The organism is Caloranaerobacter ferrireducens, assembly GCF_001730685.1.
Classification (GTDB): Bacteria; Bacillota; Clostridia; order Tissierellales; family Thermohalobacteraceae; genus Caloranaerobacter; species Caloranaerobacter ferrireducens.
Map to the genome: position 1 here is coordinate 1 of NZ_MDJR01000001.1, position 115,343 is coordinate 115,343.

The following is a 115,343-nucleotide window of genomic DNA, read 5'->3' on the forward strand; positions in this document are numbered from 1 at the left end:
TCATCTCCATTTTTTCTAGTATTGATATTTGTTCTTTAATTTTTGCTATTGCTTTGTCATGTTGATTGATTCATTTAACTTTATTGTAACATTATTTCCATTGTTAGAAAATAATGTTTATTTAGTACTTTTGCACTATTGTTTGCTATTTATGTTTTAAGGATTAAATTTGAAATATTTTTCCATTTAAGAAAGGGAAATATTCTACATTTGATTAATTAATTATTTGTAAAAAATTAGAATGAAGTGAAGTAATATGGTATAAATGATATAATATAGAAATATTAAAGTGTAATTTTATAAAAATGAAATAGGAAGTGAAGGTATGAAGTTTAAAAAGTTTATAGTTATAATAATATTTATTATTAGTGTATTAGTAACAGTTTCTTGTACTGGAGTAGATAAGCGAATAGAGAACTCTAAAGGATTATTCTATAAAGAAGGGATTAGAGAATATTTACTTAATCAGGCTTCGTTATTAAAAAGCATTGAGTCAAATCTATATTTTATAAAAGAGTTTAGCGAAACTTATTCAAAAGATGAATTGATAAGAAGATTATCATATACTGAAGGTGTTGCAAACTCATTTCCTTCAATGGTAACAGTATTTAATCCTAGAGATGGAAGAGATGAAGCAGTGGAAAAGCTGTTTAAATGTAGTTTGGAGTTGCAATATGAAACTAAGAAATTTTCTCAAAATCTTAATAGAGTTATTCAAAAGTTGATTGATGAAAAAAGATTTGATAAAGATATGCTTAAATTAATTAAATCGTATTATGAAGTATATAGTTCTATAACTAAAAGCTATAAGCAATTGGTTAAGAAAAATGATTATATTACTGATGAGGATATTAATAGAGTTATTCAGATATTAAATCTTTTAGAAAAAGACATTGAAAAGTTGAAAGAATTAAATTCAAAAAACGTGGCATAAGGTAATTTGCCACGTTTTTATCTTTATTGTAAGGTAATTATATGTAATATAGTATCGATATTGATAAAAATTGTATAAGATGTTAATATAAACACATATATCAAATAATTACATATAATTCAAAAAAGAGAAAGAGGTGATATAATGAGACAAGCTAGACCTCCTAACAAAATAGCTTCTCAAATTATGTTAGAATTAGAGACTTATGCATATGTAATATTTTAACTTTATTTAAAAAGTATTTATAATGATTTTTAGAAGGGGGAGATATTTGTATGAAAAAGAAAGTTATATCATTTTGCACATTATTGATTTTATTATTAACAACTAACTTTTTTGTTTTTGCTGAAGTAGATCAGGATAGTATTTCAAAATTAGCTAATATTCAAATTATGAGATTTTCACCTATTGATGAAGTACAGCCAATGGTAGCTTTGTGTTGTGAAAACCCTGATATACATATCGAAACTGCAAAATTTTATGAAGATGGTAAATATGTAGGGAAATTAGTAATAAAGCGATGTTTTAATTGTGGGCATATATATTATAGTAAGTGGATTCCAGCTAATTAAAAGGTGATATAAATGAAAAAAGTTGTAATACTGATTCAATTGATGGTTATATTTCTAGCTGGTTGTTTTTCTGTTGACACGTTAAAATTAGGGAATCGAAATGGTGAACATGATGAGATAACTATAGTAATAACAGATTATGGTTATAATAAATCTGATTATTATAATGGGATTTTGAAAGAATATATACATGATTTTGCAAAACAAAATGGAGTTGAAGTAAGATTTTATATAATTAATGCTGCTGATAGTTATTCATATGAAAAAAAGTTGAGTTCAATATTACACAATAAAGATGGTCCAACTTTATTATTAGTTCCTTTAGGAAGTGAATATAAAAAATTTATAGATAGAGGAATTGCTTTGAGTGTAAAAGATAAAATCCCAAATATTAATAAAATTTATGAGGGGCTATCAGTAGAACCAGACTATTTTGTGCCTTTTGGCATGTCTTATTTACCTATGGCTTTAAATAAGGAAGTTTTTGAGGAATTAGGAATAAAAGAACCGATATTTGATAATTGGAAAAAGGAAGATTACTTGAAGATAAGAAAAATGTGGCTTGAAAAAAATCCAGAAATTTATACATTTCAATTTTTTAGCCTTTTAGATTACAAATTATATGATTTGGATATTTTAGATATTTCTAATAAAGTTATCAAACTAAATGATAAGAAAGTGAAAGAATGTTTAAAAGATATAAGAGCTGAAATTTTTTCAGGTAAATATATTTTAGATAAAGGCTATACATATGAAAATTTTTATAAAATGCATTTTGAAAAAGATTCAAAAGAGTATAAGAAGGCTATTCAAAAAATGATGAATAATACTGAAAAAAGATTATGGGGAAGTTATATTTGGTATAATCCACTTAAAACTTTTTATAGAGATGATGAAATAGATGTACACAATAAAATAATATTACCTAATGTAGTAAATAGTAACCCTTTAAAGGTTGAAGGATTTATTGTAAATAAAAATGGCAAAAATCAAGAAATGGGAATTAGATTTGTAAATGGATTATTAGATGATGAAATTCAGTTTAAAATGTATAGCGATAAATTCAGTCAATATCCTGTTAATAAAGAAATTGAAAGATTGATTAACGAACTAGAAAGAAATAATTACAGTAATACTAAACTAGTGGTTATAAGGAGACATGTATTAAAGCAGTTAAAATCAGGAAAAATTCAATCATTAAGTGATTATGATGTATTGTATAAAAATATAATTGAAAGTTTATATAAAGATTTATTCAAGTTTGTTTTTGCTGATAAACCTTATACAGACGAAGAAATGAGTAATGAGCTGCAGAAACTTGAGAGTAAATACAATATGTGGTTGAATGAGTAGAAAATAAGAAATAATAAAACGTGGCATAAGGTAATTTGCCACGTTTTTATCTTTTGTTTTAAAGAAGGGGGCATTTATTGTGAAAATCTATTTACTCATAATTTCTAAAATGACTTTATCGGTAGTATTCATACCATTTCTGCTTAATATTCCTAAATTTCTAATTGTTTCTTCTGCACTTTCTGCAACTATTCCGTTCTTAGGAAGAGCAATACTGTCATTTACTGCTAATAAAGCAGATTGTACTGCTGTTGAAGCTGCTGTTGCTAGCTTAAATGCACAGCTTACTTTAGCACCATCGCATATCATACCACTTAAATTCGCAACCATATTTTTTATAACCCCATCTATCTGATTACTATTTGCACCCATAAGCCACGCTATTGCAGCACCAGAACCAGTAGCTGCAGCTACTGCACAACCACATAATGCAGATAAACGTCCTATATAGTGTTTAACGTAGCAGTTTATTATATGACTTATTGCTAGAGCTTTTGCAATTTTTTCATTATCGATATTATATTTTTTCTTATATGCTGCGATTGGAAGTATAGCAGTTAGTCCATTATTTCCGCTTCCATTAGAACTCATTACAGGCATATTTAAACCAGACATTCTTGCATCTGAAGCTGCTGCAGTAAGCATTGCAGCAGTATTTATCAAATCATCAGCAATAATGTTATTTTTTATACTTTCATATATACTGTACCCGACACCAATACCAATTTTATTTTCAAGAGCTATGTTAGCAATTTTTTCATTCATTTCGATTCCTTCTAGCAAAAATTCTAATTTAGAAGGTTCGATTTCTTCAATTTCTTTAATGATGTCTCTAATTTTTAAATTAAATAATTCATTTGATTGATCATTTTTCGATTGACTGACATGATTTTTTTGGAAGATTATCTTGCCATCAGTTTCTAAATGAGTGAAACTATTATGCTTTTCTCTTATTATGACTTTAGAATAATTAGAGTTAGATTTTAAGTTAACTTCTATATAAACCTTTTCTTGAGTATTCTTTATACCTACTTTAATAATTCCTTTTTTTAGCATTTCTTTAGCTTCTCCAACCTTTTTAGTTGGAATATTTTCTAATACTCTTAAATCTTTTTCAGCTTTTCCTCCTACAACTCCAAGAGCCGCAGCGATGTCAAGTCCTATTTCATTTGTATTAGGAATTCCTACTCCTAATCCATTTTTATATATGTTAGGACTTACTAAAATAGTAGCTTCTATAACATTATCACTTTCTAAAAGTTCTTTAGCTTTTGCACATGCAAGAGCTACTGCGACAGGTTCGGTACAACCTATTGCAGGAACTACTTCTTTTTTTAGAGTATCTAGGATGACATCTTTAATGTTCATAAAATACACCTCCAATATAGATGTGGTTATCTGTAAGTAACGTATTATTCCTAACAAATTATAAGTGCAATATTTATGCCAATTGGGAAAATCACATTTTGAACGTATTAAGTCTCAAAATGAGAACAAAAAAAGAAAAAATAAGTCTCAAATTGAGATTAATTTCTCAAAATGAGACTTATTTTAATCCATATAATTTTATTTTTCTATAAATTGTTGCTCTACTTATACCTAGAGCTTTAGCAGCTTGATTTATACCTGCCTTGCTACTGCCGTATATTTTAAGAGCTTTAACAATTTCTTGTTTCTCTAATTCGCTAACTGGAGTGATTTTATTATCATTATTTATATTAATTCCTAAATGCATATTTTTAAAACGTTTAGGCAAATCGTCGATAGTTATAATGCTGTCTGTTGACATATTTACTGCATATTCTACTACATTTTGAAGTTCTCTGACATTTCCAGGCCAGTTGTAATTTAAAAATAGTGTTATGACATCCTCTGAAAATTTAGTTATGTTTCTGTTTAGTTTTATATTGAATCTATCTAGAAATTTACTGGCTAAAATTTTGATATCATCTAGTCTTTCTCTTAATGGTGGCAAGTTTATTGGAATTACATTTAGTCTATAGTATAAGTCTTCTCTAAATTCTCCTTCTTCAACTTTTTTTTCTAAGTTTTTGTTTGTAGCAGCAATTATCCTTACATCAATAGGAATTAAAGTGTTTCCTCCAATTCTGCATATTACATTTTCTTGAAGAACTCTTAATAATTTTGTTTGCATATGAATAGGCATATCTCCTATTTCATCTAGAAAAATTGTTCCTTTATGCGCAAGCTCAAATTTGCCTATTTTCCCACCTTTTTTTGCTCCTGTAAATGCACCTTCTTCATATCCGAAAAGTTCGCTTTCTATTAAGTTTTCTGGTATAGCTCCACAGTTTATTGGGATGAAAGGGTAATTTTTTCTATTACTTGAAAAGTGTATTGCTCTTGCAAACAATTCTTTCCCAGTTCCACTTTCACCTTGTATTAGGACGGTTGAAGTTCCCTTGGATATTTTTTTTGCATAATTTTTAACTAAGCTTATTTCTCTGCTTTCGCCAATTATATCTTCAAAGGTAGTAACTCTATTATTACCTGTAATATCATTTACTACTTTAATTATTTCTTTCATTTTATTGAAGGTGAATATATAACCTATGATTTTTTTGTTTATTATTATTGGTTTAGCATTATATATACCTCTAAGTTTTGTATTATTTATTTCATAGTTAAAAGTTTTGTTTTTATGAAGGTTCTTTTCTATTGCCGATAAATCTTTTATAGATAAATTATCTATGATTTCATTAATATTTTTGATTTTGTTTTTATTTAGCTGAAATATTTCATCGGCAATAGAGTTATAGCGAACTATATTTCCATTTGCATCTGTAAATATTACTCCTGTATCGATTGAGTTGACGAGAATTTCTAACTCTTTTGCCATTAATGTAATTTCTTTAGTTTTTTTATCTTCCTTTAGTTTTGAAGCTATTAAATCTGCCATTCTATTTAAAAAATCTAATAAGTTTTCTTTCTTTTCGAGAATGATATTTTTTTGTTTTTCATTAAATGCTATAAGTCCTATTATGCCAACTGTATTTCCATCAACGTTTATAGGGCAGCAAACTTGAGCATATTCTTTACAGTTAGCTTTATTTTGGCAGCCTTCACAAGCTATATGTTCCCTTGGGTTTTCTATAATGAAGCTTTTTCCACATTCTAGTGCATATGCAAAAAGGCAGCTTTTATCAATCTTTTTGCCGATACTGCTTATATATTTACCAGTGGCAGTAATTCTATTTAAATTTTTATCTACGATTGTTATATCAACATTGATAACGCTGACTATTGCATTAGATACCTTTACTAAAGTATCATATATTTTATTTAATTCGGGTATATTTTTATCCAAGATTATCCCTACCCTTCGAATGCTTATTTTGAATTTATAATACTAAATATTTCGATATTTGTCCAAAGGAATTGTAATTATTTTGAAATAAAATTTATTTTATGGTATTATAATTATAATAGAATAGTGAACGGGGGTTTACTAATAATATGCAAATATTGAAAGATGAAATAAGAGATAGTATATATAATGCTGCTTTGAAAGAATTTAAAGAAAAGGGCTACGAAAAGGCTTCTATGAGGAGTATAGCTAAAAAAGCAGGAGTATCAGTAGGAAATATGTACAGATATTTCAAAAATAAAGACGATTTATTTTTTGCAGTTATAGGTCCTGTATATAATGAACTTATAAAATTCATAAGCCAGCAGAAATCATTGGAGGCCTTTGACCGAGAAACTGAAAATTTGAATATAGATGTTCAGGCAAGAGAACTTGTAGAGATATATTTGAAATATAAAGAAGAATTATTAATTCTTATTGATGGAAGTAAAGGCTCAAAATATGAAGGTGCAAAGGAAGAGATAGTTAAGTTAGTTCAGAATGTCATAATAAATATTTTAGAAGTTAAAGCAAAGAACAGTAATATTAATACGGAACCTTATTTTGCATATGTTTTGTCAAAAAGTGTTATTGAGGGAGTAATACTAATATTAAAACATTATGAAGACGATGAAAAGGTTAGAGGTATGGTAATGCAGTTTGTTGGTTTTGTATTCAAAAATTTTGACGATAGGATTTAAGTAATTTTTTTAAGCTAAAAATGAACACTAGTTCACGATATTAATATCTAAATAGCATAAAACATCTAGTATCAAGTACCAAGTACCTAGTACCCAGTACCTAGTATCTAGTACCTATATATTTAATATCTAATTTCAGAGGTGATTGTTATGAGAAAAATTTTTATTATTGTTATTGTTTTGATTTCACTTTTACTTATTTCTTGTACAAATAAAAATAATGTAAACACTTCCAAACTAAAAATTAAACCCGTTAAAGTTATTGAAGTAAAAGAAGAAGTAAAAGATAAAAAATTAAAATATTTAGGTACAGTTACTGCTGAGGAAGTGAAGAAGCTTGGATTTAAGGTTTCTGGCAAGATACAAAAAATATATGTGCAAAAAGGTACTAAAATTAATAAGGGTATGGTTTTGGCTAAGTTGGATACAAAAGAATTAGAATTATCTGTTAAAGCTTCAGAATTTCAAATGAAAGCTGCTAAAGCTCAATATGACAAAATTTTAAATGGTGCTACTGAAGAAGAAATTAATAAAGCAAAATTAAATCTTAGCAAAGCTAAGGATGCTTATGAATTTGCTTATGAAAATTATGAAAAGATAAAAAAGCTTTATAAAGAGGGAGCAGTTTCAAAAAATGAATTTGACAAAGTAGAGCTAGAATTTAAGTTAAGACAGTCTGAATTTAATCAAGCAAACGAAGTATATAAACAGGTTTTAAAAGGTGTTAGATCTGAGGATAAAGAGGCTGCGTATGCAAATTATGAACAAGCTAAAATAAATTATGAATATAAAAAGAGTTTAATAGAAGGTGCGGCAATAGTTGCAGATATAGATGGATATGTAATTGATGTACTGTATAAAGAAGGAGAATTAGTACCAGAGGGAAGGCCAGTAATAATTATAAGAAATAAAAATCAAGTTGTTAAGGTGGGTTTATCTCAAAAAGATGTGAATAAAGTTAAACTTAAGAGTAAGGTTATTGTAAAGTGGGGTACTGAAAATTTAGTAGGAGTAATTACTAACATAGATGATATACCTGATACTCAAACGAGAACTTATAATGTTGATATAGCTTTAAGTGATGAACGATTGAAAATAGGTTCTATAGTAAAGGTTAGAATTATAGTAGGTAAAGAAACGGGGATATTTATTCCGATAAGTACGATAATGACTAATGGCGAAGATTATGTGTATGTAGTTGAAGATGATAGGATTACTATGAAAAAGATAAAGATAATAGAAATATGTGGAGATAGAGTTATGGTTGAAGGACTAGAAAGTGGAGATAAGTTAGTAATAGAGAATATAAAACAGATTAGATCAGGTGATAGAGTAAAGATTGTCGATTGAAGAAGGAGGTAAAGTTATGAGACAGTTGATTTCTGCTGCGATTAAGATGAGAAAAATAACCTTTTTTATAGTAGTACTTATTATGATATTCGGATTATATAGCTATTTTATTATTCCTAAACAGGAGTTTCCAGATTTAAATGCTCCTGCTGCTATGATTTATACTGTATATCCAGGGGCTTCATCTGAAGACGTAGAAAAACTAGTAACTAGAAGGATAGAAGAAAAGGTAGTTGAAATTGATGGATATAGTTACTGTAATTCTTATTCTAATGATGATATATCTATTGTGATAGTTAGATTAGATTATGGAACGGATATTAATAAAGCATGGAATCAATTAAGACAGAAAATGGATGATTTGCAAGCTGAACTTCCTGATGGATGTCTTGATATACAGGTAAATACGAATTTGGTTGATACCACAGGGATCATTTTGAGTATTACAGGAGAAAATTATACATATGATGAATTGGTTAATTATGCAGAGGTATTAAAGAAGGAACTTAGAAAGGTTAATGGAGTATCTAGATTTGAAATTGTTGGTGAGCAGGAAAAAGAAGTAGGTATTGAAGTGGAAGCAGAGAAATTGAACTTTTATAAAATTTCTTTAGACGATATAGTTAATATAGTAAAATTACAGAATACTGAATTACCATCTGGAAAGATTGAGTACGAAAATTCAAAAATAAATGTAAAGATTTCGAATATATTTTCTTCACTTGATGATATTAAAAATTTAATAATAGGCGTTTCTGACAAAAATGGTTCTATTGTTAGATTAGGGGATATTGCTGATGTATATATTAAAGCTAAAGATTCTAATGTAAGGATTAAACACAATGGAAAAAATACAATTTTATTAACTGGATACTTTAAAGAAAATGAGAATATAGTACTTGTTGGTAAAAAGGTTGAGAAGCAAATAACAGAAATAATTAAAGACTTTCCTGAAGACATATCGGTTAATCAAGTGCTATTTCAACCAGAAGAAGTAAGCAAATCGATTAATAATTTTATATTAAATTTAATTGAAGGAATGTTGTTTGTCATTATAGTAGTGTTTATGGGAATGGGGTTAAGAAATGCGATAGTAGTTTCAACAGCTATTCCAGTTTCAATTATATCTACTTTTATTGCTATGCATGTTCTTGGTATAAAGATACATCAAATATCTATTACTGGTCTTATAATAGCATTAGGTATGCTTGTTGATAATGCGATAGTAATTAGTGATTCTATACAAAATAAAATTGATAATGGTGACGAAAAATTCAAGGCTTGTATTGAAGGAGTAAAAGAAGTTGCTATTCCGATTTTAACATCTACATTAACTACAATTGGTGCATTTTTACCTCTTTTGCTGCTAGACTCTATAGCAGGAGAATATATATCTAGTTTACCTGAAATTGTAATGCTATCACTTTTTTCATCTTATTTAGTAGCATTAGTTGTAACTCCAACTATGGCATATACATTTTTCAAAAAAGATAGAGTAAAAGATAGAATGATTAGATATAAAGAGTTCTTTAATAGTATTTTGTATAGAGGAATGAAAAAGAAAAAAGTTACTATATTATTTACTATTTTTGTATTAGTAATGACTGTATTTATTTTTAAACAAATAAACCTTCAGTTTTTTCCTAAATCAGATAAAAATATAATATATATAGATATTAAAACAGAACGAAACTTAAGTATTTCTAATACAGAAGTATTTACAGCAAAGGTTATAGACATTTTAGAAAAACAGCCGGAAATTGTTAGTCATACTGAAGTTATAGGAGGAGGATTACCAAAGTTTTACGATTCGATTCCTATTACTGTCAGTTCACCAGATATTGCACAAATAATGGTTAGGCTTAATCTTAAAGAATCTGATAGGTTTAAGAATAATTCACAAATAGTTGATTACCTGCAAGAAATATTTGATTCTGAATTAACAGGGGGTACTGCTACAGTAAAACAATTGGAATTGGGCGAACCTATTGGTGCTCCTATAAGAATTAGATTGACAGGAAAAAATATAGAGAGATTGGGACAAGTAAGTAAAGAAATTAGAGATATTTTGCAGGATTTAGAAGGAACGGTGAATGTAAAAGATGATTATAGTGATAAAATATATGAATTTGAAATAGCAGTTGATTATGATAGAGCCTATCTTTATGGAATAACTAAATATGATATACAGAAAGAAGTAAGTGCGGCTCTACGAGGAAGAAAGGCATCAGTATTTAGAAAGAGAGGAAATGAGTATGATATAATTGTAAAGAGCAATATAAAAGCTAAGGAAGATTTAGAAAATTTGGCTATCAAATCTTCGTTTTCAGATAAAAAAGTATTGTTGAAAGAAATAGCCGATATAAAATTAAAGTCTGAAATACCGACTATTAATAAGTATGATTTAGACTTTGCTGTTATGGTTACAAGTGATGTGAAACCAGGATTTAATTCTATAGATATTCAAAAGGAGTTAATAACTAGGTTAAAAGATATAAATTTGGAAGGTGTAGAAGTTGCATTTGATGGGGAAAGGGAAAAAATTAAAGAGAATTTCGGAAGTGTTGGTAATTCTGCTATATTCGCTATATTGATTATATATGCGATACTAATGCTTCAATTCAAATCTTTTCGTCAGCCTTTGGTTATTCTTTTAACTATACCATTATCTGCTGTAGGTTCAATACTAGGTTTGTATTTGTTTAAACAACCACTTTCTTTTACAGCTTTATTAGGTATGGTTAGTTTGATGGGTATTGTTGTAAATAATGCAATAGTATTAATAGATTATATCAATAGTGCTAGAAAAAGAGGAGAATCAATAGAAAATGCATGTTTAAAAGCTGCTAATAGAAGATTTAGACCTATCATATTAAGTACGGCTACAACAATAATAGGACTTACTCCTCTAGTGTTTTCGGGAAGTAATTTATTCAGGCCAATGGCTATTTCGTTAATGTTTGGACTGTTAGTGTCAACGTTGTTAACACTAGTTATTATTCCGGTAGTATATAGTATTGTTGAAATCGAGGTTTAAATATAATTACAGTAGAGCAATTAACAAAAAAGATATACCTGCTAGTATAAGACTAAAATAATCGACATTGGAAAGTTTTTTTCTTCATAGCCAATATATTTTGGGAAAAACTTCATTATAGTTGCAGTTAAAATTAAGCTAAATGATCCTGATATTAGAAAAAGTTTACTGCTTTTAGATATTAATAAAACTAATAAATTAACGATTATGCATATTAATGGGAAAAGTATCTTTTTACTCATAGAGAATACCTCCATTAAATTTATTATTTATTTATATAGAAATTAACTACAATATACAAATCAGGAAATTTATAGACAAAAAGGAATATAATAATTGTTAGAGAATAAATAGAGCTTGTTGACAAAGTAAAATATATATGAAAATGACGCTCATGCGGACGAATTTAGAAAAAATTAAATTCTTTCAAGCATTCGCTTTCATTTTCATAAAATACTTAAGAGAATAAGTTGGTCAATAGCATGTAAATATGTAGTAATAGAGTTAAATATACGGACAGTAATTAAATGATGGGAGAATGGGGAGTTAAGGGCTATGGGAGATAACATGACACTTGGGCAGATTGAATAGATTTTTTAGATTATTTAAAGGATAATTTTATACATTCATATTTTGTGAATACCTTTATGAAGATGATGAATTTACCAATTGGACATTGTTTAATTTTTTTAGTAGATAAAAAACCTTCCTTCATTTTCACAAATAAAATATCTTAGTCATTTAGATTTAATATAACTGTAGCAAATTGTTTCATATCATTCAAATGCAATTCTATTATCTTCTTAACGATATCTAAATCTATATTTTGATAATCATGCACTGCGATATTTCTGAAACCTACCATAGCCTTAAGTTTTTTATTTAATTCCTTGCTTATTATGCCGTTTTTATGAAGCAATTCAAAACCGTCTCTGCTATTTTGAGGTATTCCTAATGATTTTTCAGCCACAACATGCATAGCTAAATCTATACACGCTTCAGCAGCTCTTTGAATATTTAGTATGATAGAATCTTGTTTTGTATAGTTTAAAAGATTTTGCGGATTATTTTCATATTCCTCATAGATACGCTTAATACATCTTTCAATTATAGCCACTTTATTAAAAATAACATCTTTACTCATATACATACCCTCTTTCTTTTATCTTTTGCAGTATCACTTGTCTTTCTTCGTTCAAAAGACAATATTCTTTCAATACTCTTATTCTATATTCACTTACTTTCCTGTCATCTTTAGAATAAATAATTTTACCATTACCAATGATTTGTGCTTTTAACACTGTTGTTGCCTTATTTAAATCTATTAAATCTACATCTCTATTTAAAACATCAGCTAATTCTTGACTAATCATAAAAATCTCATAGTCGTCAAAATATTTATCACTTAAAAATGCTATATCTACATCACTATCTTTTCTTAAACGTTTTTTGGCTGCAGAACCAAAAATTATAATCAAATACGGAGAAACTCTATTGATTAGTATATCTTTAATTTTTTCAATTTCTGCTGTTAAAAGTGTGTTTTTCAAACCAATTCTCTCCTTTTTAAATTAATTATAACATAACATTGTAATAGTATTTATATATACTATTTTTCTAATTTCTATAAAAAATTCCTTCAAAATTTTTATTTAAATTTTACATTTTAAAACAATAAAATGACATTTTAGGAAATCTCATTGAAAGGGAAAAAACATTTTTATATAATTAAAATGAAATGTTGGTAAAACATAGAAAATTTTCACGTTTATTCTTATGGTAATTAAGAAATATGATAGGAAAGAGGTGAAAATATATTATCGGTATGAAAAATTATAAAAGAAGATCAATATTTCTATATGCAGTGATTATTATTTCATTATTTATTAATATCGTTTTATATATAAAATATGAAGAAGAAAAAGATAAGAATATGTATATACATGATATAGTTCGTACTATAAGAGCTTCAACAAGGCCACATTTAGAATATTTGATTACTAATATAACATGCGATAAAAATTTGGAACGCTGGAAACCGATAATACAAGAAATTAGAGATAAGAGTTCTAAATCATATAAAATTGAAAACTATATTGTTATAAAATATGATAATGGTAATACTTTAATGGTGGAAACAGGAACAAATGAGTTAAAATTAAATGGAAGACGTTGTATTGCAGATATGTTCTTTTTAGATGAACAGCAGTATAAAAGATTTATATATACTAAAGAATAAAAGTTGTATTCAAGCTATATTGTTTTAGGGGGGATTCCGGTGAAAAGCATAAAAGGTATCAGTATTCCATTTATTATTTTTTGCATATTAATTCTGAGTATTACTGTGTATGCAGAAACTACTATGCAGACAATTCAAGTATTATTTAATTATGTTAATCTACAAGTTAATGGTGAAAATGTTCAAGTTGATAATATATTATACAATGGTACTACATACGCACCAGTTCGTGCAGTTGCTGAAATGTTGGGAAAAGAAGTAAGCTGGGATCCAGCTAATAGAACTGTAAGTATTAATGATAAAATGGAGAATATTGAGCCTAAAACTGACAAATCTAATATGGAAAAAGAATTGGAATTACATATTTTTTATGCAATAAATTCTTATGAACAATTTAAAATGTTTTTGAGAAATAAATCGATTCAAAATATAAATTCAATGTCGTTTGGATGGAGTAGAATGGAATATGATGAAGAAAATGATAAAGTTATTCTCAATATGACTACATTAAATGGAAATGATTTTTATGTACCATATGGATTTAATGAGCCATTAAATTATACAAAACAGTATAATATATCAACACAATTAAGTGTGTATGCAGATAAAAATATAGGTTCTATATTAGAGCATAAAGATTCTGTTATACAGCAAATTATTGATAGTATAGCTAGTAAGGAAATATATGGAGAAAGTATTACGTTTGATGGTATTGTAATAGATTTTGAAGGGCTAGAAGAAAAGGATAGTCAAAGTTTTATAATGTTTTTAAAAGATTTAAAAGAAGAGCTAGTTAAGAATAATAAAAAATTGTATGTTACAGTACCACCAAGAACATGGAATAGTGCATATGATTATAGAGAAATTGGACATATTGCTGACAAAATTATTTTAATGGCTCATGATTATGATGACAAGAATTTAGAATCAACATATTTAATTGATGAAATTGTATATACACCACTAACACCAATATCACAAGTAAGACAAGCCTTATTAGATATTACAGATGAAGAAAATGGTGTAGTCCAAAAAGATAAAATTTTGCTTCAAATTAATTTTGGAAGTGCTCAATGGAAAGTAAAAGAAGGGAAACTTTATGATGGCGGTATGAGTGAAGATAATGAAGAAGTTAATATAATTTATTCTGATAAACCTACTTATGAAATGATATATGATAGGGTGAAAAAAGAATTAAGTAAAGGGCGTACAATAGACGAAATAATTAATTTTGATGATAATTCAAAAAATCCATATATAAGGTACTATAATGATTTGGAAGGAACAGATAATATAATTTGGTATGAGGATAGTAGAAGTGTTATAGAAAAAATAAACTTGGCTAAAGAATTTGAAATAGGTGGAATATCGTTATGGAGGCTAGGTAATATACCTGATTATTACAATCCAAGAAATCAAGAATTTTATTTAGACATTTGGCAGCAGATACAGAAAAATATTACTGAATAAAAAAGCGTGGCAGGTTAACTGTCACGCTTTTTAATATAAATGTTTTTAAGATATGTTATAAATTCCATATTTAAATTTAATTTTTAAAGAATTTAATGGTGAATAATAGTATATAAGAACTATAAAAACACAATTTACAAATACTAGCAAAAATATTACTATAAAGGTGAATGAGCAATTGATTGAACCAAATAAATGTAAATAGTGTGGTGAATATTATGAGAAAACTTTTAAACCTTATAGTTATTTCATTATTCTTATCTGCTTGTACTTATCAAATTGAATCGAATGTCGATTCTATTAAAAATACAATTGAATCATTTTATAATACTCAATATGACGCATATTTGGAGATGGAATACAAGGACATAACTCCATATTTAGATATGACAAAAATTCAAAATCAAAATAAAGTAATAGCATTAGAGGCACTAACTGTTCGTAGGAAATATACTGATGAAAAAGGATATTGTTATGTAGAAAAAAGGCGTTTTCCATTAACATTTAGCTATAAAACCATTGATATAAAAAGTGACTGTGCTAAGGTGATATTAGAAATAAAGATAGATAGACAACAGGTTTATCCACCTTTTATCACTTATGGAGAAAATATTTTTGAATTAAAAAAAGATGGGGCCAATTGGAAAATAACGAGTCATATCTATCCAGGATTGAATATTTTTGAAGTATCGACTGATAAAAAATTACCAGAACTAGATATAGAAAAAATAAAACAGCAGATTGATAATGAATTTAGGCAGAAATAAAAAGCGCGGCAGAAAAATCTGTCACGCTTTTAAATAAGGATGTTTTCCTCTTTTTACATAACTTGTGTGAAGATATTTTTTTGATACTTCTGATAGCGGATGACCTAAAAATTCTTTATATATCTGTTTAACTCTAGGATTTTCGTGAGAACGTCTGATTTTTTTGCCCTTCTCAACATTATATAATGTATCAGCTCTATTGTGGCGATAGCTTAATGAAATATATTTGTGATCTCTACTACCTAATATAGGCTGACCTCCACCTCCAACACATCCTCCTGGGCATGCCATAACTTCCATGTAATCAAATTTCTTTTCTCCTCTTTTATACATTTCTAAAGCTTTTTTGGCATTTCCAGTACCATGTGCAATAGCAATAGTTATAGTTTTATCTCCAAGTGTAACTTTTCCATATTTAAGACCACTTTGTCCTCTGGCTTCTTCATAATCAGGAACTGGCATTTCTTTTCCTGTTACTAATTTATGAGCAGTTCTTACAGCTGCTTCTAAAACTCCACCAGTAGAGCCAAAAATCATTCCTGCTCCACTATATTGGTCAAAAGGTTCATCATATTCTTCATCCGGTAAGTTTACAAAGTCAATTCCTACTTGCCTAATCATTCTACCTAATTCTCTTGTTGTTAAGACATAATCAACATTTCTATATTCATCTGACTGCATCTCAGGACGTTGAGCTTCATATTTTTTTGCTGTACAAGGCATTATTGCTACATTTACAATATTTTTAGGATCTATACCATATTTTTTAGCATACCAAGTTTTAGTCAATGCACCACACATTTCATGAGGTGATTTGGTAGTTGAAAGGTTTGGTAAAAATTCAGGATAAAAGTGTTCAGCATATTTTACCCATGCTGGACAACAAGATGATAATAGTGGCAAATGATCAGGATGTTTTAATAACCTTTCAACTAATTCACTAGATTCTTCCATTATAGTTAAATCAGCGGTTACATCTGTTGCGAAAACTTTATCAAAACCTATTCTTCTTAAAGCTGCAACTAGTTTACCAGCTACGAAAGAGCCAACTGGCATACCAAATATTTCACCTATTGTAACCTGTATTGAAGGTGCAGTTTGTGCTATAACATGTTTAGTAGGATCTGATATTGCAGCCCATACTTCATCTATTGATTCTTTTTCTGTTAAGGAAGCAGTAGGACATGCAAGTACACATTGACCGCACATTATACAGGTTACATCAGACAAATCTTTCTGAAATGCTGGAGCAATAATTGTATCTAATCCACGATTAATAGGAGAATATACGTAACATTCTTGTATTTTATTACATATAGCCATACATCTTCTACAGTTAATACATTTATTGTAATCTCTTTGTATTGCAGGGTTACTATCGAAGAAACCGTAATCATTTATTTCGCCTGTATATGGTATATTTCTAATTCCTAAATTATCAGCTAAATTTTGAAGTTCGCAGTTTAAGTTTCTAATACAAGTTAGACATTCTCTATGATGATTAGATAAAAGCAAAGTTACAGCGGTTTTTCTGGCTCTACGAACTCTTTCTGTATTAGTTCTGATTTTTAGTCCTTCTCTTACTGGATAAACACAGGATGCTTGTAGAGTTCTTGAACCTTCAATTTCTACTACACAAACTCTGCAAACTCCTATTTCGTTTATATCTTTTAAATAACAGAGGCTTGGAATTTCTATATTAACAAGTCGAGCAGCTTCTAAAATTGTAATACCGTCAGGAACTTGGTAATCTATTCCGTCAATGTTTATGGTTACAGTTTTATCAGAAAGTACAGCATCTTCTTTTTCTCTAACGTTTTCCATCCTATTCACCTACCTTTATCGTTTGTAAATTGCATTAACAGGACATTTTGGAATACATGCTCCACATTTTATACAGATGTCTTGATTTATATGGAATGGTGTTTTTTTGTGTTCACCTGTTATTGCATTAACAGGACAAACTCTTGCACAAAGACCGCATGCTACACATTTTTCATCAGATATTACAACTTTAAGTAGTCCGTTGCAGACACCAGCAGGGCAGGTCTTATCTTTAATGTGTGCTATATATTCATCCCTAAAATATCTTAATGTACTCAATATTGGATTTGGAGCTGTTTGACCTAGTCCACATAGTGCAGAATCTTTTATGTCATAACATAAATTCTCAAGAATTTCTAAGTCTTTCATTTCTGCTTTTCCACAAGTAATTTTATCTAATATTTCTAATAATCGTTTAGTACCTATACTACAAGGAACACATTTACCACAGGATTCATCTTGAGCAAATTGAAGATAGAATCTAGCTATATCAACCATGCAGTCTGTTTCGTCCATGATAATCATTCCACCAGAACCCATCATAGAACCGATATCTGTTAAAGATTTATAATCTATTTTTGTATCTAATAAAGATTCTGGAATACATCCACCAGAAGGGCCACCAGTTTGTACCGCTTTAAATTTTTTGTTATCGTGGATACCTCCACCTATTTCATAAATAATAGTTCTTAATGTAGTTCCCATAGGAACTTCAATCAATCCTGTATTATTTATTTGGCCTGCAAGTGAAAACACTTTAGTTCCTTTACTATCTTCAGTTCCAATACTTGAATACCACTCAGCACCTTTTCTGAGTATAATAGGTATATTTGCATAAGTTTCTACATTATTATTCAATGTAGGCATTTCCCATAAACCCGCTTCTGCTGGGAAAGGGGGTCTAGGTATAGGTTCGCCTCTTAGTCCCATTACAGATTGAATAAGGGCAGTTTCTTCACCACATACAAAAGCACCAGCACCTATTCTTATATCAAGGTTATAACTAAAAGATGAGCTTAAAATATTTTTCCCTAAAAGACCTAATTTTCTAGCCTGATTAATTGCTATTTCTAATCTTTCAACGGCAATAGGATATTCAGCTCGTACATAAATATATCCTTGTGAAGCACCTATCGTATAACCAGCTATAATCATTGCTTCAATAACACTATGTGGGTCACCTTCAAGAATAGAACGGTCCATAAAAGCACCGGGATCGCCTTCATCTGCATTACACAATACATATTTTTTTTCGCCTTCATATTTTCTGGCGAATTCCCATTTAAGTCCTGTTGGGAAACCGCCACCACCTCTACCTCTTAGACCAGAATCTTTTAATATTTTAATTATTTCTTCTGGTGGGGTTTGATTTTCTAATATATTAGCTAAAGCTAAATAGCCATCTAAAGCTATGTATTCTCTTATATCTTCAGGGTTTATAACTCCTGAATTTCTTAAAGCTATTTTTACTTGATGATTGAAAAAGTCTATTTCATCTATAGTTCGCTGAACTTCATCATTTATTGCAGATTTGTATAGTAGTCTTTCAACAACTTGACCATTCATTATATGTTTATCTATAATTTCATCAACATCTTCTGGAGTTACTTTTGTATAGAAGGTTCTGTCAGGATGTACTACAACTATAGGCCCTAATTTACAAAATCCAAAACATCCAGTTTTAAAAACTTTGACTTTATCTTGAAGATTTCTTTTTTCAATTTCTCTTTCTAGTTTTTCTAATACTAGATTACTTTTTGTAGAAATACAAGCTGTTGCAGCACAAACTAATATGTGATATTTTTCTATTTCTTTTTCAACTGAATAATCTTTAAAGCGGAGTTTTATATTTTCTAAAGTTTCTTCTTTCATTTTTTTTAAGTCATCAATTGTTTTTAATGGGCGTAACTCCACATTTACACCTCCTGTTTGGATAAATTATTTTCTTTATGAGTTTTGATGTATTTATAAAGTATTGTTGGCACATCTGCAGGAGTTAATCTACTGTAGATTTCATCATTTATAGTAACTACAGGTGCTAAACCACAAGCACCTATACATCTAGTTTCTGCTATTGTAAATAATCCGTCTGGAGTTGTTTCTCCTACATCTATATTTAATTCTTTTTTTATAGCATCTAATACTTCTTGTGCCCCTTTTACATAACAAGCAGTTCCTAGACAGACACTAATTATATATTTACCTTTAGGATTTTGGGAGAATAATGAATAGAAGCTCACAACTCCGTTAATAGTGGAGATGGGTATATTTAATTTATCTGATATGTAAGACTGAACTTTAATTGGTAGATATCCAAAAATATCTTGAGATTCTTGAAGTATTTTAATAAGCATTCCTTCTTGTTTTTTGTATTTTTCAATTATTTCATCTAATTTCTTATATTTTGCTTCTAGATTTTTTTCGATATTTAAATCCATTTGCTTATACACCTCGCTTTACAAGTCAAAATTCAATTTTATTATTTGTTAAAGCAAATATATTATTCAAAAAATCGCTAAAATAAGGGATAATATTTATGGATTATAAAAATGAAAAAAGAATTAAGGGAGTGGATAGGATGAAGCTTAATAAGAATTTATGTTGAGTTGGTGAGGTAAAATCTACAGGAAAGGTAGATAATAAGACATGTCCTAAATGTGGTAAAGAAGGGCAATATATTGAAAATATAACTGTAAGAAATATAATTATTAAAGATAAAGTGAAAGAAATTGGAGATAGTAATTATTTTTTATGTATGAATGAAGTATGTGATATAGCTTATTATAATGAAAAAGGTAAAATGTTTACTAAAAAAGATGTGAAAGTTCCTATTTGGTTTAAAATAGGCGCTGAGCCAAAATATATTTGCTATTGTAATAAAGTTACAGAAGAACAGATAGAGAAAGCGATAGTTGAAGATGGAGCTAGAAGTGTTAATGATGTAATAAAACTTACTGGTGCTATGAAAAATGGCCAATGTAAAATAAAGAATCCAACAGGTAAATGTTGCTATGATGTAGTAAAGAAAACAGTTGATAAAATACTAAGGGAAATAAGGAAAATCTGAAGGGGGCGTAAGCCCCTTTTATGTTTAAAAAATATTACTAATATTAGAATCAAATACAAAAGAAAATCTTATGCGAGCAGTAGGATTAATATAAATTGTTAAAGTTGCAGTAGGAGAAGAACGCCTCGTACCTGAAGTAAAAGATACATCAAAATCAATATTAGCTTTAATAAGCAAAGCTATTGCCGCATTAAGTTGTGCAATTTCAATAAATTCACAATCTAACAGCTTTCTAAATATTCCTGTCGAAAGTATATTAAGTACATCTTTATTTATTGCAGCCATTTTAATCTCCCCTATATCTTCTCATAATATTATATGTTTAATGTAGTATGTTGCGTGAAATGACTTAACTTGTATTTGAATAAAAAGTATTTTAGATTTTAGAATTGCTAATAATAATTCATAAAAAGAGAGTATAGGTGATTGAGGTGTTTAATAAATTAAGAAATCTACTGTTCCATAAAAATATTGAGAGAAGAGAAAAAGAAATAAAACTTGAAAAATCACTTTTAAAAAATATTGCTTTATTTAAGCAGGTATTTAAAAATGATGAAACTATCATTTTTAGAGAATTTGAGTCTAAGGGAGAAAATAAGATTAGATGCTGTATTATTTTTGCTGATGAAATGGTTAATAAAGAAATAATAAATGAGAATATTATTAAGCCTATTGTTGAATGTACAGTAGATAAGAGTATTTTTAAGTTTGGATTATTAGATTATTTAATGAATACGATAGTTATATCTGGAGAAATCAGGAGAGCTAAAGATATTGATGAACTTATAGGCTCGATTTTATATGGTGATACTATTCTGTTAATTAATGGTCTAGAGGAAGCTTTAGTTATAGACACAAAAGGATGGGAAACAAGGTCTATTTCTGAGCCTTTATCAGAAAGTGTTGTTAGGGGGCCGAGGGAAGGTTTTACTGAATCAATAAAAATAAATCTTTCTTTAATTCGAAGAAGAATAAGAAGTAATAAATTGAAATTTCAGTTTAAAGAAATAGGATCAAGGTCAAAAACAAGGGTTTGCATATGTTACATTGAAGAATTGGCTAATGAAAAGATATTAAAAGAATTGTTTACTAGGCTTGAAAATATTAAAATTGATGGAGTATTAGAAACTGGATATATTGAGGAGCTTATTAAAGATTCACCATTTTCACCATTTAATACAATAGGCTATACAGAAAGACCAGATGTAGTTGTTGCAAAATTACTTGAAGGAAGGATTGCTGTATTATGTGATGGAACACCTTTTGTTTCAACTTTACCTTATTTATTTATAGAGTATTTTCAAGCAAGTGAAGATTATTATAAGAATTATATATTTTCTACTATAAATAGGTTAATAAGAATATTTGGTTTTTTCTTGTCTACTAGCGTTCCTGCTGTATATGTAGCTTTAACCACATATCATCAAGAGATGATACCTACACCACTTTTACTTAGTATTTCAGCAGCTAGGGAAGGCGTTCCATTACCTACAGTTGTTGAAGCTATGCTTATGTTATTTATCTTTGAAGTAATAAGAGAGGCGGGTATAAGATTACCTGCTGCAATAGGGCAGGCTGTAAGTATTGTAGGAGCATTAGTATTAGGTGAAGCAGCGGTGACAGCAAGACTTATAAGCGCACCTATTGTTATAGTTACGGCTCTAACAGGTATATCAAGTTTTTTAACTCCCCAAATGATAGAGACTTTAATTTTAATTAGATTTATTTTGTTAGCTTTATCGTCTTTTTTAGGATTATATGGATATATATTTGGGATAATCGGAATTTTTATACATTTAATGTCGTTAAGGTCATTTGGAGTACCATATATGCTTAATGTAAGTTCTATAAATAAACAAGATATAAAGGATACAGCAATTAGAGCTCCATGGTGGTACATGTATTACAGACCTAAATTAATAGCAGATAGAAATTCTATAAGAAAGGCAGATGTTAATCGCAAGGGAAGAAGGTAGATTTTATGAAATCTACAAAGAAAATCATTTTAATAATATTATTATTTATAAATACTTTAAATTTCACTTCATGCTGGAATTATAGAGAAATTAATGAAGTTGCAATTGTAGGTGGAATGGCTTTAGATAAGAATAAAGAAAACGGCAGATACATAATGACAGTTGAAATTATGCTGCCTGAGGCTAGTGATGGACTTAACATGAAGCCAGAAGTTTATACTATGGAAGGAGATACTCTATTTGATGCAGTAAGGAATTTTATTGCTGAAACAGGAGTTAAGTTATATTGGAGTCATTTGAGAGTTGTGATTTTGAGTCAAGATGTAGCAAAAGAAGGAATAGTACCTGTCTTAGATCTTTTTATAAGAGATGCTGAATTAAGAACTGATGTGTGGTTATTAGTATCAAAAGATAAAACTGCTAAAGTAATTTTAGAAGAGGGTACAGCAAAAATTCATGATACTGTTTCTTTCCATTTACACGATATGTTAAAAACTGAGGCGAGCATTTCCAAATATAAAGGGGTTCAATTTTGGGACTTTGTAAAAACTCTTTCAGAAGAAGGAAGTTCACCATTTCTTCCAACAACTGAATTAGTAAATAAAAAGAAAGAGAAAATTCCCAAAATATATGGAACTGCTGTTTTTAAAAAAGAAAAAATGGTAGGTTGGCTAGATGGAATAGAAACTAGAAGTTTGTTATTTATTAGAAATCAAATAAAAGGAGGAGTAATATCTATAAAAAATGTTACAGATTTTAATACAGACGTGACATTAGAAATATTTAAAAGCAAAACAAAGTTAAAACCAGAATTAAGAGATGGAAAGTTAGTTATGAATATAGATGTAGTAACTGATGTAGGTATAGCAGAAATAGATAGTACTCAAGATTTAATAAGCGATAAAGGTCGTGAAAAAGTAAAAAAAGATGCTGAAATGTTAATAAGAAAACAAATTGAGAAAGTAATTAAAAAAGTTCAAAAAGAGTACAAAAGTGATATTTTTGGATTTAGTAATGCTATTTGCAGAACAATGCCCAAGGTGTGGAAAAAGATAAAGAAAGATTGGGAAGAAGTATTTATTGAATTAGATATCAAGGTTAATACAAAGATAAACATAAAAGAGAGTGCATTAACACTAAAACCAATAAAAGTAGGAGAATGATACATGATAGTTTTACTTGTAATATTAGCTTATTTATTAACAGGAATTATTGAGATATTCCCAATGACTAAGAAAAAACGAAAAAGAGAACTAGTATTGTATTCGATATTTTTTATCATATCTTTTTTAATAAGTTTACTCTTAAGCATTGGAATTAAGGTACCAAGTCCTGCTGTATTTATAAAGAAAATTGTTATTTTGTTTAGGGAAATGAATTGGAGGTAATGATTTTGAGCAAAGAAGTTATTTCTGATAAACAGGGTATATCTTTAGTAATTATGTTTATTATAGGTACATTTACAATTTTAGTTGCAGGACTTCAGGCAAAGAGGGATTTATGGTTAGCGAACATTTTGGCAATAATTATTGCATTACCACTACTATTAATATTTACTAGGCTACATCAGAAATTCTGGGGAAAGGATTTATTTGATATTTTAGAAATTTGTTTTGGAAAAGTTATAGGTAAAGTTATTGCAGTATTATATATTTTATTTTTATTTATTTTAAGTTCATTAATATTGAGGGAATTTGGAGAATTCTATGTTGTAGTAGCAGCACCAGAAACGCCAATGATTGTACCAATGATATTTATTTCATTTTTAAGTATTTGGATGTTAAAGGAAGGTATTGAGGTTATGGCAAGATGGGGAGAATTTTTTCTACCTATCTTAATTGTTTTGATAGTAATTATAATATTTTTGTTGATTGGTGATATGGATGTAAATAATATGCTTCCAATTTTTTATGACGGTCTAAAACCAGTTTTAAAAGGAGCATTAGAATCTTTAATATTTCCATTTTCTCAAACAGTAGTTTTTATAATGATTTTTGCGAAATTGAAAAGGAAAAGCTCTTATACCAAGGTTTATTTTTTAGGGCTGCTAATTGGAGGAGTAATCATACTTGCTGTTTCATTAACAAATATTCTAGTTTCAGGGGTCAATATGATTTCGAGCATGTATTTTCCTACATATATAACAGCTACTAGAGTTAATATTGGTGATTTTCTAAAGAGTGTTGAAATAATAATTGCATTTATATATTTATTAGGAGGTTTTATAAAACTTAATGTGTGTATGTTAGCTGTATGCATAGGAGTTTCTAAAGTGTTTAATTGTAGTGACTATAGATTTATTGTAACACCTATTTTATTTATGTTGTTAAATTTATCATATTTAATATTTAATAGTTCGATTGAATTTCATGCTTGGGTCTTTAATGTATGGCCTTATGTTTCAATATTATTCCAGATTATTTTGCCAATTATTATATTTACTGTAGCATCTTTAAAAGTTAGAAATAGAAAAGCGGAGAATTATTATGATGAATAGAGAAAAGAAAAGTTACAAAAATAAAATATTACTTGAAAAACTAAAAATGATAATATATAATACTATTGAGATTGATAATAATTCTTATTTACGCATATGATGTATTAGAAAAGAATGGTATTAAAAAGCTCTCTTTGTAGTTTTTGGAACAAAATCTTCGATTTGAATAAATTAAGGAAGATTTTGTTGAAATCCATTGGATTATAAGATAAGAGGGCATAAATTTAGACTTTGAACTGATAATGATTATCAATATAGATTTAAGGGGGTTCTCCTATGGAATGCTGTCAAAATAGACCATGGTATAAAAAACTAGCTTTTACGCTATTAGGGATTAATAGTTGTGATGGTGAAGTTAATCAAAATACACAGGGGTTAGAAAAGATTGCTTTGGTTGGAAGTCCAAATGTCGGTAAAAGTGTATTGTTTAATATATTAACTGGAGCGTATGTTACAGTTTCAAATTATCCTGGTACAACAGTTGAAGTTTCTAGAGGAAAAGGAAAGATTGGAGATACCGAATATGAGATAATAGATACTCCTGGTATGTATTCTCTTATGTGTATTACAGAGGAAGAAAAGGTAACAAGAGAACTTTTACTTAGAGAAAAGCCTAAAGCTGTGATTCATGTTATAGATGCTAAGAATATACAGAGGATGTTACCATTAACTATCCAGTTAATAGAAAGTGGATTGCCTGTTATATTAGTTTTAAATATTATGGATGAAGCAGAAAGAATGGGACTTAAAATAGATACTGCTAAGTTGGAAAGAGATTTAGGAATTCCAGTTATATCTACTATAGCAGCTTTAAACAAAGGAATAGACACTTTAAAAGAAAGGGTTGGAAGGTATGTCAAAGCAGCTTAATTTTAAATATGATGAAACTATCGAAAACTCAATAGAAGATATTATAGATAATTTAAAAGGCGAATATGTACTTTCAAAGAGGTCTATAGCTTTACTATTATTACAGGAAGATGAAGATATTATTGAAAAAGTAAAGGGAACTGAGGGAAGTAACTATATTAAAATAAGTGAAATAATCAAAAGAACTAAGAAGAAATATGATAAACCATTAAGTTATGTTATAGCTCTTTCTAGACAAAAAGTCATTGAAGATATTACAAGTAAAGTTGTTACCAAAGAAGAGAAAAATAAAAGCAGTATATCTAACTTTTTTAGCAAATTAACTATGAATCCTGTTACGGGTATTCCTATTTTACTGCTTGTTATATACTTTGGACTGTATAAATTTGTAGGTGAATTTGGAGCAGGTACAGTAGTAGATTTTTTAGAATCTCAAATATTTGAAGCATATGTAAATCCATGGGTTAATGGAATAGTAAATACAATTATACCTTGGAAATGGTTACAAGATCTAATTGCTAATGAGTATGGAATAATAACGCTTGGTATTAGATATGCTGCTGCTATTGTTTTACCTATAGTTGGAACATTTTTCTTTGCATTTTCTATTATAGAAGACAGTGGGTACTTACCTAGATTAGCAATGCTTGTAGATAGAGTATTCAAAAAAATAGGGTTAAACGGTCGTGCAGTTATACCTATGACTTTAGGTTTTGGTTGCGATACTATGGCAACTATGGTAAGTAGGACTTTAGAAACTAAAAGGGAAAGAATTATTGCTACTTTATTATTAGCTTTGGCAATACCATGTTCTGCACAATTAGGTGTAATTTTAGCTTTATTATCAGGTGAACCTAAGGCACTATTAGTTTGGATAATATTTATGGTATTTGTATTCTTATTTATAGGTTACTTAACATCTAAGATTATGCCTGGTGAAGGACCAAGTTTTTATATGGAAGTACCGCCACTTAGATTGCCAAAATTGACAAATATACTGATAAAAACTTATACTAGAATGCAATGGTATTTTATTGAAATAGTACCTTTGTTTATATTTGCTAGTGTTTTAATTTGGTTTGGAAATATAACTGGATTATTTGATGTTTTAGTAAATATGCTTAAACCTGCTGTAAATGTGATAGGATTACCAGATGATGTAGCAAAAGTATTTCTTTTTGGATTCTTTAGAAGAGATTATGGAGCAGCAGGACTTTATGACTTGCAGCAGGCAGGAATTTTATCTCCAAGACAGCTTGTAGTAGCAGCTGCAACATTAACATTATTTGTTCCTTGTGTTGCTCAGTTTGCAATGATGATTAAAGAAAGAGGTACAAAAACTGCTATTTTAATGGGAACATTTATTTTAATATTCTCTTTTGTTGCAGGCTTTGTACTTAATTGGATGTTAGGTATATTTGGGGTGTTAGCATGATAAAATGTAGTTTTTGTGGATATGAGTTTGATGAAAATGAAAGTAAAAAAGGTTGTCAGAGTTGTCCTTTAAATAAAAGTTGTAATAAGTATAAATGTCCTAATTGTGGTTTTGAAATACCTAAAGAGCCTAAACTAATACAACTTATTAAGAAATGGAGGAAAAGAAATGACTAAAGCTCATGATGGTTCTAAAGTAATTCCTGCCGTTAAAATGAAAAGTGGTGAAGAGGGCATTATTGCAGAGTTAGATACAGATAGTAAGTCTATATTAAGAAAGCTTATGGCCATGGGTATTTTACCTGGGATGAAAATAAAGATGATACAAACATTTCCGTCTTATGTATTTCAAGTAGGTTATACACAGGTTGCTGTTGATAAAGAAATTGCATCTGTTATTTTAGTAAATCAAGAGTAGATTGTTAAGGTCTCTTAGTTACGGCTAAGAGATCTTTTTTTATAATCTATAGTAAATTATATTCCTAAATTACAAAATATAAGATTTTATCTCTTCAAACAAGTCTTCAGGTGTATCAGCTTGAACAATTTCTCCATTTATTAGAGCAAAAGGTGAAGTAGAACAATCATCACAAAATCCAAGACATGAGACAACTTCAATTTCAATATCATCATCTATTTCATTCTCTAACATTTCTATAATTTTATCTGTTCCAAAACTGAAGTTATTTTCACAGAATTGAATTTTGTAATCAGCCATTATATTACCTCCTCAAAAGATTATAGTACTAGTATGGCTAAACAATTTAAAACTATACTAGTATGATTTTTTTCAAAATTTTAAATTTATGTTAATATGAATTTATATGATATAGAGGTGATTGTATGGTGAAAATTAAAAAAATGTTTTTTCTGGCTCTTAGTGTTACACTTATATCGCAATTTTATTTTAGTTTTATAGTTGAAAATTTTAGAATATCTCTTGCAGTAATAATTTTTACTTTTGGACTTTTTTGGTATAAGAGTTTGGATCCTATTGTTACATCGATAGTTACAAGTTTAACTGTATTTTTATTTAGATATTTTTTGCTATTAATTAGTCATTTGAGTTTTGAGCAGAGTTTTGCTGTGAATTATCCTGTGTTATTTTTCTATACGATATTTGGAATTTGTTTTCATATATTTGATTTAAAAAATAAGGAAAAAAATTTCTTGTTGTTGTTTATGGGGGTATTGGCTTGTGACCTTGTTGCAAATTTTTGTGAAATACTGTTGAGATTAGATAAAATAACTTTAAATAATATTGCAGCAGCTGTAAAAATATTATTTTTAGTTGCTTTGGTTAGAACCTTTATTTCAATATCATTACTATCAGTTATAAAGTATTATAAACTATTGTTGATAAAAGAAGAGCATGAAGATAGATATAGAAAATTGGTTTTATTAACATCTAGTCTTAAAAGTGAGATATATTTTATGAAAAAAAATATTGATTATATAGAAAAGGTAATGAATAATTCATTTAAGTTATATGAAGCAATTTCTAATGATAAAACATTAAGTCATTTGAAAAACTTATCACTTTCTATAGCTAAAGATGTACATGAAATTAAAAAGGACTATATTCGAGTTATAAAGGGTATAGAAGAAACTACTGTAAGAAAGATTGAATATTCAAGTATGAGTCTTAAAGATATTTTTTATATATTGCATGAAAGCACTAGACGATACTTAGAAAATGAGAATTTGAATATAAATCTAATATTTCAAGTAGGGGATAATTTTAAAACAAAAGAGCATTATCATATTATTTCGCTACTTAGAAATTTGATTAATAATTCTATTGAAGCTATTAACAAAACAGAAGAAAATGGATTTATAATGGTAGTTCATTATAAAAAAGACGGTTATCATATATTTAAAGTTTATGACAATGGTGAAGGGATTAGGGAAAGAGATATGAAAAACATTTTTGATCCAGGCTTTTCTACTAAGTTTAATCCAGAAACAGGCGACTTAAATAGAGGCATAGGGCTTACATTAGTTAAAGATATGGTAGAGAATTATTTTAAAGGTAAAATAACAGTAAGCTCAAAATATAAAGGTGGAACTGTTTTTCAAATTTCAATACCAGAAAAAGTATTGGAGGTTGATGAGAATTGAAATTTTATATTGTTGAAGATGATTATAGTGTAATTAGAGTTATTGAAAATATTATAGAAGATAAGGAATTAGGCGAATTAGTCGGATATTCGCTAAGTGGAGATGATGTAGTAAATGAAATACTTTTAAGAAGACCAGATATTGTTTTAATAGATTTGCTAATGCCAGATAAAGATGGAATACAAGTAGTAAAGGAAATTAGAAGTTATAATAACCAAATAAAATTTATCATGATTTCACAAGTGTCTTCAAAGGAATTGATAAGTAAAGCTTATAGTGCAGGGATTGATTTTTTTATAAGTAAACCAGTTAATGTTATTGAGATAGTAAAAGTAATAAAAAATGTTTCAGAAAAAATAAAGATGGAGAGAACATTAAAGGGAATCAAGCATATGTTTGAAGATTTAGAGTTAAATAGTCAGAGATATAAAAAGCGAGATAGAGAAGTAAAGATAAAACTTATATTGAGTCAATTAGGAATCTTAGGAGAAAAAGGAAGTAAGGATATAATTGATATTTGCAACTATATACTTAGCAATAATTTAAAACCTTCTAATATTAAAATTAGTGACATTTGTAGTATTTTGAGTAATAGCCCAAAAGCTATGGAACAAAGAATTAGGAGAGCTATTAATAAAGCATTAGTTAATATAGCTAATTTGGGTTTAGAAGACAACTTAAATGATGTTTTTGTTAGATACTCAAATACTTTATTTGACTTTGAAGATATAAAAGCAGAAATGGATCTTATTAGAGGAAAGAGGACTATAGGTGGTAAAATTAAAGTTCTTAAGTTTATAGAGGGATTATTATTGTATAGTGAATTTTAATAACTTTATACATTCATTTTTAAGAAAATTCTGTGTATATTTTTGTATTATTTTGTATTTTAGTGATTGCTACCCCCTATAATTATTACAAAATATTAATATTAAAAGTAGAAAAGGGGGAAATGGTGTGAAAAGTAAAACTAGTCTTACTCAAAAAATACTAATTGGTTTAATACTTGGTGTATTTTTTGGGATTATTCTAAATAAGCTGCCAGCAGGTTATATCAAGGATACAATAATTATCAATGGTATATTAAGATTAGTTGGTGGGATTTTTATTAATTCTATTAAGATGCTAGTTGTACCTTTAGTATTTGTTTCATTAGTTGTTGGAGCTTCAGCTATAGGAGATGTAAATAAACTTGGAAGAGTTGGTGTTAAAACTATAGCTTTTTATTTAATAACTACATGTATTGCAATAACACTCGCGTTGATTGTGGCAAATATAATAGATCCTGGTATAGGATTAGATTTATCTAATGTACTTAAAAAAGAGCCTACAATTGGAACTGCTAAATCATTTGTTGATGTTGTAATCGATATGGTTCCTAGAAATCCAATAGCTTCACTTGCAAATGGTACTATGCTTCAAATAATAATATTTGCATTATTGACTGGTGTAACTATGGCTCTTATAAGAGAAAAAGCACAACCAGTAATTGATATTTTTAATTCTCTAAATGAAATAATGATGAAAATGGTAATGATAATAATGTTAATAGCACCATACGGAGTTTTTGCACTTATTACTAAAACTTTTGCAACTGTTGGTTTTGATGCAATGGTTCCATTGTTAAAATATATGATAGCTGTTATATTAACACTTTTAATACATGCAAGCTTGACTTATATGGGGATACTAGGGGGATTAGGCAAGTTAAATCCTTTACAATTCTTTAAAAACTTTGCACCTGCAATGAGTGTTGCATTTTCAACAGCTTCAAGTAATGGTACATTACCAGTTACAATTGAAACAGTAGAACAAAGATGTGGAGTTTCTAAAAATATAGCTTCATTTACATTACCACTAGGTGCAACAATAAATATGGATGGAACTGCTATAATGCAGGGGGTTGCTGTAATTTTTATTTCTCAAGTGTATGGTATTGATCTTTCATTACAAGCATTTCTAACAGTTATATTGACTGCAACATTAGCTTCAGTAGGTACTGCTGGTGTACCAGGAGTAGGGCTTATTACTTTATCAATGGTACTTCAATCTGTAGGGTTACCAGTTGAAGGTATTGCATTAATAATAGGTATAGACAGATTATTAGATATGTGTAGAACAGTTGTAAATATTACTGGAGATGCGGTTTGTACAATAGTTGTTTCAAAATCAGAAGGAGAATTTGATGAAGAAAAGTATTATGCTAAGAATAAAGAAGTTGAGGTAGCATAAAACTACTCTTTAAGAACATCTAAGATTGCTAAAAGTTTTTTTAAATCCTTTAATAGTTTTTCTGAATCTTCTTTTTCGACATTATTTAAGTGTTTATAAATAAAACTAATAAACACACGGTAATATGTTTCATTATCAGAATCTTCAAGATGATAGTGCGTTTTAAGTATTTCATAATCGATTTCTTTAAATAGCTTGATTATATCCTCCATTGTTTGGAGGATATATTTTTTTTTAGTATCCATATTGTTACTTGCTTTTTTTAGTATGTTTATCTTTTTTTCAAGCATTAAAATTGCATTATTAACTTCGCTTTTATGTACAACTTTTTTCTTCTTAAATAATTTTTTAAGAAGCATCTAATCTTCCTCCTGTAAATTGAGTCTTATAATTAATATAATATTTATTATGAAATTTAGTGTTACTCAAAAAGGAAAAAAGAATAAAATTCTTACTTTTTTTGTTGTTCTATTATTAGCAGGTCAAAAAAGTCAAGAAACTATTTTTCTGAAGATTTAATATTAGCTTTATTATGAAGAAACTGGACAAATATTTACTAATATACCATGCTATAATGAAACTCGAGGAAAACATTTTCAAAACTTTGAGGAGGGGATTAAATGGTATTAAGAAAACTAAAAAAAGCTACTGCACTTGTTGGGGTTTTAGTTTTAACTACAGGTATTTTTGCAGGATGTTCAAGCGACAATACTAATAAGTCATCGGATGCCAACAAAGATGATGAAATAGTAATAGGGTTCTCAATGGACACATTAAAAGAGGAAAGATGGCAAAAAGATAGAGATACTTTAATGGCAAGAGCTAAGGAATTAGGAGTTAAAATTTTAATTCAAGCGGCTAATGGAGATGATAATAAGCAAATAGCACAAGCTGAGAATTTGATCTCACAAGGTGTAGATGTACTTATGGTTGCACCTCATAATGCTGAGGTTGCGGCAACTATTGTTGAAGCAGCACATGAAGAAGGTATACCGGTTCTTTCATATGATAGGTTAATTAAAAATTCAGATGTTGATGTTTATGTATCTTTTGACAATGAGAAAGTTGGAGAATTGCAAGCTGAATATATAACTAAATTAGTGCCAAAAGGAAATTATGTTTATATAGGTGGTGCTCCAACAGATAATAATGCACATTTATTTAAAAAAGGTGCAATGAATATTTTAAAGCCACTTATTGAAAAAGGAGATATAAAATTAGTATATGACCAAATGTCTAAAGACTGGCAGCCTTCAGAAGCACAAAAGCATATGGAAAATGCTTTAACAGCTAATAAAAATAATATTGATGCAGTAATTTGTGCTAATGATGGTACAGCTGGTGGTGCAATATCTGCATTATCAGAACAGCAATTAGCAGGAAAAGTGCCTGTAACTGGACAGGACGCAGAATTAGCAGCTTGTCAAAGAATAGTTGAAGGTTTGCAAACAATGACTGTTTATAAGCCAATACCAAAATTAGCTGAAACTGCATTAGATGTTGCTATTAAATTAGCTAAAAAAGAAAAGGTTGAAACGAATGCTACTGTAAATAATGGTAAGATAGATGTTCCATCAGTACTTCTTGAGCCAATAGTAGTTGATAAAGATAATATGATGGATACTATTATTAAAGATGGATATCATCCGTATGAAGAAGTGTACAAGAATGTACCTGAAGATCAAAGACCAAAGCAAAAATAGTTTGAAAAATAAAAGAGGTTATGCTATTAACCTCTTTTCTAATTACAAAAGATTAAAGGTAAGTTACAGTTTTTCTTTTCTATTTTGGAGGTGTCCTTAAATATGAGTGAATATATTTTGGAAATGAAGGGAATTACTAAAGAATTTCCTGGTGTTAAAGCACTAGATAATGTTAATTTTAAAGTAAAAAAAGGAGAAGTACATGCCCTGTGTGGAGAAAATGGAGCTGGAAAATCTACTCTTATGAAGATTTTAAGTGGTGTATATCCATACGGTACTTATAAGGGCGATATAATTTTGAAAGGCGAAGTCCAGAAATTTTATGGCATAAAAGATTCAGAAAGAAAGAAGATAGCGATAGTATATCAAGAACTTGCATTAGTTCCTCAAATGACGGTGGCTGAAAATATTTATCTAGCTAATGAGCCATTGAAATTCAAAGGGACTACTATAGATGATGATAAATTAAATTATATGGCAAAAGAGTTATTAGATAGATTAGGGATTGATATAAATCCTGTAACTAGAGTAAGTACTTTAGGAGTAGGAAAGCAGCAATTAGTAGAAATAGCAAAGGCTTTATCTAAAGATGTTGAGGTTTTAATTCTAGATGAGCCGACAGCGGCTTTAACTGAAACAGAAGTAGAAACTCTTTTTAGAATAATTAAAGAGCTTAAGAATAAAGGTATAACTTTTATAATAATTACTCATAAATTAGAAGAAATTTTCCAGATAGCTGATACAGTTACTATATTGAGAGATGGTCAAACTATAGATACTTATCCTGTTGAGGAATTAGATGAAGATACTATTATTAAAGGCATGGTAGGTAGAGAATTAACTGAGAGATATCCTAAAATTTCTCATAAAGGTGAGGAAGTTATTTTAGAAGTAAAGAATTTTACTGTTTATGATCCTAATATGCCTCATAGAAAACTTGTTGATAATGTATCTTTTAAAGTTAAAAAGGGAGAAATATTGGGTATTTCAGGATTGGTAGGAGCAGGTAGGACAGAATTAGTTATGGGTATTTTTGGTGCATATGATGATTTAGTCGAAGGAGAGATATTTTTAGAGGGTAAAAAAGTCGAAATAAAATCTCCAAGTGATGCAATAAAACATGGTTTAGCATTAGTTACTGAAGACAGGAAAGGTAATGGGCTTATTCTAGATCAAAGTATTATGATGAATACTACGTTAGCAGCATTAGATAAGGTAATGACAAAAGGTATATTAGATGAAAACAAAGAGATATTTTATTCAAAGAAATATGTAGAAGAGTTAAAAGTAAAAACTCCATCATTAGAGCAAAAAGTCGGTAATTTGTCTGGAGGAAATCAACAGAAAGTAGTTTTAGCTAAATGGCTTATGACTAATCCTAAAGTATTGTTTTTAGATGAACCTACAAGAGGTATAGATGTAGGTGCTAAATATGAAATATATAATATTATGAACAAGTTAGTTGAAAAAGGTGTAGCTGTAGTTATGATTTCATCAGAGCTTCCAGAGATATTAGGAATGTCAGATAGAATATTGGTAATGCATGAAGGTGAGATTAAGGGAGAACTTGATAATGAAAATGTTACACAAGAAGAGATAATGTATTATGCAACGGGAAGGGGACGAGCGATAAATGAGTGATGTTTTAACAAAGAAAAAAGAGAAAAGACATGTAAATATAAGAAAGTATACGATGGTAATAGCTCTTGTTACTATATGGGTATTGTTTACGTTTTTAGATAAGAGTGGAACATTTTTGACACCTAGAAACTTATCGAATTTATTTAGACAAATGGCTGTAACAGCTGTATTGGCTATGGGTATGTTTATGATATTAGTAGATTTGCACATAGACTTATCACTTGGTTCTTTAGTTGGTTTAACAGGTGGAGTTGCTGCATTATTAATGTATAAAGTTGGTTTAAATCCGTTCTTAGCAGTAATATTAACATTGATATTAGGAGCGATATTAGGTGCAATAACAGGTTCTTGGGTTAATGCAGGAGTACCAGCTTTTATAGCTTCATTAGGAGGAATGCTTGCATATAGAGGAGCTATAATGGGGCTTACAAGAGGAGAGTCTATACCAATAAGCCAAGCTTCTTTTAGATTTTTAGGAACTGCATATTTACCTAAGTCTATTGGACTTGTGTTAGGGATTATTGCTTGCATAGTAATAATATTGAGTACTTTTAAAAAGAGAAAAGATAGAATGAAATTTGGATTTAAAGTAAAACCATTAGCAGTAGAATTAATATATTTAGCAATATATGTAATAGCTATTATGCTGTTTGTTTTGGTTATGAATTCATATAAGGGAATACCTGTACCTATTATGATAGTATTAGTACTTGCACTTGTTTTGAATTTTATAACTACAAAAACTAGGTTCGGTAGACAGGTATTTGCAATAGGTGGTAACAAAGAGGCAGCAAAGCTTTCTGGTATAAATATCAAGAGAAGAACGCTTCAGATATTTATAATATCAGGGCTTATGGCTTCTATAGCAGGGATTTTATTAACTGCTAGATTGGGAACAGCAACAACTGATGCAGGTAATGGGTTTGAGTTAGATGCCGTTGCTTCATGCGTTATAGGAGGTACTTCATTATTAGGTGGTGAAGGTACTGTACTTGGTGCAGTATTAGGAGCTTTAGTTATGGCTTCAATAGACAATGGTATGAGTATATTAAATACAGAGGCTTATTGGCAGTTAATAGTAAAAGGTATTATATTAGTAGTGGCAGTTTTTGTTGATATATACACTAAAAAGAAAAGTAAATAAATGAAATAAGTGTTATAATATATATACAGCAATTCAATGGACCCTGATAGTTTTCAGGGTCTTTAGTATATATTTTGGAGGATGTTATGAAAAAATATTTTGTAATTTTCACCATATTTTTATTATTAGTAGTAGGTTTTATAAGTTTAACATCTTTAATAAAATGTTATTATTTAACTTTTAAATATCAGAACTATGATTTTCTAAAAGAAGGTAAATATCATTTTATTCTTGTATTAAAAGAAGATGATGTGTTTTGGAATAAAGTAGTAGATGGTGCAAAAAAAGCAGCTAAAAAATATAATGTGACATTAAGCATATTAAAAGAAGATTATTTTGATATAGATAATCATTTAGATTTAATTGATAGAGCAATAGAATCTTCTCCTGACGGAATTATTTCTTATGCATTAAATGAGAAAAAATACGAAAATATTGTAAATCGTTCAATAGATAAAAAAATACCTTTTATAACTTTAGACGTTGATGTTCTGAAAAGTAAAAGAGATGCTTTTATAGGTACGAATAATTATTATACAGGGATAGTGCTGGCAAAAAAGTTAATTAAATCGATAGATAATAAAGGTGATATAGGTATCGTAATGAACAGTGAGGAAAATAGTTTTATGTTAACAGGAATATATGGTGAAGTTTCTAGATATGATAGTGTATCAATTGTAGATACACGTTACATTGATACAAAACGAGTCAATACTTACAAAGTTATAGAAGATATGGTTATAAATAATAGAGAATTAAAGGGAATTATATGTATTGATCCTTATGCAACTTTTATGGCAGGACAAGTAATTGTTAGGCAAAATAAGGTTGGTAAAATCAAATTAGTTGGAATGGGAGATTTAGAGGGTACCTTAAGGTTTATTAAGAAAGGAGTAATAGAAGGAACAGTAGTTAGAGATCCGTATAAAATGGGTTATAAAGCCGTAGAAACTATGTATAAAATAAAGGAAGAAGAATTTATAGATGATACTATTTTTATTGAGTTGAAATATATTAATAAGGGGTCATTAGATGAAAAGTAGCTATATTTCTATTAAGAAAAAATTGATTATTAGTTATGTAATAATAATTATTGTTTTAACTTGTTTAAGTGGTTATATTTTATATACTAATTCTATTCTTACTAAAACATATAATAGCTTTATTGAAAGTATGTTAATGTTAAACGAAATACAAAGTTATTTAGGAGATAGCAAAAAAAATCTGGACAAGCTATTGTTGACTAGATCTACAAATTATATTGATTTAATATATTCATCTATTGACGAAGCTAGAGAAACGATAAAAAAATTTCAAGAAACTAATATTACAGAAGATAATTATATGATAACTAAGGACTTGTTGAATTTACTAAATAGTTACGAAAAATATAGTGAAGAAACTTTTAGGATAGCGCTATCTTCCGCTGATGAAAGATATATTGAAAATTATAATAATTCGAATAAAGTATATGGATATATATTCAAAGCTTTAGAAGAGATTAATTATAATCTATCGAAAAGTGGGTTTGAAAATTACAGTATTATGATTCAGCACAACAATAGATTATTTAATATATTGATATTTATGTTGGGAATAGTTCTATTTGGAAGTCTAGTATTTGCTTATATATTCTCTATTAATATGGTTAAAAGTATAAATAAATTAACTGAAGCAGCAAAAGAAGTCTCCAAAGGAAATTTTGATGTGGGAATTATCGAAATAGAGAGTAATGATGAATTAAGCATTTTGGCAAAAGCTTTTAATAAGATGATTAACAATATTAGCTTTCTTTTAGATGAAATTAAGAAAAAAGCAGAGTTGGAAAAAGAAGCACAGTTTTTAGCTCTTCAATCACAGATTAATCCTCATTTTCTATTTAATACGTTAAATGTTATTGCGAAAATGTCGTTGTTAGAAGGTGGGGAAAAGACATGTGATTTAATTGAATCGCTATCTGACATACTAAGGTACAATTTAAGAAAAATTGATAGCAGTGTTAGAATATATGAAGAGTTAAAGAATGTTGAAGAATATGTAAATATACAGCGAATTAGGTTTTTAGATAGGATAGAGTTTTGTAAAGATATTGATGAAAACGTGCTAAAATATTATATTCCCGCTTTGACAATACAGCCTATAGTAGAAAATGCTTTTATTCACGGTCTGGAAGGCAAGGAAGATAAAGGGATAATTGAGTTATCAATAAAAGATGAAAATGAGTATATCAGGATAGAAGTGAGAGATAATGGTAAGGGTTTTGACTTTGATAAAGGCATTGAGAAACCTAAAGGGCATACAACTGGAATTGGTTTAAAAAATGTTAAAGAGAGATTGAATATATTTTTTAAGGGTAGAAGTCAAATGTATATGAAAAATAGAGATCAAGGAGCTATTATAGGAATACTAATACCAAAGGTGGGAGAATAAAATGTATAGATTGCTAATAGCAGATGATGAGCCTATAGAGAGGGAAGGATTAAAACTTATTATAAATAAGAATTTTTCCAATATTGAGATTGTAGGGGAAGCCAAAAATGGTAGGGAAGCAATAGAGTTAGTTGAGGAGTTAAGACCTGATATTTTATTTTTAGATATAAAGATGCCAGGAATAAATGGTATAGAAGCAGCTAAAGAGATAAGAAGAAAATACAAGAATTTAAGAATAGTTATATTATCAGCTTATGATTATTTTGTATATGCCAAGGAAAGTTTTAGTTTAGGTGTTTATGATTATCTTTTAAAACCAGTAAGAAGAGTAAAATTGATTGAGACTTTAGAAAATATAGTTAAAGAAATTGAAAAAGAGAGGCTTGAAAGGCAAGAAAAGCTGAAATTAAGAGAAGAATTATCTGATATAAAGAATATGCTTGAAGAGAAGTTCGTAACTATTATTTTAGAGGATGGATTGCAATATGAAGAAAAAATAAAGAATGGAATTGATATATTAGATATGACATTTGATTCGTATTATGTATTAGTGATAAGTACAGAATCTAGGATAAATAGTGATATGGTATCAAAACTTTATGATGAAGTTTATAGATATTTTAAGCATAGAGAGAAATGTATAATATCGAAATATAATAATAATATTTACGTGTTAGTAGAAGTAGAGAATACAAGTGGGATTGAAATTAAGAAAATATCTTATGATAAAGCAAAAAAAATATATAGTAGACTTATTGAAAAATATGACATAGATATTAGGATTGGTGTAAAAGTAGGTAGAGGATTAAGTAGCCTTAATAAAGTAATCATAGAAGTAAATAAACTTATTATTAGTACAAAAAGTAAAAATATTGTAAGTGAATTTTATGATAAGAATGAAGAAAATTTGCTTGAAATAAAAGAAGAATATCAAAGAATATTAAATTTAATTAAAGGAATAGTTAATGGCGATAAAGAATCTTTAATAGAGTTGGATAATTTATTAGAAATATTGTGCATTTCAGAGAGTAATAAAAAAATAAGTTTATATGAAATTATAAGTATTTTAAGATTTTTAATATTTGAGAAAAGAGGAAAGGTGTATTTTTGTGATTTATTATCAAAAGATAAAGATATCGATTTAGATTCATATAATATAAAAAATATTATAATTGAGGAATTAAATAAGTATTTTATTGAGATTAGCAATCAATCACATGAAATTGTGGAAAGAGCAAAGGAATATATTTATAAGAACTATAATAGAGATATAAAATTAGAAGATGTAGCTGAGGAAGTATCAGTTAGCCCCTATTATTTTAGTAAGCTTTTTAAAAAAGAAATGGGTAAAAATTTTATTGATTTTTTAACTGAACTAAGAATAGAAGAAGCTAAGAAAAAATTAGATACAGGTATGTCTATTAAAGCAGTAGCTAGGTATATAGGCTACAATGATCCTAATTATTTTAGTAGAGTTTTTAAGAAAATAACGGGGATGAATCCGAAAAGTTACCAGAAAATTCTTAAAAAATAAATTATCTTTTCTAATTTCACTCTAAACTTTTGACACTACGTATATATAAGAGGGGGGAGTTTATGAAAAAATCAAATTATATACTTTTATGGGCAATTGCAATTTTTTTATTAGCAGTTGCATATTTGTTACTTGATAAAGCAGTAGGTTTTAAGCCAATATTTAAGGAATATGTAGTGGGATGGGGAACTTTAGCATTAATAAATGCAGGTTTAGCACAAAGTAAACATAAATCAGGATTCTTTTGGTTTTTATTATCCTTGCTGTTAGGTCCAATTGCAACTTTCTTATTGGTTTTAACTGGAGAATTAGATAATAAATAAAGTATTACTACTTTACAGAAATTGTTTCAAAAAATTCTTTAATAAATATTGACAAAATTTCGGTATTTTGATAATATCAAAACATATTTAAAAGGATATACTAGTTTAGTAGGCAAAGGCGTCTACAAATAGGAGGTTATAAACCTCTTGTTTGTTGACGCCTTTTTCTTTTTTAAACTCGAATATATTAAAAACAATAAAGGAGTGGGTAAAATGAAGAGAAGATATAGTAAAGAAGATGTATTAAAAATTTCAAAAGATCTAGGAGTTGAATTTATACATCTACAATTTACAGATATTTTTGGGGTAATGAAAAGTGTGGCAATAACTATAGAACAATTAGAAAAAGCTTTGAACAATGAGATTATGTTTGATGGTTCTTCTATTGATGGATTTGTAAGAATTGAAGAGTCAGATATGTATTTAAGACCAGACCCTTCAACTTTTGTAGTTTTCCCATGGACTACTCAAGTAAAGGAAGCAAGATTAATTTGTGATATTTACGATAAGAATGGAAATCCTTTTGATGGATGTCCAAGGAATGCATTAAAAAGAGTATTAAAAGAAGCTGAAGAAATGGGATATAAGTTTAATGTAGGTCCTGAATGTGAGTTTTTCCTCTTTTATACTGATGAAAAAGGGAATCCTTCATTAATTACACATGATAATGCAGGCTATTTTGATTTGGCACCTGTAGATTTAGGGGAAAGTGCAAGAAGAGATATGGTTTTAATATTGAAAGATATGGGGTTTGAAATAGAAGCTTCACATCACGAAGTAGCTCCAGGACAACATGAAATTGATTTTAAGTATGATGATGCTTTAATGACTGCAGATAATATTATGACTTTTAAAATGGTGGTTAGAATTATAGCGCAAAGACATGGATTGCATGCGACATTTATGCCTAAGCCTATAGTAGGGATAAATGGTTCAGGTATGCATACAAATATGTCTTTAGCAGCATTAGATGGTAGCAATGTATTTTATGATGAAAATAACGAATTAGGGTTATCAAAAGTTGCATATAGTTTTCTTGGTGGTCTAATTAGGCATAGTAGAGCTTTTACAGCAATTACAAACCCAACGATTAACTCATATAAAAGATTAGTGCCAGGCTATGAGGCTCCAGTATATGTAGCATGGTCAGCTAGCAATAGAAGTCCATTAATTAGAATACCAGCTAAAAGAGGTAATTCTACTAGATTAGAATTGAGAAGTCCAGATCCTTCAGCAAATCCTTATTTAGCTTTAGCTACTATTTTGAAGGCTGGATTAGATGGAATAAAGAAAGAAATTAAGCCACCTGCTCCAGTTAACGGTAATATATATAATATGAGTGAAAAAGAGAGGAAAGAACAAGGAATATTAAGTCTACCTTCAAATATATATGAAGCTGTAAATGAGTTATCTAATGACGAAATAATTAAAGAAGCTTTAGGAGAACATATATATGATAGATTTGTTGAAGCAGTAAAATTAGAGTGGAAAGAGTATATGACTCGTGTTACTCAATGGGAAATCGAAAAGTATTTAACAAAATTCTAATTTAAAGGAGCGCAGCTGCGCTCCTATTTCAAAATATAATATAATGATATAATAATTATAAAGGTTTTGATGAGGTGGAAATATGATAAGGCAAAGTATTATTGTTGTTAGTAGCAATGATAAACTTAGAAATGTACTTAGTGGGCTACTTAAAAAAAGAGGATATTCTATTTATGAAGCTAGAGATGGTGCGAGTGCAATAAGGCTAGCTAGAAGTTTAAAGCCTCATCTTGTTTTAATGGATTTTAATTTGCTGGGAGCAGGAGCCTACAATACAGCTAGAATAATAGAGGATGATGATCTATCATCGGTTATTTTTATTACAGCAAATCCAGATAAAAATTTTATAGAATTACTTAAAAATATGACTATTTATGCTTATATTACTAAGCCTATAAATCCATCTCAATTATATCAAATAGTTGAGTTTTCACTTATTAATTCTAGTAAGATTAAGGAACTGAAGATTAAAGTAGATAAACTAGAAAATAAGCTAAAAGCAAGAAGGAAAATAGAAAAAGCCAAAGGAATTATTATGCATCTATATAATATTAATGAAAATGAAGCATATACATATATGAGAAAAAGAAGCATGGATAGATGTATTACTATGGAGCAATTAGCTGAGGAAATATTAAAGAATAGTGAGTAAAGGCAGCCTTCTTAGGCTGCCATAGTTTTAAGCAATCTTAGGTAATTCAAATATAACTGAGCTTACATTTTTACTAACGTCAGTAATTCTACCTTCAACTTTTGGTGAGATTATTGTATTATTTCTTACGTTTTCAATTAAAGCATCTCTTAGTAGTATGAAAGTGTTAGTCCACTCAATTTCTCTTAATGTAACAAATCCATCTTGTCCTCCAGATAGGAAATCATTTGTTGCAACTGTGTAAGTTTTATCCATTTCAATAGGAGTACCATCTTCTAAATAAATGTCAATTACTCTTTCGCCTTCTGGTTTAGTTGAATCATAAGTGAATTTCATTCCTGATATTTGCAACATTCCTTTATATAGAGTAACACTTTGCTCTAATATAGCTTTTATTTGAGCACCAGTCATTTCACCAGTAACAATTGTATTGTCAAATGGCATAACTTCGAAAATATTACCTACAGTTATATCACCAGCAGTGAAATCAGTTCTAATACCACCTGCATTTGTAAATGCTATTTGAACACCAGCTTTTTCTCTCATTACATCAGTCATCCAGTTACCCATAGCTGATTCGTTATTATAGTCTCTTACAATATCAGTTTCAGCTTTACCTATTACTTCTCCGAAAATAGGTTCTAATTCTACATTATATTTATCTACCATAGCTTGAACTTCAGCGTTTGGTTCAACATTAAGATTACCTTTTCTTACTTCTATTAATTCTATATTATTGCCAACAACTTTCTTTGCTCTAGTGTCATAGTATAGAGTTATATGACCAATCATTCTACCGTGCTTATAAGCCTCAATAACAGGTATACCATTTATTATACCTGCAACTTGCTTATGGCTGTGTCCACCAATAGCTGCATCAGCTCCAGTTACACCTTTTGCTAAATCAGCCAATTCACCAGTTATTTCCTTTGTTTCTTTATCTTGTACTGCTGGTAAATGACCTAGAAGTATTATTATTTCAGCACCTTGTTGTTTAACTTCAGGTATTAATTTGTTGCAAATTTCAACAGGATCTTTAAATTCATATGAGCCAACATAATCAGCATGAGCTGTGATTGCAGTTTCAGGAGTTGCTAAACCTATAATACCTATTTTCACGCCATTTTTTTCGATAATAGTATATGGTTTAGCCCAATCAACTGGCTTTCCATTTTCATAGATATTTGCAACTACAACATCAAATTTAGCATCTTTTAACGTATCTAATATTGTTTCAATTCCCCAGTCGAATTCATGGTTACCTATTGTCATTGCATCAAAGCCTATCATATTCATCATTTCAACTACAGGTTTACCTCTTAATAAGTTAGACATTGGAGTGCCTTGGAAAGCATCACCTGCATTTAATATAACTGTTCCTTCAGGATTCATATTTTTATAATACTGCATATAAGCTGCAAATTTAGCAGCACCTGCTTCATATCCACCTTCTAATTTTCCATGAAAATCGTTAGATGTTAGAATGTCAATTCTTTTAATAGTTGATGGAATAAGTATTTTTTGTCCAGGGAAAATAAGATGTGGATTTTTCATTTTATTATATTCAGCAATTTCTTTCCAATCAAAGCCATAACTTCTTGCTATTTTCCAAAGAACATCTCCAGATTTAACTATGTAGGTTTTTGGATTTGTATCAAATCCTTCAGCGTTGATTAGATTAAACGGTACTATTAGAGTTACTAGAAGTGTAAGTACTAGGATTAAATTAAGTCTTTTAAGTTTTTTCATGAAAATCCCCCTTTTTAATTTAGTCATTTAGTAATTTCTGCAAAAACAACTAAAATCCTTCAATAAAGTATATTAATTTTTGAGTTTATATATTATTAATTATTTAGTAGCAGTAACCTATTTAACAAAATAGGCAAAATATTGTATAATCAATCTGGGAGGAGTTTATATGTTCGAAAAAGATATTGACATAGATTATGAGCTGATTATTAAAAATAAAGTACCGATATTAACAATGGACAATGATTGGAAGAAAATATTCGGTAATTCTAAGAATAAAGATATCAATAATTATAAAAATATTTTGAATGATTTAATTAAAGAGCAAAGAGAGTTAAGTAGAAGATTAGTACAATTAAAAACTAAGAAGAAAAAGCTTATGGCAATGATTCTGAATTTATCGCATGAAATTAATAATAATAGTAATAGTAGAGCAGTAGAAAAATTAGATGAATGTCAAAGTGAGATACATACAATAAATGAAGAAATAGAAACTTATACATTTAAATTAGAAATGTTGCCTAAAGAAATTAGAGCAGCAAACTTAAGTTTATTAAAGGCTACTATAAAAGTTGCATATAAGGATATAAAATCTAATCAAGAAGAATTAAATTCATTATGTAGTCAAATAGATGAATTGAGGGAAAAATTGAAGAATTTAATTGAAACTAAACATGAAAAGGAGGAAGCTATAAATAAGACTTATAGTTTTTTGCATGGAATTTTAGGTAGTAAAGAAATGGAAAGATTGGATGCTGAATTGTTGTATAGCAAATAAAATATTCTGTTAAGAAAGGGAGTTTATGATTTATGAAATCTATTATGTTGATTTTGATATTGATTAGTGGCTTAGAAATATTTTTTAGCATTTTTACACATTTAATAAGTTTTATTATTTCTATGTTCAAAAAGAATTATAATATGAGTCAGAAAATGAAGGATGCTATTAAGTTAGTATCAGTAGCGATTTTTATGGTATCTGTATTCTATTTTTTATTAGAATTTGTAAAAGTAATGGCAAAATTGTTTAATATTCCATTGGATAAAGGTATATTGGATATTTTTAAATAGATTTAAAGCGGCTTAGGCCGCTTATTTCAATAAGAACAAAATTTTCGATTTAAATAAATTTTAAGGGGATGGAATAATGATTAAAGGTAATGGAATAGATATAATAGAGATAGATAGAATAGAAAAAGCTATAAAGAATGAAAAATTTATTGAAAGAATATTTTGTGAAGAAGAAAGAGATTACTTTTTAAAAAGAAGTATGAATGTAAAAACAATAGCGGGTATGTTTGCTGGAAAAGAAGCAGTTAGCAAAGCATTAGGTCAAGGAATCAGAGATTATAAATGGACTGATATTAAGATATTACATGATAGCTTAGGTAAACCGTTTATTGTTCTGTCGGGCAATGCTGAAAATATAGCAAGAAAATTGGGGATAGAGAATATTCAGCTTTCAATAAGTCATTGTGATACGTATGCTGTGGCTTTTGCTATTGCAGAAGGAAAAAGAGAGTATAAAGATATAATAAAAATAGAAAAAGGAGTTAAAAATAAGATAATGACAATAGATAAAGACATGGTATCTAGAATTATCCCAAGAAGAAAAGCTTGTTCGCACAAAGGTACATACGGTAGAGTAGGTGTATTAGCAGGAAGTTTAGGTATGACTGGGGCAGCATATTTAACTTCTACTGCATGTTTAAGAAGTGGAAGTGGTTTGGTATATCTGTTTACTCCAAAATCTTTAAATAAAATTCTAGAAATAAAAACTACAGAAGTAATAACTGTTCCAGTTGAAGATAATGATAAAGGACATTTTTGTATAGAAGGATTGGAATACATTTTAAAAACTATCGAAAAAATGGATGTATTAGCTATAGGACCAGGATTAGGAGTAGATTCTGAAAGGACTGAACTAGTTAAGCAAATATTATTAGGTTATAAAAAAACTGTTGTTTTGGATGCTGATGGAATTAATTGTTTGGTTAATAGTGCAGAAGTATTTAAACAAAGAAAAGGAAAAACAATTATAACTCCTCATCCAGGTGAACTTTCTAGATTACTGGGCATAAGTATTGAAGAAATAGAATCTGACAGAGTAAAGTATGCTCAATTTACTTCAAAAAAATTTGGAGTTATTACAGTTTTAAAAGGAGCCAATACAGTAATTAGTAGTGAAGAAGGTAAAGTTTATATCAATACTACTGGCAATCCAGGTATGGCAACGGCAGGGAGTGGAGATGTTTTAACAGGTATAGTTACAAGTTTTATAGGTCAAGGAATTGAATGTTTAGCTGCAACTGTCGCAGGAGTTTATGTACATGGTTTGGCTGGTGATTTAGCAAAGTATGATAAAGGTGAATATGGTTTGATTGCTACAGATATTTTAGAGAATATTCCTTATTCTATAAAGTCTTTAATTTATAATCCATAAGGAAATTATATTCTTTATTAATTATGGTTAATTTTTGAATATAATTTCTGTTTATGGATTTCAATAAAATCTTCCTTAATTTATTTAAATTAAAGATTTTATTCAAATATTTGCCTGGGGTTGGTGGAATGAGGCGCATTATCTTATTGTTACTATCAAGTATTTTGTTTTTAACTGCATGTAGTGAAATGACTGATGAAGAAATTTTCTATCAAATACAAAAAAAGTATAATAGAATGGAAAGTTACAGTTGTTTTGCTAAAATAATAATTAATGGAGGTAAAGAACCAAAAGAATATAAGGCAAAACAAGTTTTTAAGAGACCAAATAAGTACATAATACAAATGATAGAACCTGAAGAAAGTAAAGGAATAACAACAATATACAATGGAGAGCAGGCTTGGATTTATCATCCGCAAATAGAGCAATCTATATTGATAAGAGACTATAAAGATTCTCCAGATGAAAATATGTTTGTAGGGTACTTTTTGAAAAATCTTAACACAACAGAAATGGTTAATCTTGAATCAGAAAAGATAGATAATAACGATTACTTAATAATTACAACCATGATTCCAGGTAATAATAAATACAGAATGTATCAAAAACTATGGGTAGATAAAAAAACTTACTTACCATATAAACTATACATATTAGACAAAGATGAAGGTATTATGGTTGAGATTTATTATTCAGATTTTTTGTATAACCTTGATATAAAAGATGAAAAATTTGAAGTTTATGCTTTGAAAAATTGATAAAAGTGATAAAATTTAATTAGAGGATTTTAATAAGAATTTTCTATAAATTTGTAAAATTCTACAAACTTCAAGAAAAAGATTTAGTTAAGCACAAAGATAAAGGGGGAGCAATGAATGTCATCTTTAACTAACACAAGACCAGTATGGGCTGAGATTAACTTAGATAACTTAGCACATAACATAAGAGAAGTAAAAAGAGTAGTTAAAGAGGGGACTTTAATAACTGCGGTAGTTAAAGCAGATGCTTATGGTCATGGAGCTATTAAAGCAGCAGAGACTTTTCTTAATAATGGTGCAGATAGATTAGCTGTAGCTACATTATCAGAAGCTATTCAATTAAGAAGAGCTGGATTCAAAGTACCTATACTTATATTAGGTTATACTCCTGAATATCAATTTGAAAAAGTTATTGATCATAATATAATTCAGACAATTTATACCTATGAGCATGGAATAGCATTTTCCAAAACTGCTGAGAAGTTGGGTAAAACAGGTATAGTGCATATAAAAATTGATACAGGCATGAGTAGATTAGGTTTTCAAGTTAATACGGATACAGTAGATCAGATAAGTGAAATCTGTAAACTTCCTTATATCGAAGTAGAAGGTATTTTTACACATTTTGCAGTTGCTGATGAAAAAGATAAAACTTTTACAAGAAAACAGTTTAATAAGTTTCAGAAATTAATTAAAGAATTAGAGAATATCGGTATAAAAATACCTATTAAACATGTGTCAAATAGTGCAGCAATAATAGATTTGCCAGAGTATAATCTTGATATGGTTAGAGCAGGAATTATGTTATATGGGCTTTATCCATCTGATGATGTTAATAAATCAAATGTTGAATTGAAACCTGCTATGACTTTAAAAGCAAGAATATCACATTTAAAAACAGTACCTAAGGGAACAGGTATTAGTTATGGACTTACCTATGTTACAGAAAAAGAATCTAAGATAGGAACGTTACCAATAGGATATGCTGATGGGTTTACTAGGATTCTTACAGGAAAAGCAGAGGTTGTAGTGAAAGATAAAAAAGTTAAAGTCGTTGGTAGAATATGTATGGATCAATGTATGATAGACTTAACTGAAGTGGAGGATGTAAATATAGGAGATGAAGTAATATTATTTGGTGACGGTATAAATTCTTTGCATATTGATGAAGTAGCTAAAAAGCTTGGTACAATAAACTATGAGATTGTATGCATGGTAAGTAGAAGAGTTCCTAGAGTTTATGTAAAAAACGGTGAAATAGTAAAAGTAATTGATTATTTGCTATAGAAGTAAACATATTTTTTGAAAATCTTCATCAAGTTTTCTTTAAATGTTCTTTGCTAAAGTTTTGTAATTATTCGCTTTTATTTTCATAAATATTTAAAAAATAAGTTTGTTTATAGCCTGAGTTAACAAAATGTTGTTAACTTGATATATAGTTTTATTGACACTTTTATAAATAATAATATATAATCTAGTATATGTTGCTTTATATAAGAATATATTAAAATATAGATACTTTTAAAGACATATGAATACAGAGGTCCCTAGGTATGGAGGTGCTCAAATGGCCGAAACAAAAAGAATTATGATAAGTTTACCTAATAGCTTATTAGAAGAAATTGATGGTATTATTTCAATTGAGAAAAAGAATAGAAGTGAGTTTATAAGGGAGGCCATGAGACTTTACATTAGAGAAAGAAAAAAAATGGAGATAAGAGAAAAACTTAAATCTGGGTACATGGAAATGAGCCACATTAACTTAAATTTAGCTGAAGTTGGCTTTGAGGAAGATGTTAGAGAGTTGTTTAATTATGAGGCTAAATTGACAGGAAGTGAATAGAATGATTGTAAAGAGAGGAGATATATATTATGCAGACCTTAGCCCTGTTATAGGTTCAGAACAAGGAGGGGTAAGGCCTGTTTTGGTTATTCAAAATGATATAGGCAATAAGTATAGCCCTACTGTTATAGTAGCAGCAATAACTTCTCAAATCAATAAAGCCAAATTACCAACTCATATAGAAATCAGTGCTACAGATTATGGACTTCCCAAAGATTCAGTAGTTTTATTAGAACAAATTAGAACAATTGATAAAAAAAGGCTTAGAGAAAAAGTTGGTTTTTTTGATGAAGATATGATGGAAAAAGTTAATGAATGTTTAAAAATCAGCTTAGGACTGATTGATTTTTAGAATTGTAACTAAGCGACTTTTAGTCGCTTTTTTTAGTTATCGACAATATTTCCTGGGAAATCGAAAAATAAAATATATTATGACAGGATTCTTGAAAAAATAGTCGAATGTATAATAAGGGAGGGATTTTTATGCTGCAAAAAATAAAGAAAAGAAAAACTTTAATATATGCAATAACTGTTGGGACAGCTTTTTTTGTATTTATTGGAATAGGAAAAGCTGCATTGAATGAACCAGGGTCATTAGAAGATCCATTAGTTACACAGAGTTATGTTGAGAAACGTATTGAGCAGATAAAATATTATATAGATCAGAAGATTCAAGAAGTTTATGAAAGTGTGAATTTGAATGCTACAAATGTACAAGCTTTAATTGAAGAAAATCAAGAATTGAAGAAAAGATTATCTGAATTAGAACAAAATAAAAATGAAGCAACTCCGAAACTAGAAGTTGTTGAATTAAGAAATGGTCAAAAACTTATAGGCAAAGCAGGAACGGAAATCATTTTAAGAGGTGGAAAAGCTAAAGCTATAGCTGGAAAACTAGGGGGATTATCTGATGTTACTGGAGCAGTAGATATAAAAATGGATCAGAACATTCCACCGAATCATCTTTTGATAATTCCAAGAGATGATGGAAGAGGGGTTTATGTAGATGAATATGCTATATTTATGGTTAGAGGTGAATATGAGATAAAGTAGATATTACAAATAGATGCTAGACTATAAATTAGGAGCTGTGAAGTATGCAGCTCTTTTAATATGAAAAATTGTAGGTTAAGTTTATAATAGAAAGTGCTATGCTATTGTGTTATAATAATATAGATATTTGAGATATTACCTGAAAGGAGGAAGCTCTCGCAGAGAGCTACTAGTATATGAAAGTACTTCATTTGATAAGCGGCGGTGATACTGGTGGAGCAAAAACACATGTATTATCTTTGGTTAAAGAGTTAAATAAAAAGATAGATGTAAAATTGATTTGTTTTCTAGAAGATGAGTTTTATTATGAAGGAAAATCTTTAGGTATAGATATAGATGTTTTTAAGCAGAAAAAAAGATATGATTTGTCTGTTATTAAGAGGTTAAGGAATACTATTATAAATTATGATTATGATATTATACATTGTCATGGAGCCAGAGCAAACTTTGTTGGTATGATATTAAAGAAAATCGTTAAAAAACCTTTTATTACAACTATACACAGTGACTATAAGCTTGATTTTAAGGATAATTTATATAAGCGTATAGTGTATACAACTATAAATTCTCTAGCATTAAGGTTTTTTGATTATTATATAGCTATTTCTACAAATTTTAAAAAGATGCTTGTAGATAGAGGGTTTGATATAAATAAAATTTTTACAGTATATAATGGAATAGACTTTAATAACGATATTAAAATTGAACCTAAGGAGTTATTTTTAAAAAGTTTTGGAATAGATGCAAAGGATAAGACAATAGTTGGAATAATGGGCAGACTTGAAACGGTAAAAGACCATGAGACCTTTGTTAAAGCTGCTATAAAGGTGTTAGAGACTAGAAAGGATGTAATTTTTTTAGTTGCTGGTTCAGGACCAGAAGAAAAAAGACTTTCTCAATTAGTTAAAGAGTATGGATTACAGGAAAGTATCTATTTTTTAGGTTTTGTCAAAGAACCATATTCATTTTTTAATGCTATTGATATTAATGTTTTAACTTCAAAAAGCGAGAGCTTTCCATATGTTGTACTTGAAGGTGCTAGAATGAAAAAGCCGATTTTATGTACTAATGTCGGGGGATTAGGAGACTTAGTAATAGATGGTGTTAATGGTTATTTGTTTGAAGTAGGCGATATTTTATCTTTAAGCAATTATATAAATTTTCTTCTAGATAATAGAAGTAAAATTGAAGAATTAGGAGAAAATCTTTATAAAAATGTTATTGATAGATTTTCATTAGAGAAAATGACTAATGACCATATAAAAATATATGAAGAAATTTTAGGTAGGAGGTTGTAAAATGAAAATTATCGATAGTAAAGGTAGAATTTTCGGATTAATAAATATAATTGATTTAGCTGTTTTATTAATATTTGCACTTTTAGTAGTAGGTGGAGGATATAAGTTTTTTAAATCTAAACCTAATATGATAGTAGAAGGTCAAAAAGTTTTAGTTAAGCTTGAAATAAGTAATGTAAGAAAACCTACAGTAGATGGAATAGAGGAAGGTGCATTATTATATCACTATGATAGGGGTCAAGTTTTTGGTAAGATAGTCGAGAAAAAAGTTGAGAACTATAAAGAAGCAGTAACTACAAGTGATGGTAGAATAGTTATGGCTGATGTGCCTGGTAAATATGTTGTTAATCTAGTTGTTGAAGCTGACGCTGTTATAACAGATCAGGTTATTATTGTAGGTGGAGAACATACAAGAATAGGAACTCAGTTTAGGTTAAAAAATAAAAACATTGCTGTTTTTGCTACTGTATTAGGTGTTGAAACTAAAGTAGATTAGTAGGAGATGATATTGTGTATGCTAGCTACACATTTACTGTTTTATCTAAAGTTTGGGAAAAAGTTAATAGATTTTATGAATATAGTTTGTTAAAAAGGACTTATATAAAGATAAAAGATCCTTTAAAGAAGCTATCAAGTGGTTCATTATTAGTAGCTTTTTTAACACAGGAGAGTGCAATATTAGAAATTAGTTTTTTGTGTAGAATGTATTATGTAGTAGTTGATATAATTAATAATTTACTTAGAAACCTTAATACCTTTTTTGTTAAAAGTCTAAAAGAAAGTTCTAGTTATAAGTTGATTACTAAAATTCGTACTAAATGTTTTAGAAACTCAAAATTAGATTTAGAAATTATAATTAAAAATAGCTATTTCGTTAGAGTCATTACTTATATATTTACTTTAGATGAAGATAATGGAGGGGAAAAATGGTGGTAAAAGCATTGGCGGGGCTTATTGCCGTATTGCTGTCAATAATTGATATAAAAATTGGAATAGGCCTAGCCATTTTTATATTACCTTTTGTACCTAAAGCTTATTCACTAGTATATTTAATATCTTTATTTATGATTTTTATATTCAGACAAATATTTATAGTTAAGCGAGATTTAAAAAAAGGTATATTTGGTGCGTTTATTTTTGCTTTAGCACTTGCAATGTTAATATCTACTTTAACTTCTTATAATCCACAGGGGAGCTTTAGAGATTTAGTGATACATTTTAGTTCATTAGGATTTCTTATTGTAGTAGTTAATAGTATTGAAAATAAGAAGCAACTAAATTCTATTTTGACTTTATTTGTTTTTACTACTGTGTTAGTAGCTGTATATGGTTTGTATCAATATAAAGTTGGTATTAAGCTAGATAGAGCTTGGGTTGATGTTTCTATTAATCCTGATATAAATACAAGAGTATTTTCAGTTTTTGGTAATCCTAATATATTAGCAGAATATTTAATAATGTCAATTCCTATTTCAATATCTTTATTCTGGTCTACAAAAAAGCTTTTGAAGAAATTGATTTTTTTAGTGAGCAGTTTGATTCTAATTGGAACATTGATATTAACATTTTCTAGAGGTGGATGGCTAGGATTTGCTTTTGGTTTATTGATATTTGTTGTATTAGTGGAAAAAAGATTATTATTATCATTAATACCTGCTGGAGTTTTAGCGATCTTTATAATGCCATCTTCCGTAATTCACAGGATTACAACTATTGGGAATTTAAGTGATTCATCAAATGCTTATAGAATAAAAGTATGGACAATAACATTAGATATTATTAGAGATAACTGGATGACTGGAGTTGGTTTTGGTTATATTCCTTTTAGAGAGACGTTTATAAAATATATAAGGACTATGAATGTATATCATGCTCATAATATGTATCTTGAAACCTTAGCTGAAATGGGAATAGGTGGATTTGTTTTATTTATATCATTCATTTTTATTATTTACAAATATGCTATAATAACTTTGATGAAAAATAATGATAGGTATTTAAGGACTATAACTGCAGGTGTATTGGCAGGTTTATCATCTGTTTTATTCCATGGTTTATTTGAAAATGTATTGTATTTACCAAGAATAATAATAACATTTTGGACATTAATATCTTTTATATTAGTTGCTGTTAGATTATTTAAGAATGAGAGTGGAAAGACAAATCTTGACAATATAGATAAGGGAGTATATCTATGAAAAAGAGAAAAAGGGTTTTGATTTCTGGATATTATGGGTTTAATAATAGTGGGGATGACGCAATTTTAAAAGCTATTGTTAAAGATTTTAAGCGTATTAGTAAGAATATTGATATTGTTGTATTATCAAAGAATCCATCAAGTACACAAAAAATTTATGATGTAAAGGCGATAAATAGATTTAATATAATTGATATACTTTTAGAGATGCGTAATATTGATATGTTAATTAGTGGTGGTGGTAGTTTATTACAAGACGTTACAAGTACTAGGTCTATAATTTACTATTTATTTATAATTTTTTTAGCGAAATTATTTAAAAAACCTGTAATGATCTATGCTAACGGTATTGGTCCAATAAACAAAAGGTTGAATAGATTACTGACTAAGATTATACTAAATAAAGTGGATATGATAACCTTAAGAGATTCTAATTCAAAAGAGACATTGAAAAATATAGGTGTAAACATCGATAATATGTTTGTGACAGCTGATCCAGTTTTTACTTTGGAAGCCTCAAATGAAAAAAGAGTAAAAGAGATATTTATAAAAGAGGAAATACCACAGGATAAACCTTTGGTTGGATTGGCAGTCAGAGAATGGAGAAATTCGGAAAAACTGAAGGAGACTTTAGCTAAAACATTGGACTTTTTAAGTAGTAGTTATGGTATGAAATTTTTACTTATTCCAATGCATTATCCTGAAGATTTAAAAATAAGTCAAGAGATTAAGAAAAACACTAAGGCAGACTGCTATATATTAAAGAACAGTTATAATGTTGAGGATATAATGGGAATAATTAAATATTTGGATATGATTATTGCTATGAGATTACATTCACTTATATATGCTGCTACACAAGCAGTTCCAATGGTTGGTTTAATATACGATCCTAAAGTTGAAGGTTTTTTAGACATGATTAATGTTGATACTAGATGCAATGTAGATTCGCTTGAGATTGTTGATTTATGTACGCAGATTGAAAAAGTATGGAGAAAGAGAAATGAGTACAATAAATTACTTACAGAGGTAAAATATTTACTTAAAAAAAGGGCAAAAGATAATATAGCTATGGCTTTAGAATTATTAAAAAAGTAGGTGAAATAGTGAAGGACACTATTAAAATAATGGGTACAAGAGTAGATAAAGTAACTTTAGATTCTGCTATAGATAAAGTACGTGAATTTGTAAAAAGTAACAAAACAAATGTTATATATACTCCGAATACTGAGATTGTAATGGCAGCAAGAAAAGATGATGAATTAAGAGCTCTATTAAATGAAGGAGACTTAGTTATACCAGATGGTATAGGTTTAGTTTATGCATCAAGAATAAAGAAAAAACCTCTTAAAGAGAGAGTAACTGGATATGACTTATCTATAAAAATAATAGAGATGGCTAATAAAGAAGGATTTAGTTTATTTTTGCTTGGTGGCAAACAAGGGGTTGCGCTTAAGGCTTGTGAAAATATAAAAGAAGAATATAGTAATGTTAAAATAGCAGGTTTTCATCATGGATATTTTAGGGGAACGCATATTGGGTATAAAGATCATAAAGAAGAAAGGGAAGTTATTAAGAAAATCAATGATGCTAAACCTGATATTCTTTTTGTTGGATTTGGAGCACCAAGACAGGAAAAATGGATTCATGAAAATAAAGATAAATTGAATTGTAAGGTTATAATAGGAAATGGAGGTACTCTGGATATTTTAGCAGGTAATGTCAAAAGAGCTCCTAAAATCTTTCAGACGTTAGGACTAGAATGGTTATATAGATTATTGAAAGAACCTTGGAGATATAAAAGGCAAATGGTATTACCTTTATTTGCAATGTTGGTATTATTTTCGAAAGATGACATAGTAGAATAGACAAAAAAGAGAGAGGAGGTTATTTATGGAAAGTATCAAGAAGAATTGGTATAGATATGTGGTTGAATATATAGGTATAACAATTGGTACAATAATTATGGCACTATCTTTAAACTTATTTTTAGAACCTAATACTATAGCACCAGGCGGGGTAACTGGTCTAGCTATTGTAATAAAGAAAATTGTTGGCATAGATGTTGATATTACAAACTTAGCTATAAATATACCTCTATTTATTTTTGGGCTTATAGTTTTAGGAAAGGCATTTGGTGCTAAGACTTTATATGGTACATTTGCTCTATCATTCTTTATTAGAATACTGCCAAATGGGAACTTAGTAAATGAATTATTATTGGCTGCGATATTTGGTGGAGTTTTGATGGGAATAGGTTTAGGTATAGTTTTTAGATTTGGCGGTACTACGGGGGGGACTGATTTAGCTGGTGCGATTCTTAATAAATACTTCCCTGGTTTTAGTACTGCTACTTTTATGATGAGTATAGACTTGTGTGTTGTAGCTATTGCTGGTATAGTTGATAAGAAACTTGAAACTTCATTATACTCAGTAATAGCATTATACATCATTGTAAAAGTAATAGACTTAATATTAGAAGGTTTAGGATATGCAAAAGCTTTCTTTATTATTTCGCAGTATCCTGATAAAATTGGAAATACTATACTTGAGAAATTAAATAGAGGAGTTACAGTTCTTAAAGGAAGAGGTATGTATACAGGGCAAGATAGAGATGTATTATTATGTGTGGTAAACAGATCTCAGGTTACTAAATTAAAAGAAATAGTTCACCAAATAGATAAAAATGCCTTTGTAATGGTAGCAGATATATATGAGGTGCTAGGAGAAGGCTTTAAAGAAATAAAAACTACTGGATAGGAGGTAAATAATATGGAAAAACATGCTGAGTTTAAGAAAATTGCTACAACATTAAGAAAGAATATTATTAAAATGTTGAATGAGTCAGGTTCAGGACACCCTGGTGGTTCTCTTTCAGCTTGTGAAATTGTTACAGCTTTATATTTTAAAGAAATGAGAATAAAACCTGAGCAGCCTAAATGGGAAGATAGGGATAGGTTTATATTATCAAAAGGACATGCAGCCCCTGTTTTATATGCAGCTTTAGCCGAAAAAGGATATTTTGCTAAAGAAGAGCTAATGAAACTTAGAAAAGCAGGACAAATGCTTCAAGGACATCCTGATATGAAAGGAACTCCTGGCGTTGATATGTCAACAGGTTCTCTAGGACAGGGATTAGCAGCAGCAAATGGTATGGCTTTGGCAGCTAAATTAAGTAATAAAGATTATAGAGTTTATGCTCTATTAGGTGATGGTGAAGTTCAAGAAGGTATGATTTGGGAAGCAGCTATGTTTGCTGCGCATTATAAATTAGATAATTTAACAGTTTTTTTAGATCATAATGGACTTCAAATAGATGGAGAAAATAAAGAAGTTATGAATATAGAGCCTATAGACAAAAAATGGGAAGCTTTTGGTTGGAATGTAATAAAGATAGATGGACATAACTTTGAAGAAATATTTGAAGCTTTAGATAAAGCTAGAGAAACTAAAGATAGGCCTACAATAATCATTGCTAAAACAGTTAAAGGAAAAGGCGTTTCATTTATGGAAAACAAGGTAGGTTGGCATGGTACTACACCTAATGATGAAGAAACAGAAAAGGCACTAGCTGAACTTGGAGGTGAAATGTAATGAGTAAGAAAATGGCTACTAGGGATGCTTATGGTGAAGCACTGAAAGAATTAGGAAGAGTTAATAAAGATGTTGTTGTATTAGATGCAGACTTATCAAAATCTACTAGAACTAACTGGTTTAAAGAAGAATTTCCTGAAAGATTTATAAATGTGGGAATAGCTGAACAGAACTTAATAGGAACAGCTGCTGGGTTAGCAGCAGCAGGTAAAATACCTTTTGCTAGTTCATTTGCTATGTTTGCTACAGGAAGAGCATATGAGATAATAAGAAACTCAGTTGCTTATCCTAAGTTAAATGTTAAGATAGCAGCAACTCATGCTGGAATAACAGTTGGAGAAGATGGGGCTTCACATCAATCAGTTGAAGATTTAAGCTTGATGAGAACAATCCCTAATATGGTTGTTATAAATCCTGCTGACGGTGTTGAGGCAAAAGCAGCAGTATTAGAAGCTGCTAAGTATAATGGACCAGTTTATATAAGATTAGGTAGAAGTAAAGTACCTGTAATATTTAATGAAGATGATTATAAATTTGAAATTGGTAAAGGTATAATGTTAGAAGATGGAACTGATGCGACAATTATTGCAACTGGTGTGATGGTGTCAGCTGCTTTAGAAGCAAGTAAGAAATTAGCAGAAGAAGGAATTAGAGTTAGAGTGATAAATATACACACTATAAAGCCAATAGATAAAGATATTATTGTGAAGGCAGCACAAGATACAGGTGCTATTGTTACAGCAGAAGAACATAGTATAATTGGTGGTTTAGGTAGTGCAGTTTCTGAAGTATTAGTAGAAAATTATCCTGTACCAGTAGAAAAAGTAGGAATTAAGGATACATTTGGAGAGTCTGGTAATAGTGATGAGCTATTAGTTAAATATGGATTGACAGCAGAAGATATAGTAGAGGCTGTTAAAAAAGTTATATCAAGAAAAAGAGGATAGTTACATATCCTCTTTTTTTGTTCCATTTTTAACCTTCTTACGAATATATTATTAGTAGCTAGAGTAAGGAGGTGTTTTTATGAAAATACACGTTGTTAAACCTGGTGATTCAGTATGGTCAATAGCAAGAAAGTACGGGACAACTCCTGAAAGTATTATAGAAGCTAATCAATTACAAGACTTACCGTATTTAATTGAAGGTCAGGCATTAGTAATACCGAAGACTTATACTAGATATGTTGTAAAACCAGGAGATACAGTATGGACTATTAGTAGAAAATTTGGTGTAACTGTTGATAGTATTATAGAAGCGAATAATTTACCAAGCCCTAATTTTATTTATCCAGGCATGATCTTAATAATACCGAGTAAAACTAAAAAGTATGGGGTAATTGAAGTAAATGGTTATATTGAACCAACAACTGCTGAGAAAGAGAAAAATACAGTTCAAGAGGTTGGGGAGTTTTTAACTTATATTAGTCCTTTTAGTTATCAAGTTAATGCAGATGGAACACTTAATCCAATAAAAGATGAGACAATATTGGAAGAATCAAAAAAATATGATATTGCACCTCTTTTAGTTGTTACAAACTTTAGAGGAGGTAATTTTGATACTAAATTAGCTCATACAATCTTAACAGATGAAAAAATACAGAATACACTAATAGACAATATCATTAAAACTATGAAAAATAAGGGCTATAAAGGATTAAATATTGATTTTGAAAGAATACCACCATCTGATAGAGATTTGTATAATAATTTCCTAACAAAAGTAGTAAATAGGCTTAAGCCTTTAGGATACCCTGTATCCACAGCGTTAGCACCAAAAACTTATGATATTAGAAAAGGAGCATGGCATGGAGCACATGATTATAAAGCGCATGGAGAGATAGTTGATTTTGTAATTTTAATGACATACGAATGGGGATGGTCTGGTGGACCACCAATGGCAGTGGCTCCTATAAATCAAGTAAAGAAGGTATTAGATTATGCACTAACAGTTATACCTAGTAGAAAGATTATGATAGGAATACCGTTATATGGTTACGATTGGACACTGCCGTATATGCCTAAAGGAGAATGGGCAAAACGAGTTAGTCCACAGACTGCTTTGAAGATTGCTGCAAAATATGGTGCTAAAATTGAGTATGACAAAGAATCACAAGCACCGTATTTTAATTATATCGATGAAGAGAGAAATAAGCATATTGTATGGTTTGAAGATGCAAGAAGTATTAAAGCGAAGTTTAAACTAGTTAATAGATATAACTTAAGAGGAGTAAGTTATTGGCTTCTAGGCTTATCATTCCCTCAAAATTGGGTTATGTTAGATGAACTATTTGTAATCAAAAAAATATGACAGGTGAAAAGCCTGTCATATTTTAATGTTATTTATAATCCATAGGAAATTATATACCTCGTTAAATTGTAGATAATTTTAAATATAATTTCTGTTTATAGATTTTAAAAAAATCTACCTAAATTTATTTAAATTGAAAATTTATTTCAATTTATAGTATGGTATGTAGTGGTCTAATTAACTAAGATATTAAAAATTTAAATAGTACTATTGTACTAAGCATAAATTCTTATATGTTAGAATAAGATATAAAGAAAATATTATTTTGGGTGTAGATAATTATTATTTATATATAAAGGGGGTATTATGTGAATAGGAAGCTGTGGATTTTGATTATAGTAGTAATTGTAATTTTGGGAATCATATTTATTCCTAAAATACTAAAAAATGAGGGTGATCAAGCGGTGAAGTTTGAAATATTAAATAAAAACGAAGTACCGAAAAAAATACAAGAGTTACTACCAAGATATATGTCAGAAGAGAGAGCGTTAGCTTGTAAGATAGAAAATGAAGTATATGTAATTGTTACTAGAGGAGAGAAGAAAACAGCAGGTTATACTGTTACGATAGACAGAATTGAAAAAGTTAAAAGTAAAGATAACTTTGATTTAATAGTTTATGCTGAGTACAAAGATCCTAAACCAAATGAATTAGTTGCTCAAGTTATTACATATCCTACAGTTATAGTTAAAACCGAGCTAAACAAATTGCCAAATAAAATTAAATTAGAAACGGAATATATTGATTAATCATCAGCTTTATGCTGATGATTTTGGTTTTTTATCCATAAATTACATAGTCGAAAAACTATGAAAAATGAATAAATTATATTAAAATGATTTATAGAAGAAGGAGGAGATAGATATGAAGAACATAAGAAAAATTTTAGCAGGAACTTTGGCGGTAACTATTCTTGGTACTTCATCAAGTGTTTTTGCTTGGACTTATGAGGTAAAACCTGGAGATACTTTTTGGAAACTTAGCCAAGAGTATGAAATAAGTATGGCAACTTTAATGCAAGTTAATGGTGCAGATGAAAATACAATTATATATGTAGGGGACAAGCTAATCATCCCAGAAAGCGAAGACTTTTTTTATTATGAAGTTAAGAAAGGAGATACACCTTATCTTATCAGTAAGAAATTTGGTGTAAAATTGGACGAGCTATTGAAAATAAATGGTTTAAATAGTTCATCAATAATATATCCTGGAGATAAATTAAGGATACCTATTAATAGTAATGCTAACACTAATACTAATACTGCTAGCGATACTAATAATACTGGTGCTAGTAAAATTGCAAGTAATATTAATTTTGAAACTAAAACTACAAAAACATATACAACGTATATTGTACAGCCAGGAGATGATTTCTGGAAAATTAGTCAGAAGTTTGGTATTCCAATGTATGAGTTAATGAAAGTAAATAATGCAAATGATAAAACTGTATTATATGTTGGAGATAAATTGCTTATTCCAGTTTATAACGTATCTGTTATGGAAACTGTTGGTGAAAAATACGGTGAATATCTAGATTGGTGGAAAGGTGCACAATATCTTATTCCAGTAGGAGCTGAATTTAAAGTAGTTGATTTTTATACAGGAAAATCCTTTATGGCTAAGAGAACTACAGGAACGAATCACGCAGATGTTGAGACTTTAACAGTTGATGACACTGAAAAGCTTAAAAAAATATGGGGAGGAAGTTTTAGTTGGGTTAGAAGACCAGTGATAATTGAATACAAAGGAAGAAGAATTGCAGCTAGTGCTTCTGGAATGCCTCATGCAGGAAATGACAATGCTCCAGGTGGTGTATATACTTCTTGGAGAAGTGGTGGTTACGATGGAGGAGTTAACTTAGATTATATAAAAGGAAATGGTATGAATGGAGTTTTTGATATACACTTCTTAAATAGTACAAGACATAAAGATGGAAAGATTGATGAAAAGCATCAATATTGTGTTAAAGTAGCAGCAGGTATAATTAAATAGGAAAAAAGCAGCTTATAGTTTAGGCTGCTTTTTTTATAATCCATAATTTATTTAAATCGAAGATTTTATTTTAATAAATTTAATAATAGGAGACATCTATATTAAAGGAAACATTTTCGATTTGTAGAATATAAATTAATAAGACTTATTGTGGGGAATAAATATACTAAAATTATGAGGTGATTTTTGTGAGAAAAGATTTAGTAGTACCAGTGGAGAAATTGAAAAATTCTTGTGACTTAAATATTTTTCAATTTGAGACAACAGAAGAGATTCTTCCTATAAAAGAGATTATAGGCCAAGAAAGAGCAATGAAAGCTTTAAAGTTCGGATTATCCGTAAAGAAAAAGGGTTATAACATATTTGTTACAGGGATTACTGGTACTGGAAGAAATAGCTACTCTTATTCAGTAGCAAAAGATTTTGCAAAAAAAAGAAAAACTCCTGATGACTGGTGTTATGTTTATAATTTTAAGAAGCCTGAATGTCCTAGGGCTATAAGGCTTAAGGTAGGCCAAGGTATAGTTTTCAAGAGAGAAGTAGAAAATGTTATTTCAAAGTTGAGAGTAGATATTTCAAAGGTATTTTCATCAAGAGAATACGAGGATAGAAAAAATCTAATTTATCATAATTATCAGAAAAAGGTTGAAGAAATAATAGACGAATTAAATGTAATAGCTAAAAATTATGGTTTTATATTCAAACAAAATGAAAATGGGCTAATAAGCATACCACTAGTAGACGGAAGGCCTATTAATGAAGAGGAATTAGAAAACATTTCAGAAGAGGAAATAATTAAGTTAAGAGAGAATTCAAGCAAGTTAAGTGCTGAAGCTTATGATATTTTTAATAAGTTTAGAAAATTAGATGAACAGTTAAGAGATAGATTAAAACAGCTTAATGAAAAAGTAGCTTTTGATGCTGTTGATTTTTATCTAGACCAATTGATGAAAAAATATAAAGACAATGAAGAAATAGAAAAATTTTTGAACGAAATGGAAGACGATATAATCAAGAATTTAAGCCAGTTTTTAGACAAAGAAGAAAGTAGTAAGTTAAGTGAGATAATTGGTAAATTATCTAAGCATGAAGATTTTTTTAAAAGGTATGAAATAAATCTTTTTATAGATAATAGTAACTGTCAAGGTGCACCTGTAATTAGAGAAGCTAATCCTAATTATTATAACCTGTTAGGTAAAATAGAATATGTTAATGAATCAAGTATGTTAAAGACCGATCATACAAGAATTAAACCTGGAGCTATACATGAAGCAAATGGAGGTTATTTAATAATACAAGCAAAAGATATATTAACTAATCCATTTGCATGGGATGGGCTTAAAAGATCATTAATTAGCGGGGAAATAAAAATAGAGAACATTATAAAAGGGAGTGTTGTGGCAGAAACATTAAAGCCTGAACCTATACCTTTAGATGTTAAGGTGATTGTAATTGGAGATTATTACACATATCAATTGCTATACGATTATGATGATGATTTTAAGAAGCTTTTTAAGATAAGAGCTGATTTTGATATTGAAATGGAAAGAAATGAAGAAAATATAAGGAAAATAGCATCCTTTATCGCATCCCATTGTAAAGGTGAGAATTTAAGACATTTTCATAAATCAGCTATTGGTAAAATAGTTGAATACTGTTCAAGATTAGCAGAAGACCAAAGAAAACTTACTGCTAGATTTAACGAAATAGTTGAATTACTTTATGAAGCTGACGCTTGGGCTGAAACTATGGGGGATTCAGTAGTTACAGATAAACATATAGTAAAGGCAATAGAAGAAAAGATATACAGAAATAATAAGTATGAAGAAAAATTACAGGAACTGTTTAAAGAAGGTATACTGCTTATAGAAACATCAGGATGGAAAGTTGGAGAAATAAATGGTTTAGCTGTTATGGATTCAGGTCAGTATTCTTTTGGCAGACCAAATAAGATAACAGTTTCAACATTTGTTGGAAAAGAAGGAATAATAAATATAGAAAGAGAAGTACAAAAAAGTGGAAGCATACATGACAAAGGAGTTTTAATTTTAAGTGGATATCTTGGTGAAAAATATGCAAGAGAAACCCCTTTATCTTTAACTGCAAGTATAACTTTTGAACAGTCTTATGATTTTATAGACGGTGATAGTGCTTCAAGTACTGAACTATATGCATTATTATCTAGTCTTTCAGACTTACCAATAAATCAGGCAATAGCTGTTACAGGTTCTGTAAATCAGAAGGGAATGATACAACCAATAGGAGGAGTAAATGAAAAAATTGAAGGATTTTATAAGGTTTGTAAGAGCAAGGGATTTAAAGGTGGAGAAGGAGTTATAATTCCTTATCAAAACATTAAAAATCTTATGTTAAGTGATGAGGTGATTAAAGCAGTAGAAGAAGGAGAGTTCACGATTTATGCTGTAAAAACTATTGAAGAAGGTATAGAAATTTTAACTGGTGTCCCAGCTGGGGAAATGGATAATAAGGGCAGATATCCAGTTGGAACTGTAAACTATTTAGTACAGAAAAAACTTGATAAATATGCTAATATAAGTAGAGAATATGATTAAGATAAGTTTATATAGAAATATAGAAGCAGCCTTATATAGGTTGCTTTTTTTACACAACAAATTTCCTAAAAAGTTACATTGTTGTGAAATTTATTTATAATAGAAAAAACATAAAAAATGGTTGACATACCATATATACACATATATAATTATATATAACAAATACTGGAAATGGACAAGATTACCAATTTATCAAATAAATTAAAGTAATTCTTTATAACATAATAAATTATATTTTTTAACAATTATAGAGTTTTGCAACAAAACATTAAATACTTTAAAGATGTAAGCAAAAACATATGTTCCAAGAGTATATATGTTAGGATAACTAGTATTTTTGATAAAACTTAATAGAGATTAATTTAGAAAAATTGCCGAAATATTTTTAAATAAACCTAAATAGCTATAGCTTTTTCAATGGTTGCAGAGTTCTGCAACAAACTAATATGTCATCTACAAAGGGGGGATATTATGAAGTATGAAAAACCTGTAATGTCAATACTAGAAGATGAAGAAGTATGTAATGAAATGTATTCATCAGGGATAATATTAGCTGCAGCACTGGCTATTGCAATAGTTGCTATTACACCTGAACCAGCATATTAATAGTAATCCCAGGAATATTTTTTTGGTATTCAAAGAAATATTCCTGGGATTTTAACAATGTGATAATTATTGAATGATAAATAAAAATAGATAAATTTTATATTTGTGTATGGAAGGATAGCAGGTTTAAATTTATCAAAACGGAATTCAAAAGAGGAGTGGTGATATGTTAGATTTTAAACCGTGCAGGAAAACGGAACTTTACAAAATAGAAAATGGTAAAGGTTACATAATAGGATTTAAATCTATAATAGAGTTGAATGAAGTAGCAGCAATATTCTGGGATATGGCAAATGGGAAAAACACTATTGCTAAAATTGTTGATTATATTTGTGAGGTATATGATGTAAATAATAAACAGACAGTTTATAATGATATATTAAGTATAATGAAGCAATTAAGTAAGGAAGGAATATTAGTAGAAAATTGGGATCCTTTATATAAAAGTAAAATTATACTTAAAGATGCTTAGTAATGCATTATATTTTTATTACTATTTAGTTTATGAATATATAATAATGTAGTTTATTTTTTATTTGATTTTTAAATGGAATGGAGGTTTAGCAAATGAATAGTGATTATATTGATGTTTTATTAGTGAATGCACCTTCACCACATCCTGGGAGTATTATTTCATATAGAATACAAGGGGTACCGCCATTAGGATTAGGTTACATTGGAACTTATTTAGAAAAGAAAGGGTATAAAGTTAAAATTTTAGATTTTTATATTGATGAAATTACAATTTTAGATTTAAAGTTAATTGTTAATGAATTACATCCTAAAATTGTAGCTATTTCTACAACAACAGAAACATATAATAATGGTGTTAAGATAGCAGATTATAGTAAAAAATTAGATGAAAATATTATAACAATTATGGGAGGATGTCATGTAACTTTTGAATATGAAAATGCTTTAAATACTGGATTTATAGATATTGTTGTTCGTAATGAAGGAGAATTTGTTATGAAGGAACTTTGTGATTATTATATAAAAAAACAAGGTAAATTGGAGAATATAAAAGGAATATGCTATAAAAGAGGAGGAAAAATTATAAAAAATAATAGAAGAGAATTTATAAAAGATCTAGATAGTTTACCTTTTCCAGACAGAAGTTTATATCAGTTAGAAAAATATCCTATTCCAGGGACGATTTCTACAAGTAGAGGGTGTCCAGGCAGGTGTATTTTTTGCGCAGCTACTGCATTATCTGGAGGTAAATATAGAATTCGTTCAGTTGAAAATATAATTGATGAAATAAAATATTTAAAAGAGTTAGGAATTTCATATGTACAAATTGTTGATGATACATTTACAGCAGATGTTGATAGACTTTATAAATTTTTAGAAATATTAGATAAAGAGAATTTAGGTATTACATGGGGGTGTGAATCTAGAGTTGATATAATGAATAAAGAATTATTAAATTTTATGAAAAAATGTGGATGTATATCTATACAATTTGGAGTAGAAGCCGGAAGTCAAGAAATGTTAGACTGTTTAAAAAAGAATATTACAATTGAACAAATTAGAAATGTTTTTCTTTGGGCAAGAGAAATTGATATAAAAACAGGTACATGTTTAATGATAGGACAACCATATGATACTTTAGAAAGTATACAAAAGACTATTGAATTTGCGACAGAAATACAGTCTTATGGTGCTAGAGTTGTACTTAGTGTTACAACTCCATTCCCAGGAACATATATGTATAATAATCCTGAAAAAGTTGGTATCCATATAGTTGATAAAAATTTTGATAATTATAATACTTTTACACCTGTGTATGATACAAAACATTTTAAAAGGGAAGATATAAGAAGGAATTATTATGATGCAATAATTAAACTTGGTAGAGGGCTGAACGACAGTAAAAAGAAAGAAGAATATAGACAATGGAGAGAATTTGTAAAGGCAAAAGCAGAGATATTATAGCTAATTGTGGCTTTAGTTTTATGCATTGTTTGCGATTATAATATTAAGGAAGAATGTTATTTGCATATATAAGGAGGCGAACATGGAAATAGTAAAAATAGAAATACCTGATAAAAATAAAGAAAATTTTATAAAATTATATATGACGATTTATATAAATATACTTAGGTATATAGCTATTCCATTGTATTTAATATATGGGATAATATTGGTGATAAATAGAAATTCCAAATTAATAATTTTAAATTCTCATTTAGTTACAAATATAGGAATACTGTTAATATTATTTCCTATTTCACTTGCTTTAGAGGAAACATTTCATGCTGCTATATTAATAATTCAAGGTAGGAAAGAAGAAGTAAAGGCTTTGATGTTTAATGTTATATCAATAAGGAAAATTAGAGTTTTAGGAATTGGTGTATCAGTTTATTTCAAAGGGAAATTTAATAATAATGATATTCTATATATTTCATTAGCAGGACCTGTTATGTCATTGGTGATAGGTATATTAAGTATTATTATTGTTATTATTATACTACTATTTTTAAATGTTAATGTAGTATATTTTTATAATTATATTAAAATTTTAATAATAGGCTTTTTATTTTTACCAATGTTTTCACTTATACCAGTTGAAATTTTGGGAATAACTACAGATGGTTATAAAGTTTTAAAGATGATAAAAAAATTCAATATAAGTATAAATAATATAAGTAAATGTATATTGAATATAATAGTAAATTCATTTATATACATGCGGTAAAAAGTTATGAGTAGAGTGGTGTTTAAGATGATAAAAGATTTAAAGAAAATATGGAGTTATAAAAAGTTGAATAATGTTGGAATTAGTTTTTTTCTAATATATACAATTTTAATTATTTTAGCAAATTTAATAGGACAGAGAATATTTTTTATATTAATACAAAATTATAAGTCTAACTATTATTTAATATACAACTCAACAATATATATTTATATAGCTATATCGTTTATATTTATTGGAAATGATATATTGAAGTTTATTAATAGTGGAGAATTTTTATTTTTAAGGAGTATCGGTTTTAAAGAAGAGCAATTGGTTTTAATATCTCTATTAAAAGAAAAGGCAGCTTTTGCTATTATATCGAGTTTATATATTGTATTAAATTTTAAAAAGGGAATAGGAATATTTAGCAATATAATGGCTAGTCTTTTCTTTTTTTTAATAATATTTGGGTTAGTATGGCTTTATTATATTAACAGAAGTAAAATGTTAATTAAAATAAAAAATGTAGTAATATTTATATTTATTATATTTCTTATTAAGTATTTATGGATCGACTTTAAATATTTAACTGTTTTAGATACTAAAAAAATTATAATTGATGGATTTTATAAAATAGGTAGAATAAAAGAGTTACAAACTTTAAAGCGATTTTTATTCGATTTAAATATTATGCAGATAGGTTTATTTTTGATAGTCGTATTTAATACTATTTTTTGGTGTAGGAAAAAATATATACAGCAATTTTATATTAGCAGAAATAGATTTAAATTATATAAAATTAAATCTACAGATGAGTTTATATATAAAAAATTTAATAAACATAATAACAAAATTATTGAGTTTGTATTGAAAGATATTTTGATATTGACTCAAAGGCTAGATTATAAAATAGTACAGCTTATATTTATTTTGATATTTACTGTGATTATTATAAATGTTAATAAGGTAGATTTTATAAAAAATTTGATATTGATGTTTATATACATTTTCTTTAACATGCTTTTTTCACAAGAATTATATAAAATTGAATCAGAAAACTTAAATTTATATAAAATGTTACCTATAAAATATAGAACATTTATAAATTCAAAAATTTGTAGTTTAGTAGTACTAACTTGTTGGATGCCAATTATATTTCTAATAATAGAAACTTTAACAGGCAAAATTAGTATAGTGCATTTTATAATCAGTATAATTTCCATTTTTATAATTTCTTTCATCATAGCTGTGTACTATTGTAGTATATTATCATTTTTTTATCCTAATATACACCATAAAACGGATATTCCAATGTTACTTTCTACTATATTAATTATATTTTTTCCGATTATTATTTTTGTTGTTGTTTATGTTGGAATGAAAAAGGGAAAAAATAATTGGTATAAAGTGGAGGAATAATATGTTAAAAGTTAGAGAGGTATCAAAGATATATGAAAATGGTAGAGGAATACAAGATTTTACTTTAGATGCTAATCAAGGGGAAGTTATTTGCTTAGTAGGTCCTAATGGAGCAGGTAAAACAACTATAATAAAAATGTTGGCTGGAGTAATGAAAAGTGATAGCGGCATGTGTGCTATTGATGCTATTCCCACTGTTGATGTAAATGCGAAATTTAAAATAGGATATTTGCCTGAAAATGTGTTTGTATATAATAAATTAACAGTATACAGTTTTTTGAGATTTGTAGCTACAATGAAGGAAATTACTAATTTTGAAAAAGAGATAAAAAGATTTCTTTTTGAATTTGAATTGTGGGAATATAGAGATGAACCTATAAAAAAATTATCAATGGGAATGAAGAAAAAGATAGGAATAATAATTGCATTTCTTGGATACCCTAGCTTAATTATTTTAGATGAACCGACAAATGGGTTAGATACTAAAGGGATTATTTTTTTAAAAAATGAAATAAAAAAAGCTAAAGAAGAGGGATGTATAATTGTGATTTCAAGCCACATTTTAGATTTTGTAAAGCATATAGGTTCAAAATTTATTTTTATAAAATCGGGGAAAATTGTGAGGCAAGTATCTGCTTTTGAAGGAATAGATTTAGAAGAAATATACAGTGTTCTATATTTTTCAGGGAATATGTCGTGTTTTCAATGATTAGTTGTAGCCATTCAACGAGGAAACAGAAAAAACATTTTTTGTTTAAATTTTATATATTGTTATATTCTAATACTTATGTAGCTGATATAAGTTTTCAAAATAAATTAGAATATAAATAATATTAAAATGAATAAAGATGGGTTAATAGCTGATAGCTGTCAGCTGTTAGCCCTTTTTACGATACCTTTTTCTGTTATTATATAATCTACAGGAATATCATGTTTTTCTTCGTTTATTTTTTCAACAACTTGAAAGTCAAATGCTAGAGCTACTTTTGGTACTGATTTACTTATATTAAGTAAAAATTTGTCATAATAGCCTCCACCATAACCTATTCTATAACCCCTTTTATCAAATACAACTCCTGGAACGATAATCAAATCTAAAATTTGTGAGGAAACTTTTCTTATGTACTCTTTTTTAGGTTCTAATATGCCGTATGCACCAGTTGTAAGCTCATTGTCATAATCTTTTAACTCTGAAAGAAGCAATTCTCTGGATTCTGTTAAACTTATAGGAATTATAATTTTTTTGCCTATTTCTAAAGATTTTTTGATTAATTTTTCTGTTTTTACTTCATTTCTAAAATCAATATAAGTCATAATATAATTAGCGTTTTTATAAAGTGTTGTATTTATTAATAAATCTATTATTTTATCACTTAGGTTGACTATATCTCTATTAGAAAGTTCTTTTCTTTTGTTAAGTACTTTTCTCCTCAATTCACTTTTTTCCATGAACTCACCTCATTAATATCGTTTTTCGCTTTTCGATTTTTATTTAACTAACAGCGAATGACGAATACCAAATTAATTTTACATTTTACATTTTCAATTTTACACTTTTAAACTCAGTACCTAGTACTCAGTACCAAGTACCTATTATAACTATACCATATCTATTGTGCATATTGTTTAAAATTATCAATAATTTTTGTTTATTATACCAATAGAATTAATCAATTAATTCATGTAAACTTATATATAAATAAGGAATTTACAAAGGGGGCATTTAGATGGCAGGTTTAACTTTTAAGAATATCTACAAAATATATCCTGGTAATGTAACAGCTGTAAAAGACTTTAATCTTGAGATAAAAGATAAAGAGTTTATCGTTTTAGTAGGACCTTCAGGATGTGGTAAATCAACAACACTAAGAATGGTTGCTGGATTAGAGGAGATTTCTAAAGGTGAACTTTATATTGGAGATAAATTAGTTAATGATGTACCGCCAAAAGACAGAGATATTGCGATGGTATTCCAAAACTATGCATTATATCCTCATATGAGTGTATATGATAATATGGCATTTGGATTAAAGCTTAGAAAAGTTCCTAAAGCAGAAATAGATAGAAAAGTTAAAGAAGCTGCTAAAATTTTAGGAATAGAAAATTTACTTAATAGAAAGCCAAAAGCTTTGTCAGGTGGTCAAAGACAGAGGGTTGCTTTAGGTAGAGCTATAGTAAGAGAGCCTAAAGTGTTTTTAATGGATGAACCATTATCAAACTTAGATGCAAAGTTAAGAGTGCAAACAAGAACAGAGATAATTAAGCTTCATAAAAGGCTTCAAACTACATTTATATATGTTACTCATGACCAAACAGAAGCAATGACAATGGGAGATAGAATTGTTGTTATGAAAGATGGAGTCATTCAACAAGCTGCAACTCCACAAGAAGTATATGAAAAACCTGCTAACTTATTTGTTGCAGGATTTATAGGCAGCCCACAGATGAACTTCATTGATGTTGTTATAGAAGGAAATGATGTAAATGATTGCAATTTAGTATTTGGTAATGTAAAGATAAAATTGCCAGAAGGAAAAGCTAAGATAGTTAAACAAAAAGGATACTTCGGAAAGAAAGTAGTAATGGGTATTAGACCTGAAGATATACATGATGAAAAAGTATTTATAGAAGCTTCAAGAGATAGTGTTGTTAAAGCTAAGGTAGAAGTAACTGAAATGATGGGTTCAGAAACTTATCTATATATAAATATTGAAGGTAATAATGCAATAGCAAGGGTAGATTCAAGAAGTAAAGCGAGAATAGGCGATGTAGTTGAATTAGCTTTAGATAAGAATAGAATACACTTGTTTGATAAAGACACAGAGATTTCAATATTATAAGGCTAATTTGCTATTAAATGAACAAAATCTTCGATTTAAATAGATTATAGGAAGATTTTGTTGAAATCCATTACGGAAATTATATTTTAAATTATCCACTTTTCAAAAAAGTTTATAATTTCCTATGGATTATAAGAAAAATAGAGGATATTGAAGAAAAAAGCAGAAGAAATTACATATAGAGAGTTTCTTCTGCTTTTTTATGTCCAAAAATGTTTTATAATATAGAATAGGTGGTATTATGTTAACAAAACTAGAAATTGAACAGATATTAAACAAAATAAGTGGAATTATTGGAGAAAGTGTACTATTAGTTAACGAAGCGGATAAGAAAGAAATTTCGACAGATAATGTAGAGTGTATATGTAGTTTTATGTTAGATGGTGAGGAATATTATTTATTTGTAAAGCACGATGTTGAATTGACAGATAGAGAAAAAGCTTTGATAAAGATAATTTTAGAAGATATAAGTATTAGTGATATAAAAAAACAAAATGAAGATATCAGAAGCTTGTTTTTTGAAGATTTAGATGAGCAAAGAATAAAAAAATTTTTAAAAAATATTGGAATAGAATTAGATAAAGATTTAGTGGTAGCAATTATAAAGAGCTATAATGAAGCAGAAAATTCAGATATTATTGCAATTATTAACAATATAGTAGATGACAATGTTATATTTTGCAGATTAGATGATGACTTGTTTGGAATTATTATTCAGAATACCGAAGAAATTACAGAAATACTAATACAAATCATAAAGGCTATTGAAACAGAACTTTTACAAAAAGTTGAAATTGGAGTAAGTTCAATTAATTCTCCCCTTAATATAAAAAAAGCTTACCAAGAAGGCAAAACAGCTTTGCTATTAGGACGTAAGTTTAATATTCCAGAGAATATATATTATTATGAAAAACTTACAGTATATAGAATATTATCTCAGATAGATGAGAGAATGTTATTAAGTATTTATGATGAAACTTTAAAATACGGTATACAGCAGTTAAGCTCTGATGAAATCAAAACAGCAATGTATTTTTTTGAGTGTAATTTAAACATTAGTGAAACTGCAAGAAAATTGTATATTCATAGAAATACGTTGATATATAGGTTAGATAAAATACAAAAAGATACAGGGTTTAACTTGAGAATTTTTAGTGATGCTCTAGAATTTTATCTATTATTGTTGATATATAAAACTTTAGATAGATAAATTGATACTACTTACCTATATTTGGAATAAAAATTATGAAGGAAATATAAGTATTGTGTCGAATTGAATTACTGAGAACATGAGAAAAGGACTGGAGTGGTAAAATGATAGACTTCATAAATGTTAGTAAAGAATACAGTAATGGTGTAAAAGCATTGTCGAATATAAATATTCACATAGATAAGGGTGAATTTGTTTTTATAGTTGGTTCAAGTGGTGCTGGTAAATCGACATTAATAAAATTACTTTTAAAAGAAGAAAATCCTACAGAGGGTAAGATATATCTAAACAATATGGATATTACAAAAGTTAAAAATAGAAGAATACCTTATATTAGAAGGAATATAGGGGTAGTATTTCAGGATTTTAGATTATTAAAGAATAAAACAGTTTATGAAAATGTAGCATTTGCTATGGAAATAGTAGGAAGTTCGTCAAAAGAAATAAGAAGACAAGTACCTATGGTGCTGAGCATGGTTGGATTGAGTAGCAAAGCCCATAGTTATCCTGATCAATTATCTGGTGGTGAGCAGCAGAGAGTTTCAATAGCTAGAGCTTTAGTTAATAGACCAACAGTTTTAATTGCAGATGAGCCTACAGGAAATCTTGATCCTGATACAGCATGGGAAATCATGGGATTATTAAAAGAAATAAATAGAAGAGGAACTACGGTTCTTATGGCCACCCACGCAAGAGATATAGTAAATGCTATGAGAAGAAGAGTTATAGCTTTAGAAAATGGAAGAGTTGTAAAAGATGAATTGAAGGGTGTGTACGACTATGAAGTTTAGATTGTTTAAAAATATCATTAAACAGGGCTTTGTAAGCATGTGGAGAAATCGAATGATGAGTTTAGCATCCATTGGTTCTGTTATGTCAGTACTAATTATTCTAGGTATTGTATTAGTGATTGTATTAAATATAAATAATTTAACTAGTATGACCAAAGAGCAGTTTGATGAAATACAAGTTTATCTTGAAGATGATATAAATCAAGACCAAATTGAGAAGATTGGAGAAAAGTTAAGAGAATTAAATGGAGTGTTAGCTGTTATCTATCAGTCTAAAGAACAGGCTTTAGAGGTATTAAAAAAAGAATGGGGAAATGAAGCGTATTTACTTGAAGGATTAGAAAAAAATCCATTACCTAATTCTTATATAATACAGCTTAAAGACATTAAGTATACAGAAGATGTAGTTAATTATATAAATGGGCTAACTGGGATTGAAGATATAAAATATTACAAAGATATTGTTGAAAAAATGATGACTATATCGAATTTTATAAGAGTTGGTGGACTTGTGGTTATCAGTATATTAATTTTAGTGTCGATATTTATAATTTCTAATACAATAAAGCTTACTGTAGCAGCAAGAAGAAGAGAGATAAATATTATGAAGTATATAGGTGCTACAAATGGGTATATTAGAGGTCCATTTATTTTAGAAGGTATTTTCCTTGGAGCTATTGGTTCACTTTTAGCTATATTGGTGGTTTACTGCAGTTACAAATATTTATCTTTAGTTATTAACGAGAAATTGTATGTATTGTTTACAGTATATATAATTCCTTATTATGAAATTCTTGATGATATAGCGATTATGTTTACGGCAATTGGGATTGGAATAGGTGTTTTAGGTAGCATTGTATCTTTAAGAAAGTTCCTTAATGTGTAAAAAGGGGGGACAGGCTATTGAACTTTAGAAGAAAAATATCATTTTTATTAATTATGATCTTATTGATAAACGTATCTTTTGTTTATGGATCAAGTGGTGATGTAGATAAAGAAAGGAAAAAATTACAAGAGGTTAATAGAGGTTTAGATAAGCTTAGAGAAGAATTAAAACAAAATAAAAGTAAATATAGCAAAGTAGCGAGAGAAATAAAAAAGTTAGACCAACAGATTGATAAGGCAGATAGAGAATTGTATGAAGTAGAAAAGCAACTAGAAGAAATTAATAAAGATATTGAAATTACGAAAAATGAACTTATGCAAGCAGAGAATAATATCAAAGCGAAGAAGGATATTTTAAACTCAAGACTAAGAGTTATATACAAAAATGGAACTATTGGATATTTAGAAGTACTTTTAGAGTCTAAGAATATAAGTGATTTTCTTTCTAGGTTAGACATGGTAAAGAGGATAATAGATCATGATGTTGATATACTAAAATATATGAAGGAACAGAGAGATATTATTTCTACCAAAAAAGAAACCTTAGAAGATCAATTAAATATGGTAGAGAACATAAAAAAGAAAATGGAAGACAAAAAAAATCAGCTGTTAGTTGCTACAAGAGCAAAAGAGAGTATGATGAAGGAATTAAAGAAGAATATTAAGGAGCTTGAAAAGCAAGAAGATGAATTAGTTAAGCTATCAAAGAAATTAGAAGCCGAGATAAGGAAAAAGCAAATAGCTGCTAAATATGCTGGTGGTAAGATGCTATGGCCAGCACCGGGTTATTACAGAATAACTTCATATTTTGGTTATAGAATACATCCTATTCTTAAGAAAAAGAAACTTCATACAGGTTTAGATATAGCAGTTCCTCTAGGCGGTAAAATAGTAGCAGCTAATGATGGTGTTGTTCAATATGCTGGATGGCTTGGAGGATATGGTAAAGTAGTTTGGATAGACCACGGTGGAGGAATTTCAACATTATATGCTCACAATTCTCGTTTATTAGTAAAGAAAGGACAAAAAGTTAAAAAAGGACAAGCTATATCCAAAGCAGGAAGTACAGGATATTCAACTGGTCCACATTTACACTTTGAAGTAAGGAAAAACGGTAAAGTTGTAAATCCATTACCATGGGTAAAAGGCAAATAAGCAAGTGGGTACACTTGCTTATTTAACTTTTTGAAAAAAACTGGCTATGGTGGTATAATGTTTACATATGTTTAATAAAATAAAATACTAGAATATTTTACGAGGTGAAATATTGATGATAACAAGAAGAAAGGCATTGTATGGAGCTATTATAATTGTTATACTTTCAAGTTTATTTACTTTTACCATTAGTAATATGATTCAGATTACAATAAAGGATAAAGTTGTAATTACAAAAGATTATTATGAAGATTTGGTAGCAACTTATGAGAAATATAGTAAAGCTATTGCACTGGAGAATTTTATTAAGAAGAACTATTTGAAAGATGTAAACGAAAAAGATTTACTAGAAGGGCAGTTAAAAGGTATGTTTGAGGCTTTAGGAGATCCTTATTCAGTATATATGACTAAAGAAGAGTTTGCTGATTTTATGGAACATACAAAAGGAACTTATCAGGGGATTGGTGTAATAGTAACTCCTGGAGAGGATAACTTAATTACTGTAGTATCACCCATAGAAGATACTCCAGGAGAGAGAGCGGGAATAAAAACAGGTGATAAAATAATTAAAGTAAATGGGAAAGAATTTACTGCTGATAAAATGGATGACGCTGTTAAATTGATGAAAGGAAAACCAGGTACTAGTGTAAATATTACTATTCTTAGAACAGATAAAGATGGAAATAATAAATTTATTGATTTAAATATAGTTAGGGAAGAAATAAGATTAAAAACAGTAAAATCAAGAATGTTGAAAAATAAAATTGGTTATATTAGGATAGTATCTTTTGATGAATTGACTTATGATGACTTCAAAAAACATCTAAATAACCTTAAAGATAAAGGAATGAAAGGATTAATTATAGATTTGAGAAATAATCCAGGCGGATTATTAAGTGAATGTGCACAGATAGCAGATGAGCTTATGGGAGAAGGAGTTATTGTTTATACTGAAACAAAAAATAAAGAAAGAGAGTATTTAAAGTCTGATTCTAAAAAATTAGGATTACCTTTAGTGCTAATTGTAAACGGTGGTAGTGCGAGTGCTTCAGAGATATTAGCAGGCGCTATAAAAGATACTAAAACTGGAATTTTAGTAGGTACTAAGACATTTGGTAAAGGAATAGTTCAAAGAATAAAGCCGTTAAGTGATGGTTCTGGATTTAAGTTAACAGTTTCGGAGTACTTTACACCTAGTGGTACAAATATCCATGGTATTGGAATATTACCAGATGTAGTTGTTGAGTTACCTGAAAATGTACAGAAGATAGGAGTAGATAATATTAAAGAAGATGTACAGCTTAAGAAAGCTATAGAAATAATTGATTCAAAAATAAAAAATAGCCATTAGTTATCCTAATGGCTATTATCTGTATTAGGGAATAGATACTTGGTATTGGAGTGTTCCATATGATTAAAATTGTAGAGATATTATATTTATCAGTCTTAACACTAATACAAGTGTTTTTAAATCCAGTATATTGGGGGATAATAGTCTTATTATATTTTCAATATAAAAAGATTGGCAAAATGGAGAAAAATATATTGGGTATAAACAAAAAATCAAATTTTACGAGAGTTTTTTCATCTATGGTAAAGGGGACTTTAGGAGGTGTTTTGGGCAGTTTAATCATTATTTTATTAGGAGTTACAATACAGGCTAGCGATTTTAAATACATATTTTTAATTGCAGTTATTTTAATGTTAATTCATCCTCGATTTATTTGTTTTTCATATGCAGGAGGCATTATATCTTTATCATATTTAATATTTGGTTATCCAAAGGTGAATGTATCAAGTATAATGGCTATTGTCGGTATTTTACATTTAATAGAAAGTTTTTTAATTTTAGTAGATGGTGATTCGACTAAAATACCAATATATGTTGAGAGAAATCAAAAAATAGTGGGCGGATTTAACATGATGAGATTTTGGCCTATTCCTTTTATAGTATTATTGACAGTTGAAGGGATGATTGGCAGTGATGGTGTAAATATGCCTAATTGGTGGCCTTTATTTAAACTTGATAATGTATTTTTAAATACAGATAATATAATATATGTGATGATGGGAGTTGTTGCAGCTTTAGGATATGGTGATATGGCTGTTAGTGACTATCCTGAAAATAAAGTGAAGGAATCTTCTAGGAACTTATTTATATATAGTATTTTATTAATAATATTATCTGTTGTATCGACTTATATATATGCTTTCAAATATATAGCTGCACTGTTTGGACCTTTAGCTCATGAAGGTTTAATACAGATAGGTAGAGCTAAGGAAAAGAGGGGGCAACCTAAATTCGAATGCCCAGAATTTGGAGTGAAAATTTTAGATGTAATGCCAAATGAAATTGCAGGAAAGATAGGATTAGAACCTGGTGATATAATAATTTCTATTAATGGGGATCGAGTGAATAGTAAAGATGAAATCCAATATATTTTATCAAGTTATCCAACGTACATATGGATAGAATATATAGATAGAAATGGGAAATATCAGACTAAAGAGTACATGGATTATAAGTATGGTATAAGAAAACTAGGAATTTTGACAATTCCGAGATATTCAGCTTATTCATTTGTAGTTAAAGAAATAGAAAGTCCACTTATGAAATTAAGGAAAAAGTTTAAAGATAAATAGAAAGGAGCAGCATAGGCTGCTCCTAAATTATTTTCAATCTTCCAAATCGATAGCATAGATTTTGCTGTTTACTCCACTGTGAAATGAAGGGTCAACATCAATAAAAATTTGTTTAACATTACTATTATAAAACGTATTTTTTGATATTGAGTCAGATATTTTTTCATAACTTTTATCATTTATATTATACATATATAAGCTAAATTCTGCATCAATTATTTTTCTTACGAGTAGTATTATTTGATTTTTGTCTATAATAGAGTATTTTTCAATATCAAAATCATTTAAATTATCTATATTTCCATTAATTAAGTCTAATACATTTAAAATATTTCTACCATATTTTTCATCGTATTTTAGAAATGCTATACTGTATTTGCTTATAAATTTTATTGAAAAACCTTCAGAGACTTTCTTAATTTCATCTTCTGTTTTTAAATATATATTAAAGTTTTTTGTGTTATTATTAAATTCAGTGAAAATCAAATTATTATTATAGATATCAAAGTCGCCAATTTTTTTATCTATTTCTATAATTTTATTTGTCTTATTGTTTTTGACATTGTATAAATATATTGATGAATTTTTATTTTCAGAAGTACAAGAAAAATAAAGTTTATTATCTTTCCAGATTATATTATCTATATTTAAGAAATCAGTATTTTGGATTTTTTGAACAATATTATTTTTTAAATTTATTAATATTAATTCTGAAAATTTTCCTGTATCTTCAATAACGGCTATATAATTAGAATTACTGTTTATTTTAGCTGTTTTTATGATATTATGAGTAGAGTATATCTTACTGGATGTATTTGTTTTTAAGTCATATACGTTTAAAGACTGATAAGGCTCATCGTTATTTTCGATAGTACTATATTCACTATAAATTAGCAATTTGTTTGACAAATCCAGTATTTTTCCTTCTCCACAGTATTTTGAAATTATTTTTTTATCTAAATGAATAATTTCACCTGTATCAGAGTCTACTTTGACTGTTAAATTAGCTAAAAGATTATCTGAGAGTGTTCTATCAAAGACATTATCAAGGTAGACTTCCCAAACTAGTTTATCATCTTCTTTTACCAAAAATAATTTTGGTGCAGAACTTGGTGTTATCTTGAGCTCTGCGTAAATTTTACTTAGTATTTCATTTTTATTAAAAGTTAGATTGATAGGTTTGTAATTTGTGCCAACAATTTTAAATGATTTATTATTTAATTCACTGACATTCATATCATCAAACCTTATAATTAATTGTGGAATTACAATATCATTATTTTCTGTAGATAATATCCGAGTTGTATAAATTATTATTTCATTGTTAAATAGCGTTATTTTATCAATAATAATATCAGCACATTCAACGACTCCTAAATTGACTAGTATTTTGGGAGAATTATTAGAATTTAATATTTCTACTTGAGGTAAAATAGTCTGGAAGCCTTTTGTAAGAGAAGATTTCTCTACTGTAAAATCTATCGTTTTCTCTACAGCTATGTCAGCTTCGTTTTTGGTACTAATCTCCATTTCTGTTTTATAGCTACACCCACTTAGGGTAATACAGGCAAATAGAATTAGAAATATTTTTTTCATAATGTTAACCTCCAATCTCACTTTATATTATTCGACAAATACTAATTAAGACCTTCCTATTTTTAAAATTAGATTTTATTAAACTGTAATCTGGTAAAAGGCAAAAATAATATATATTGACTTAAAAAATATAAAAATATATAATTAAAGCGAACAAGTGTTCCGAAAATTTAGGATATTATTAATTGAGGTGAAATAATGGGGCAATTTAAAATAAAATCTGATTTTAAACCAACAGGAGATCAGCCCAAAGCAATAGAGGCTTTAGTAGATGGGATAAATAACAAATTAAAACATCAAACGTTATTAGGAGTAACTGGTTCAGGTAAGACTTTTACAATGGCTAACATAATTGAAAGAGTGCAAAAACCAACCTTAGTAATTGCTCACAATAAAACACTTGCTGCTCAATTAGCCAGCGAATTTAGAGAATTTTTTCCAGAAAATGCAGTAGAGTATTTTGTTAGTTATTATGATTATTATCAGCCTGAAGCCTATGTTCCCCAAACCGATACGTATATAGAAAAAGATGCTTCTATAAATGATGAAATAGATAAATTAAGGCACTCAGCGACAGCTGCATTATTTGAAAGAAAAGATGTAATAATTGTTGCAAGTGTATCGTGCATTTATGGTTTAGGAGATCCGATTGACTATGAAAATCTAGTTTTATCAGTTAGACCTGGGATGATTAAGGATAGAGATGAAGTTATAAGAAAATTAGTGGATATTCAGTATGAGAGAAATGATATTAACTTTGTCAGAGGGACTTTTAGGGTAAGAGGCGATATTGTTGAAGTTTTTCCAGCGTCTTCAAATGAAAATGCAGTTAGAATAGAGTTTTTTGGAGATGAAATTGATAGAATAGTAGAAGTAAATGCACTTACAGGTGAAATTATTGGTATTAGAAATCATGTTTCAATATTTCCTGCATCTCACTATGCAACATCAAGGGAAAAAATAGAAAGAGCTATTAAGAGCATTGAAGAAGAGCTTAAAGAAAGGTTAAATGAATTTAAGGCCCAAGGCAAACTCTTGGAAGCTCAGAGACTCCAACAGAGAACAATGTATGATATTGAAATGCTTAGAGAAATGGGATACTGCCAGGGAATAGAGAATTATTCAAGGCATATTAGTGGAAGACCGCCAGGTAGTAAACCATATACGCTTATTGACTATTTTCCTGATGATTTTCTAATGATAATAGATGAATCTCATGTTACAATACCTCAGATAAGAGCAATGTATGCTGGGGATAGGTCTAGAAAAAAGACATTAATAGAGCATGGATTTAGATTGCCTTCTGCTTATGATAACAGGCCATTGAAATTTGAAGAATTTGAAGAACTTATAAATCAGGTAATATATGTAAGTGCAACACCTGGTCCATATGAAATAGAGCATTCACAGAAAATTGTTGAGCAAATTATACGTCCTACAGGGTTACTTGATCCAGAAGTTGAAGTAAGACCTACAGAGGGGCAGATTGATGATTTAGTTAAGGAAATAAACTTAAGAATTGAAAAAGATCAGAGAGTTTTAATAACTACTTTAACAAAGAAAATGGCTGAAGACTTGACGCAGTATCTAAAAGAAATAGGCATTAAGGTTACTTATCTACATTCAGATATAGATACAATCGAAAGAATGGAAATAATAAGAGATTTAAGACTTGGTAAATTTGATGTTCTAGTTGGTATAAATTTATTGAGAGAAGGTTTAGATTTACCTGAGGTATCTTTAGTAGCAATTTTAGATGCTGATAAAGAAGGGTTTTTAAGATCAGAGACATCTATGATTCAAACAATAGGTAGAGCAGCAAGAAACTCAGAAGGTAAAGTTATAATGTATGCCGATACTATTACTAAATCTATGAAAAGAGCTATAGATGAAACAAATAGAAGAAGATTTATGCAGATGGAATATAATAAGAAGCATGGTATAACGCCGCAAACTATAAGAAAAGGTGTAAGAGATATCATAGAAGCGACAAAAGTAGCTGAGGATAAGGATAAATACGGCTTTGATAATGATAAGAAAATGAGTGATAGTGAAATAATTGAATTGATAAAGAAACTTGAAACAGAGATGATGAAGGCTGCTGAAAAATTGCAGTTTGAAAGAGCAGCTGAGCTTAGAGATAAAATTATGGAATTAAAAGAAAAGCTATAACAGATGAGGTGAAGATATGTCAAAGGACAAAATAATTATTAAGGGAGCTAGAGAGCATAATTTAAAAAATATAGATTTAGAAATACCTAGAAATAAATTTGTAGTTTTTACAGGATTAAGTGGTTCTGGCAAATCTTCTTTAGCATTCGATACTATTTATGCGGAAGGACAAAGACGATACGTTGAGAGTTTATCAGCTTATGCAAGACAATTTTTAGGTCAGATGGAAAAACCAGATGTAGACTATATAGAGGGGCTTTCACCTGCAATTTCTATTGACCAAAAGACTACTAGTAAAAATCCTAGGTCAACAGTAGGTACTGTTACTGAAATATATGACTATTTACGCTTATTGTTTGCTAGAATAGGAATTCCTCATTGTCCTAAATGTGGTAAAGTTATATCATCTCAAACAGTAGACCAGATGGTTGATCAGATTTTAGACTTAGAAAATGGTACTAAAATTCAAGTTTTAGCTCCTGTAATACGAGGAAGAAAAGGTGAACATCAAAAGGTTTTTGAAAATATCAGAAAAGAAGGATTTGTTAGAGTAAGAGTAGATGGAGAAATAAGAGATATAAATGAAGATATAAAGCTTGATAAGAACAAAAAACATACAATTGAAGTTGTGGTTGATAGGATAAAAATTAAAGAAGGTATTCAAAATAGATTAGCTGATTCTTTAGAAACTGCACTAAATTTAAGTGAAGGTATAGTTATTATAGATGTTGTTAATGAAAAAGAGATGTTGTTTAGCCAAAAATTTGCATGTGTAGATTGTGGAATCGGCATAGAGGAATTGTCACCTAGAATGTTTTCTTTTAACAGTCCTTATGGTATGTGTTCATATTGTAATGGGTTGGGCAGTTATAAGAAAGTTGACCCTGAGCTTATAATTCCTAATCCTAATTTATCCATTAATCAAGGGGCAATAGCTCCTTTTAACAGTACTTCAGAAGATACTTATTATTACAAGATATTCAAGGCTATAGCTGAGTATAATGGTTTTGATTTAGATACACCAATTAAGGAAGCACCAAAAAAGTTTATAAAAGAGCTATTATATGGAACAGGTAAAAGAAGTGTTACTTTCAAATATGAGAGTAGATTTGGAGGACTAAGGACTTATAAAGCTCCATTTGAGGGTATTATTAACAATCTTGAACGAAGATATAAAGAAACAGTTTCAGATTATATGAGAGAGAAAATCGAAAGTTACATGAGTGTAAATCCTTGTCCTCATTGTAATGGTGCTAGACTAAGACCAGAGAGTTTAGCAGTAACTGTTGGGGGATTAAATATAGCAGAAGTTACTGAATTATCTGTTAGACAAGCTTTAGAGTTTTTTGATAAACTAGAGCTTGATGAAAGACAGAAATATATAGCAAATCAGATTTTAAAGGAAATCAAAGAAAGATTGAAGTTTTTAGTAGATGTGGGATTAGACTATTTAACTTTGTCTAGAAGTGCTGGAACTCTATCAGGAGGAGAATCTCAGAGAATAAGACTTGCAACACAGATAGGTTCTAGTTTGGTTGGAGTTCTATATGTTCTTGATGAACCAAGTATAGGACTTCATCAAAGAGATAATGACAGATTGTTAAAAACGCTCAGAAATTTGACTGATTTGGGGAATACTTTAATAGTAGTTGAACATGATGAAGATACAATGTATAGTGCAGATTATATTGTAGATATTGGACCAGGTGCTGGAGTTCACGGTGGTGAAGTTGTTGCTCAAGGGACTGTTGAGGATATTAAAAAATGTGAAAAATCAATTACTGGTCAGTATTTAAGTGGTAAAAAGAAAATAGAAATACCTAAAACTAGAAGAAAGCCAAATGGTAAATGGATAGAAGTTATTGGAGCTAAAGAGCATAATTTAAAAAATATAGATGTTAAAATTCCTTTAGGTGTGTTTACATGTGTTACAGGTGTATCGGGTTCTGGTAAGAGTACTTTAGTAAACGAAATATTATATAAAAGACTTTCTCAAGAACTGCACAGAGGAAAACAAAAGGCAGGAAAACATGATGAAATAAGAGGAATAGAGCATATAGACAAAGTTATTGATATAGATCAGTCACCTATTGGAAGAACACCAAGGTCAAATCCAGCGACATATACTGGTGTATTTGATTTTATAAGAGACGTATTTGCTATAACTCCTGAAGCTAAAATGAGAGGTTATAAAAAAGGTAGATTCAGTTTTAATGTTAAGGGAGGAAGATGTGAAGCTTGTAAAGGTGATGGAATAATAAAGATAGAAATGCATTTCCTTCCTGATGTATATGTTCCATGTGAAGTATGTAAAGGTAAAAGGTATAATAGAGAAACTCTTGAAGTTAAATATAAAGGTAAGACGATATCTGATGTATTAGAAATGACAGTAGAAGAAGCTTTGGAGTTTTTTGATAATATACCAAAAATAAAGAATAAATTAAAAACTATGTACGATGTTGGACTAGGATATATAAAATTAGGTCAGCCTTCAACTCAATTATCAGGAGGGGAAGCACAAAGAATTAAACTGGCAACAGAATTAAGTAAAAGAAGCACAGGAAAGACATTATATATCTTAGATGAGCCAACTACTGGACTTCATATAGCTGATATACACAAATTAATAAAGGTATTAAACAAGTTAGTTGATACAGGGAATACAGTATTAGTAATAGAACATAATCTAGATGTTATAAAAACTGCTGATTATATAATAGATTTAGGTCCAGAAGGTGGAGATAAGGGTGGAACTATAGTAGCTCAAGGAACACCTGAGGAGATTTGCAAAGTGAAAGAGTCTTATACAGGGCAGTTTTTAAGAAAAATACTTGAAAGATAAAGGAATGGTATTATGAAAGAGTTTTTACCTATCACGAAAGAGGATATGAAAAAAAGAGGCTGGACTGAACTTGATTTTATATTAATTACAGGAGATGCATATGTAGACCATTCTTCATTTGGAAGTGCAATAATTAGTAGGCTGTTAGAAAGATATGGATATAAGGTTGGGATTATAGCTCAGCCTTCTTGGAAGAGTGTAGACGACTTTAAAAAGCTTGGAAAGCCTAGACTTGCATTTTTGATAACAAGTGGAAATATAGACTCTATGGTTAATCACTATACAGTAGCAAAAAAGAGAAGGAAAAAGGATGTATATTCACCAGGTGGAAAAATTGGATTAAGACCTGATAGAGCTACAATAGTATATGCCAATAAAGCTAGAGAGGCATATAAAGATGTGCCTATAATACTTGGAGGTATTGAGGCGAGTCTTAGACGATTAGCTCATTATGATTATTGGGCTGATAAGGTTAGACGTTCAATTTTATTGGATGCAAAAGCAGATTTATTAGTGTATGGAATGGGAGAAAGGCAGATTATTGAAATAGCAGAGGCGCTAGACAGTGGTATTCCTATTAGTGAAATAACTTATATCAGAGGAACTGTTTACAAAACTAATGATTTAAGCAGGCCGTATAAACCTATTATTCTGCCTTCGTTTGAAGAAATAACTAAAAGCAAAGTAAAATTTGCAGAAAGCTTTAAAATACAATATCAAAATATGGACTATATAAATGGTAGAACATTAGTCGAACCTTATGAAAATATTTATATAGTACAAAATCCACCTGCAAAGCCGCTAGATCAGCTTGAATTAGATGATATCTATGATTTGCCTTATACTAGAACGTATCACCCTGTTTACGAAAAATATGGTGGTGTTCCTGCAATTGAAGAGATTAAGTTTAGCTTGACTAGCAGTAGAGGATGCTTTGGAAACTGTAATTTTTGTGCACTTGCATTTCATCAAGGAAGAGTAGTTCAAGCTAGAAGTCATGAATCTATAATCAAAGAAGCAGAGGAATTTGTTAAAGAACCTGATTTTAAAGGATATATACATGATGTAGGAGGACCAACAGCTAATTTTAGACATAGAGCTTGTAAAAAACAAATAAAACATGGAGTATGCAAAAATAAAGAGTGTTTATTTCCGACACCATGTAAAAATCTATATATTGACCATAGAGATTATCTGGAGCTGTTAAGAAAGTTAAGGAAAATAAGAGGTGTTAAGAAAGTTTTTATAAGGTCAGGTATAAGGTATGATTATTTAGTTTATGACAGAGATTTAGAGTTTTTCCATGAACTTTGCAAATATCATATAAGTGGGCAGTTAAGAGTTGCACCTGAACACATATCATCACGTGTACTATATATGATGGGCAAGCCTGATAAAAAAGTTTATTTTAAATTTGTTGATACTTTTAATAAAATAAATAAAAAGATTGGTAAAGAACAATTTATAGTACCATATTTTATATCTAGTCATCCAGGTTCGACATTAAAAGATGCAGTTGAATTAGCTGAATATCTAAATACTTTGGGATATATGCCAGAGCAGGTGCAAGATTTTTATCCGACTCCGGGAACTTTGTCTACTTGTATGTATTATACAGAAATTGATCCAAGAACTATGAAAAAGGTTTATGTTGCTAAATCTCCGCATGAAAAAGCCATGCAGAGGGCATTGATGCAATTTAAGAGACCAGAGAATTATGATTTAGTCTATGAAGCACTTAAAAGGACTAATAGATTAGATTTAGTAGGCTATTCAAAAAAATGCTTGATTAAACCTAGAGAAAAAGATACCTTGAAAAATAGTAGATATAAAAATAAGAAACAAAATAAGAAGATTAGGAAGAAAAGAAAAAGATGATAATTATGTATAGTAAGAGGTATAAGTGGAAATAATCCCTGAAAACAGGTTATGGAGGTATTGAAATGAAATTGAGTAGGGGATTTATTTTCACTTTTATTTTTATATTCTTATTTTCAGTAACAGTTTTGGCTGACGGTGTTTATAAAAATATTAAAGTATACTTTAATAATATAAGTATTAATGTAGATGGGAGTAAAATTGAAACTGATGTAGAACCTTTTATTTATAATGATAGAGTTTATGTTCCGATACGGTTTGTGGCTGAAAAATTAGATAAAGAGGTAGAGTGGAATAATGAAACAAAAACTGTTTTGATAAAAAGCTATAAAGACTTTCTAGAATGTAATTATTTAGAAGGGGAGAAGTTTGTCTATGGACTAATAACTTCGATTGACTATGAAAATAAACGAATAGTCATTGAGCAGCATTTCGATGACAACAGTATAGAAGTAACACCTTTATTAGAGCTTGATGAAAATGCAGTTATTATTTTAAAGAGAAATGATAAAAAAATGAATATTGAATTCAAAGATTTAGTTGTAGGTGATGATGTGGGTTTAGTAATTAATAAATATGGAAAGATTAGAGGAATTATTATTACTATTTAAAAATATTGATGCTAAAGTGCCGAGGTTTATCCTCGGCATTTTCTATGCAAAAAATTAATTTACTACAAAAAATAGATAATCATGGAGGAAATTGTTATTAAATGGAGAAGGTATAAGGTAATGTAGTGTCAAAAGGGATCAGGATTGAAAAATTTCTATTTACAGCTGACAAATATCTTTCAAATTAAAACAAATCAGAGGAGAAGATAATATGAGATTAACTGAATTAGAACAATATATAACAAATTTATTTGATACTAGGGATAACGAATATTTTTATAAAGAAAGCAGGGTTACTGTATTTCAATCACCTTCCGTTAGATGATTGTAATTTTGGAACTAATAATTCTTTACTTGAAAAGATTGGATTGCAACTTATAGAGAAGTCACATGAAGAAGATGGTTTCTGATGTGGGCGGATAGCAGAGTTTAAAGAAGAAACGACGTTAGAGGAATTAGTTAAAAAATTCGAAAACATATTAGAAGAACCAGTAAAGGTATGGCAATTTAAAGATGGTAGAATAAAAAGAGTTGGGTTAGTTTGTGGTGGAGGAGAATCAACATCAGATGTAAAGATAGCAATAGAGCAAGATTGTGATGTCTATATAACTGGTGAAAGGAATTTATATACAATTGAGTATGCAAAGTTTGCAAGAATTAACTTAATAATTGGTAGTCATACTTTTACTGAAGTATTTGGAGTTGAAAGTTTTGCAAAGAAAATAAAGGACAAGTTTAATGATATAGAGATTATTAGATTAAAAGAAGAGCATCTTGAGGTGTAATTTTGTTATTGTTGTAATTTTATTAATAGCAAGATTAGATTATAAATTTAAAATATTTTTTTATAATCTATCGGAAATTATATACCTTATTGAATTGTGGATAATTTTAAATATAATTTCCGTAATGGATATGGGCAAATCTTCCTAAATTTATTTAAATCGAAGATTTTGTTTTAATAACATGTGAAATGTTTGGTTATTAGAAAATAGCAGAAGAAATGGGAAGAGTTTTTTAAAAGTAAAAAAATCGCCTTTGTTAAGGTTTACTTCGGTATTTTCTATACAAAAATTAATTTACTATAAAAAAATAGATAATTGTTCGGGAAATTGTTGGTAAATGGAGAAAGTGTAAGATGCTGCATTAAACAATAGTTTATATAAAGAGAAAAAAATGAGATTAACTAGAATTGTGTCTATTGGGATTGTAATGCCCATATGACGTAAAATATAAATTGAAAGGAGTTGGTTTGTGTGATGGTAGAAATTTTCTATAGTTATGGCAAAACTGACAGAGGAGGTATGATTAATTAATAAAATTATCATAATTCCTCTAATAATAAAATTTTATATAATGGAGGAATGAAGAAATGTCAGATAATAAGACAAATATTTTATATAATGAGAACTTTCCATTGTCTAATAAATATGACTCTGAATGGATTTTTGATAATTCAATGGGACCCAATACTTTATGGTTAAGTGAATGGCTTTGTAGAAAGGTTAACTTAAGTCCCAATATGAGAGTTCTTGATTTGGGAAGTGGAAAAGCAATTTCAAGCATATTTCTTGCCAAGGAATTTGGAGTAAAGGTATGGTCGTATGATCTTTGGGTTGACCCTACAGAGAATTGGAAGAGGATTATAGAAAAAGGAGTTGGAGACATGGTGTTTCCAATTCATGGAGACGCAGGAAATATGCCATTTGCAGATGGTTTTTTTGATGCGATTATTTGTGTTGACTCATATATCTATTTTGGAACAGATGACTTGTATCTAAATTACTTGCAGAAATTTCTTGCTCCTGGAGGAACTATTGGAGTTGTTATTCCAGGGTTAATGAAAGATTTTGAGAATGGTGTTCCAGAGCATTTGAAAGATTTTTGGGGTCAAGATTGTTGGAGTTGGCATACAGTTGACTGGTGGAAAAAGCTATGGAGTAGAACTGGTTTGGTTGAAATTGAAGTTGCAGATACAATGCCAGAAGGATGTAGACTGTTTACTCAATGGAAAGAAGCTCAGGACATAGTAGGTAAAAATCCTTGGCCTCAAGATACGGCTATTTTAAAAAAAGATGCAGGTGAATATGTGGGCTTCATTAGACTTGTTGCGAAGAAACTTTAGAAAATAATAGGTGAAGTGTGGTGGTGTAGGGCATTGACATTCGTGTCATGCCCTATAACTTCAGTTAACAGAGTGTTTATAACAAATGTACTAGTCAATTTATAGTAATTGATAGTTTAAATAGAAATTTTAAGTAAATTAAGAGGTTTAGCAAACATTGGTTTCAGAGAGCTTCATATTTAATCAAGAGTTTGTTAAAGACAATCTTTTTATAAGTTTTGTTGATTCAGGTATGTTAGTGATGCCATCTGACATGCTGTGTTTGCAGTAAGTTTTTAACAAAATTATATTTATTAAAGAAAGGAAGGTTTTTTATTATGATGGAAAAAACAAAAAAAGATTTTTGGGGTTATATTGGGCGTTTTTCCCTTATCCATGTTCTTACCTATGTAGTGATTGGGTTGATATTTATGAATATAATGCGATATAGAGAACATTTTAATTCTTCTGCTGTTTATTCTAATTTCCGTTCATTAGATTCTCCTATTGTTCGGGCTGCTGCTTTAATTCAAATTTTACGAGGAGCATTCTTAGCTCTAGTTCTTTTTCCTTTTTACAAAGTCATAATAGATAGTAAAAGAGGATGGTTAAAATTATTTGGAGTATTATGGGGATTGACATTAATTGGAGCTGTAGCTGCTACACCTGGTTCAATTGAAGGATTGATATATACTAAGACACCTTTGATAGAGCATTTATTAGGTCTTCCTGAAGTTACTGTTCAAATGTTAGTTTTTTCTTGGTTATTTTTCACATGGGAAAGACGAGTAAAAGCGAATAGAAGTAAAGAGGATATTCATAAGAGTTTGTAATAAAGAAAAGTGATTATAAAAAGGTAAAGAAAAATACATTAGCGATTATATAATATATATAAAAAATTGGATTGATCTTGTAAATAGGAATATGACATCGTTTTAATAGAGTATAGTTCTGGAGTAATTAAATTATCTCAAGGGGCTGACGTTCGTGTCAGCCTCTGAATTTAGGGGAGTTTGATATAATCTAACAAGGTAGGTGGAGTAAATGAGTGATATTTTGGAGAAAGTAACCGCGTTTATTACAAGAGAACGGAAAGGAGAAATTGATTTATTACTTTTCAAACATCCAAATGTTGGCATTCAAATACTTGCTGGAACTGTAGAATCTGAAGAAAATCATTTAGATGCAGTAACTAGAGAGACAGCAGAAGAAGCTGGATTACCTGTTATTGTTTATCCTCAAGATGAATGGATTGACTATGTTGTTAATGATTTAGAGTACACTTTCAAGTGATTATTTGATTAGGTTTCTGTTTTTAATAAGAAGAATTATATACAAAGTTATGATAATATATAAGAAGAGATTTAATAAAAAAAAATATAAGATTGATTTAGTGTCAGAATTCTTAAACATAAATAGGAGGATGAGATTCAGCAATGTAAATAGGAGGATGAGATTCAGCAATGTATAAACTATTGGCTTTAGACATGGATGGGACTTTGTTAAATAAAGAGCATAAGATATCAAGAGAAAATTTTGAAGCAATACAAGAAGCTTTACGTATGGGGGTTAAAGTTGTATTAGCGTCTGGACGTATATTTGGTGGAATGCTTCCTTATTTAGAACAATTAAATATAATAGATGATGAAAATTATTCAGTATCATGTGCTGGAGGCTTGGTATTAAACAATACTATGAGCAAAGTCATTCAGAGTAATGGATTAAATATCGAAGACCTAAAATATATTTATGGTTTAACCAAAGAACTAAACTTGAGTTTAAATGTATATACAAGAGATAGTATATTAGTTTTTCAAGATGACATTTTTAGTAAATTTGAGTCTATAGCCAACAATGTACCTTTAAAACTAGTAGATTTCAATTCATTAAGCGATGATATTGAGATATATAAAATAACAATTATAAACGATAGTATTGATGCTGTAATGAAAATGAAAAAGTTTTTTAAAAAATTGCATACAAGTGATATTATACAAGACAAGCGTTACAAAGGGATTAAAAGATTGGAAGATGATATTTTAGATAAGATTTCAACAAAGCTTTCAGATAAATATACAGTAGTAAAGCCATTTCAGTTTACTCTAGAAGTTATTAATAAAAGTTGTAATAAGTGGACAGGGATTAAGAAAATAGCAGAAGAATTAGGAATACAAAACGAGGAAATAATTTGTATAGGAGATTCAGAAAATGATGAGCATATGATTAGAAATGCAGGGTTAGGAGTAGCGATGGCGAATGGTTTTTCTAAAGTAAAAGAAATTGCTGATTATGTAACATATACAAATGACCAACATGGAGTAGCCCATGTTATAAACAAATTTATCTTAGGAAAAGAGATTGCTTATGCCGAGGTTTAGCCTCGGCTTTTTCTATGTAAAAACTAATTTATATAAAAATAGATAGTTATGGAGGAAATTGTTATTAAATGTAGAAAATATAGTAAACTATATTAACTATTTTGTCTTTAGATATTTTTATAAAAATAAAAGGAGAAGCTGGTATTTTATTGGATTTAGAAATAATATTATTTAATAGCATTTTAATACAAATTGGAATGATAGAGATAAAATGGATTTTGTTTTATTATGAAAGTTAAAATTCTGAGGTGATAATGTGAAAAGTAAAGTTTTGATATTATCTTTTATTTTTTTAGTCTTATCAGGATGTCAACACAGTGAAATGTCTGTAGATGAGGAGGAAAAAGCTACAGAACAAATACATATAAATATCGAAGGTACTACTTATGATAACGATTTTAGTACTGAAAACTATAAAAAACTAAAGATGAAAGCTGACAAAACAATAGAAAAGTTAGTGAATGGAATAGTACAAAATGATTATAACATTGTTTTTAGTTGTTTGAGTTCAAATAGTGTTGAAAACTATGGAGTTGAGATGGCAAAATCATCAATTAAAAGTTATAGAGTATATTTTAAGGGGAGATATGAAAATTTAAGAATAAAATTTTTAGGACATGATTTATCGCATTTCAAAAGTTCAGGGTATATTGATTACATTTATATTCTTTATAATGAAGCTTTCATTATAAAGAAAACTAAGGTTAGATCTTATGAAGATAAAGCATATATAGTTGATAAATACTTATATTATCCTTACTTTGCAGAAAGATTAGTCGATTCATTCATTGATGGTATTAAAAAACAAGATAAAAATAAAGTTGCATCAAGTTTGAGTGTTGATATTATAACATATCCAGTGTCAGAAGCAGAAAAAATAATTTCTGAATATAATAAAACATTTGACATAATAACATTGAAATATAATTTGGTAGGAGTAAATGAAACTGGAGATGAATATATATTTAGAATCAGTGATAGTAAGTATGGCAAAAAGACTAACCATGTTAATCATATAATTAGAGTAATGTGTGGAGATGGTATTTGTGGTATTGAGAATAATTTAGGTCCTTCTTTAAACGAGGTTGGAGAGTTAAATTAAAATTTGTTATATTTTGTTCTTAAGTATACTATTTGAAGTTATCCAGCTAACTTCTGATATAAGTGATTTTACTGAAGATGATTTGATATAGTAGCCTATTAGGATTTTTAGTTCATATTATGACTTTAAAATTAGTAAAAATAAAGTATCAAAACTATCAGGAATTTTAAGGTCTATCAAAATGGATAGGTAGGTGAATTGAATTAGAATGAAGAAAAAATATTTAATTATTTTATTGTATATTATTTGCTTTATTAGTCTTATAGGATGTAATAATATAAGTTTATTAAAGCAGAAAAACAAGATGGAAAATGGAACTTTTATAGTAAAACCAAGTTCTTTATTTAATACAGAAGAACTGAAAAAATTACAACCTCATTTAGATATGACGAGTGGGTGTGTAGAAATAAAATATAAAGGAAATAAACGATTTATAAGGCTTAAGTATGAGATTTGGGAAAAAGGGAAATTGGAAAGAATATGTAAAATTTTTAGTGTTAGAATACCAAATGAATATGAAAGAGCAGGTGAAGAAGAGTACAGAGATATAATAAGCATTAGTTTGAAAGATATTTTATTGGATGATATGAGTTTATCTAAAAATATGATTATGACAACTGTAATAGGAGGTTCAAGTGCAAAACGAATAATAGATAGATATCCATTAGAATATGGTTATAGTTCATATGACTTAAAAGATACAATAGTTGCAAGTGATAATGAAGAGGTAGCTATTTGGGGATTGATGGCAATAGATTATAAAAATGGGAACACATATTATCCACGAGAAACTATTGAAGATACTGTAAAAACAGCAGATTGGGGACTTGTACTAAAAGTATATTTCAGAGATTAGTGAATGTGAGGATATAAGGAGGAAAATATTTGAATAAAAAGTTGTTGTCAGTAATAATTAATTTAATTGCTTTTATATTTGTAGTTATGTTTTATGAAATTCCAATGCAAGTAGATAAAACTTATCAAGGTTATCTTTATATTCAAGATAAAGATGATGAAGGAGAAGTTATTAATATAAGATTGAAAGGGAAATTAACTAGAAATATATTAACACCAAATGTCTTTGAAGGTGTTTTAATGATTAATAATAAGCAATTAAGTGTTCATTCTTTAAAAGCTGGAAATTTAAGAGTAGCTTTAAAAATGAAATTTAAAATGAATTATTATACATTAATATCCAGAGATGAATATGGAAATACAGTATTATGGGTTGATGTTTCTAAAGATTTTAATTTAATTTCTGGTAGTGGAGATTTTCACAAGATAGAAGATAGGTTTAGTAAGGAGTTACATTATAGTTTTGAAGCACCTGCTTTAAATTGAGAAGAAGCAAGAGAAGTAAATAAAAAGGCATATGATTAAAAACTGATTACTAATAAATCTAAATAGATTAAACTTGATATATTTAGGGATTATCTGTAGGGAGGCTATTGGCTTGAGAAATTTTTATATGTTTCATAAAAAGTCATATAGATTGATATTTGTTGTGATGTTGCTATTTCTTTTTATAGCAGGATGTGCTAAAGAAAACCAAGTAATAAATAAGAAGAATGAACCAAGTGGGCAAGATACATCTACTATAGATAGAAAGAATAGTACAGAAGAGGAAGTGTTAGAAATATTAAATAGTACTCGAGAAAACATAGAGATTAAACTTACAGAGCGAAATGACATATATGCAGTCACTTGGTCTTATGACGGACAACAAGTTGCTTTCGTTCGAGGAGATACTGAAAGTTGGTATGGGCAGATGTATATTTGGACAGTTGGTGAGAAAAAGCCTGTAAGCATAGGAGAAAAGGAAAATAGGATTTGTGAATTTATATGGGCACCAAATAGTAAATATGTTTTTGTTGATACAGGTACTTCTTGTGAAAGATGGGGATTTATTGTTTCAATAGAGGATTTTAAAATAATTGATGGAATTACATATGTAGGGATGCCACGATGGTCTTATGATTCTAAATTGATAGCTTTAGGAACTATAAGTGATATACAGCCTGTTACTCCAACTGAGTTATCAGGTACTGTTGATTTAACTATATATAATGTTGAAACCCGAGAAAAAAGGATAATTGCAAAAGCAACAAGTGATTTTTGGTATACACCAAGACAATGGGATAAAAATGGAATTTTGACATACGAAAAGATATATTTTCTTAATCATGAAGAAAAAGAACAGTTAACTTATCACTATAATTCTAAATGACAAAAATATCAGCCAAGAGTATTTAAGACAAGTTTTTCATAAGGGGGAAAATGATGAGTGTTCTATTATTTGGATTAGCAATTTTAAGTGTTATTTGGGGAGTAATATCTTCAATTGCAATAGCGAACTATCTATCCCAATGTGGAATTAAAATCAATTTTCTATTATTTGGAATTATGATAATAAAATATGTTCATCAGTATTCTAAAATTACTACTCAGGAAAATGGAAAACCAGGTCCATGGTACTATTCTTATATTATCTCAATGAATGCTGCACTGGTATTAGCTATCATTGGAATCATACTTAAAAGTATCTGAAATGTTAAAATTTGTTGGAGTCTAACCCTCGCTTATAGCTGGTAGTTCTACTTCATCATACAATAGCGAGCATACAGTAGAAACAAAAGAATCGGTAGAATGGTTAGTTAAAAAGAGTTTATTTTATAAATAAAGAATAAATATATTCAAAAGGCTAGTGAAGAGGAAGCTTTTGGTTTTTGAGATAAGGAGGTATCTGATGAATACTGAAGCATATAAAATAAGGTCAGAAATTAATAGATTAAAAGCGAGATTGAAAGAAATTGATGACGAATTAATGTCAGATGAAGAAAAAGCTGTGATGTGTTCAAGTAGTGTTTGTGGACAAGATGTAGTTTTGGACACTTTGCAGACTTTATGTAAAGAAAGAGGTTTAAAGAATATTGCAATTATGGCTTGTTGGCAAAACGATAAAGAAAAGAATTCAAGATGGTATTCTACAACTGTAACCCCATTGTTTTTGCCGTATTTAATAAGAGATGTAGGTACATTAATAAAATATCTAAAACCTTTAATGAATTATAATTCATTAAAAATTTTGGAGTATATCAGTATTAAGTCGGAAAATATTGGAACTTTAGAATTATCAGAGAAACTAAATATTTCGGTTAATGATATTGAAAAGGAGTTAGATAATCTTTCAAAAAATAATTTTATTGAACAAGAGAATGGCAAATGGAAATCAACATTGAAAGGTTGGCAGACTTATATTGTATTGTCTCATTTAGCTTATAATCATGAGCTGAAATTAGAAACGAAAAAAGCCCTTAAAATTGCTGAAGCTTTTAAAAATGTGCTGAATAAAGAATGGGGAGAACCTTTAAATATGACATATGATGAAGTAATGAAAAAGTTATCAATGAGTAAGTGGTTAGAGAAATTATATGACCAAGGGATAAAAGATAGTGATATTGAAAAGGCAGTATATGAAAATAACTATCCTGAAGGATAAATAATAGGGGGAGTTTATGAATAGAAAGCTGATATTTTCACTTTTTATATTTTTACTTGCTTTAATTATTGGTTGTATAAGCTTATTAAAATATAAGAATGATAAATTACTCGAAGAGGTTACTTTATTGAAAGAGCAGAATTTAAAATTACTAGATAAAATTAAATATTATAAAGACGAAAATTCTATTTTGAATAAAAAAATTACTATTTTAGAAAATGAAATAAATGCAGTACATAGCTTGGTTGAAGAACAGATATTAATAATTAATTCAAAAAATAATAAAGATTTTATGGAAAAATATATTGTCTTACCGATTTATTCGGCAGATATATATACTTTTGATAAGGAAGTTATATCTAATATTATAATCCCTAAAGAAAGTTCATTGAAGGAGAAACTGGATGTAATTGCAGGTAAGCTATCCCGATATTGTTTTAGCAATCTTCCAATTGAAGTAGTAAAAATTGAAGAAATTGATAATAAACAGATTGCAATAGTAAATTTAAAAGAAGCTTCAACAAATGAAGAGATAACTGAGCCTTCAAAGGTTATAGGAACAACTTGGAAATACAATTATTTTCAAGGTTCGTGTGGTGGTACTTGTACCTTTACTAAGTTAGTTGAAACATTCTTACAAAGAGACTATAACAGTGAATGGATAGATGGAGTACAGTTTCTATATTACAATGAAGCAGGAGACTTTGAACATGTTGAAGGGCTTTTTGATATTAATTATAGATAATTAGCATATTTTATTAAATAAAACACATTGTTAAGGGGGAATAGTTATGAATGGTAAAAAAATATTTGGAATTTTGTTAGTTGTTATTGGTGTTTTTCTATTATTAGGTGAAACTGGAATAATTGACATAACTATTAGAGATATTATTTCAGGTTATTGGCCGCTAATATTAGTTGTAATTGGTTTGTATAAATTATTTACAAATTCTATTTCGAAAATAACAGGGATTATATTGATAATCATAGGAATATTATTACAATTAAAGGTTTCTGAATATTTCAACATATTTGAGTATGACTTATTCTGGCCTATAGTTATTATTTTACTAGGTATCTGGATTTTACTTTTTTATAAGAGAGATAGATGGAAAGTAAGTTCTAAAGATGTCTTAAGTGCATTTGCTCTGTTCTCAGGTTTTAATATTAAAAATTCCTCTCAAAGTTTTAAAGGTGGAAATATTACATCAATATTTGGTGGGGTAGAAGTTGATTTAAGAGAGGCGAGTATACTTAAAGAACAAGAAGCAAGAATTGATATTTTAATAGCTTTTGGAGGAGCAGAAATCTTTGTACCTCAAGGATGGAATGTAGTTATAAAAGGAACACCTATTTTTGGTGGTTGGGAAAATAAAACAGTAAATAATAACTTTGATACAAATAGTCCTACCCTTATAATAAATAGTTTTGTGATGTTCGGGGGTTTTGAGGTTAAAAATTAGTTTATAGTAGTAAGAGGTTATTTTTATGAATGTACAAATAAGATGCAAATTATAAGCTAAGGAGGTTAAGAATGGAGATACATAAAGAAAATTGTCCATGTCCTAAGAAAAAGTGTGAACGTTTCGGTAAATGTGAAGAATGTCGAGAATTTCATAAAAAGAAGAATCGATTACCTTATTGTGAAAGACCTAAGAGAGGTTTTTTGAAATTATTCAGAAAGAGCTAAAAATAGGGAGTGGTATCATGAAGGAATACATACTATCTAATGGTAAGAAAGTGATTATAAGAAAAGCAAAGAAAGAAGATGCTGAAGAGTTAATAAAGTTTATTAATGTTATTTCATATGAATCAGATTTCCTTACTTTCGAACCAGGTGAATTAAAATTAACGAAAGAACTAGAGGAGTCAATAATTGAGGAATATTATAATTCTGATAATAAATTATATTTAGTTGCTGAAATAGAAGGTGAAATAATAGGAAGTTTAAGTTTCAAAGGTGGTAGTAGACAGAGGTTAAAACATACTGGCGAATTTGGTATAAGTGTAAAAAAAGAATATTGGAATATGGGAATAGCATCACAGTTAATTAAAGAGTTAATTGAATGGGCAAAAGCAAGTAAAATTATTAAAAAAATAAATTTAAAAGTAAGGGAAGATAATGAGCGTGCAATAAATTTATATAGAAAATTTGGATTTATTGAAGAAGGGAAAGTATCAAAAGAATTTTATGTAAATGGGAAGTATTACAGTACGATCTTAATGGGGTTAGAAATTTGATTATAGAATTTAACATAAAGTTGTAGTAATTGTTAGTATATATTATTTTAAAATATTGTATGGTGGATTTGAAACGAATATATAAAAACAAATATTTTAACAGTAATTGAAGAAGGAGTAGGAAAAAATGATATTTGCTATAGTTTTTGATATAATTTTAATAATATTTTTACTAATATACTATTTGAAAAGCAAAAGAACAAAAAAAGGAGAGATTCAATTTATTGAACCATTTGATATCTATAAAAGATCATTATTGTTTGTTGGACTTATTCTTGGACTTATTTTTGTTTTGATTATCTCTTCTTTGGATTTTATAGCAGAATATTTAGAAAAGAGTATTTTAGTGGTTTTGGTTTATATTTTTGTTATTACTTTATTATGTTTATTATGGATAGATTCATTTTTTTGTAGGAGATTAATAGTAACATCTGAAGGAATAGGTTATTTAGATTTGTTTAAAAATATAACCTTTTTTACGCCTTGGGAGAAAATAGAAAATTTTAAAATAGAAGGATCAAAACTGACATTATATGTGTTAGGATTAAGAAAGAAAAAAATATATTATTTTGATATTTCAAAGCAAGAGAAAAAACAGTTGGAGAATATCATATTGAAGAATATTAAAAGTTTTATCTGATTATAGAGAAGGAATGAGGTAAATTGATTATAACTTTAATAGTTATAATAACATTGTTGTTTATATATAGAAAGTATAAAGAGGAAGATGAAGGAGTACCAGTTAAAGGCTATGCTTTTTGATTTTTTGGTTGTAATAGAAATAGTGAAAGTAATTATAAAGGGTTTGATAATAGAGTTTATATTTTTAAATGAGTGAATTCTAAAGCTGCTATTTATGTTTTAGTGATAATCTTACAAGTTATGGAGGAGAAAAATGAAAAAACAGTTTTATATTGTAGTATTAAGTATTATAGTTTTTTTCGCGTTTTTATCTTTAACTGATAAAAAGAAAATAGAAATAGACAGTAATCAAGAATATTTTAAAATGATTAAAGAAATATCTTTAGATAATATTGAAGAAATTCAGATAATTAACGAACAACAACAAAACCGAAGTATAAAAGTAGTTAATGAAAATGAAAATAAGAAAAAGGTTTTAGAATTAATTAATTCTTTAAATCTAGAGAATTTAGAAGGGAACAAAAGTGATTTTGAAAGGGAAAATGCTTTATACCAAATACGGATAATAGAAAAGAATTATTATCCCCAAGGATCAATATATATTTTCCCTTATTCTATATGGTATAAAGGTAAATCGTATTATTTAACAACTGATATAGGAAGTAAATTTCAAAAAATATATTATAAAATTGATACAAAATAAGATAGATAATTGATTAGGGGGGGATAGGTTTGAAAAAGAAAAAATATACAGGGATACTTATATTAATAGCTTTAGAGTTGATTACTTATTTCTGGAATGGTGGAGTGAAAGATTTAGAATCATTTTTTATGATATGGGCATTTATTTCGGGTGCATTTCTTGGCTATGTTTTCTTTGGAAGACCTAATACTGATTTGTCTAAAGGTGCTTTAATGAGTACTTTTATAGAAAAAATGGGACAATCAACGGGAAGTGTATCTGGAAATGTAAAGAGGAAGTTATATGATAATACTTTATACATAGTTTTTGGATTATTCTTTTTATTAAACTTAGCAGGGCTTATAATCATAACTTTGATAAAATTATAACAATATCTTCAATTTAAATAAACTGAGGAAGATTTTGTTGAAATCCATTATTTTAAAGTTATAGAGTTTAATTTGTCTATGGAACAGGTAAAGTTTTGTTAAATTAGATTTGAATGTTTGAAGCTAAGGGGGCTTTATGAATAAAAATGAAAGCTTTTTTTAAAAAAGAAGGTAAATTGATTTATATAAAACAACCTGAATTTTATGAACTAGATTATGTAAGTGAATTATGGTCTGATGAAAATACAATGAAAGATGTTGGTGGAGTAGTATCATTTCCAAAAGAAAGGAGAAAAGATTGGTATAAAAGAATGGTAAAACCGACAGATGGGAAGAATTTCTACTGTCTAATATATAACTTTCAAAACCAACCAGTTGGTGAAGTGAGCTTTCATAGATATGATGATGATAGTAAAACTGCAGAATTTAATATTAAAATTCAAAGTAGATTTAGAGGTAGAGGATATGCGAAAGAAGCTATGAAACTTATGCTTCAATATTATTTTTATGAATTTAATGGACAAGTTATGCTTGATAATGTAACAAGTATTAGTGGACAACAAGCTTTGAGTAATTTCGGATTTGAAATAGTATTAAAAACAGATAACAGTATTCTCTTTAAAATGACAAAGGAAAGATTTAAAAATATTTATGGTTAATAAAATAATTTGCTTGATTTAAAAAAATTAATATAAAAATAATGCCGATAAACTATGTGTTTGATATGATTACATATAGATTATCGGCAATTTTGATATATTTACTTGTTAAATTAAATTTTTTAAATTTTTGCTTAAGATAAATCTTTTTTAATTTTCTTCATACCAAAATAAGAAATAATCCAATAGATAATTATTATAAAGAAATAACTTACTGTAACCGTGATAATACTTGTCAAACCTTCTGTTAGATTTGTTATATTGTTAGAGAGTATTCCTATTATTAAAGAAACTATAACTAAAGTAATGTATATTCTAATTAAGATACTTTTTAATCTAACAGATAATATCCCATCATAGTAAAGGTTAGCACCAATATATAAGATAGCTGTAATAGCAATAATGAATTGTAAATCTCTAAAATCTTTTGGGCTTTGACCTAAAATGAATCTTCTGTAAATCATAGCTGATAAAATAAGCCATATTGTAATAGCAAACATTTTTGAACCTATTTCATGGTAAATTTTTTCGGTTCTTTCATCTTTTACAATTAGTTTTTTGAACATATTATTTTTCACCTCCTATCCAAAATAAATCGTCTAATCCTTTATCCAGTACTTTAGCAATTTTTAAACATAATTTAAGGGTTGGATTATATTTTCCTTTTTCGATTAATCCAATAGTTTGTCTTGTAACTCCAACCAGTTCTGCAAGTTGTTCTTGTGTTAAGTTTTTTTCTATTCTTGCTAATTTTAATTTGTTCTTGATAATTATGTCTTTCATATATTTCACCCTTTAAACTACCTGATTCTAGACATATTGTAATAAATAACCAAACAAATGTCAACTATAAATTACAAAAAGACAAATATAAATTACATACAATATTATATGCAGAAATAAAAAATGTATTTAAAAAAGAATAGACAAAAATTTTATTACAATAAAAAATATATAATCTTAGAGGAATTTGACATTTGACGGAGAAGTAAAAAATGTTTCATTATATAAAACGTTAGCAAACAGGAGAAATATGTAAAGTTTACAATTATTAAAAACAGTCATAGAACTAAACGATAAATTAATATAGATGAGGTTTTAAGTAATTATGCTTTGGAGAAAGAAAAAAATGAGAATAGTTACAAGTAGTAACGCAGAGTTGTGTGTTAAAATTTTTGGAAAAGTTTGAGAAATTAAATAAAATACGAATGAATAAGATATATTATTTTGATATAATGCAATTGAAGACACAGATGAAAAATAGTGGTAACTATAATATAGGATATAACTGAAGTGTTATTCGTTTAAGAGAATAGCTTTTTATGATAGGATTGAATTATAAGAAAGGAAAATGAAAAGATGACAAGAAAAAGGGCTCAAGCTATTATTATTCGTAATAATGAAGTACTTTTTGGTTATGGAAAAATTGGAACTAGGTTTGGTCATTTTTTTATCGGAGGTGGAATAGAAAGAGGAGAAACCCCTAATGAGGCTGTTCTTCGTGAGATTAGAGAGGAAACTAACACTCATGGAAAAATAATTTTTCAATTTAGTAAAGAAATTAAGAATAATGAATATACGTTTTTAGTTGATATTGGGGAACAAAGTTGTGAATTAGGATATGACCCTGAAGATGAAAGCTTTCCAGAAGAAGAAAAGAATCTTCAAAGCCTTATTTGGATACCATTAAATAAAAAAGCAAAGTTTACCTCTATAGATATAGAATATTTCAGAGTACTTGTTAACGAGTGCAAAGAAAGAGGATATAAACCTAGTTGGATCGGGTTAATTGAAGAATTAGTGACAGATTAGAAAGTTTAGTTACTATACCTAAAATTATTCTAAGAGAGAGGATGGAATAACTGTATATTATTATGTTTGAAAGGATGAGAGTAGTGCTTGAAGTAAAGTTTTATGATTGCGATAAATTTGAAGAAAATAAACTTATTTTTGCAGTTGTAATGGCTAGATATAATGACAAATGGATTGTAGTAAGACATAAAGAAAGAAATACTTGGGAAATACCTGGTGGACATATCGAACCCTCAGAAGGTGTACAAGCTGCAGCATCAAGAGAGCTTTTTGAAGAAACAGGAGCAATAGATTTTACAATTTATCCAGTCAATGTATATTCGGTAAATAATGGAGAGCAAGAGACGTATGGACAACTATTTTATGCAGAAGTTAGAGAGCTTGGAAAATTGCCTCAAACAGAAATAGCAGAAATAAAATTAGTAGATGAATTGCCAGAGAATTTAACATATCCATTGATACAACCAATTTTAGCAAAAAGAGTACAGGAGTATATAGAAAGAAATAATGTTAAAAAACATAATGCTGAGGAATAACCTCAGCATTTTAAGTGAATTTCTTCATTTCTATTTTATTCTGTTTTAAAATTCCAGAGACTTGTCTTGCAAGTTCACTATCAGATTTAAAAGTTAACTTACCTTGTTCAAGTATTAAGTAAAGGTCTATATAATCTGGGAAAATAAAATAGTTTTCAATGTCATTATAGCTATAATATCCAGAATCATTGTGTACTTGAGTTCCGTAAACAATAGGCAAACCTATTCTTATATCAAACCCTGTTATTAAAATCCCATTTCTAAGGAAATAAATTTTGATTGTTTTATTAGATAGCCTTAGTAAGACTTCTATAAGTACTAAAGTTATTACAAATAAAACAACTCTTATTATAATCATTTTAGCAGATATTGGGTTTCTGAATATTGGTACAAAGTATATTAATGCTACTAAGAGATAATACCAAAGTCTTTCATTTAAATTAAACTTGTCTATGTTAACAGATAATAGGACTGCGCTGTTTTTTAATATTCTTTTATTGTATGCATATCTTAGCAAACCTTGGAAAGAACCGAAAAACAGTAACGCTATAGTAAGCAAAATTGGGAACACAACATTATTTACTACGTTTTCACTTAAATTAGAGATGTAAGGCATAATTATTCTGGAGACGATTGATATGAACATTATAGTCGAAAAGAAAGCCATTATGAAATTTGTAGTTTTTTTTGTATTTGACATAAAAATTTCCTCCTTTGTACATTCTCAGATGTAGCTGTAAATTCCACTGTATTAATTATATACAAATTTCAAAATAACCGCAATTGTGGTATATTATAAATAATTAATGTATAGATTGTGGAAGGTGATTTGGTTTGTTTAATATAGATGAAGAATTAAAAAAACTTCCAGATAAACCTGGTGTATACTTAATGAAGAATGAAAACGGACAGATTATATATGTTGGGAAGGCTGTTAATCTTAAAAAGAGAGTTAGACAGTACTTTCAGGCATCAAGTTCTAAGACACCAAAAGTTAAGGCAATGGTAAAAAGTATTGTTGAATTTGAATATATAATAACTGATAATGAATTAGAGGCTCTTATTTTAGAGTGTAATCTCATAAAAAAGCATAAGCCTAAATATAATATACTTTTAAGAGATGATAAACAATATCCGTATATAAAGGTTACAACTAATGAGAAATTTCCTAGAGTTATTAAGGTTAGAAAGATTGAAAAAGATAAGGCTAAGTATTTTGGACCATATACTAGTACATCTGCTGTAAATGATACGCTTGAAATTATTAGAAATATATATCCCTTAAGAAGTTGTAGGAAGAATTTAGATAACATTAAAAAGAAAGAGAGGCCCTGTCTAAATTATTTTATAGGTAGATGTTTAGGTCCTTGCCAAGGTAATGTAGATGAAAAGGAATATATGGAAATGATACATGAAGTTTTATTATTTCTTGGGGGCAAAGAAGATAAGTTAATACATTTGATAGAAGAAAAAATGAAAAATGCAGCTAAACAGCTAGATTTTGAGAATGCAGCCAAATATAGAGATCAATTAAACTCGATAAAGCATATACTAGAAAAGCAGAAGGTAGTTTCTTCTACTTTAATTGACCAAGATATTATAGGAATGGCTAGAGGAATAGAGGATGTGTGCATACAAGTATTTTTTGTGCGTGGAGGGAAATTAGTCGGTAGAGAACATTTTATTTTAACAGATACATCTGAAATGGCACGCGGTGAAATATTGAGTTCGTTTGTAAAACAATTTTATATGAATTCATCTTTTATTCCTAAAGAGATTTTAGTAGAAGAGGAAATACAAGATAAAGAGTTAATAAATAGATGGCTGAGCCAAAAACGAGGCTCTAAAGTTCAAATAAAAGTACCGGTTAGAGGCGAAAAGAACTTATTAATGGAAATGGTAAGAAAAAATGCTATGGAAACATTAGAAAACCAAAGTGAAAGAATCAAAAGGAAAATTCAGCTAGATAGAGCTGCTCTTGATGAATTAGCTAATTTATTAGGGTTAGATAAAATACCAGAAAGAATTGAAGCTTTTGATATTTCTAATATTCAAGGAGTAGAATCCGTAGGTTCGATGGTAGTTTTTCAAGAAGGTCAGCCTAGAAAAAGTGATTATAGAAGATTTAAAATTAAGTCAGTATCAGGACCTAATGATTATGGAAGCATGGAGGAGATAATTTATAGAAGGTTTGAAAGAGGAATAAATGAAAGAGAATTTATAAAAGATAATAAAGTAGATTTAGGGAACTTTTCTATATTTCCTGATTTAATAATGGTTGACGGAGGAAAAGGTCAGGTTAATGCAGCAAAAAAAGTTATCAAGCAATTTAATTTAAATATTACAGTATGTGGTCTGGTTAAGGATGACTTTCATAGAACTAGAGGAGTAATATATGAAAATAAAGAGATAAACATACCAAAAGATTCTAATTGTTTTAAGCTGATTACAAGAATACAAGATGAAGCTCATAGATTTGCAATTAGTTATCACAGAAGCTTAAGAAATAAAAAACTTTTCAAATCTCAGTTAGATTCTATAAAAGGTATTGGTGAAAAAAGAAAAAAAGCTTTACTTAAATCGTTTGGTTCAATAGAAAAAATTAAAAATGCTTCTATAGAAGAGTTAAAATCAGTAGAGGGAATGAATATTAAAGCAGCTGAAGCGGTGTATAATTATTTTAGAAAGTCAAAAGAGTAAACTTAATAACAGTTGTAACAGTTAATATTATTTACTTAGTTGTTGTAAAAGTATATAATATGTACTAAAAAGGGGGGTGCTTTTTTGGTGAAAAAATTATTTTTATCTTCAACTGATAAGAAGTTAGCAGGAGTTTGTGGTGGAATAGCAGAGTACTTTCAAATAGATTCAACAATAGTTAGATTAGCATGGGTTTTGCTGACTATATTTAGTATGGGAATTGGCGGAGTTATAGCTTATATCATAGCTGCATTAATTATACCATCAAAAGATTTTTAGTTTTATTATAATCCATAGGAAATTATATTCATTAAATTTTGGATAATTTCAGATATAATTTCCGTAATGGATTTCAACAAAATCTACTTTAATTTATTTAAATCGAAGATTTTGTTATATTTTTTAAGTTAAATGGGATAATATTTGTCCCATATGGCTAAAATCAACTCATATTTAACAGGAGGTTGCTATGAAGTCTATACCTATAGATAATTTAATAAAAGATATGAATCTAGAAGTAATTTGTAAACCTGAAAATCCAGATATAGAAATTACTAAAAGTGATTTAAATAGACCAGGACTTCAACTTACAGGCTTTTATAATCACTTTGCGTATGAGAGAATTCAGTTAATTGGAAATGTTGAATGGAGTTACTTAATTTCATTAGATGAGAAAACGAGAGATGAAAGACTTAAAAGATTATTAGAATATCCAATACCAGCTATAATAATTACTAGAAATTTAGAAGTTTTTCCTGAAATGATAAAATGGGCGAATGAGTTTGGAAGAACTATTTTAAGAACGAAATTGACAACTACAAAGTTTATAAGTAAACTTATAAACTATTTAGACGATATGTTAGCACCTCAAATAACTATGCATGGTGTATTAGTAGAAGTATATGGTATAGGCATATTAATTACAGGGAAAAGTGGTGTCGGTAAGAGTGAAACAGCATTAGAGCTTATTAAGAGAGGGCATAGGCTCGTTGCTGATGATGCTGTTGAAATAAGAAAAGTAGAAGAAAATATTTTAAGAGGTAAGGCACCTGAATTAATTAAACATTTTCTTGAAATAAGAGGTATTGGAATATTGGATATTAAAAGATTATACGGTGTAGGTGCTATAAGAAATTCCAAAGTTATTGATTTGGTAGTCGAACTGGAGTACTGGGACGATAAAAAGGAATATGACAGGATAGGATTAGATGAAGAATATACGGTTATATTAGATACAAAAGTACCTAAAATAACTATTCCAGTTAGACCAGGTAGGAACTTAGCTATGATTGTCGAAGTAGCAGCAAGAAATCATAGACAGAAAAGTATGGGGTATAATGCAGCTGAAGAATTGGATAAGAGAATTTTATCTCTTCATGAACATGATAAAAATTAATTACTAAAATTCATTGTAAGTAAGTGAAGAGAGGATGTGGTAAGAATGAAGCTTCTAATGGATACTCATTGTCATACTGTAGCAAGTGGTCATGCATATAGCACAGTTATGGAAATAGCTAGAGAAGCTAATAATAAAGGTTTAAGATTAATAGGAATAACTGACCATGGTCCTAATATGCCTGGTGGACCTCATTTATTTCATATTGGTAATCAAAGAGTTATACCTGAAAAAATTTATGGTGTAGAAATCCTTAAAGGTGTTGAGGCTAATATTATAGATTTTGATGGAAATCTTGATGTTCCTGAAGAATATTTAGGCAAATTAGATTTGGTTTTAGCTGGACTACATGAACCGTGTATTGAACCTGGTAATGTTGAGCAAAATACAAATGCAATAATAAAAGCTATGGAAAATAAATATGTAGATATAATTGTACATCCAGGTAATCCTGTTTTCCCGCTTGATTATGAAAAAATGGTTTTAAAAGCAAGAGAAACTGGAAAACTTATAGAAATAAATAACAGTTCATTTGGTCCAAGCAGAAAGGGAAGCAGAGATAACTGTATTAAAATAGCAAAGTTGTGTAAAGAGTATGGTGTAAGAGTTGTAGTTGGTAGCGATTCACATATTGCTTTTGATGTAGGAAGATTTGAGAAAGTAATAGAAATATTTGAAATAATAGATATGCCTGAAGAGCTTATTATCAATACTTCTGTAGAAAAGTTTAAAAACTTTCTTAAAGCAAGAGGCAAGAAAAGATTTATGGAAAGTTATATTAAACCAGAAATGTAGAGGGGGAATTGTTATGTACATAGGAGTAGATATTGGCGGAACTGCAATAAAAATAGGTTTAGTAGATAATGAAGGGAATATTGTATACAAAAAGCAGATTGATACTAAAGCAAAAAGAGGATACTTAGAAATAGAAAAAGATATTATTGGATTAATAAAAAGTTTGATAAATATTGCTCAGGATAAAGGTAATAAAATTAAGTCTATAGGAATAGGTGTACCAGGGGTAGCAGATCTAGAAGGTAATAAAGTTATATATTGCCCAAACTTAGGATGGACAAATGTGCCTCTTGGTGAGAATTTGAAAAAAGAATTAAAGCTTCCAATTTATATAGAAAATGATGCAACTGTAGCAGGTATAGCAGAAAGTATCAAAGGCATTACAAAGGGCTATAAAAACTCTATTTTTATAACACTAGGAACAGGTGTTGGCGGTGGAATAATATTAGGTGGCAAAGTATATAGCGGAGCACATGGAATTGGATCAGAAATAGGACATATGATTGTAGGAGAGAATTTTTATGATTGTAATTGTGGAAATAATGGTTGCCTTGAAACTTTTTCTTCAGCTACAGCTATAATAAAATATGCTAAGAAATTAATAAAAGAAGAGAAATATGAAACAGCTTTATTGAAAAAAGTTAATAATGATTTGATGAAGTTAAACAGCAAAATGATATTTGACAGTGCTAAAGAAGGAGATCAATTGGCTAACAAGGTAGTTGATAGAATGGTTAGATATTTAGGAATAGGTATAGCTAATTTAATAAATATTTTAGACCCTGATGTAATAGCTATAGGTGGAGGAGTTTCAAAAGCAGGAGATTTTCTATTAGAGAAAGTAAAAAAAGAGGTTTCTAAATATGTTTTGTATAAGGAAGCAAAACATGCTGAAATATTTTTAGCTGAATTAGGTAATGATGCAGGCATTATTGGTGCAGCATTATTAAGTGAATATAAATAAGATATAAGTTTAGCGGCCTTTGGCCGCGTATTTTGTATGCAAATAATGCGAATAGCCAATGAACAGGGATTTTATCCTGTTTCCTATTTTCTGTTCCCTGTTCTCTGTTTAAAAAACTAAAAACATATTAAGCACTCCCTAAGAATATTTATAGTTAGGGGGTGTAGCAGCATGAAAAAAAAGCTTATAAAAGCATTTCTGCAAATCATAGCAGTTCTATTGATATTATCTAGCCCTTTACTAATTATTAATTATAGAAAACAAATAAATGAAAAAAGAATAGAAAAAGAAGAGACCTGGAGGGGAGTAATAACTCTTTGGGATTTTCCACGATTAAATGTTAAAACTGGTAGTAGATATGGTTGGATATTAGATAAAATTAAAAAGTTTGAAAGAGAAAATCCTGGTGTTTATATAGAACTTAAACCTATTGATTGGAAAAAAGGGCCTATCGAATTGGAAGAAGCTATAAAAACAGGTAGATATCCAGATATTGCCCCAATAGCAACTGATTTTAGTTATATGAGAGAAGATATACTAGAGCCTTTGGATAGATTTTTTACTAAAGAAGAAAAAAACAAATTCAAATATCAAGCTTTGAGAGCTGTTACCCATAACGGTAAAATGTGGGGAGTACCTTTTATGATGACGACTTATGTTATGTATCTAAATTTAGATCTTTTCATGGAGCGAGGAGTTGAACCTCCAATTGATGGTAATTGGACTTATGAGGAATTTGTAGAAAAGATGAAGATGCTAACATGGGATTCAGATAATGATGGTAAGATAGACCATTACGGCTTTATTTCTTTTATTAAACCAAATTATTATAATGTATGGGGTATTATATTAAGTGATGGTGCTGATATAATTGATGAAAATAGTGGTGAATATGTTTTTTATGGAGATAAGGCACTTAAAGGTTTAAACAAGTTAATTGATTTAAAATATAAATATAAAGTGACTCCTGAAAACTTTGGAATATTGAATGAAAATGAAGCATGGGAAATGTTTTATAAAAAGAAAAACGTAGCTGTATACCCAACCGGCACTTGGGCTTTAAGAGTTCTAGAAAGTCTTAGGAATAAAGGAGAAGGGTTTGAGTTTACTGTAGCAAATTATCCTATAGGGGATATGAGATTACCTATATCATTTAACAACAGCATAAGCGCATACGGTATATTCAAACAGGAAAATGAAGCAAAGCTTAAAATGTGTGTAAAGTTTTTAAAATATATTACCCAAGATAAATATCAAAAAGAGTTAGAGGATTTAGGAGTATTTCCTGCAAAGTCAGGGATAACAAATTTGTATATGTATGATAGTAAAATGAAGAGAATAGAAAATTCATTGTCGTATACTAAAATAATTCCTCGACATGAGAAATGGAAAGAAATTGATAAAATTCTTCAAAGTCAAATTAAACAGGCGTTAATTGGTGAAAAAAGCAGTAAAGAAGCATTAGATGATGCAAAAGAACAAATACAGAAATTGTATATGAATGGGAATTAATATTATTTTTTGGATTTATAATAGTTGTTTAATAATCATAAAAAAGATATACTTTAATTATATAGTTTACAGTTAACAGTTGCCAGATATCAGTTATTGGGCGTTGTTGGACTGTAATTAGTCAACAATTAGGATATTTTTTAGTTATAGTGTATAAACTTAAAAAAAATATAGAATCTTATATGTAGGAGTGGTATATTTGAATACAAAAAAAATTTTAGAGATTTTTAAAGAAAGATTTTCAGAAAGTGAAATTTTAATAGATGAACCTATGAAAAATCATACTTCATTTAAGATAGGAGGCCCTGCAGATATTTTATTTATTCCTAAAGAGGTTGAGCAAATCTCTCAAGCTGTGACTCTATGTAAAGAATTAGATGTGGATTACTTTATAATGGGTAATGGTTCAAATTTACTTGTAAGTGATAAAGGTATAAGAGGAGTAGTAATTAAAATTTCAGAAAATCTAAGCGATGTTAGAGTTGAAGGTAATAAGATTATAGCGCAATCAGGTATTTTACTATCTAAATTGTCTAAGATTGCATTAAAACATTCCTTGACTGGATTGGAGTTTGCAAGTGGTATACCTGGTTCATTAGGTGGCGCTATAACTATGAATGCAGGAGCTTATGGTGGAGAAATGAAGGATGTTGTAACTTTAGTAAGATGTATTGATGAAAAGGGTGAAATAATAGAGTTTACGAATGAACAGATGAAGTTTAGCTATAGAAGTAGTATTATAGATGAGAGAGAATTAATAGTTATAGAAGTTGAAATGGAACTTAAAAAGGGTAATTATGAAGATATAAAGAACTATATGGATGAGCTTACACAGAAAAGGACATCTAAACAACCTTTAAACCTTCCAAGTGCTGGTAGCACATTTAAAAGACCAGAAGGATATTATGCTGGAAAATTAATAGAAGATGCTGGTTTAAGAGGTTTGAGATTTGGAGATGCACAAGTTTCTGAAAAACACTGTGGTTTTGTTGTGAATTTAGGTAATGCTACTTGTAATGATGTTCTAGATCTGATTAAAGTTATTCAAAAAACAGTTAGAGATAAATTTGGCGTCGAACTCAAAACAGAGGTTAAGATAATTGGAGAAGAATAACGGAGGGAACTTATGAAGATTTTTGCTGATTATCATACACACACTAAGTATAGTCATGGAAAGGGTACTATTAGAGAAAATGTGGAGATTGCTAGGAAAAAAGGTCTTAAGGAGATAGCTATATGTGATCATGGTCCTAATCATATGGGTTTCGGTGTCAAAAGAGAAAATTTTAAAAGAATGAGAGAAGAAATAGATAACTTAAATGAAGAATATAAAGATATAAAAATTCTTTTAGGTATTGAAGCAAATATAATAAGCTATAACGGAGAGATTGATGTAGATGATAAAATAATAGACATGCTGGATATTTTACTAGTTGGCTTCCATTTTGGAGCTAGACCTAAAACTATTAAAGATGCCTATAATTTCTATATTGTAAATTATACAGGTAAATTTATCTCATCTGTAGCTGAAAAAGCCAGGTATATGAATACAATAGCTGTTATAAAAGCTATTAATAACTATAATATTGATATTATAACCCACCCAGGTGCAAAGGTTAATATAAATACTAGAGAACTGGCTAAGGCAGCAGCAAAGAAAGGTACAGCTTTAGAGATAAATGCTAGTCATGGTTATCTTAATTTAGAATACATAAAAATTGCTATGAAAGAAAATGTAAAGTTTGCAATTAATAGCGATGCTCATACTCCAGATGATGTTGGAAACGTTAAAAGGGGAATAGAAAGAGCTATAAAAGCTGGTTTAAAAGCTGACCAGATAATAAACGTTTTGGATGAAAAAGAAAGGGGATAAAACTATGGAATTTGTTATTGTGACTGGTTTATCAGGAGCAGGAAAGAGCCAAGCTATAAAGGTAATGGAGGATATTGGTTTTTATTGTATGGACAACCTTCCGCCAGTACTGTTGCCCAAATTTGCAGATTTATGCTTTCAATCCAAAAGGACTATTGATAAAGTAGCAGTAGTAGTTGATATCAGAGGTGGTAAGTTTTTTAATGATTTGTTCCATAGTTTAGAACTATTAGAAAAGCAGGGGTTTAAATACAGAATTATATTTTTAGATGCATCTGATGAAGTTTTAATAAAGCGATTTAAAGAAACAAGAAGACAGCATCCTTTAAGTAGAGATGGAAGAGTTATAGATGGTATTGAAGAAGAAAGAAAAATTCTTAAAGAGGTAAAAGAAAAGTCAAACCACATAATTGATACTTCAAAGCTTACTATAGGTATGTTAAAAGAAGAGATTAAGAAAATTTTTCTAGAAGGAAAAGAAGCACAAAATCTAACAATATCGATAATTTCTTTTGGATTTAAACATGGACTTCCTTTGGATGCAGATTTAGTTTTTGATGTAAGATTTTTACCTAATCCATATTATATAGAAGAACTTAAAGAATATACTGGAAACGATAAAAATGTAAGAGATTATGTAATGAATTGGGAGCAAACTAAGGCTTTTGTTGATAAGCTTATTGACTTAATAGATTTCTTAATACCATATTATATAAAAGAGGGTAAAACACAGCTTGTTATTGCGATAGGTTGTACTGGTGGTAAACATAGGTCTGTTACTATTGCGAATGTATTATATGAAACACTTAAGGATAAAGAGCATAGAGTAGTAATATCACATAGAGATTGCAAATAGTAACAGAGGTGTTTAGTATGAATTTAAATAAACGAGTAAAATTAAGTGTTGGTATTAAGAGATGGCTTTTGTTAGGGATATTAGGGTTAGTTATGTTTTCATACGGTGTTTCACCGATATATGTAGAGATAAATTTGTTTTATAACCATATATTTAAATATTTATTCTTTTCTATATTAGGGGTATTACTATTGTATTTCTCTGTTAAAAAGAGCTTTAAGTCCTTTTTACAATACTATAATGTTGAGAATATTGATGATAAACATGATTTTAAAATAAGTGATTTATTTAATAGTTCAATGACTAAGCTTGAAGATAAGAATATAAAACTTTTTAGTAAGAGAAAAGCACTTGATAAAGGACCTAAGATAGTAGTTATAGGTGGTGGAACAGGTCTTTCGGTACTTTTGAGAGGATTAAAAAAATATACCACGAATATAACAGCTATTGTTACTGTTGCAGATGATGGTGGAGGTTCAGGTGTTTTAAGAGAAGATTTAGGAATGCTGCCACCAGGAGATATAAGAAACTGTATATTAGCTTTAGCTGATACAGAACCTATAATGGAAAAATTATTGCAGTATAGATTTGAAGATGGTAAGTTAAAGGGACAGAGTTTTGGTAATTTGTTTATTGCTGCTATGAATGGTATTTGTGGTAATTTTGAAATTGCAATAAAGGAAATGAGTAATGTATTAGCTGTGACAGGGAAAGTACTACCTATGACTTTAGAAGATGTAAAATTGTATGCAAAATTAAAAAATGGTAAAGTTATTGAAGGAGAGTCAAACATTCCAATTGAAAATAGAAAAATTGGCAGTGAAATAGATTATGTTTATATTAAGCCTAAAGAAAGCTATCCACTTAAGGAAGCTATTGAAGCTATTAAAGAAGCAGATTGCATTGTTTTAGGTCCTGGAAGTCTTTATACTAGTGTTATCCCTAATTTATTAGTAAACGGTTTAAGTGATGCAATATATAATTCGACTGCAATAAAAGTATATGTAGCGAATGTAATGACACAACCAGGTGAAACTGATGGATATAATGTTTTAGATCATGTAAATGCTATATTTAAGCATAGTAAAGATGGATTGATAAATTATGTTATAGCAAACAAAGAAGAAATACCAAACAAAACTTTATTAAAGTATTATAAAGATGGAGCTAAACCTGTTGTTATAGATGAAGAACAAGAACAGAAACTAAAAGCAAAAGGTATAAGTGTAATAAAGGATAATTTGGTAGATATAAAGAAAAATTACATTAGACATGA

At 28.7% G+C, this 115,343-nt stretch carries 118 protein-coding genes (1 of these 118 running past the window's edge); 101 read left to right on the forward strand and 17 right to left on the reverse strand.

The window, feature by feature from the left end:
* The first annotated feature begins 325 nt into the window (after window positions 1-325).
* From BFN48_RS00005 to BFN48_RS00015, 3 genes are all read left to right on the forward strand, one after another.
* On the forward strand, window positions 326-934 hold the full coding sequence (locus BFN48_RS00005; protein WP_069648839.1) for a hypothetical protein: 609 nt from the start codon (window positions 326-328) through the stop codon (window positions 932-934).
* Between the two features lie 275 nt (window positions 935-1,209).
* Window positions 1,210-1,506 carry a hypothetical protein gene (locus BFN48_RS00010; RefSeq protein ID WP_069648840.1) on the forward strand — a complete coding sequence of 99 codons (297 nt, stop codon included), beginning with the start codon at window positions 1,210-1,212 and terminating at the stop codon, window positions 1,504-1,506.
* 12 nt (window positions 1,507-1,518) lie between these two features.
* Window positions 1,519-2,859, forward strand: coding sequence for an extracellular solute-binding protein (locus BFN48_RS00015; RefSeq protein WP_069648841.1), 1,341 nt, complete (start codon window positions 1,519-1,521; stop codon window positions 2,857-2,859).
* Window positions 2,860-2,946: 87 nt separating this feature from the next.
* Here BFN48_RS00015 and BFN48_RS00020 read toward each other — a convergent pair whose 3' ends face one another.
* On the reverse strand, window positions 2,947-4,227 hold the full coding sequence (locus tag BFN48_RS00020) for an L-cysteine desulfidase family protein (protein WP_069648842.1): 1,281 nt from the start codon (window positions 4,225-4,227) through the stop codon (window positions 2,947-2,949).
* A gap of 178 nt (window positions 4,228-4,405) precedes the next feature.
* On the reverse strand, window positions 4,406-6,187 hold the full coding sequence (locus tag BFN48_RS00025; RefSeq protein WP_242863181.1) for a sigma-54 interaction domain-containing protein: 1,782 nt from the start codon (window positions 6,185-6,187) through the stop codon (window positions 4,406-4,408).
* A gap of 149 nt (window positions 6,188-6,336) precedes the next feature.
* On the opposite strand from BFN48_RS00025, the gene BFN48_RS00030 reads away from it, so the two are divergent.
* The 3 genes from BFN48_RS00030 to BFN48_RS00040 all read left to right on the forward strand — a co-directional run bounded on the left by BFN48_RS00030 (window position 6,337) and on the right by BFN48_RS00040 (window position 11,314).
* On the forward strand, window positions 6,337-6,927 hold the full coding sequence (locus BFN48_RS00030) for a TetR/AcrR family transcriptional regulator (protein WP_069648843.1): 591 nt from the start codon (window positions 6,337-6,339) through the stop codon (window positions 6,925-6,927).
* 150 nt (window positions 6,928-7,077) lie between these two features.
* Window positions 7,078-8,277, forward strand: a complete 1,200-nt coding sequence (locus BFN48_RS00035) for an efflux RND transporter periplasmic adaptor subunit (RefSeq protein ID WP_069648844.1) — start codon at window positions 7,078-7,080, stop codon at window positions 8,275-8,277.
* A gap of 16 nt (window positions 8,278-8,293) precedes the next feature.
* The gene (locus BFN48_RS00040; RefSeq protein ID WP_069648845.1) at window positions 8,294-11,314 is read left to right on the forward strand and encodes an efflux RND transporter permease subunit; all 3,021 of its coding nucleotides are present in this window, start codon (window positions 8,294-8,296) and stop codon (window positions 11,312-11,314) included.
* A gap of 41 nt (window positions 11,315-11,355) precedes the next feature.
* On the opposite strand, the gene BFN48_RS00045 is transcribed toward BFN48_RS00040, so the two are convergent.
* From BFN48_RS00045 to mntA, 3 genes are all read right to left on the reverse strand, one after another.
* A complete protein-coding gene (locus BFN48_RS00045; RefSeq protein WP_069648846.1) occupies window positions 11,356-11,556 on the reverse strand; it encodes a hypothetical protein in 201 nt (66 codons plus the stop codon).
* A gap of 491 nt (window positions 11,557-12,047) precedes the next feature.
* Window positions 12,048-12,458 carry a type VII toxin-antitoxin system HepT family RNase toxin gene (gene hepT / locus BFN48_RS00050; RefSeq protein ID WP_069648847.1) on the reverse strand — a complete coding sequence of 137 codons (411 nt, stop codon included), beginning with the start codon at window positions 12,456-12,458 and terminating at the stop codon, window positions 12,048-12,050.
* Window positions 12,451-12,864, reverse strand: a complete 414-nt coding sequence (gene mntA / locus BFN48_RS00055) for a type VII toxin-antitoxin system MntA family adenylyltransferase antitoxin (protein ID WP_069648848.1) — start codon at window positions 12,862-12,864, stop codon at window positions 12,451-12,453. Before mntA ends, hepT begins: the two co-directional genes overlap by 8 nt.
* 275 nt (window positions 12,865-13,139) lie before the next feature.
* Here mntA and BFN48_RS00060 point away from each other — a divergent pair, with 275 nt between their 5' ends.
* From BFN48_RS00060 to BFN48_RS00070, 3 genes are all read left to right on the forward strand, one after another.
* The gene (locus tag BFN48_RS00060) at window positions 13,140-13,553 is read left to right on the forward strand and encodes a hypothetical protein (protein WP_069648849.1); all 414 of its coding nucleotides are present in this window, start codon (window positions 13,140-13,142) and stop codon (window positions 13,551-13,553) included.
* A gap of 39 nt (window positions 13,554-13,592) precedes the next feature.
* Window positions 13,593-15,023, forward strand: coding sequence for a glycosyl hydrolase family 18 protein (locus BFN48_RS00065; RefSeq protein WP_069648850.1), 1,431 nt, complete (start codon window positions 13,593-13,595; stop codon window positions 15,021-15,023).
* A gap of 218 nt (window positions 15,024-15,241) precedes the next feature.
* Window positions 15,242-15,790 (forward strand): hypothetical protein, encoded by a 549-nt coding sequence (locus BFN48_RS00070; RefSeq protein ID WP_069648851.1) that lies wholly within the window; start codon window positions 15,242-15,244, stop codon window positions 15,788-15,790.
* Between the two features lie 21 nt (window positions 15,791-15,811).
* Here the strand turns inward: BFN48_RS00070 and BFN48_RS00075 are convergent, their stop codons facing one another.
* Genes BFN48_RS00075 through BFN48_RS00085 form a run of 3 tightly spaced genes read right to left on the reverse strand, consistent with a single transcriptional unit; the run spans window position 15,812 to window position 20,052 of the window.
* Entirely contained in the window at window positions 15,812-17,614 is a 1,803-nt protein-coding gene (locus BFN48_RS00075; protein ID WP_069648852.1) for an NADH-dependent [FeFe] hydrogenase, group A6, read from the reverse strand.
* A 15-nt stretch (window positions 17,615-17,629) separates the two neighbouring features.
* On the reverse strand, window positions 17,630-19,486 hold the full coding sequence (locus BFN48_RS00080; protein WP_278287296.1) for an NADH-quinone oxidoreductase subunit NuoF: 1,857 nt from the start codon (window positions 19,484-19,486) through the stop codon (window positions 17,630-17,632).
* Between the two features lie 44 nt (window positions 19,487-19,530).
* Window positions 19,531-20,052, reverse strand: a complete 522-nt coding sequence (locus BFN48_RS00085) for an NADH-quinone oxidoreductase subunit NuoE family protein (protein WP_069648853.1) — start codon at window positions 20,050-20,052, stop codon at window positions 19,531-19,533.
* Window positions 20,053-20,192: 140 nt separating this feature from the next.
* On the opposite strand from BFN48_RS00085, the gene BFN48_RS12875 reads away from it, so the two are divergent.
* A complete protein-coding gene (locus tag BFN48_RS12875) occupies window positions 20,193-20,681 on the forward strand; it encodes a Csac_0668 family 2Fe-2S cluster-binding (seleno)protein (protein ID WP_423230228.1) in 489 nt (162 codons plus the stop codon).
* A gap of 24 nt (window positions 20,682-20,705) precedes the next feature.
* Here the strand turns inward: BFN48_RS12875 and BFN48_RS00095 are convergent, their stop codons facing one another.
* Window positions 20,706-20,966: a hypothetical protein gene (locus BFN48_RS00095; RefSeq protein WP_054871556.1), complete on the reverse strand. Its 261-nt coding sequence runs from the start codon at window positions 20,964-20,966 to the stop codon at window positions 20,706-20,708.
* Window positions 20,967-21,103: 137 nt separating this feature from the next.
* Between BFN48_RS00095 and BFN48_RS00100 the strand changes: the two genes are divergently transcribed.
* The 8 genes from BFN48_RS00100 to BFN48_RS00135 all read left to right on the forward strand — a co-directional run bounded on the left by BFN48_RS00100 (window position 21,104) and on the right by BFN48_RS00135 (window position 27,876).
* Window positions 21,104-22,657, forward strand: a complete 1,554-nt coding sequence (locus BFN48_RS00100; protein ID WP_242863182.1) for a spore germination protein — start codon at window positions 21,104-21,106, stop codon at window positions 22,655-22,657.
* A 5-nt stretch (window positions 22,658-22,662) separates the two neighbouring features.
* Window positions 22,663-23,820 carry a Ger(x)C family spore germination protein gene (locus BFN48_RS00105; protein WP_069648855.1) on the forward strand — a complete coding sequence of 386 codons (1,158 nt, stop codon included), beginning with the start codon at window positions 22,663-22,665 and terminating at the stop codon, window positions 23,818-23,820.
* A 3-nt stretch (window positions 23,821-23,823) separates the two neighbouring features.
* Entirely contained in the window at window positions 23,824-24,045 is a 222-nt protein-coding gene (locus BFN48_RS00110) for a hypothetical protein (protein WP_069648856.1), read from the forward strand.
* A gap of 5 nt (window positions 24,046-24,050) precedes the next feature.
* The gene (locus BFN48_RS00115; RefSeq protein WP_069648857.1) at window positions 24,051-25,154 is read left to right on the forward strand and encodes a GerAB/ArcD/ProY family transporter; all 1,104 of its coding nucleotides are present in this window, start codon (window positions 24,051-24,053) and stop codon (window positions 25,152-25,154) included.
* Between the two features lie 276 nt (window positions 25,155-25,430).
* A complete protein-coding gene (locus BFN48_RS00120; RefSeq protein ID WP_069648858.1) occupies window positions 25,431-26,024 on the forward strand; it encodes a FeoB small GTPase domain-containing protein in 594 nt (197 codons plus the stop codon).
* Window positions 26,008-27,459 (forward strand): ferrous iron transporter B, encoded by a 1,452-nt coding sequence (locus tag BFN48_RS00125; protein ID WP_069648859.1) that lies wholly within the window; start codon window positions 26,008-26,010, stop codon window positions 27,457-27,459. The genes BFN48_RS00120 and BFN48_RS00125 overlap by 17 nt, the downstream gene beginning before the upstream one ends.
* Entirely contained in the window at window positions 27,456-27,635 is a 180-nt protein-coding gene (locus tag BFN48_RS00130) for a hypothetical protein (RefSeq protein ID WP_069648860.1), read from the forward strand. Before BFN48_RS00125 ends, BFN48_RS00130 begins: the two co-directional genes overlap by 4 nt.
* Window positions 27,628-27,876: a FeoA family protein gene (locus BFN48_RS00135; RefSeq protein WP_069648861.1), complete on the forward strand. Its 249-nt coding sequence runs from the start codon at window positions 27,628-27,630 to the stop codon at window positions 27,874-27,876. The genes BFN48_RS00130 and BFN48_RS00135 overlap by 8 nt, the downstream gene beginning before the upstream one ends.
* A 69-nt stretch (window positions 27,877-27,945) precedes the next feature.
* Here BFN48_RS00135 and BFN48_RS00140 read toward each other — a convergent pair whose 3' ends face one another.
* Window positions 27,946-28,176: a DUF1450 domain-containing protein gene (locus tag BFN48_RS00140; RefSeq protein ID WP_069648862.1), complete on the reverse strand. Its 231-nt coding sequence runs from the start codon at window positions 28,174-28,176 to the stop codon at window positions 27,946-27,948.
* A 125-nt stretch (window positions 28,177-28,301) separates the two neighbouring features.
* Between BFN48_RS00140 and BFN48_RS00145 the strand changes: the two genes are divergently transcribed.
* The 3 genes from BFN48_RS00145 (at window position 28,302) to BFN48_RS00155 (ending at window position 31,811) form a co-directional block, all read left to right on the forward strand.
* Window positions 28,302-29,579, forward strand: a complete 1,278-nt coding sequence (locus tag BFN48_RS00145) for an ATP-binding protein (protein WP_069648863.1) — start codon at window positions 28,302-28,304, stop codon at window positions 29,577-29,579.
* The gene (locus BFN48_RS00150; RefSeq protein ID WP_069648864.1) at window positions 29,576-30,409 is read left to right on the forward strand and encodes a DNA-binding domain-containing protein; all 834 of its coding nucleotides are present in this window, start codon (window positions 29,576-29,578) and stop codon (window positions 30,407-30,409) included. The genes BFN48_RS00145 and BFN48_RS00150 overlap by 4 nt, the downstream gene beginning before the upstream one ends.
* Before the next feature lie 127 nt (window positions 30,410-30,536).
* The gene (locus BFN48_RS00155) at window positions 30,537-31,811 is read left to right on the forward strand and encodes a dicarboxylate/amino acid:cation symporter (RefSeq protein WP_141706095.1); all 1,275 of its coding nucleotides are present in this window, start codon (window positions 30,537-30,539) and stop codon (window positions 31,809-31,811) included.
* Between the two features lie 2 nt (window positions 31,812-31,813).
* Here the strand turns inward: BFN48_RS00155 and BFN48_RS00160 are convergent, their stop codons facing one another.
* Complete coding sequence (locus BFN48_RS00160) at window positions 31,814-32,170, reverse strand: hypothetical protein (RefSeq protein WP_069648866.1); 357 nt, start codon at window positions 32,168-32,170, stop codon at window positions 31,814-31,816.
* A 261-nt stretch (window positions 32,171-32,431) separates the two neighbouring features.
* Here BFN48_RS00160 and xylF point away from each other — a divergent pair, with 261 nt between their 5' ends.
* The 9 genes from xylF to BFN48_RS00205 all read left to right on the forward strand — a co-directional run bounded on the left by xylF (window position 32,432) and on the right by BFN48_RS00205 (window position 42,786).
* Window positions 32,432-33,514 carry a D-xylose ABC transporter substrate-binding protein gene (xylF, locus tag BFN48_RS00165; protein WP_083238712.1) on the forward strand — a complete coding sequence of 361 codons (1,083 nt, stop codon included), beginning with the start codon at window positions 32,432-32,434 and terminating at the stop codon, window positions 33,512-33,514.
* Between the two features lie 102 nt (window positions 33,515-33,616).
* Window positions 33,617-35,155 carry a xylose ABC transporter ATP-binding protein gene (locus BFN48_RS00170; protein ID WP_069648867.1) on the forward strand — a complete coding sequence of 513 codons (1,539 nt, stop codon included), beginning with the start codon at window positions 33,617-33,619 and terminating at the stop codon, window positions 35,153-35,155.
* Entirely contained in the window at window positions 35,148-36,299 is a 1,152-nt protein-coding gene (locus BFN48_RS00175; RefSeq protein WP_069648868.1) for a sugar ABC transporter permease, read from the forward strand. Before BFN48_RS00170 ends, BFN48_RS00175 begins: the two co-directional genes overlap by 8 nt.
* An 86-nt stretch (window positions 36,300-36,385) precedes the next feature.
* Window positions 36,386-37,342, forward strand: a complete 957-nt coding sequence (locus BFN48_RS00180; protein WP_069648869.1) for a substrate-binding domain-containing protein — start codon at window positions 36,386-36,388, stop codon at window positions 37,340-37,342.
* Window positions 37,332-38,729, forward strand: coding sequence for a sensor histidine kinase (locus BFN48_RS00185; protein ID WP_069648870.1), 1,398 nt, complete (start codon window positions 37,332-37,334; stop codon window positions 38,727-38,729). Before BFN48_RS00180 ends, BFN48_RS00185 begins: the two co-directional genes overlap by 11 nt.
* 1 nt (window position 38,730) lies before the next feature.
* Window positions 38,731-40,263 carry a response regulator transcription factor gene (locus BFN48_RS00190; protein ID WP_069648871.1) on the forward strand — a complete coding sequence of 511 codons (1,533 nt, stop codon included), beginning with the start codon at window positions 38,731-38,733 and terminating at the stop codon, window positions 40,261-40,263.
* A gap of 62 nt (window positions 40,264-40,325) precedes the next feature.
* A complete protein-coding gene (locus tag BFN48_RS00195) occupies window positions 40,326-40,586 on the forward strand; it encodes a hypothetical protein (RefSeq protein ID WP_069648872.1) in 261 nt (86 codons plus the stop codon).
* Between the two features lie 213 nt (window positions 40,587-40,799).
* Window positions 40,800-42,134, forward strand: coding sequence for a type I glutamate--ammonia ligase (gene glnA, locus BFN48_RS00200; protein WP_069648873.1), 1,335 nt, complete (start codon window positions 40,800-40,802; stop codon window positions 42,132-42,134).
* Window positions 42,135-42,216: 82 nt separating this feature from the next.
* The gene (locus BFN48_RS00205) at window positions 42,217-42,786 is read left to right on the forward strand and encodes an ANTAR domain-containing response regulator (protein WP_069648874.1); all 570 of its coding nucleotides are present in this window, start codon (window positions 42,217-42,219) and stop codon (window positions 42,784-42,786) included.
* Between the two features lie 27 nt (window positions 42,787-42,813).
* Here BFN48_RS00205 and BFN48_RS00210 read toward each other — a convergent pair whose 3' ends face one another.
* Entirely contained in the window at window positions 42,814-44,535 is a 1,722-nt protein-coding gene (locus tag BFN48_RS00210) for a 5'-nucleotidase C-terminal domain-containing protein (protein WP_069648875.1), read from the reverse strand.
* A 169-nt stretch (window positions 44,536-44,704) separates the two neighbouring features.
* On the opposite strand from BFN48_RS00210, the gene BFN48_RS00215 reads away from it, so the two are divergent.
* From BFN48_RS00215 to BFN48_RS00340, 27 genes are all read left to right on the forward strand, one after another.
* Window positions 44,705-45,313 (forward strand): hypothetical protein, encoded by a 609-nt coding sequence (locus tag BFN48_RS00215; protein ID WP_069648876.1) that lies wholly within the window; start codon window positions 44,705-44,707, stop codon window positions 45,311-45,313.
* 32 nt (window positions 45,314-45,345) lie between these two features.
* Window positions 45,346-45,606, forward strand: a complete 261-nt coding sequence (locus tag BFN48_RS00220; protein WP_069648877.1) for a hypothetical protein — start codon at window positions 45,346-45,348, stop codon at window positions 45,604-45,606.
* Between the two features lie 76 nt (window positions 45,607-45,682).
* Window positions 45,683-46,978, forward strand: coding sequence for an NAD(P)H-hydrate dehydratase (locus tag BFN48_RS00225; RefSeq protein WP_069648878.1), 1,296 nt, complete (start codon window positions 45,683-45,685; stop codon window positions 46,976-46,978).
* A 128-nt stretch (window positions 46,979-47,106) separates the two neighbouring features.
* A complete protein-coding gene (locus tag BFN48_RS00230) occupies window positions 47,107-47,736 on the forward strand; it encodes a LolA family protein (RefSeq protein ID WP_069648879.1) in 630 nt (209 codons plus the stop codon).
* 117 nt (window positions 47,737-47,853) lie between these two features.
* Window positions 47,854-49,023 (forward strand): alanine racemase, encoded by a 1,170-nt coding sequence (gene alr / locus BFN48_RS00235; protein ID WP_069648880.1) that lies wholly within the window; start codon window positions 47,854-47,856, stop codon window positions 49,021-49,023.
* Between the two features lie 280 nt (window positions 49,024-49,303).
* Window positions 49,304-49,579 carry a CopG family ribbon-helix-helix protein gene (locus BFN48_RS00240; protein ID WP_054871579.1) on the forward strand — a complete coding sequence of 92 codons (276 nt, stop codon included), beginning with the start codon at window positions 49,304-49,306 and terminating at the stop codon, window positions 49,577-49,579.
* Window position 49,580: 1 nt separating this feature from the next.
* Complete coding sequence (locus BFN48_RS00245; protein ID WP_069648881.1) at window positions 49,581-49,931, forward strand: type II toxin-antitoxin system PemK/MazF family toxin; 351 nt, start codon at window positions 49,581-49,583, stop codon at window positions 49,929-49,931.
* 131 nt (window positions 49,932-50,062) lie between these two features.
* Window positions 50,063-50,632, forward strand: coding sequence for a hypothetical protein (locus tag BFN48_RS00250; RefSeq protein WP_069648882.1), 570 nt, complete (start codon window positions 50,063-50,065; stop codon window positions 50,630-50,632).
* Between the two features lie 176 nt (window positions 50,633-50,808).
* Window positions 50,809-51,930, forward strand: coding sequence for a glycosyltransferase family 4 protein (locus tag BFN48_RS00255; RefSeq protein WP_069648883.1), 1,122 nt, complete (start codon window positions 50,809-50,811; stop codon window positions 51,928-51,930).
* Window position 51,931: 1 nt separating this feature from the next.
* Window positions 51,932-52,426, forward strand: a complete 495-nt coding sequence (locus BFN48_RS00260) for a DUF4330 domain-containing protein (protein ID WP_069648884.1) — start codon at window positions 51,932-51,934, stop codon at window positions 52,424-52,426.
* Window positions 52,427-52,440: 14 nt separating this feature from the next.
* Window positions 52,441-52,866, forward strand: coding sequence for a hypothetical protein (locus tag BFN48_RS00265; protein ID WP_069648885.1), 426 nt, complete (start codon window positions 52,441-52,443; stop codon window positions 52,864-52,866).
* Entirely contained in the window at window positions 52,857-54,128 is a 1,272-nt protein-coding gene (locus BFN48_RS00270; RefSeq protein ID WP_069648886.1) for an O-antigen ligase family protein, read from the forward strand. Before BFN48_RS00265 ends, BFN48_RS00270 begins: the two co-directional genes overlap by 10 nt.
* A complete protein-coding gene (gene csaB / locus BFN48_RS00275) occupies window positions 54,125-55,225 on the forward strand; it encodes a polysaccharide pyruvyl transferase CsaB (RefSeq protein ID WP_069648887.1) in 1,101 nt (366 codons plus the stop codon). Before BFN48_RS00270 ends, csaB begins: the two co-directional genes overlap by 4 nt.
* An 8-nt stretch (window positions 55,226-55,233) precedes the next feature.
* Window positions 55,234-55,995, forward strand: a complete 762-nt coding sequence (locus BFN48_RS00280; RefSeq protein ID WP_242863183.1) for a WecB/TagA/CpsF family glycosyltransferase — start codon at window positions 55,234-55,236, stop codon at window positions 55,993-55,995.
* Between the two features lie 25 nt (window positions 55,996-56,020).
* The gene (locus BFN48_RS00285; protein WP_069648888.1) at window positions 56,021-56,887 is read left to right on the forward strand and encodes a YitT family protein; all 867 of its coding nucleotides are present in this window, start codon (window positions 56,021-56,023) and stop codon (window positions 56,885-56,887) included.
* Between the two features lie 12 nt (window positions 56,888-56,899).
* Complete coding sequence (locus BFN48_RS00290) at window positions 56,900-57,721, forward strand: transketolase (protein WP_069648889.1); 822 nt, start codon at window positions 56,900-56,902, stop codon at window positions 57,719-57,721.
* On the forward strand, window positions 57,721-58,668 hold the full coding sequence (locus tag BFN48_RS00295; protein WP_069648890.1) for a transketolase family protein: 948 nt from the start codon (window positions 57,721-57,723) through the stop codon (window positions 58,666-58,668). Before BFN48_RS00290 ends, BFN48_RS00295 begins: the two co-directional genes overlap by 1 nt.
* A gap of 79 nt (window positions 58,669-58,747) precedes the next feature.
* Complete coding sequence (locus BFN48_RS00300; RefSeq protein WP_069648891.1) at window positions 58,748-60,031, forward strand: glycoside hydrolase family 18 protein; 1,284 nt, start codon at window positions 58,748-58,750, stop codon at window positions 60,029-60,031.
* A 308-nt stretch (window positions 60,032-60,339) separates the two neighbouring features.
* Window positions 60,340-60,780, forward strand: a complete 441-nt coding sequence (locus BFN48_RS00305) for a protease complex subunit PrcB family protein (RefSeq protein ID WP_069648892.1) — start codon at window positions 60,340-60,342, stop codon at window positions 60,778-60,780.
* A gap of 115 nt (window positions 60,781-60,895) precedes the next feature.
* A complete protein-coding gene (locus BFN48_RS00310; protein ID WP_069648893.1) occupies window positions 60,896-62,023 on the forward strand; it encodes a muramidase family protein in 1,128 nt (375 codons plus the stop codon).
* A gap of 188 nt (window positions 62,024-62,211) precedes the next feature.
* Entirely contained in the window at window positions 62,212-64,596 is a 2,385-nt protein-coding gene (locus tag BFN48_RS00315) for a Lon protease family protein (RefSeq protein ID WP_069648894.1), read from the forward strand.
* Window positions 64,597-65,067: 471 nt separating this feature from the next.
* A complete protein-coding gene (locus tag BFN48_RS12730; protein ID WP_278287275.1) occupies window positions 65,068-65,202 on the forward strand; it encodes a hypothetical protein in 135 nt (44 codons plus the stop codon).
* Window positions 65,203-65,368: 166 nt separating this feature from the next.
* On the forward strand, window positions 65,369-65,674 hold the full coding sequence (locus BFN48_RS00320; protein ID WP_069648895.1) for a PqqD family protein: 306 nt from the start codon (window positions 65,369-65,371) through the stop codon (window positions 65,672-65,674).
* A gap of 95 nt (window positions 65,675-65,769) precedes the next feature.
* The gene (locus BFN48_RS00325) at window positions 65,770-67,140 is read left to right on the forward strand and encodes a B12-binding domain-containing radical SAM protein (protein ID WP_069648896.1); all 1,371 of its coding nucleotides are present in this window, start codon (window positions 65,770-65,772) and stop codon (window positions 67,138-67,140) included.
* An 82-nt stretch (window positions 67,141-67,222) separates the two neighbouring features.
* Window positions 67,223-67,903, forward strand: coding sequence for a hypothetical protein (locus BFN48_RS00330; protein ID WP_069648897.1), 681 nt, complete (start codon window positions 67,223-67,225; stop codon window positions 67,901-67,903).
* Window positions 67,904-67,930: 27 nt separating this feature from the next.
* Window positions 67,931-69,304: a hypothetical protein gene (locus BFN48_RS00335; RefSeq protein WP_069648898.1), complete on the forward strand. Its 1,374-nt coding sequence runs from the start codon at window positions 67,931-67,933 to the stop codon at window positions 69,302-69,304.
* A 1-nt stretch (window position 69,305) separates the two neighbouring features.
* A complete protein-coding gene (locus tag BFN48_RS00340) occupies window positions 69,306-70,013 on the forward strand; it encodes an ABC transporter ATP-binding protein (RefSeq protein ID WP_069648899.1) in 708 nt (235 codons plus the stop codon).
* Between the two features lie 161 nt (window positions 70,014-70,174).
* Here BFN48_RS00340 and BFN48_RS00345 read toward each other — a convergent pair whose 3' ends face one another.
* Window positions 70,175-70,753 (reverse strand): 5-formyltetrahydrofolate cyclo-ligase, encoded by a 579-nt coding sequence (locus tag BFN48_RS00345; protein WP_069648900.1) that lies wholly within the window; start codon window positions 70,751-70,753, stop codon window positions 70,175-70,177.
* 278 nt (window positions 70,754-71,031) lie between these two features.
* Here BFN48_RS00345 and BFN48_RS00350 point away from each other — a divergent pair, with 278 nt between their 5' ends.
* From BFN48_RS00350 to BFN48_RS00380, 7 genes are all read left to right on the forward strand, one after another.
* Complete coding sequence (locus BFN48_RS00350) at window positions 71,032-72,144, forward strand: ABC transporter ATP-binding protein (RefSeq protein WP_069648901.1); 1,113 nt, start codon at window positions 71,032-71,034, stop codon at window positions 72,142-72,144.
* A gap of 241 nt (window positions 72,145-72,385) precedes the next feature.
* Window positions 72,386-73,354 (forward strand): PucR family transcriptional regulator, encoded by a 969-nt coding sequence (locus tag BFN48_RS00355; RefSeq protein ID WP_069648902.1) that lies wholly within the window; start codon window positions 72,386-72,388, stop codon window positions 73,352-73,354.
* Between the two features lie 104 nt (window positions 73,355-73,458).
* Complete coding sequence (gene ftsE / locus BFN48_RS00360) at window positions 73,459-74,145, forward strand: cell division ATP-binding protein FtsE (protein ID WP_069648903.1); 687 nt, start codon at window positions 73,459-73,461, stop codon at window positions 74,143-74,145.
* Complete coding sequence (gene ftsX / locus BFN48_RS00365; RefSeq protein WP_069648904.1) at window positions 74,135-75,031, forward strand: permease-like cell division protein FtsX; 897 nt, start codon at window positions 74,135-74,137, stop codon at window positions 75,029-75,031. Before ftsE ends, ftsX begins: the two co-directional genes overlap by 11 nt.
* Before the next feature lie 17 nt (window positions 75,032-75,048).
* Window positions 75,049-76,185 (forward strand): murein hydrolase activator EnvC family protein, encoded by a 1,137-nt coding sequence (locus tag BFN48_RS00370; RefSeq protein ID WP_242863184.1) that lies wholly within the window; start codon window positions 75,049-75,051, stop codon window positions 76,183-76,185.
* Between the two features lie 115 nt (window positions 76,186-76,300).
* Window positions 76,301-77,536: a S41 family peptidase gene (locus tag BFN48_RS00375; RefSeq protein WP_083238714.1), complete on the forward strand. Its 1,236-nt coding sequence runs from the start codon at window positions 76,301-76,303 to the stop codon at window positions 77,534-77,536.
* Between the two features lie 59 nt (window positions 77,537-77,595).
* Window positions 77,596-78,828 (forward strand): PDZ domain-containing protein, encoded by a 1,233-nt coding sequence (locus BFN48_RS00380; RefSeq protein ID WP_069648905.1) that lies wholly within the window; start codon window positions 77,596-77,598, stop codon window positions 78,826-78,828.
* A gap of 33 nt (window positions 78,829-78,861) precedes the next feature.
* Here BFN48_RS00380 and BFN48_RS00385 read toward each other — a convergent pair whose 3' ends face one another.
* Complete coding sequence (locus BFN48_RS00385) at window positions 78,862-80,424, reverse strand: hypothetical protein (protein ID WP_069648906.1); 1,563 nt, start codon at window positions 80,422-80,424, stop codon at window positions 78,862-78,864.
* Window positions 80,425-80,622: 198 nt separating this feature from the next.
* Here BFN48_RS00385 and uvrB point away from each other — a divergent pair, with 198 nt between their 5' ends.
* The 25 genes from uvrB (at window position 80,623) to BFN48_RS00490 (ending at window position 101,623) form a co-directional block, all read left to right on the forward strand.
* Window positions 80,623-82,596 (forward strand): excinuclease ABC subunit UvrB, encoded by a 1,974-nt coding sequence (uvrB, locus tag BFN48_RS00390; protein WP_069648907.1) that lies wholly within the window; start codon window positions 80,623-80,625, stop codon window positions 82,594-82,596.
* A gap of 16 nt (window positions 82,597-82,612) precedes the next feature.
* On the forward strand, window positions 82,613-85,438 hold the full coding sequence (gene uvrA, locus BFN48_RS00395; RefSeq protein ID WP_069648908.1) for an excinuclease ABC subunit UvrA: 2,826 nt from the start codon (window positions 82,613-82,615) through the stop codon (window positions 85,436-85,438).
* Between the two features lie 12 nt (window positions 85,439-85,450).
* A complete protein-coding gene (locus BFN48_RS00400) occupies window positions 85,451-87,316 on the forward strand; it encodes a YgiQ family radical SAM protein (protein WP_176718777.1) in 1,866 nt (621 codons plus the stop codon).
* Between the two features lie 65 nt (window positions 87,317-87,381).
* A complete protein-coding gene (locus BFN48_RS00405) occupies window positions 87,382-87,927 on the forward strand; it encodes a copper amine oxidase N-terminal domain-containing protein (protein ID WP_069648910.1) in 546 nt (181 codons plus the stop codon).
* Window positions 87,928-88,178: 251 nt separating this feature from the next.
* Window positions 88,179-88,337: a hypothetical protein gene (locus BFN48_RS12275; protein WP_176718778.1), complete on the forward strand. Its 159-nt coding sequence runs from the start codon at window positions 88,179-88,181 to the stop codon at window positions 88,335-88,337.
* A 9-nt stretch (window positions 88,338-88,346) separates the two neighbouring features.
* Complete coding sequence (locus BFN48_RS12880; protein ID WP_083238786.1) at window positions 88,347-88,712, forward strand: Nif3-like dinuclear metal center hexameric protein; 366 nt, start codon at window positions 88,347-88,349, stop codon at window positions 88,710-88,712.
* Window positions 88,713-89,299: 587 nt separating this feature from the next.
* Entirely contained in the window at window positions 89,300-90,052 is a 753-nt protein-coding gene (locus tag BFN48_RS00410; RefSeq protein ID WP_069648911.1) for an SAM-dependent methyltransferase, read from the forward strand.
* A 410-nt stretch (window positions 90,053-90,462) separates the two neighbouring features.
* Window positions 90,463-90,864, forward strand: a complete 402-nt coding sequence (locus BFN48_RS00415) for a hypothetical protein (protein ID WP_207644674.1) — start codon at window positions 90,463-90,465, stop codon at window positions 90,862-90,864.
* A 211-nt stretch (window positions 90,865-91,075) separates the two neighbouring features.
* Window positions 91,076-91,324: an NUDIX domain-containing protein gene (locus BFN48_RS00420; RefSeq protein ID WP_069648913.1), complete on the forward strand. Its 249-nt coding sequence runs from the start codon at window positions 91,076-91,078 to the stop codon at window positions 91,322-91,324.
* A 170-nt stretch (window positions 91,325-91,494) separates the two neighbouring features.
* Window positions 91,495-92,409 (forward strand): Cof-type HAD-IIB family hydrolase, encoded by a 915-nt coding sequence (locus BFN48_RS00425; protein ID WP_069648914.1) that lies wholly within the window; start codon window positions 91,495-91,497, stop codon window positions 92,407-92,409.
* Window positions 92,410-92,510: 101 nt separating this feature from the next.
* The gene (locus BFN48_RS12280; RefSeq protein ID WP_176718779.1) at window positions 92,511-92,648 is read left to right on the forward strand and encodes a hypothetical protein; all 138 of its coding nucleotides are present in this window, start codon (window positions 92,511-92,513) and stop codon (window positions 92,646-92,648) included.
* A 17-nt stretch (window positions 92,649-92,665) separates the two neighbouring features.
* Entirely contained in the window at window positions 92,666-93,511 is an 846-nt protein-coding gene (locus BFN48_RS00430) for a hypothetical protein (protein ID WP_069648915.1), read from the forward strand.
* A gap of 208 nt (window positions 93,512-93,719) precedes the next feature.
* Entirely contained in the window at window positions 93,720-94,367 is a 648-nt protein-coding gene (locus tag BFN48_RS00435) for a hypothetical protein (RefSeq protein ID WP_083238715.1), read from the forward strand.
* 29 nt (window positions 94,368-94,396) lie between these two features.
* On the forward strand, window positions 94,397-94,852 hold the full coding sequence (locus BFN48_RS00440; protein WP_069648916.1) for a hypothetical protein: 456 nt from the start codon (window positions 94,397-94,399) through the stop codon (window positions 94,850-94,852).
* Between the two features lie 112 nt (window positions 94,853-94,964).
* Window positions 94,965-95,738, forward strand: coding sequence for a hypothetical protein (locus BFN48_RS00445; RefSeq protein ID WP_069648917.1), 774 nt, complete (start codon window positions 94,965-94,967; stop codon window positions 95,736-95,738).
* Window positions 95,739-95,788: 50 nt separating this feature from the next.
* On the forward strand, window positions 95,789-96,058 hold the full coding sequence (locus tag BFN48_RS00450) for a hypothetical protein (RefSeq protein ID WP_141706097.1): 270 nt from the start codon (window positions 95,789-95,791) through the stop codon (window positions 96,056-96,058).
* A 199-nt stretch (window positions 96,059-96,257) separates the two neighbouring features.
* On the forward strand, window positions 96,258-97,010 hold the full coding sequence (locus tag BFN48_RS00455; RefSeq protein ID WP_069648919.1) for a Clp protease/crotonase-like domain-containing protein: 753 nt from the start codon (window positions 96,258-96,260) through the stop codon (window positions 97,008-97,010).
* A 16-nt stretch (window positions 97,011-97,026) separates the two neighbouring features.
* Complete coding sequence (locus tag BFN48_RS00460; RefSeq protein WP_069648920.1) at window positions 97,027-97,755, forward strand: hypothetical protein; 729 nt, start codon at window positions 97,027-97,029, stop codon at window positions 97,753-97,755.
* A 46-nt stretch (window positions 97,756-97,801) separates the two neighbouring features.
* Window positions 97,802-98,473 carry a LiaF transmembrane domain-containing protein gene (locus tag BFN48_RS00465; protein ID WP_069648921.1) on the forward strand — a complete coding sequence of 224 codons (672 nt, stop codon included), beginning with the start codon at window positions 97,802-97,804 and terminating at the stop codon, window positions 98,471-98,473.
* A 71-nt stretch (window positions 98,474-98,544) separates the two neighbouring features.
* On the forward strand, window positions 98,545-98,700 hold the full coding sequence (locus tag BFN48_RS12285; protein WP_176718780.1) for a hypothetical protein: 156 nt from the start codon (window positions 98,545-98,547) through the stop codon (window positions 98,698-98,700).
* A gap of 17 nt (window positions 98,701-98,717) precedes the next feature.
* Entirely contained in the window at window positions 98,718-99,251 is a 534-nt protein-coding gene (locus tag BFN48_RS00470; protein ID WP_054871299.1) for a GNAT family N-acetyltransferase, read from the forward strand.
* A 127-nt stretch (window positions 99,252-99,378) separates the two neighbouring features.
* Complete coding sequence (locus BFN48_RS00475) at window positions 99,379-99,891, forward strand: hypothetical protein (protein WP_069648922.1); 513 nt, start codon at window positions 99,379-99,381, stop codon at window positions 99,889-99,891.
* A gap of 255 nt (window positions 99,892-100,146) precedes the next feature.
* Window positions 100,147-100,596, forward strand: coding sequence for a hypothetical protein (locus BFN48_RS00480; protein ID WP_069648923.1), 450 nt, complete (start codon window positions 100,147-100,149; stop codon window positions 100,594-100,596).
* A 29-nt stretch (window positions 100,597-100,625) separates the two neighbouring features.
* A complete protein-coding gene (locus BFN48_RS00485) occupies window positions 100,626-100,964 on the forward strand; it encodes a hypothetical protein (RefSeq protein WP_069648924.1) in 339 nt (112 codons plus the stop codon).
* Between the two features lie 146 nt (window positions 100,965-101,110).
* Window positions 101,111-101,623: a GNAT family N-acetyltransferase gene (locus BFN48_RS00490; RefSeq protein ID WP_069648925.1), complete on the forward strand. Its 513-nt coding sequence runs from the start codon at window positions 101,111-101,113 to the stop codon at window positions 101,621-101,623.
* Window positions 101,624-101,757: 134 nt separating this feature from the next.
* Here BFN48_RS00490 and BFN48_RS00495 read toward each other — a convergent pair whose 3' ends face one another.
* Both BFN48_RS00495 and BFN48_RS00500 read right to left on the reverse strand, forming a co-directional pair.
* Window positions 101,758-102,189, reverse strand: a complete 432-nt coding sequence (locus tag BFN48_RS00495; RefSeq protein WP_069648926.1) for a DUF6773 family protein — start codon at window positions 102,187-102,189, stop codon at window positions 101,758-101,760.
* A 1-nt stretch (window position 102,190) separates the two neighbouring features.
* Window positions 102,191-102,406 carry a helix-turn-helix transcriptional regulator gene (locus tag BFN48_RS00500; RefSeq protein ID WP_341418551.1) on the reverse strand — a complete coding sequence of 72 codons (216 nt, stop codon included), beginning with the start codon at window positions 102,404-102,406 and terminating at the stop codon, window positions 102,191-102,193.
* A gap of 576 nt (window positions 102,407-102,982) precedes the next feature.
* On the opposite strand from BFN48_RS00500, the gene BFN48_RS00505 reads away from it, so the two are divergent.
* Both BFN48_RS00505 and BFN48_RS00510 read left to right on the forward strand, forming a co-directional pair.
* Complete coding sequence (locus BFN48_RS00505) at window positions 102,983-103,435, forward strand: NUDIX domain-containing protein (RefSeq protein WP_069648927.1); 453 nt, start codon at window positions 102,983-102,985, stop codon at window positions 103,433-103,435.
* Between the two features lie 74 nt (window positions 103,436-103,509).
* Window positions 103,510-103,971, forward strand: a complete 462-nt coding sequence (locus tag BFN48_RS00510) for an NUDIX hydrolase (RefSeq protein WP_278287276.1) — start codon at window positions 103,510-103,512, stop codon at window positions 103,969-103,971.
* Window positions 103,972-103,981: 10 nt separating this feature from the next.
* Here BFN48_RS00510 and BFN48_RS00515 read toward each other — a convergent pair whose 3' ends face one another.
* Complete coding sequence (locus BFN48_RS00515; protein WP_069648928.1) at window positions 103,982-104,671, reverse strand: hypothetical protein; 690 nt, start codon at window positions 104,669-104,671, stop codon at window positions 103,982-103,984.
* A gap of 134 nt (window positions 104,672-104,805) precedes the next feature.
* Here BFN48_RS00515 and uvrC point away from each other — a divergent pair, with 134 nt between their 5' ends.
* The 10 genes from uvrC to BFN48_RS00565 form a co-directional block, all read left to right on the forward strand.
* Window positions 104,806-106,671 carry an excinuclease ABC subunit UvrC gene (gene uvrC / locus BFN48_RS00520; RefSeq protein ID WP_069648929.1) on the forward strand — a complete coding sequence of 622 codons (1,866 nt, stop codon included), beginning with the start codon at window positions 104,806-104,808 and terminating at the stop codon, window positions 106,669-106,671.
* Between the two features lie 87 nt (window positions 106,672-106,758).
* On the forward strand, window positions 106,759-106,950 hold the full coding sequence (locus tag BFN48_RS00525) for a PspC domain-containing protein (RefSeq protein ID WP_069649695.1): 192 nt from the start codon (window positions 106,759-106,761) through the stop codon (window positions 106,948-106,950).
* Between the two features lie 190 nt (window positions 106,951-107,140).
* On the forward strand, window positions 107,141-108,067 hold the full coding sequence (gene hprK, locus BFN48_RS00530; protein WP_069648930.1) for an HPr(Ser) kinase/phosphatase: 927 nt from the start codon (window positions 107,141-107,143) through the stop codon (window positions 108,065-108,067).
* A gap of 45 nt (window positions 108,068-108,112) precedes the next feature.
* The gene (locus tag BFN48_RS00535) at window positions 108,113-108,862 is read left to right on the forward strand and encodes a phosphatase (RefSeq protein ID WP_069648931.1); all 750 of its coding nucleotides are present in this window, start codon (window positions 108,113-108,115) and stop codon (window positions 108,860-108,862) included.
* Between the two features lie 13 nt (window positions 108,863-108,875).
* The gene (locus BFN48_RS00540) at window positions 108,876-109,826 is read left to right on the forward strand and encodes an ROK family protein (protein WP_069648932.1); all 951 of its coding nucleotides are present in this window, start codon (window positions 108,876-108,878) and stop codon (window positions 109,824-109,826) included.
* 171 nt (window positions 109,827-109,997) lie between these two features.
* Window positions 109,998-111,338 carry an extracellular solute-binding protein gene (locus BFN48_RS00545; protein ID WP_069648933.1) on the forward strand — a complete coding sequence of 447 codons (1,341 nt, stop codon included), beginning with the start codon at window positions 109,998-110,000 and terminating at the stop codon, window positions 111,336-111,338.
* 199 nt (window positions 111,339-111,537) lie between these two features.
* Window positions 111,538-112,452, forward strand: a complete 915-nt coding sequence (murB, locus tag BFN48_RS00550) for a UDP-N-acetylmuramate dehydrogenase (protein WP_069648934.1) — start codon at window positions 111,538-111,540, stop codon at window positions 112,450-112,452.
* 12 nt (window positions 112,453-112,464) lie between these two features.
* Window positions 112,465-113,211 (forward strand): PHP domain-containing protein, encoded by a 747-nt coding sequence (locus tag BFN48_RS00555; protein ID WP_069648935.1) that lies wholly within the window; start codon window positions 112,465-112,467, stop codon window positions 113,209-113,211.
* 4 nt (window positions 113,212-113,215) lie between these two features.
* Window positions 113,216-114,067 (forward strand): RNase adapter RapZ, encoded by an 852-nt coding sequence (rapZ, locus tag BFN48_RS00560; RefSeq protein WP_069648936.1) that lies wholly within the window; start codon window positions 113,216-113,218, stop codon window positions 114,065-114,067.
* A 17-nt stretch (window positions 114,068-114,084) separates the two neighbouring features.
* Window positions 114,085-115,343, forward strand: partial view of a gluconeogenesis factor YvcK family protein gene (locus tag BFN48_RS00565; protein ID WP_069648937.1) — the 5' portion only. The gene runs 55 nt beyond the window's last position; 1,259 of the gene's 1,314 nt are visible here — the first part of the coding sequence; the start codon lies at window positions 114,085-114,087; its stop codon lies beyond the right edge, outside the window.

What these genes read in the sequence shown, in the direction of transcription:
- BFN48_RS00215 (WP_069648876.1), top strand. Translation starts at nt 44,705, where the DNA reads ATGTTCGAAAAAGATATTGACATAGATTATGAGCTGATTATTAAAAAT.
- BFN48_RS00535 (WP_069648931.1), top strand. Translation starts at nt 108,113, where the DNA reads ATGAAGCTTCTAATGGATACTCATTGTCATACTGTAGCAAGTGGTCAT.
- BFN48_RS00210 (WP_069648875.1), bottom strand. Translation starts at nt 44,535, where the DNA reads ATGAAAAAACTTAAAAGACTTAATTTAATCCTAGTACTTACACTTCTA.
- BFN48_RS00270 (WP_069648886.1), top strand. Translation starts at nt 52,857, where the DNA reads ATGGTGGTAAAAGCATTGGCGGGGCTTATTGCCGTATTGCTGTCAATA.
- BFN48_RS12730 (WP_278287275.1), top strand. Translation starts at nt 65,068, where the DNA reads ATGAAGTATGAAAAACCTGTAATGTCAATACTAGAAGATGAAGAAGTA.
- BFN48_RS00410 (WP_069648911.1), top strand. Translation starts at nt 89,300, where the DNA reads ATGTCAGATAATAAGACAAATATTTTATATAATGAGAACTTTCCATTG.
- BFN48_RS00320 (WP_069648895.1), top strand. Translation starts at nt 65,369, where the DNA reads ATGTTAGATTTTAAACCGTGCAGGAAAACGGAACTTTACAAAATAGAA.
- BFN48_RS00420 (WP_069648913.1), top strand. Translation starts at nt 91,076, where the DNA reads ATGAGTGATATTTTGGAGAAAGTAACCGCGTTTATTACAAGAGAACGG.
- BFN48_RS00035 (WP_069648844.1), top strand. Translation starts at nt 7,078, where the DNA reads ATGAGAAAAATTTTTATTATTGTTATTGTTTTGATTTCACTTTTACTT.
- BFN48_RS00515 (WP_069648928.1), bottom strand. Translation starts at nt 104,671, where the DNA reads ATGTCAAATACAAAAAAAACTACAAATTTCATAATGGCTTTCTTTTCG.
- BFN48_RS00130 (WP_069648860.1), top strand. Translation starts at nt 27,456, where the DNA reads ATGATAAAATGTAGTTTTTGTGGATATGAGTTTGATGAAAATGAAAGT.
- BFN48_RS00075 (WP_069648852.1), bottom strand. Translation starts at nt 17,614, where the DNA reads ATGGAAAACGTTAGAGAAAAAGAAGATGCTGTACTTTCTGATAAAACT.
- BFN48_RS00425 (WP_069648914.1), top strand. Translation starts at nt 91,495, where the DNA reads ATGTATAAACTATTGGCTTTAGACATGGATGGGACTTTGTTAAATAAA.
- BFN48_RS00245 (WP_069648881.1), top strand. Translation starts at nt 49,581, where the DNA reads ATGATTGTAAAGAGAGGAGATATATATTATGCAGACCTTAGCCCTGTT.
- BFN48_RS00495 (WP_069648926.1), bottom strand. Translation starts at nt 102,189, where the DNA reads ATGTTCAAAAAACTAATTGTAAAAGATGAAAGAACCGAAAAAATTTAC.
- csaB (WP_069648887.1), top strand. Translation starts at nt 54,125, where the DNA reads ATGAAAAAGAGAAAAAGGGTTTTGATTTCTGGATATTATGGGTTTAAT.
- BFN48_RS00135 (WP_069648861.1), top strand. Translation starts at nt 27,628, where the DNA reads ATGACTAAAGCTCATGATGGTTCTAAAGTAATTCCTGCCGTTAAAATG.
- BFN48_RS00260 (WP_069648884.1), top strand. Translation starts at nt 51,932, where the DNA reads ATGAAAATTATCGATAGTAAAGGTAGAATTTTCGGATTAATAAATATA.
- BFN48_RS00105 (WP_069648855.1), top strand. Translation starts at nt 22,663, where the DNA reads ATGAAATCTACAAAGAAAATCATTTTAATAATATTATTATTTATAAAT.
- BFN48_RS00020 (WP_069648842.1), bottom strand. Translation starts at nt 4,227, where the DNA reads ATGAACATTAAAGATGTCATCCTAGATACTCTAAAAAAAGAAGTAGTT.
- BFN48_RS00015 (WP_069648841.1), top strand. Translation starts at nt 1,519, where the DNA reads ATGAAAAAAGTTGTAATACTGATTCAATTGATGGTTATATTTCTAGCT.
- BFN48_RS00140 (WP_069648862.1), bottom strand. Translation starts at nt 28,176, where the DNA reads ATGGCTGATTACAAAATTCAATTCTGTGAAAATAACTTCAGTTTTGGA.
- rapZ (WP_069648936.1), top strand. Translation starts at nt 113,216, where the DNA reads ATGGAATTTGTTATTGTGACTGGTTTATCAGGAGCAGGAAAGAGCCAA.
- BFN48_RS00225 (WP_069648878.1), top strand. Translation starts at nt 45,683, where the DNA reads ATGATTAAAGGTAATGGAATAGATATAATAGAGATAGATAGAATAGAA.
- BFN48_RS00455 (WP_069648919.1), top strand. Translation starts at nt 96,258, where the DNA reads ATGAATACTGAAGCATATAAAATAAGGTCAGAAATTAATAGATTAAAA.
- BFN48_RS00340 (WP_069648899.1), top strand. Translation starts at nt 69,306, where the DNA reads ATGTTAAAAGTTAGAGAGGTATCAAAGATATATGAAAATGGTAGAGGA.
- BFN48_RS00415 (WP_207644674.1), top strand. Translation starts at nt 90,463, where the DNA reads ATGAATATAATGCGATATAGAGAACATTTTAATTCTTCTGCTGTTTAT.
- ftsX (WP_069648904.1), top strand. Translation starts at nt 74,135, where the DNA reads ATGAAGTTTAGATTGTTTAAAAATATCATTAAACAGGGCTTTGTAAGC.
- BFN48_RS00375 (WP_083238714.1), top strand. Translation starts at nt 76,301, where the DNA reads ATGATAACAAGAAGAAAGGCATTGTATGGAGCTATTATAATTGTTATA.
- BFN48_RS00160 (WP_069648866.1), bottom strand. Translation starts at nt 32,170, where the DNA reads ATGCTTCTTAAAAAATTATTTAAGAAGAAAAAAGTTGTACATAAAAGC.
- hepT (WP_069648847.1), bottom strand. Translation starts at nt 12,458, where the DNA reads ATGAGTAAAGATGTTATTTTTAATAAAGTGGCTATAATTGAAAGATGT.
- BFN48_RS00490 (WP_069648925.1), top strand. Translation starts at nt 101,111, where the DNA reads ATGAAAGCTTTTTTTAAAAAAGAAGGTAAATTGATTTATATAAAACAA.
- glnA (WP_069648873.1), top strand. Translation starts at nt 40,800, where the DNA reads ATGAAGAGAAGATATAGTAAAGAAGATGTATTAAAAATTTCAAAAGAT.
- BFN48_RS00450 (WP_141706097.1), top strand. Translation starts at nt 95,789, where the DNA reads ATGATGAGTGTTCTATTATTTGGATTAGCAATTTTAAGTGTTATTTGG.
- BFN48_RS00345 (WP_069648900.1), bottom strand. Translation starts at nt 70,753, where the DNA reads ATGGAAAAAAGTGAATTGAGGAGAAAAGTACTTAACAAAAGAAAAGAA.
- BFN48_RS00510 (WP_278287276.1), top strand. Translation starts at nt 103,510, where the DNA reads ATGAGAGTAGTGCTTGAAGTAAAGTTTTATGATTGCGATAAATTTGAA.
- BFN48_RS00465 (WP_069648921.1), top strand. Translation starts at nt 97,802, where the DNA reads ATGAATGGTAAAAAAATATTTGGAATTTTGTTAGTTGTTATTGGTGTT.
- BFN48_RS00435 (WP_083238715.1), top strand. Translation starts at nt 93,720, where the DNA reads ATGAAGAAAAAATATTTAATTATTTTATTGTATATTATTTGCTTTATT.
- BFN48_RS00005 (WP_069648839.1), top strand. Translation starts at nt 326, where the DNA reads ATGAAGTTTAAAAAGTTTATAGTTATAATAATATTTATTATTAGTGTA.
- BFN48_RS00475 (WP_069648922.1), top strand. Translation starts at nt 99,379, where the DNA reads ATGATATTTGCTATAGTTTTTGATATAATTTTAATAATATTTTTACTA.
- BFN48_RS00310 (WP_069648893.1), top strand. Translation starts at nt 60,896, where the DNA reads ATGAAGAACATAAGAAAAATTTTAGCAGGAACTTTGGCGGTAACTATT.
- BFN48_RS00545 (WP_069648933.1), top strand. Translation starts at nt 109,998, where the DNA reads ATGAAAAAAAAGCTTATAAAAGCATTTCTGCAAATCATAGCAGTTCTA.
- BFN48_RS00060 (WP_069648849.1), top strand. Translation starts at nt 13,140, where the DNA reads ATGAAAAATTATAAAAGAAGATCAATATTTCTATATGCAGTGATTATT.
- BFN48_RS00400 (WP_176718777.1), top strand. Translation starts at nt 85,451, where the DNA reads ATGAAAGAGTTTTTACCTATCACGAAAGAGGATATGAAAAAAAGAGGC.
- BFN48_RS00230 (WP_069648879.1), top strand. Translation starts at nt 47,107, where the DNA reads ATGAGGCGCATTATCTTATTGTTACTATCAAGTATTTTGTTTTTAACT.
- BFN48_RS00330 (WP_069648897.1), top strand. Translation starts at nt 67,223, where the DNA reads ATGGAAATAGTAAAAATAGAAATACCTGATAAAAATAAAGAAAATTTT.
- xylF (WP_083238712.1), top strand. Translation starts at nt 32,432, where the DNA reads ATGGTATTAAGAAAACTAAAAAAAGCTACTGCACTTGTTGGGGTTTTA.
- BFN48_RS00350 (WP_069648901.1), top strand. Translation starts at nt 71,032, where the DNA reads ATGGCAGGTTTAACTTTTAAGAATATCTACAAAATATATCCTGGTAAT.
- BFN48_RS00190 (WP_069648871.1), top strand. Translation starts at nt 38,731, where the DNA reads ATGTATAGATTGCTAATAGCAGATGATGAGCCTATAGAGAGGGAAGGA.
- BFN48_RS00335 (WP_069648898.1), top strand. Translation starts at nt 67,931, where the DNA reads ATGATAAAAGATTTAAAGAAAATATGGAGTTATAAAAAGTTGAATAAT.
- BFN48_RS00080 (WP_278287296.1), bottom strand. Translation starts at nt 19,486, where the DNA reads ATGAAAGAAGAAACTTTAGAAAATATAAAACTCCGCTTTAAAGATTAT.
- ftsE (WP_069648903.1), top strand. Translation starts at nt 73,459, where the DNA reads ATGATAGACTTCATAAATGTTAGTAAAGAATACAGTAATGGTGTAAAA.
- BFN48_RS00110 (WP_069648856.1), top strand. Translation starts at nt 23,824, where the DNA reads ATGATAGTTTTACTTGTAATATTAGCTTATTTATTAACAGGAATTATT.
- BFN48_RS00205 (WP_069648874.1), top strand. Translation starts at nt 42,217, where the DNA reads ATGATAAGGCAAAGTATTATTGTTGTTAGTAGCAATGATAAACTTAGA.
- BFN48_RS00010 (WP_069648840.1), top strand. Translation starts at nt 1,210, where the DNA reads ATGAAAAAGAAAGTTATATCATTTTGCACATTATTGATTTTATTATTA.
- BFN48_RS00250 (WP_069648882.1), top strand. Translation starts at nt 50,063, where the DNA reads ATGCTGCAAAAAATAAAGAAAAGAAAAACTTTAATATATGCAATAACT.
- BFN48_RS00540 (WP_069648932.1), top strand. Translation starts at nt 108,876, where the DNA reads ATGTACATAGGAGTAGATATTGGCGGAACTGCAATAAAAATAGGTTTA.
- BFN48_RS00070 (WP_069648851.1), top strand. Translation starts at nt 15,242, where the DNA reads ATGAGAAAACTTTTAAACCTTATAGTTATTTCATTATTCTTATCTGCT.
- BFN48_RS00295 (WP_069648890.1), top strand. Translation starts at nt 57,721, where the DNA reads ATGAGTAAGAAAATGGCTACTAGGGATGCTTATGGTGAAGCACTGAAA.
- BFN48_RS00220 (WP_069648877.1), top strand. Translation starts at nt 45,346, where the DNA reads ATGAAATCTATTATGTTGATTTTGATATTGATTAGTGGCTTAGAAATA.
- BFN48_RS00240 (WP_054871579.1), top strand. Translation starts at nt 49,304, where the DNA reads ATGGCCGAAACAAAAAGAATTATGATAAGTTTACCTAATAGCTTATTA.
- BFN48_RS00045 (WP_069648846.1), bottom strand. Translation starts at nt 11,556, where the DNA reads ATGAGTAAAAAGATACTTTTCCCATTAATATGCATAATCGTTAATTTA.
- BFN48_RS00285 (WP_069648888.1), top strand. Translation starts at nt 56,021, where the DNA reads ATGGAAAGTATCAAGAAGAATTGGTATAGATATGTGGTTGAATATATA.
- BFN48_RS00125 (WP_069648859.1), top strand. Translation starts at nt 26,008, where the DNA reads ATGTCAAAGCAGCTTAATTTTAAATATGATGAAACTATCGAAAACTCA.
- BFN48_RS00175 (WP_069648868.1), top strand. Translation starts at nt 35,148, where the DNA reads ATGAGTGATGTTTTAACAAAGAAAAAAGAGAAAAGACATGTAAATATA.
- hprK (WP_069648930.1), top strand. Translation starts at nt 107,141, where the DNA reads ATGAAGTCTATACCTATAGATAATTTAATAAAAGATATGAATCTAGAA.
- BFN48_RS00460 (WP_069648920.1), top strand. Translation starts at nt 97,027, where the DNA reads ATGAATAGAAAGCTGATATTTTCACTTTTTATATTTTTACTTGCTTTA.
- BFN48_RS00290 (WP_069648889.1), top strand. Translation starts at nt 56,900, where the DNA reads ATGGAAAAACATGCTGAGTTTAAGAAAATTGCTACAACATTAAGAAAG.
- BFN48_RS00255 (WP_069648883.1), top strand. Translation starts at nt 50,809, where the DNA reads ATGAAAGTACTTCATTTGATAAGCGGCGGTGATACTGGTGGAGCAAAA.
- BFN48_RS00085 (WP_069648853.1), bottom strand. Translation starts at nt 20,052, where the DNA reads ATGGATTTAAATATCGAAAAAAATCTAGAAGCAAAATATAAGAAATTA.
- BFN48_RS00380 (WP_069648905.1), top strand. Translation starts at nt 77,596, where the DNA reads ATGATTAAAATTGTAGAGATATTATATTTATCAGTCTTAACACTAATA.
- BFN48_RS00480 (WP_069648923.1), top strand. Translation starts at nt 100,147, where the DNA reads ATGAAAAAACAGTTTTATATTGTAGTATTAAGTATTATAGTTTTTTTC.
- BFN48_RS00195 (WP_069648872.1), top strand. Translation starts at nt 40,326, where the DNA reads ATGAAAAAATCAAATTATATACTTTTATGGGCAATTGCAATTTTTTTA.
- uvrA (WP_069648908.1), top strand. Translation starts at nt 82,613, where the DNA reads ATGTCAAAGGACAAAATAATTATTAAGGGAGCTAGAGAGCATAATTTA.
- BFN48_RS00355 (WP_069648902.1), top strand. Translation starts at nt 72,386, where the DNA reads ATGTTAACAAAACTAGAAATTGAACAGATATTAAACAAAATAAGTGGA.
- BFN48_RS00405 (WP_069648910.1), top strand. Translation starts at nt 87,382, where the DNA reads ATGAAATTGAGTAGGGGATTTATTTTCACTTTTATTTTTATATTCTTA.
- BFN48_RS00095 (WP_054871556.1), bottom strand. Translation starts at nt 20,966, where the DNA reads ATGGCTGCAATAAATAAAGATGTACTTAATATACTTTCGACAGGAATA.
- BFN48_RS00040 (WP_069648845.1), top strand. Translation starts at nt 8,294, where the DNA reads ATGAGACAGTTGATTTCTGCTGCGATTAAGATGAGAAAAATAACCTTT.
- BFN48_RS00325 (WP_069648896.1), top strand. Translation starts at nt 65,770, where the DNA reads ATGAATAGTGATTATATTGATGTTTTATTAGTGAATGCACCTTCACCA.
- BFN48_RS00185 (WP_069648870.1), top strand. Translation starts at nt 37,332, where the DNA reads ATGAAAAGTAGCTATATTTCTATTAAGAAAAAATTGATTATTAGTTAT.
- BFN48_RS00170 (WP_069648867.1), top strand. Translation starts at nt 33,617, where the DNA reads ATGAGTGAATATATTTTGGAAATGAAGGGAATTACTAAAGAATTTCCT.
- BFN48_RS00500 (WP_341418551.1), bottom strand. Translation starts at nt 102,406, where the DNA reads ATGAAAGACATAATTATCAAGAACAAATTAAAATTAGCAAGAATAGAA.
- BFN48_RS00145 (WP_069648863.1), top strand. Translation starts at nt 28,302, where the DNA reads ATGGTGAAAATTAAAAAAATGTTTTTTCTGGCTCTTAGTGTTACACTT.
- BFN48_RS00030 (WP_069648843.1), top strand. Translation starts at nt 6,337, where the DNA reads ATGCAAATATTGAAAGATGAAATAAGAGATAGTATATATAATGCTGCT.
- BFN48_RS00470 (WP_054871299.1), top strand. Translation starts at nt 98,718, where the DNA reads ATGAAGGAATACATACTATCTAATGGTAAGAAAGTGATTATAAGAAAA.
- BFN48_RS00385 (WP_069648906.1), bottom strand. Translation starts at nt 80,424, where the DNA reads ATGAAAAAAATATTTCTAATTCTATTTGCCTGTATTACCCTAAGTGGG.
- BFN48_RS00505 (WP_069648927.1), top strand. Translation starts at nt 102,983, where the DNA reads ATGACAAGAAAAAGGGCTCAAGCTATTATTATTCGTAATAATGAAGTA.
- uvrB (WP_069648907.1), top strand. Translation starts at nt 80,623, where the DNA reads ATGGGGCAATTTAAAATAAAATCTGATTTTAAACCAACAGGAGATCAG.
- BFN48_RS12285 (WP_176718780.1), top strand. Translation starts at nt 98,545, where the DNA reads ATGGAGATACATAAAGAAAATTGTCCATGTCCTAAGAAAAAGTGTGAA.
- BFN48_RS00300 (WP_069648891.1), top strand. Translation starts at nt 58,748, where the DNA reads ATGAAAATACACGTTGTTAAACCTGGTGATTCAGTATGGTCAATAGCA.
- BFN48_RS00555 (WP_069648935.1), top strand. Translation starts at nt 112,465, where the DNA reads ATGAAGATTTTTGCTGATTATCATACACACACTAAGTATAGTCATGGA.
- BFN48_RS00120 (WP_069648858.1), top strand. Translation starts at nt 25,431, where the DNA reads ATGGAATGCTGTCAAAATAGACCATGGTATAAAAAACTAGCTTTTACG.
- BFN48_RS00180 (WP_069648869.1), top strand. Translation starts at nt 36,386, where the DNA reads ATGAAAAAATATTTTGTAATTTTCACCATATTTTTATTATTAGTAGTA.
- alr (WP_069648880.1), top strand. Translation starts at nt 47,854, where the DNA reads ATGTCATCTTTAACTAACACAAGACCAGTATGGGCTGAGATTAACTTA.